At 66.5% G+C, this 98,706-nt stretch carries 95 protein-coding genes, 1 other RNA gene and 1 pseudogene; 56 read left to right on the top strand and 41 right to left on the bottom strand.

Annotation, left to right across the window (positions count from 1 at the left end; translation table 11 throughout):
* On the bottom strand, positions 1-356 hold a 356-nt coding region (locus OXQ33_RS07195), incomplete at its 3' end, for an aminotransferase class V-fold PLP-dependent enzyme (RefSeq protein WP_267434007.1).
* Positions 353-1,405 (bottom strand): aminotransferase class V-fold PLP-dependent enzyme, encoded by a 1,053-nt coding sequence (locus tag OXQ33_RS07190; RefSeq protein ID WP_267434012.1) that lies wholly within the window; start codon positions 1,403-1,405, stop codon positions 353-355. The genes OXQ33_RS07195 and OXQ33_RS07190, both read right to left, overlap by 4 nt.
* Positions 1,406-1,514: 109 nt before the next feature.
* Here OXQ33_RS07190 and OXQ33_RS07185 point away from each other — a divergent pair, with 109 nt between their 5' ends.
* Positions 1,515-2,171 carry an alpha/beta hydrolase gene (locus tag OXQ33_RS07185; RefSeq protein ID WP_007404127.1) on the top strand — a complete coding sequence of 219 codons (657 nt, stop codon included), beginning with the start codon at positions 1,515-1,517 and terminating at the stop codon, positions 2,169-2,171.
* A 70-nt stretch (positions 2,172-2,241) separates the two neighbouring features.
* Here the strand turns inward: OXQ33_RS07185 and OXQ33_RS07180 are convergent, their stop codons facing one another.
* The 4 genes from OXQ33_RS07180 to OXQ33_RS07165 all read right to left on the bottom strand — a co-directional run bounded on the left by OXQ33_RS07180 (position 2,242) and on the right by OXQ33_RS07165 (position 6,133).
* Positions 2,242-2,937 (bottom strand): aspartate/glutamate racemase family protein, encoded by a 696-nt coding sequence (locus tag OXQ33_RS07180; RefSeq protein ID WP_267434006.1) that lies wholly within the window; start codon positions 2,935-2,937, stop codon positions 2,242-2,244.
* A 48-nt stretch (positions 2,938-2,985) separates the two neighbouring features.
* Entirely contained in the window at positions 2,986-4,209 is a 1,224-nt protein-coding gene (locus tag OXQ33_RS07175; RefSeq protein WP_267434005.1) for an NAD(P)/FAD-dependent oxidoreductase, read from the bottom strand.
* Between the two features lie 2 nt (positions 4,210-4,211).
* The gene (gene rpoH / locus OXQ33_RS07170) at positions 4,212-5,117 is read right to left on the bottom strand and encodes an RNA polymerase sigma factor RpoH (RefSeq protein ID WP_007404166.1); all 906 of its coding nucleotides are present in this window, start codon (positions 5,115-5,117) and stop codon (positions 4,212-4,214) included.
* 68 nt (positions 5,118-5,185) lie between these two features.
* Positions 5,186-6,133: an RluA family pseudouridine synthase gene (locus tag OXQ33_RS07165; RefSeq protein ID WP_267434004.1), complete on the bottom strand. Its 948-nt coding sequence runs from the start codon at positions 6,131-6,133 to the stop codon at positions 5,186-5,188.
* A 17-nt stretch (positions 6,134-6,150) separates the two neighbouring features.
* On the opposite strand from OXQ33_RS07165, the gene OXQ33_RS07160 reads away from it, so the two are divergent.
* The 9 genes from OXQ33_RS07160 (at position 6,151) to rnpB (ending at position 13,810) form a co-directional block, all read left to right on the top strand.
* Positions 6,151-6,603 carry a M67 family metallopeptidase gene (locus OXQ33_RS07160; RefSeq protein WP_267434003.1) on the top strand — a complete coding sequence of 151 codons (453 nt, stop codon included), beginning with the start codon at positions 6,151-6,153 and terminating at the stop codon, positions 6,601-6,603.
* Positions 6,600-7,244, top strand: coding sequence for a histidine phosphotransferase family protein (locus OXQ33_RS07155; protein ID WP_267434002.1), 645 nt, complete (start codon positions 6,600-6,602; stop codon positions 7,242-7,244). The genes OXQ33_RS07160 and OXQ33_RS07155 overlap by 4 nt, the downstream gene beginning before the upstream one ends.
* A 59-nt stretch (positions 7,245-7,303) precedes the next feature.
* Entirely contained in the window at positions 7,304-9,631 is a 2,328-nt protein-coding gene (locus OXQ33_RS07150; protein WP_267434001.1) for an ATP-binding protein, read from the top strand.
* Positions 9,628-10,056, top strand: a complete 429-nt coding sequence (locus OXQ33_RS07145; protein WP_267434000.1) for a chemotaxis protein CheW — start codon at positions 9,628-9,630, stop codon at positions 10,054-10,056. The genes OXQ33_RS07150 and OXQ33_RS07145 overlap by 4 nt, the downstream gene beginning before the upstream one ends.
* 84 nt (positions 10,057-10,140) lie before the next feature.
* The gene (locus OXQ33_RS07140; RefSeq protein ID WP_230481507.1) at positions 10,141-10,506 is read left to right on the top strand and encodes a response regulator; all 366 of its coding nucleotides are present in this window, start codon (positions 10,141-10,143) and stop codon (positions 10,504-10,506) included.
* Positions 10,507-10,520: 14 nt separating this feature from the next.
* A complete protein-coding gene (cheB, locus tag OXQ33_RS07135; protein ID WP_346015345.1) occupies positions 10,521-11,612 on the top strand; it encodes a chemotaxis-specific protein-glutamate methyltransferase CheB in 1,092 nt (363 codons plus the stop codon).
* A gap of 2 nt (positions 11,613-11,614) precedes the next feature.
* Complete coding sequence (locus OXQ33_RS07130) at positions 11,615-12,499, top strand: protein-glutamate O-methyltransferase CheR (protein WP_267433999.1); 885 nt, start codon at positions 11,615-11,617, stop codon at positions 12,497-12,499.
* Positions 12,500-12,565: 66 nt separating this feature from the next.
* Positions 12,566-13,255 carry an N-acetylmuramoyl-L-alanine amidase gene (locus OXQ33_RS07125; RefSeq protein WP_267433998.1) on the top strand — a complete coding sequence of 230 codons (690 nt, stop codon included), beginning with the start codon at positions 12,566-12,568 and terminating at the stop codon, positions 13,253-13,255.
* Between the two features lie 172 nt (positions 13,256-13,427).
* An RNA gene (gene rnpB, locus OXQ33_RS07120) (RNase P RNA component class A) lies at positions 13,428-13,810 on the top strand.
* Between the two features lie 700 nt (positions 13,811-14,510).
* Here rnpB and OXQ33_RS07115 read toward each other — a convergent pair.
* Both OXQ33_RS07115 and OXQ33_RS07110 read right to left on the bottom strand, forming a co-directional pair.
* Positions 14,511-15,149 carry a carbonic anhydrase gene (locus OXQ33_RS07115; RefSeq protein ID WP_267433997.1) on the bottom strand — a complete coding sequence of 213 codons (639 nt, stop codon included), beginning with the start codon at positions 15,147-15,149 and terminating at the stop codon, positions 14,511-14,513.
* Entirely contained in the window at positions 15,146-16,726 is a 1,581-nt protein-coding gene (locus tag OXQ33_RS07110; protein ID WP_267433996.1) for a SulP family inorganic anion transporter, read from the bottom strand. The genes OXQ33_RS07115 and OXQ33_RS07110 overlap by 4 nt, the downstream gene beginning before the upstream one ends.
* Positions 16,727-16,912: 186 nt before the next feature.
* Between OXQ33_RS07110 and OXQ33_RS07105 the strand changes: the two genes are divergently transcribed.
* Positions 16,913-17,452, top strand: coding sequence for a J domain-containing protein (locus OXQ33_RS07105; RefSeq protein ID WP_267433995.1), 540 nt, complete (start codon positions 16,913-16,915; stop codon positions 17,450-17,452).
* Positions 17,449-17,742 (top strand): (2Fe-2S) ferredoxin domain-containing protein, encoded by a 294-nt coding sequence (locus tag OXQ33_RS07100; RefSeq protein WP_267433994.1) that lies wholly within the window; start codon positions 17,449-17,451, stop codon positions 17,740-17,742. Before OXQ33_RS07105 ends, OXQ33_RS07100 begins: the two co-directional genes overlap by 4 nt.
* 225 nt (positions 17,743-17,967) lie before the next feature.
* Here OXQ33_RS07100 and OXQ33_RS07095 read toward each other — a convergent pair whose 3' ends face one another.
* Genes OXQ33_RS07095 through OXQ33_RS07050 form a run of 10 tightly spaced genes read right to left on the bottom strand, consistent with a single transcriptional unit; the run spans position 17,968 to position 21,816 of the window.
* The gene (locus OXQ33_RS07095; protein WP_267433993.1) at positions 17,968-18,369 is read right to left on the bottom strand and encodes a SufE family protein; all 402 of its coding nucleotides are present in this window, start codon (positions 18,367-18,369) and stop codon (positions 17,968-17,970) included.
* Between the two features lie 40 nt (positions 18,370-18,409).
* Positions 18,410-19,078 carry a hypothetical protein gene (locus tag OXQ33_RS07090; protein ID WP_267433992.1) on the bottom strand — a complete coding sequence of 223 codons (669 nt, stop codon included), beginning with the start codon at positions 19,076-19,078 and terminating at the stop codon, positions 18,410-18,412.
* A gap of 2 nt (positions 19,079-19,080) precedes the next feature.
* A complete protein-coding gene (locus OXQ33_RS07085; RefSeq protein ID WP_267433991.1) occupies positions 19,081-19,320 on the bottom strand; it encodes a hypothetical protein in 240 nt (79 codons plus the stop codon).
* Positions 19,321-19,353: 33 nt separating this feature from the next.
* Positions 19,354-19,611, bottom strand: coding sequence for a hypothetical protein (locus tag OXQ33_RS07080; RefSeq protein ID WP_267433990.1), 258 nt, complete (start codon positions 19,609-19,611; stop codon positions 19,354-19,356).
* Between the two features lie 28 nt (positions 19,612-19,639).
* A complete protein-coding gene (locus tag OXQ33_RS07075) occupies positions 19,640-19,927 on the bottom strand; it encodes a hypothetical protein (protein WP_267433989.1) in 288 nt (95 codons plus the stop codon).
* Between the two features lie 15 nt (positions 19,928-19,942).
* Positions 19,943-20,239: a hypothetical protein gene (locus OXQ33_RS07070; RefSeq protein WP_267433988.1), complete on the bottom strand. Its 297-nt coding sequence runs from the start codon at positions 20,237-20,239 to the stop codon at positions 19,943-19,945.
* A gap of 38 nt (positions 20,240-20,277) precedes the next feature.
* Positions 20,278-20,661: an envelope stress response membrane protein PspC gene (gene pspC, locus OXQ33_RS07065; RefSeq protein ID WP_267433987.1), complete on the bottom strand. Its 384-nt coding sequence runs from the start codon at positions 20,659-20,661 to the stop codon at positions 20,278-20,280.
* Position 20,662: 1 nt separating this feature from the next.
* A complete protein-coding gene (pspB, locus tag OXQ33_RS07060) occupies positions 20,663-20,968 on the bottom strand; it encodes an envelope stress response membrane protein PspB (RefSeq protein WP_267433986.1) in 306 nt (101 codons plus the stop codon).
* Position 20,969: 1 nt separating this feature from the next.
* The gene (gene pspA / locus OXQ33_RS07055) at positions 20,970-21,638 is read right to left on the bottom strand and encodes a phage shock protein PspA (protein ID WP_267433985.1); all 669 of its coding nucleotides are present in this window, start codon (positions 21,636-21,638) and stop codon (positions 20,970-20,972) included.
* Positions 21,639-21,669: 31 nt separating this feature from the next.
* The gene (locus OXQ33_RS07050) at positions 21,670-21,816 is read right to left on the bottom strand and encodes a hypothetical protein (protein ID WP_267433984.1); all 147 of its coding nucleotides are present in this window, start codon (positions 21,814-21,816) and stop codon (positions 21,670-21,672) included.
* 175 nt (positions 21,817-21,991) lie between these two features.
* Here OXQ33_RS07050 and pspF point away from each other — a divergent pair, with 175 nt between their 5' ends.
* Entirely contained in the window at positions 21,992-23,041 is a 1,050-nt protein-coding gene (gene pspF / locus OXQ33_RS07045; RefSeq protein ID WP_267433983.1) for a phage shock protein operon transcriptional activator, read from the top strand.
* A 66-nt stretch (positions 23,042-23,107) separates the two neighbouring features.
* Positions 23,108-23,719, top strand: a complete 612-nt coding sequence (locus OXQ33_RS07040) for a superoxide dismutase (protein ID WP_267433982.1) — start codon at positions 23,108-23,110, stop codon at positions 23,717-23,719.
* A 147-nt stretch (positions 23,720-23,866) separates the two neighbouring features.
* On the opposite strand, the gene OXQ33_RS07035 is transcribed toward OXQ33_RS07040, so the two are convergent.
* From OXQ33_RS07035 to mtaB, 3 genes are read right to left on the bottom strand one after another with little or no spacing between them, the layout of a single operon-like run.
* On the bottom strand, positions 23,867-24,481 hold the full coding sequence (locus OXQ33_RS07035) for a septation protein A (RefSeq protein ID WP_267433981.1): 615 nt from the start codon (positions 24,479-24,481) through the stop codon (positions 23,867-23,869).
* Positions 24,478-25,413 (bottom strand): signal recognition particle-docking protein FtsY, encoded by a 936-nt coding sequence (gene ftsY / locus OXQ33_RS07030; protein ID WP_267433980.1) that lies wholly within the window; start codon positions 25,411-25,413, stop codon positions 24,478-24,480. Before ftsY ends, OXQ33_RS07035 begins: the two co-directional genes overlap by 4 nt.
* Complete coding sequence (mtaB, locus tag OXQ33_RS07025; protein WP_267433979.1) at positions 25,410-26,654, bottom strand: tRNA (N(6)-L-threonylcarbamoyladenosine(37)-C(2))-methylthiotransferase MtaB; 1,245 nt, start codon at positions 26,652-26,654, stop codon at positions 25,410-25,412. The genes ftsY and mtaB overlap by 4 nt, the downstream gene beginning before the upstream one ends.
* Here mtaB and OXQ33_RS07020 point away from each other — a divergent pair.
* A complete protein-coding gene (locus tag OXQ33_RS07020; RefSeq protein WP_267433978.1) occupies positions 26,653-27,228 on the top strand; it encodes a DUF924 family protein in 576 nt (191 codons plus the stop codon). The two genes, mtaB and OXQ33_RS07020, sit on opposite strands and share 2 nt — an antisense overlap.
* Here OXQ33_RS07020 and OXQ33_RS07015 read toward each other — a convergent pair.
* Positions 27,203-28,753 (bottom strand): EAL domain-containing protein, encoded by a 1,551-nt coding sequence (locus OXQ33_RS07015; protein ID WP_267433977.1) that lies wholly within the window; start codon positions 28,751-28,753, stop codon positions 27,203-27,205. The genes OXQ33_RS07020 and OXQ33_RS07015 overlap by 26 nt on opposite strands.
* A 261-nt stretch (positions 28,754-29,014) precedes the next feature.
* On the opposite strand from OXQ33_RS07015, the gene ffh reads away from it, so the two are divergent.
* The 4 genes from ffh (at position 29,015) to rimM (ending at position 31,697) form a co-directional block, all read left to right on the top strand.
* Positions 29,015-30,538, top strand: coding sequence for a signal recognition particle protein (gene ffh / locus OXQ33_RS07010; RefSeq protein ID WP_267433976.1), 1,524 nt, complete (start codon positions 29,015-29,017; stop codon positions 30,536-30,538).
* A gap of 57 nt (positions 30,539-30,595) precedes the next feature.
* Entirely contained in the window at positions 30,596-30,982 is a 387-nt protein-coding gene (gene rpsP, locus OXQ33_RS07005) for a 30S ribosomal protein S16 (protein WP_007404083.1), read from the top strand.
* A gap of 108 nt (positions 30,983-31,090) precedes the next feature.
* Entirely contained in the window at positions 31,091-31,231 is a 141-nt protein-coding gene (locus tag OXQ33_RS07000) for a hypothetical protein (RefSeq protein ID WP_267433975.1), read from the top strand.
* On the top strand, positions 31,209-31,697 hold the full coding sequence (gene rimM, locus OXQ33_RS06995; RefSeq protein WP_267433974.1) for a ribosome maturation factor RimM: 489 nt from the start codon (positions 31,209-31,211) through the stop codon (positions 31,695-31,697). Before OXQ33_RS07000 ends, rimM begins: the two co-directional genes overlap by 23 nt.
* Here the strand turns inward: rimM and OXQ33_RS06990 are convergent.
* Positions 31,687-32,595, bottom strand: a complete 909-nt coding sequence (locus tag OXQ33_RS06990; RefSeq protein WP_267433973.1) for an NAD(P)/FAD-dependent oxidoreductase — start codon at positions 32,593-32,595, stop codon at positions 31,687-31,689. The genes rimM and OXQ33_RS06990 overlap by 11 nt on opposite strands.
* An 85-nt stretch (positions 32,596-32,680) precedes the next feature.
* On the opposite strand from OXQ33_RS06990, the gene OXQ33_RS06985 reads away from it, so the two are divergent.
* The 4 genes and pseudogenes from OXQ33_RS06985 to rplS all read left to right on the top strand — a co-directional run bounded on the left by OXQ33_RS06985 (position 32,681) and on the right by rplS (position 34,449).
* Positions 32,681-32,953 carry a hypothetical protein gene (locus tag OXQ33_RS06985; protein WP_007404154.1) on the top strand — a complete coding sequence of 91 codons (273 nt, stop codon included), beginning with the start codon at positions 32,681-32,683 and terminating at the stop codon, positions 32,951-32,953.
* A complete protein-coding gene (locus tag OXQ33_RS06980) occupies positions 32,946-33,329 on the top strand; it encodes a type II toxin-antitoxin system VapC family toxin (RefSeq protein ID WP_267433972.1) in 384 nt (127 codons plus the stop codon). Before OXQ33_RS06985 ends, OXQ33_RS06980 begins: the two co-directional genes overlap by 8 nt.
* Positions 33,326-34,047, top strand: a pseudogene (trmD, locus tag OXQ33_RS06975) (tRNA (guanosine(37)-N1)-methyltransferase TrmD); the annotation flags it as partial. The gene OXQ33_RS06980 and the pseudogene trmD, both read left to right, overlap by 4 nt.
* A 9-nt stretch (positions 34,048-34,056) precedes the next feature.
* Positions 34,057-34,449: a 50S ribosomal protein L19 gene (gene rplS / locus OXQ33_RS06970; protein ID WP_219020303.1), complete on the top strand. Its 393-nt coding sequence runs from the start codon at positions 34,057-34,059 to the stop codon at positions 34,447-34,449.
* Positions 34,450-34,774: 325 nt separating this feature from the next.
* On the opposite strand, the gene OXQ33_RS06965 is transcribed toward rplS, so the two are convergent.
* The 5 genes from OXQ33_RS06965 to OXQ33_RS06945 form a co-directional block, all read right to left on the bottom strand.
* The gene (locus OXQ33_RS06965; protein ID WP_267433971.1) at positions 34,775-35,416 is read right to left on the bottom strand and encodes a peptidylprolyl isomerase; all 642 of its coding nucleotides are present in this window, start codon (positions 35,414-35,416) and stop codon (positions 34,775-34,777) included.
* A gap of 251 nt (positions 35,417-35,667) precedes the next feature.
* On the bottom strand, positions 35,668-37,698 hold the full coding sequence (gene rpoD, locus OXQ33_RS06960) for an RNA polymerase sigma factor RpoD (protein WP_267433970.1): 2,031 nt from the start codon (positions 37,696-37,698) through the stop codon (positions 35,668-35,670).
* A gap of 142 nt (positions 37,699-37,840) precedes the next feature.
* Positions 37,841-39,688, bottom strand: coding sequence for a DNA primase (gene dnaG, locus OXQ33_RS06955; protein WP_267433969.1), 1,848 nt, complete (start codon positions 39,686-39,688; stop codon positions 37,841-37,843).
* 235 nt (positions 39,689-39,923) lie between these two features.
* On the bottom strand, positions 39,924-40,445 hold the full coding sequence (locus OXQ33_RS06950; protein WP_346015344.1) for a DUF559 domain-containing protein: 522 nt from the start codon (positions 40,443-40,445) through the stop codon (positions 39,924-39,926).
* 22 nt (positions 40,446-40,467) lie between these two features.
* Positions 40,468-40,920 carry a GatB/YqeY domain-containing protein gene (locus tag OXQ33_RS06945; protein ID WP_267433968.1) on the bottom strand — a complete coding sequence of 151 codons (453 nt, stop codon included), beginning with the start codon at positions 40,918-40,920 and terminating at the stop codon, positions 40,468-40,470.
* Between the two features lie 141 nt (positions 40,921-41,061).
* Between OXQ33_RS06945 and carA the strand changes: the two genes are divergently transcribed.
* The 5 genes from carA (at position 41,062) to OXQ33_RS06920 (ending at position 47,059) form a co-directional block, all read left to right on the top strand.
* Positions 41,062-42,246, top strand: coding sequence for a glutamine-hydrolyzing carbamoyl-phosphate synthase small subunit (gene carA, locus OXQ33_RS06940; protein ID WP_267433967.1), 1,185 nt, complete (start codon positions 41,062-41,064; stop codon positions 42,244-42,246).
* Complete coding sequence (locus tag OXQ33_RS06935; protein WP_267433966.1) at positions 42,243-42,512, top strand: hypothetical protein; 270 nt, start codon at positions 42,243-42,245, stop codon at positions 42,510-42,512. Before carA ends, OXQ33_RS06935 begins: the two co-directional genes overlap by 4 nt.
* Positions 42,512-45,844 carry a carbamoyl-phosphate synthase large subunit gene (gene carB / locus OXQ33_RS06930; RefSeq protein WP_267433965.1) on the top strand — a complete coding sequence of 1,111 codons (3,333 nt, stop codon included), beginning with the start codon at positions 42,512-42,514 and terminating at the stop codon, positions 45,842-45,844. The genes OXQ33_RS06935 and carB overlap by 1 nt, the downstream gene beginning before the upstream one ends.
* A gap of 95 nt (positions 45,845-45,939) precedes the next feature.
* Positions 45,940-46,416 carry a transcription elongation factor GreA gene (gene greA / locus OXQ33_RS06925; RefSeq protein ID WP_042483476.1) on the top strand — a complete coding sequence of 159 codons (477 nt, stop codon included), beginning with the start codon at positions 45,940-45,942 and terminating at the stop codon, positions 46,414-46,416.
* A gap of 4 nt (positions 46,417-46,420) precedes the next feature.
* Positions 46,421-47,059, top strand: a complete 639-nt coding sequence (locus OXQ33_RS06920) for a rhomboid family intramembrane serine protease (protein WP_267433964.1) — start codon at positions 46,421-46,423, stop codon at positions 47,057-47,059.
* Between the two features lie 318 nt (positions 47,060-47,377).
* Here the strand turns inward: OXQ33_RS06920 and OXQ33_RS06915 are convergent, their stop codons facing one another.
* Complete coding sequence (locus tag OXQ33_RS06915; RefSeq protein ID WP_267433963.1) at positions 47,378-47,593, bottom strand: DUF4170 domain-containing protein; 216 nt, start codon at positions 47,591-47,593, stop codon at positions 47,378-47,380.
* Between the two features lie 152 nt (positions 47,594-47,745).
* On the opposite strand from OXQ33_RS06915, the gene OXQ33_RS06910 reads away from it, so the two are divergent.
* From OXQ33_RS06910 to OXQ33_RS17500, 3 genes are all read left to right on the top strand, one after another.
* Positions 47,746-48,993: an FAD-dependent oxidoreductase gene (locus OXQ33_RS06910; protein ID WP_267433962.1), complete on the top strand. Its 1,248-nt coding sequence runs from the start codon at positions 47,746-47,748 to the stop codon at positions 48,991-48,993.
* 92 nt (positions 48,994-49,085) lie between these two features.
* Positions 49,086-51,338 (top strand): alpha-galactosidase, encoded by a 2,253-nt coding sequence (locus OXQ33_RS06905; protein WP_267433961.1) that lies wholly within the window; start codon positions 49,086-49,088, stop codon positions 51,336-51,338.
* A gap of 379 nt (positions 51,339-51,717) precedes the next feature.
* Complete coding sequence (locus tag OXQ33_RS17500) at positions 51,718-53,556, top strand: FUSC family protein (RefSeq protein ID WP_267433960.1); 1,839 nt, start codon at positions 51,718-51,720, stop codon at positions 53,554-53,556.
* A gap of 280 nt (positions 53,557-53,836) precedes the next feature.
* On the opposite strand, the gene OXQ33_RS06895 is transcribed toward OXQ33_RS17500, so the two are convergent.
* The gene (locus OXQ33_RS06895) at positions 53,837-54,544 is read right to left on the bottom strand and encodes a FadR/GntR family transcriptional regulator (protein WP_267433959.1); all 708 of its coding nucleotides are present in this window, start codon (positions 54,542-54,544) and stop codon (positions 53,837-53,839) included.
* A 227-nt stretch (positions 54,545-54,771) separates the two neighbouring features.
* On the opposite strand from OXQ33_RS06895, the gene OXQ33_RS06890 reads away from it, so the two are divergent.
* The 3 genes from OXQ33_RS06890 (at position 54,772) to OXQ33_RS06880 (ending at position 58,533) form a co-directional block, all read left to right on the top strand.
* Positions 54,772-56,745 (top strand): CocE/NonD family hydrolase, encoded by a 1,974-nt coding sequence (locus tag OXQ33_RS06890; RefSeq protein WP_267433958.1) that lies wholly within the window; start codon positions 54,772-54,774, stop codon positions 56,743-56,745.
* 215 nt (positions 56,746-56,960) lie between these two features.
* Positions 56,961-58,091, top strand: coding sequence for a GAF domain-containing protein (locus OXQ33_RS06885; protein ID WP_267433957.1), 1,131 nt, complete (start codon positions 56,961-56,963; stop codon positions 58,089-58,091).
* 22 nt (positions 58,092-58,113) lie between these two features.
* A complete protein-coding gene (locus OXQ33_RS06880; protein WP_267433956.1) occupies positions 58,114-58,533 on the top strand; it encodes a response regulator in 420 nt (139 codons plus the stop codon).
* Between the two features lie 36 nt (positions 58,534-58,569).
* Here the strand turns inward: OXQ33_RS06880 and OXQ33_RS06875 are convergent, their stop codons facing one another.
* Complete coding sequence (locus tag OXQ33_RS06875; RefSeq protein WP_267433955.1) at positions 58,570-59,019, bottom strand: MarR family winged helix-turn-helix transcriptional regulator; 450 nt, start codon at positions 59,017-59,019, stop codon at positions 58,570-58,572.
* 96 nt (positions 59,020-59,115) lie between these two features.
* Between OXQ33_RS06875 and OXQ33_RS06870 the strand changes: the two genes are divergently transcribed.
* Genes OXQ33_RS06870 through OXQ33_RS06860 form a run of 3 tightly spaced genes read left to right on the top strand, consistent with a single transcriptional unit; the run spans position 59,116 to position 63,337 of the window.
* Positions 59,116-60,312 (top strand): HlyD family secretion protein, encoded by a 1,197-nt coding sequence (locus OXQ33_RS06870; RefSeq protein WP_267433954.1) that lies wholly within the window; start codon positions 59,116-59,118, stop codon positions 60,310-60,312.
* The gene (locus OXQ33_RS06865; RefSeq protein ID WP_267433953.1) at positions 60,309-61,862 is read left to right on the top strand and encodes an MDR family MFS transporter; all 1,554 of its coding nucleotides are present in this window, start codon (positions 60,309-60,311) and stop codon (positions 61,860-61,862) included. Before OXQ33_RS06870 ends, OXQ33_RS06865 begins: the two co-directional genes overlap by 4 nt.
* An 8-nt stretch (positions 61,863-61,870) precedes the next feature.
* On the top strand, positions 61,871-63,337 hold the full coding sequence (locus OXQ33_RS06860; protein ID WP_267434010.1) for an efflux transporter outer membrane subunit: 1,467 nt from the start codon (positions 61,871-61,873) through the stop codon (positions 63,335-63,337).
* A gap of 132 nt (positions 63,338-63,469) precedes the next feature.
* Here OXQ33_RS06860 and OXQ33_RS06855 read toward each other — a convergent pair whose 3' ends face one another.
* Positions 63,470-63,859, bottom strand: a complete 390-nt coding sequence (locus OXQ33_RS06855) for a MerR family DNA-binding transcriptional regulator (protein ID WP_267433952.1) — start codon at positions 63,857-63,859, stop codon at positions 63,470-63,472.
* 3 nt (positions 63,860-63,862) lie between these two features.
* Positions 63,863-65,479: a long-chain fatty acid--CoA ligase gene (locus OXQ33_RS06850; RefSeq protein ID WP_267434009.1), complete on the bottom strand. Its 1,617-nt coding sequence runs from the start codon at positions 65,477-65,479 to the stop codon at positions 63,863-63,865.
* A gap of 227 nt (positions 65,480-65,706) precedes the next feature.
* Here OXQ33_RS06850 and OXQ33_RS06845 point away from each other — a divergent pair, with 227 nt between their 5' ends.
* The 8 genes from OXQ33_RS06845 (at position 65,707) to OXQ33_RS06810 (ending at position 75,905) form a co-directional block, all read left to right on the top strand.
* Positions 65,707-66,843, top strand: coding sequence for a thiolase family protein (locus OXQ33_RS06845; protein WP_267433951.1), 1,137 nt, complete (start codon positions 65,707-65,709; stop codon positions 66,841-66,843).
* Positions 66,843-69,170 carry a 3-hydroxyacyl-CoA dehydrogenase/enoyl-CoA hydratase family protein gene (locus tag OXQ33_RS06840; protein ID WP_267434008.1) on the top strand — a complete coding sequence of 776 codons (2,328 nt, stop codon included), beginning with the start codon at positions 66,843-66,845 and terminating at the stop codon, positions 69,168-69,170. Before OXQ33_RS06845 ends, OXQ33_RS06840 begins: the two co-directional genes overlap by 1 nt.
* A gap of 18 nt (positions 69,171-69,188) precedes the next feature.
* Positions 69,189-70,985: an acyl-CoA dehydrogenase C-terminal domain-containing protein gene (locus tag OXQ33_RS06835; protein WP_267433950.1), complete on the top strand. Its 1,797-nt coding sequence runs from the start codon at positions 69,189-69,191 to the stop codon at positions 70,983-70,985.
* A gap of 173 nt (positions 70,986-71,158) precedes the next feature.
* Entirely contained in the window at positions 71,159-71,566 is a 408-nt protein-coding gene (locus OXQ33_RS06830) for a DUF2147 domain-containing protein (RefSeq protein WP_267433949.1), read from the top strand.
* A 40-nt stretch (positions 71,567-71,606) separates the two neighbouring features.
* On the top strand, positions 71,607-72,911 hold the full coding sequence (locus tag OXQ33_RS06825; RefSeq protein WP_267433948.1) for an outer membrane protein transport protein: 1,305 nt from the start codon (positions 71,607-71,609) through the stop codon (positions 72,909-72,911).
* A 13-nt stretch (positions 72,912-72,924) separates the two neighbouring features.
* Positions 72,925-73,674 (top strand): electron transfer flavoprotein subunit beta/FixA family protein, encoded by a 750-nt coding sequence (locus OXQ33_RS06820; protein WP_267433947.1) that lies wholly within the window; start codon positions 72,925-72,927, stop codon positions 73,672-73,674.
* Positions 73,671-74,600 carry an electron transfer flavoprotein subunit alpha/FixB family protein gene (locus OXQ33_RS06815; protein WP_267433946.1) on the top strand — a complete coding sequence of 310 codons (930 nt, stop codon included), beginning with the start codon at positions 73,671-73,673 and terminating at the stop codon, positions 74,598-74,600. The genes OXQ33_RS06820 and OXQ33_RS06815 overlap by 4 nt, the downstream gene beginning before the upstream one ends.
* A gap of 255 nt (positions 74,601-74,855) precedes the next feature.
* Positions 74,856-75,905, top strand: coding sequence for a substrate-binding domain-containing protein (locus tag OXQ33_RS06810; protein ID WP_267433945.1), 1,050 nt, complete (start codon positions 74,856-74,858; stop codon positions 75,903-75,905).
* 12 nt (positions 75,906-75,917) lie between these two features.
* On the opposite strand, the gene OXQ33_RS06805 is transcribed toward OXQ33_RS06810, so the two are convergent.
* The 3 genes from OXQ33_RS06805 to OXQ33_RS06795 form a co-directional block, all read right to left on the bottom strand.
* The gene (locus tag OXQ33_RS06805) at positions 75,918-77,033 is read right to left on the bottom strand and encodes a glycoside hydrolase family 68 protein (protein ID WP_267433944.1); all 1,116 of its coding nucleotides are present in this window, start codon (positions 77,031-77,033) and stop codon (positions 75,918-75,920) included.
* Between the two features lie 27 nt (positions 77,034-77,060).
* Positions 77,061-78,428 carry an MFS transporter gene (locus OXQ33_RS06800; RefSeq protein ID WP_267433943.1) on the bottom strand — a complete coding sequence of 456 codons (1,368 nt, stop codon included), beginning with the start codon at positions 78,426-78,428 and terminating at the stop codon, positions 77,061-77,063.
* 465 nt (positions 78,429-78,893) lie between these two features.
* Positions 78,894-81,152 (bottom strand): S9 family peptidase, encoded by a 2,259-nt coding sequence (locus OXQ33_RS06795; RefSeq protein WP_267433942.1) that lies wholly within the window; start codon positions 81,150-81,152, stop codon positions 78,894-78,896.
* A gap of 134 nt (positions 81,153-81,286) precedes the next feature.
* Between OXQ33_RS06795 and OXQ33_RS06790 the strand changes: the two genes are divergently transcribed.
* On the top strand, positions 81,287-82,648 hold the full coding sequence (locus OXQ33_RS06790; RefSeq protein WP_267433941.1) for an FAD/NAD(P)-binding protein: 1,362 nt from the start codon (positions 81,287-81,289) through the stop codon (positions 82,646-82,648).
* Between the two features lie 130 nt (positions 82,649-82,778).
* Here the strand turns inward: OXQ33_RS06790 and OXQ33_RS06785 are convergent, their stop codons facing one another.
* Entirely contained in the window at positions 82,779-84,293 is a 1,515-nt protein-coding gene (locus OXQ33_RS06785) for a tryptophan halogenase family protein (protein ID WP_267433940.1), read from the bottom strand.
* A 107-nt stretch (positions 84,294-84,400) separates the two neighbouring features.
* Between OXQ33_RS06785 and OXQ33_RS06780 the strand changes: the two genes are divergently transcribed.
* From OXQ33_RS06780 to OXQ33_RS06770, 3 genes are all read left to right on the top strand, one after another.
* Positions 84,401-84,622, top strand: a complete 222-nt coding sequence (locus OXQ33_RS06780) for a hypothetical protein (protein WP_267433939.1) — start codon at positions 84,401-84,403, stop codon at positions 84,620-84,622.
* Positions 84,582-87,098 carry a TonB-dependent receptor gene (locus tag OXQ33_RS06775; protein ID WP_267433938.1) on the top strand — a complete coding sequence of 839 codons (2,517 nt, stop codon included), beginning with the start codon at positions 84,582-84,584 and terminating at the stop codon, positions 87,096-87,098. The genes OXQ33_RS06780 and OXQ33_RS06775 overlap by 41 nt, the downstream gene beginning before the upstream one ends.
* Positions 87,099-87,163: 65 nt before the next feature.
* Positions 87,164-88,186, top strand: coding sequence for a LacI family DNA-binding transcriptional regulator (locus OXQ33_RS06770; RefSeq protein WP_267433937.1), 1,023 nt, complete (start codon positions 87,164-87,166; stop codon positions 88,184-88,186).
* Between the two features lie 73 nt (positions 88,187-88,259).
* Here OXQ33_RS06770 and OXQ33_RS06765 read toward each other — a convergent pair whose 3' ends face one another.
* A complete protein-coding gene (locus OXQ33_RS06765; protein WP_267433936.1) occupies positions 88,260-88,685 on the bottom strand; it encodes an organic hydroperoxide resistance protein in 426 nt (141 codons plus the stop codon).
* 112 nt (positions 88,686-88,797) lie between these two features.
* Here OXQ33_RS06765 and OXQ33_RS06760 point away from each other — a divergent pair, with 112 nt between their 5' ends.
* A complete protein-coding gene (locus OXQ33_RS06760) occupies positions 88,798-89,244 on the top strand; it encodes a MarR family transcriptional regulator (RefSeq protein ID WP_267433935.1) in 447 nt (148 codons plus the stop codon).
* Complete coding sequence (locus OXQ33_RS06755; protein ID WP_267433934.1) at positions 89,241-90,023, top strand: glutathione S-transferase family protein; 783 nt, start codon at positions 89,241-89,243, stop codon at positions 90,021-90,023. Before OXQ33_RS06760 ends, OXQ33_RS06755 begins: the two co-directional genes overlap by 4 nt.
* A 16-nt stretch (positions 90,024-90,039) precedes the next feature.
* On the opposite strand, the gene OXQ33_RS06750 is transcribed toward OXQ33_RS06755, so the two are convergent.
* The 3 genes from OXQ33_RS06750 to OXQ33_RS06740 form a co-directional block, all read right to left on the bottom strand.
* Positions 90,040-92,424 carry a hypothetical protein gene (locus OXQ33_RS06750; RefSeq protein ID WP_267433933.1) on the bottom strand — a complete coding sequence of 795 codons (2,385 nt, stop codon included), beginning with the start codon at positions 92,422-92,424 and terminating at the stop codon, positions 90,040-90,042.
* A 108-nt stretch (positions 92,425-92,532) separates the two neighbouring features.
* On the bottom strand, positions 92,533-93,396 hold the full coding sequence (yghU, locus tag OXQ33_RS06745) for a glutathione-dependent disulfide-bond oxidoreductase (protein ID WP_267433932.1): 864 nt from the start codon (positions 93,394-93,396) through the stop codon (positions 92,533-92,535).
* 76 nt (positions 93,397-93,472) lie between these two features.
* The gene (locus OXQ33_RS06740) at positions 93,473-94,984 is read right to left on the bottom strand and encodes a hypothetical protein (protein ID WP_267433931.1); all 1,512 of its coding nucleotides are present in this window, start codon (positions 94,982-94,984) and stop codon (positions 93,473-93,475) included.
* Between the two features lie 265 nt (positions 94,985-95,249).
* Between OXQ33_RS06740 and OXQ33_RS06735 the strand changes: the two genes are divergently transcribed.
* From OXQ33_RS06735 to OXQ33_RS06715, 5 genes are all read left to right on the top strand, one after another.
* Positions 95,250-96,149: a glycosyltransferase family 2 protein gene (locus OXQ33_RS06735; RefSeq protein ID WP_267433930.1), complete on the top strand. Its 900-nt coding sequence runs from the start codon at positions 95,250-95,252 to the stop codon at positions 96,147-96,149.
* Positions 96,124-96,924 carry a ChbG/HpnK family deacetylase gene (locus OXQ33_RS06730; RefSeq protein WP_267433929.1) on the top strand — a complete coding sequence of 267 codons (801 nt, stop codon included), beginning with the start codon at positions 96,124-96,126 and terminating at the stop codon, positions 96,922-96,924. The genes OXQ33_RS06735 and OXQ33_RS06730 overlap by 26 nt, the downstream gene beginning before the upstream one ends.
* Positions 96,925-96,939: 15 nt before the next feature.
* A complete protein-coding gene (locus OXQ33_RS06725; RefSeq protein WP_267433928.1) occupies positions 96,940-97,491 on the top strand; it encodes an RNA polymerase sigma factor in 552 nt (183 codons plus the stop codon).
* Complete coding sequence (locus tag OXQ33_RS06720) at positions 97,488-98,417, top strand: FecR domain-containing protein (protein ID WP_267433927.1); 930 nt, start codon at positions 97,488-97,490, stop codon at positions 98,415-98,417. Before OXQ33_RS06725 ends, OXQ33_RS06720 begins: the two co-directional genes overlap by 4 nt.
* A gap of 64 nt (positions 98,418-98,481) precedes the next feature.
* A partial coding sequence (locus OXQ33_RS06715; protein WP_267433926.1) for an STN domain-containing protein occupies positions 98,482-98,706 on the top strand: 225 nt, incomplete at its 3' end.

Below are 98,706 nucleotides of genomic sequence, written 5' to 3'. Positions count from 1 at the left end.
TGGCCTGCCGCGACCAAGCCCTCGCCATCGACCGGCAGCACGGTCAGCGGCCGCCCGGTCGCGTGCGCGGTGTCGAGCACGGCGGCATGTTCGATGGCGGTCGTCACGATCCCGCCGGTCGCGCCCTTGATCGCCCAGTTCAGCGCCTCGGTCGCGCCGCCGGTGAACACCACCCGTCCGCCAGAGGGGAACAGCGCCGCCACCTGATCGCGCGCCACCTCCACCGCCGCGCGCGCCTGCCGCCCGGCGCGGTGGGGGGAATGGGGGTTGGCGTGTCCCTGTTCCAGCCAGGGCAGCATCGCCTTCAGCGCTTCGGGGGCGAGCGGAGTCGTCGCCTGATAATCGAGATAGATCATGCCGCCTCCACCCGCTTGCCCCGCGCGATGGCGCGCCAGGCGACGACGAAGCGGTCGACATCGTCGCGTGTCGTCGTCCGGCCGAAGCTGACCCGCACCACCTCGCGCCCCGCCTCCACGCTCCAGCCGAGCGCGGACAGGACATGGCTGGGCTTCAGGCTGCCGCTGGCACAGGCGCTGCCCGCCGAGACCGAGATTTGCGCGAGGTCGAACTGGATCAACTGCGCCGCGGAGGGCTTGCCGGGCATGTGATAGCTGGCGATGGCGGGATGGCGGCGGCTGGCGTCCGCGACGACGATGCCGCCAGAGCGGCGGATCGCATCGTCCAGGTACGCGCGCAGCTCGGCATGGTCGGGCTCCGGCTCGGCGAGCGCGGCGGCATAGCCCAGTACGCCCGGCATATTCTCCGTGCCGGGGCGATAGCCGCGCTCCTGCCCCCCGGTCGGGGCCAGCAGCGCCAGGTCGCGGACCAGCAGCGCGCCGATCCCCGGCGGCCCGCCCCGCTTGTGCGCCGACAGGGCGACCAGGTCGGCATGGTCGATCACCTCCGGGTCGGCACCCGCAGGCATTTGCGCGGCGTCGACCAGCAGGATGTGGCCGCTGGCATGGATCGCCTCCGCCAGTTGCGCGATGGGCTGGCGAACACCGGTTTCGCTATTGGCCCATTGCACCGTCACGACCGCGCGGGGGCCGCCGAGGTCGGGCAGGCGCAATATGCCATCGGGGCCGACCGGTATGACGATCGCATCGGGGGCGGCGCGCAGCACCGCGTCATGGTCGATGGCTCCGACGAAGCGACGCTCTGCCATCGACCGGGTCAGTGCGATGGACAGGGATTCGCTCGCCCCGCTGGTGAACAGGATGTCGTGCCCCCAGCCGAGCGAGCGGGCGATGCTTCCCCGCGCATCCTCCAGCGCGCGCTTGGCAGCGCGCCCCTCGGCATGGGGGGAGGAGGGGTTGGCCCAGATCGCGCAGCCTTGCGCCAAGGCGGCACGGGCCGCGTCGGTCATCGGAGTCGTCGCGGCATGGTCGAGGTAAAGACGGGACAGGGTTCGTTGCCTAGCTGGAATGATCGAACAATTGCGAAAAGGGGCCTGCCGCCTATATAGCGCAAGGTTCCCGGCGCTCCACCAGCGCGATCCAGATCGGCGAGTTTTGATGCCCGAAGTCATTTTCCCCGGCCCCGAAGGCCGCCTCGAAGGCCGTTTCGCTCCCGCTCCCCGTCCGCGCGCGCCCGTCGCGATGATCCTGCACCCGCATCCCAATGCGGGCGGCACGATGAACAACCGCATCGTCCAGGAACTCTACAAGACCTTTCAGCGGCGCGGTTTCGCCACGCTGCGCTTCAACTTTCGCGGCGTGGGCAAGAGCCAGGGGACGTTCGACAACGGCATCGGCGAACTGTCCGACGCGGCCTCCGCGCTCGACTGGGTGCAGAGCTTCCACCCGGAGGCCTCGACCACCTGGATCGCGGGCGTCAGCTTCGGCGCGTGGATCGGCATGCAGCTGCTGATGCGTCGCCCGGAGATCCGCGGCTTCATCTCGGTCGCGCCGCCGGCCAACATGTACGACTTCACCTTCCTGGCGCCCTGTCCCTCCTCGGGCATCATCATCCAGGGCGAGGCCGACGAGGTCGCGACCCCGGCGGCGACCCAGAAGCTGGTCGACAAGCTGCGCACCCAGAAGCACATCACCATCCATCACGATACCATCCCCAAGGCCAACCACTTTTTCGAGCATGAGATGCCCGAACTGATGGGGTCGGTGGACCGGTATCTGGACATGCGGCTGGACCCGAACTCGCCGATCCGGTGAGGGGGCAAGACCTCGCGATAGCGAAAGGGCCTCGGCGGAAGTCGGGGCCTTTTTCGTGTGTGTGGGTCGCTCAGTCGGCCAATGCCATGTCGATGGCCGCCTGGGCATGCAGCGCGGTCGTATCGAAAATTGGCACCGGGCTGTCGTCGGGGCCGATCAGCAGCATGATCTCGGTGCATCCCAGGATGATCGCTTCGGCGCCCTGTTCGACCAGGCGTTCGATGACCGCCCGGTAGGCGTCGCGGGACGGCGCCAGCACCCGGCCTGCGACCAATTCATCATAGATCACCCCGTGCACCGTTGCGCGGTCGGCGGCATCGGGAATGACGACGTTCAGCCCGTGTCGATCCGCCAGCCGCCCCTTGTAGAAATCCTGCTCCATGGTGAAGGCCGTGCCGAGCAGCCCCACGGTGCGCAGACCCGCCGCCTTGATCCGCTCCGCCGTCGGATCGGCGATGTGCAGCAGGGGAATGCCCGTCGCCGCCTCGATGGCGGGCGCGGTCCGGTGCATGGTATTGGTGCAGATCACCAGGAAATCCGCACCGGCGGCCTCCAGCCTTTGCGCCGCATCGGTCATGCGCGCGGTCAGGCCGGCCCAGTCGCCCTTGTGCTGAAGCGCCTCGATCTCGGCGAAGTTGAAGGACCAGAGCAGGCACGAGGCGGATGCCGTCGGCCCCAGCCGCTCACGAACGCCCTGATTGATGAGGCGATAATATTCGGCCGAGCTTTCCCAGCTCATGCCGCCCACCAATCCTATCGTCCGCATCCGCTTATCCTATGGCTGTCGCGGGCAGGATAAGGAGATGGACCGAACTCACAAGGCGGAATGGAGGATCAGGCGCGCTGCCGCCACGCCCGTCTCATAAGCCCCATGCGCGGTCGAGAAATCTTCCAGCGAACAGGCCTCGCCTACGAAGAACAGGCGGTTGTCGACCGGTTCGGCCAGCGCTTGGCGCGCCTTGGTGTAGCCGACCTTGGCATGGCTGTAACTGCCGCCGATCAGCGGTGCATGCCGCCAGCGTGTTGCGTCCAGTGGGGTAAGCCGCCGTCGCCAGTCGTTGCCGAGCAATCCGACCAACTCGTCGATGGCGAATTGTGCCGCCGCGCCGTCTTCCTCCAGGGCTTCGGCGCAGGGGCCGCCGAAGAAGCTCTCGATAATAGGCCAGCCGAAGGGCGATAGGCGGTGGCTGGCGGTGCAATGGCAATGCGGATTGCCGGTCAGATGCGCATGGGCGGGCCAAGGCAGGGGGCCCTCGACCGACAGGAAGACCTTGTCCGCGATCCCGAGCGGCAGCGCGGCGGCGGCCTCCTGCTTGGCGGGCAAAGGCGGATCGAAGGTGAGTTTGCCTTCCGCCAGCACCGGGGTGGGAACGGCGATAATGACGTGCTCCGCCTCAAGCGTACCCTGGGAGGTTTCGACGCGGATCGTCTTGCCGCGATGGTCGATCCGGCTCGCGGTCACGCCGGTGCGCACCGGCACGTCGCCCGCATGGTTCACGATGACCGTGCCATAGCCTTCGACCACGGCCCAATTGTCGTCGGTGGCGGCGTTCTCATAGGCCGCCCAGTCATGCAGCGACACTTCGGCGAGCGATGCGCCATTGGCATAGCCGGATATGGCGTCGATCATCGGCCGCCACGGATCGTCCGCCGCCACGAAATCAGACAGCGGCCGGTCGCGCCCGTCGAGCGCGGCCATCGCGGCTTCCTCGAACCGGGCATAGGCTTCACCCGAGGCGCGTTTCTCGTCGGGGGGAAAGCCCAGATCGTTCCACTGGACCTGCCAGTTGGGAGAGCGGCGGTCGATGGTGAAGCCCGCCTGCTCGGCAATGGCGGTCCATGGGTTTCGCCTGGCAGAGTGAAGCCAGCCACAGCCATGATCGACGACATGACCCGTAGGAAGGCGCGCACTCCGCGCCCGCCCGCCCAGCCGGTCCGCCGCCTCGATCAGCAGGACATCGCGTCCCGCTTCATGCAGCGTCCGTGCCGCCGCGATCCCGGCCGCGCCGCCGCCGATGACGACGGTGCGGCCGGTCATGCTCAGGCGGCCGCCAGTAACCGCTTTTCACCTGCGATGCGCATCATCGCCTTTTGCAGCTTCTCGAAGGCACGCACCTCGATCTGGCGGACGCGCTCGCGGCTGACGCCGTAGACCTGGCTCAGTTCTTCCAGCGTCTTGGGATCGTCGGTCAGGCGACGCTCGGTCAGGATGTGCTTCTCGCGATCGTTCAGGTCGTCCATCGCGCTGACCAGCATGTCGTGGCGGACATCCGCCTCCTGCTGCTCGGCGACGACACTGTCCTGCAGCGGCGCGTCATCGGCCAGCCAATCCTGCCACTGGCCCTCGCCATCCTCGCGCATCGAGACGTTGAGCGACGTGTCGCCCCCCATCGCCATGCGGCGGTTCATGCTGATGACCTCATCCTCGTTGACGCCCAGATCGGTGGCGATCTTGGTCACGTCCTCGGGGCGCAGGTCGCCATCCTCGAACGCGTCGAGCTTCGACTTCATCCGACGCAGATTGAAGAACAGCTTCTTCTGCGCCGCCGTGGTGCCCATCTTAACGAGGCTCCACGAACGCAGGATATATTCCTGGATCGAGGCGCGGATCCACCACATCGCATAGGTGGCGAGGCGGAAGCCGCGATCCGGCTCGAACTTCTTCACACCCTGCATCAGGCCGATATTGCCCTCGGAGATCAGTTCGGAGGTGGGCAGGCCATAGCCGCGATAACCCATGGCGATCTTGGCCACGAGACGCAGGTGCGAGGTGACGAGCTGCGCCGCCGCCTCGGGATCGCCATGCTCCTGAAAGCGCTTGGCGAGCATATATTCCTGCTCCGGGGCAAGGATCGGGAATTTCTTGATCTCGGCCAGATAGCGGTTGAGCGACTGCTCCCCGCCGAGCGCAGGAATCGTCGCCGGGACGTTGCTGCCTTTTGCCATGATCCTTATCTCCCTTTCTGGAGCGTCATTCCGTTTCGTCCCGTCATCGGGTGCGAGGCGGTCTTCTGCTATACGTGAAGCCGGCTGAACAGTTCCTGCATGTCAGGCGGCATCGGGCTCTCAAACGCCAAAGCGTTGCCACTTATGGGATGAATAAATCCCAGATGCGCCGCGTGCAGGGCTTGGCGCCGGAAATCGAGTGAGTCGAGCAGGGCTTTTTGAGCACCCTTTGTTCTACCATAAACCGGGTCGCCGAGCAAGGCGTGACCCAGCGACTGCATATGCACCCGCACCTGATGGGTGCGCCCCGTCTCCAACCGGCATTCAACCAGCGCGGCGTTGTTCAGCTTTTCGATGGTGCGATAGTGGGTGACGGCACGCTTGCCGCCTTGGACGATCGCGACCTTCTTGCGGTTCTGCGGACTGCGCGCGAGCGGCGCGTCGACCGTGCCGTCGGCCGGGCGGGGGATGCCGCCGGTGATCGCGCGATAGCGGCGGTCGATCGAGTGCGCCGCGAACTGCTTGGCCAGCCCCTCATGAGTGCGGTCGGTCTTGGCCGCGACCATCAGGCCGGACGTGTCCTTGTCGATCCGGTGGACGATGCCGGGCCGCGCGACGCCGCCGATGCCCGACAGCGACCCGCCGCAATGATGCAGCAGCGCGTTGACCAGGGTGCCGTCGAGATTGCCCGCCGCGGGATGCACGACCAGCCCGGCGGGCTTGTCGATGACGATGAGGTGTTCGTCCTCGTAAGCAATGACGAGCGGAATATCCTGCGCCTCGTTATGCGCAGGAATGGGGGCGGGCACGGCGACCTGGAACAGATCGCCTGCGCCCGCACGCTTGGCGGGGTCGCGCGCCATCACGCCGTCGCGCGTCACCGCGCCGCTGGCGATCAGCACCTTCAGCCGTTCGCGCGACAGGGTCGGCACCGCATCGGCCAGCGCGCGGTCCAACCGCCAGCCGTCCGCTGTGGGCGCGATCCGCGCATCGATGATGGAAACCCCCCGGTCCATGGCCTAGTAAATTGGGCATGACCGTAACGATTTCAAGCGACGCGCTGGATTTGATCGACAAAAGCGCCGCCGCCTCGCCCGACCGCGAAATCTGCGGGCTGCTGCTCGGCAAGGGGGATCATATCGCCGCCGCCATGCCCTGCGCCAATGTCGCCGCCGAGCCATGGCACCGGTTCGAGATCGATCCCGCCGCGCTGATCGCCGCGCACCGGGCGGCGAGGGGCGGCGGTCCGGCGGTCATCGGCCATTACCATTCGCACCCGACCGGGCTGGCGGAGCCGTCGCCGCGCGACGCCGCCGATGCGGTGGCGGACGGCTCCATCTGGTTGATCGCGGGCGGGAATGGGGTCACCGCCTGGCGCGCGGTGGCGGCGGGTCGGCGTCATGGGCGGTTCGATCCGCTCGACCTTGCTTGCGTCGATGTGACAGCCGCGCCACAAGGGCCCCATTCGTCGAGGGATTTTGCATGAACGTCAGCCCGGTGGATTTCGCGAGCCTGTTGTGTTCGCGACTGTGCCACGATCTTCTGTCGCCGGTGGGGGCGCTCAACAACGGGCTGGAGTTGCTGGCCGATGAGACCGATCCGGCGATGCGCGAACGCTGCATGGAATTGCTGGCGGACAGCGCGCGCGCCTCGGCCAACAAGCTGAAATTCTTTCGCCTGGCGTTCGGGGCGGGCGGCGGCTTCGCCGACCGGGTCGACATGGGCGAGGCCAAGGCGGCGATCGAGGGGCTGCTGGTCGACAATCGCCGCACGACTTTGGGCTGGCTGGTCGATCAGCCCAGCCTGCCCAAGCCCGCGGTCCGCATTCTGATGAACCTGGCGCTGATCGCGACCGAGGCGCTGGCGCGCGGCGGCACGATCGATATCGGCGCGGAAGCTGGGCGCGAGGCGATCGAGATCGCGATCCGGATCGAGGGGCCGCGCATCTTGCTCGATCCCGAAATCCGCCGGACGCTGATGGAGGGGCAGGGGACCGAGCCACTGGCGTCGCGCACCGCGCCCGCCTTTCTGGTCCATACGCTGACGACCGAGCATGGCGGCATGACCCTGGTCACCGAACCGGCCCCCAACACCATGATCCTGGGCGCGGCGATCCGCGCGGGGTAAACACCCTTTTAATCTTGTAGCGCCATGAGGGAGCGTCATTTTCGCTCCCTCGGGGATTTATGGACGACCTGCTGCAGGAATTCATTGCCGAGACTCGCGAAACGCTGGAGGCGCTCTCCGGCGAGATCGTCGCGTGGGAGGCCGCCCCCGCCGACCGGGCGCGGCTGGATGCGATCTTCCGCTTTGTCCATACCGTGAAGGGAAGCTGCGGCTTTCTCGACCTGCCGCGCCTGGCCCGGCTAAGCCATGCGGCGGAGGATGTGCTGGCCGCCGTGCGCGATGGCGAGCGGGTGCCGGACACCGCGCTGGTCGATGCCGTGCTGGCGATCGTCGACCGGATCGGCGCGATCGTCGAGGCGATCGCGGCGGGCACGCCCCATGACGATTCGGACGATGTCGCGCTGATCGAGGCGCTGTCGCAGAAGACGATCGCACTGGTCGCCCCGGTGGCGCGCGCCGTCGCTGCGCCGCGCATCGCGCCGCGCAGCGTGCGGCTGAACGTCGATCTGCTCGACCGGATGATGAGCGGCATGTCGGACATGGTGCTTGCCCGCAACGAACTGGCGCGGCGGCTTCGCGACGATGTGCTCGACCCGCGCGTCGAGGCGGCGCTGGACCGGCTGTCGCTGACCGTCGCCGACATGCGCGATACCGTGACGCGCAGCCGGATGCAGACCGTCGACGGCCTGTTCTCCGCGCTGCCGCGCATGGTGCGCGACGTGGCGGCGGAACTGGGCAAGGCGGTGGCGCTGCGTATCGACGGCGCGGATGTCGAGCTGGACCGCGAGATGATCGAGATGATGCGCGACCCGATGGTCCATATCATCCGCAACGCGATCGACCATGGCATCGAGCCGCCGGCCGAACGCCGCCGGCTGGGCAAGCCGCCGACCGGCCAGATCCGGGTCAGCGCGCGCCAGTCGGGCAACCAGATCCTGATCGAGGTCGAGGATGACGGCGCCGGGATCGACGTCGCGCGCATCGCGGCCAAGGCGGTGGCGAGCGAACGCCGCACCGCCGCCGAGGTGGCCGCGATGACCCCGGCGGAAAAGCTGAAGCTGATCTTCGAGCCCGGCCTGTCGAGCCGCGACACCGTGTCCGCCACCTCGGGTCGCGGGGTCGGGATGGACGTGGTCCATGCCAATATCGAGCATGTCGGCGGTCGCGTCGCGCTCGACAACCGGCCGGGGCAGGGGCTGACCATCACGGTTCAGGTGCCCCTTACCCTCTCGATCATGTCGACCATCGTCGTGTCGGTCGGCGACCAGCGCTTCGGCATCGCGCGCCAGACGATCGAGGAGATCGTGAAGGTTCGGGGGGATCAGGTGCGGATCGACCCCGTCGGTGACATTCGCATCGCCACGGTGCGTGGGCGTCGCCTGCCCATGCTGCCGCTGGGGCCGTTTCTGGAACTGGGGCAGGGCGATCCGGCGACATTGGTGATCATCGCGACCCGCGACGGCGACTATGCGCTGGGCGTCGACGATGTGCTCGATACCGAGGAAGTGGTGGTGAAGCCCGCCGCGCCCGCCGTGATGGCGACCGGACTCTATGCCGGACAGACCCTGCCCGACAGCGGCCTGCCGATGCTGTTGCTCGACGGCGGCGGACTGGCGCAGGCGGCGGGCTTGCGCTTCCACCGCGCGGCGATCGCCGCCGTCGCCGAGGTCGAGGAGGAAGCGGACGCTCCCGCCCTGTTGTTCGAGGATCTGGACGGCATGCACCGCGCCATTCCGCTGGGCGCGATCGACCGGGTCGAAAAGGTCGCCGCCGATGCCGTGCACCATCTGGGCGGAAGGGTCCGACTGGTGGTGGGCGAGACGACGATCGCGCTTCACCATAGCGACGCGGTCGCCCCGACCGACCTGGCGTCGGGCGGCGAGGTCGAGGTGATCCGCCTGACCGATGGCGAGACCGAATGCGCCTATGCGATTCGCGGCGCGCTGGAGATCATTCAACTGCCCGCCGAGATCGCCCCCGCCGCCGGTACGGGGCCGATATTGGGGATCGCGGTGTGCGATGGGCGACCGATCGAGATCCTCGATCCGCTCGCGCTATTCCTCGACACCGCACCCGTCGGGGAGGGGGCGCGTTCGCCGCTCTGCCTGCTCGATGGGGCGGGGGCGGCGTGGATGGATCGGTTCCTGCGCCCGGTGCTGGAGGCGAACGGCTATCGCTGCGTCCTGCAACCGCCCAAGGACGAAGCGCCCGCCGTGCGACTGATGATGGAGGACGATGCGGCGCCGGGCGAGGCTTCGGGGGCGCCCGTGGTCCGGTTGCGGCGGGAGCGGGACATGGCCGCCGACCCCGACAGTATCTATCGTTACGACCGCTCCGCGCTGATCGCGGCGGTGGCGGGCCATGCCCGACGTGGAGATGGCCGATGACCCTGTTCCTGATCGCCAGCATCGCCGGGCAGGGTGTCGTCTTCGACGCCGATCAGGTCGACTCGGTGGTCGATATCGGCGATGTCGTGGCGGTGCCCCGCGCTGAGCCCTCCGTCCGGGGGCTGACCGCGCTGCGCAGCCGGGTCGTCACGGTGGTCGACACCCGGCGCGCGCTGGGGCTGGAGCCGATGCCGCCGCATGTCCGCCGCGCGGTCATCACCCGGCAGGACGGCCATTATTACGCGATGCTGGTCGACGCGCTGGAGGATATCGAGACGTTCGAGACCAGCCCGATGCCGCATGCCCCGCCCGGCGGCGGCGCCTGGTCGCGCGCGGCGAACGGCATGGTCGTGCGCGAGGGCGAGCCGTTGCTGATCCTCGACCTGTCACGGCTGGTCCCGCATCCCACGCCCATCCTGGCATAGCGGATTAACCCACCTGTTACCTTTCGATCGCTATCAACATCGCCTGGGTCCCGGCTGGACCGCAGTAGTAGCAAGGCGTGCCGCATGAAAACCTGTCTCGTGGTCGATGACTCCAAGGTGATCCGAAAGGTTGCCCGGCACATATTGGAAACGCTGGACCTTCAGGTGCGCGAGGCCGGGGACGGTCGCGAGGCGCTGGAGGCGTGCCTGGAATCGGTGCCCGACGTCATCCTGCTCGACTGGAACATGCCGGTGATGAGCGGCATGGATTTCCTGCGCGCCCTGCGCGAGGCCAATCTGCCGCAGCGTCCGCGCATCGTCTTCTGCACGACCGAAAACGGTATGGCGCATATCCGCGCGGCGATCGATGCCGGGGCGGACGAATATATCATGAAGCCGTTCGACCGCGACACGCTGGAAAGCAAGCTCCAGCTCGTCGGCATGATCTGACCCCGGCGAATTCGATGGCGCCTGGGGATCATAGCGGCATGGTGCCGCCCGCCGCGCCAGGGGCCTTCCCCCTCATCGAGCGTGCGGGGCCGACGCGCATCCTGATCGTCGACGATTCCGCCGTCGCGCGCGCCCTGATCGCCCGTCAGATCGAGCCGCACGCCCGGTTCGCGGTGGTCGGCGCGGTCAGCCATGTCGACGCCGCGCTCGCCTTTCTGGCGTCCGATCGCGCCGATATCATCCTGCTCGACGTCGCGATGCCGGGGATGGACGGGATCACCGCCTTGCCCAGCCTGTTGGCGGCGGGGCAGGGGGCGCGAATCATCATCGTATCCTCCTCCACCCCGACCGGTGGCGCGGCGGCGGTGCAGGCGCTGGCGCACGGCGCGGCCGACACACTGGTCAAGCCCCGGCCGCAGGGGCTGTCCGACTTCGCCCAGGCTTTGCTCCACAAGCTCGATGCGTTGGCGCTGTCCGATGAGCGTGCCGCGCCACTGCCCAGCGTACCGTTGCTGCCCATCGGTCATGCCCGGCCGGAGATCATCGCGATCGGCGCGTCGACCGGCGGTATCCATGCGCTGGCGCAATTGCTGGCGCCGCTTCCCGCCACGATGACGGTGCCGATCGTCGTGACGCAGCATCTCCCGGCCTCGTTCATGCCCTTTTTCGCGGCGCAACTGACCGCCGTCGCGCGCCGTCCCTGCGACGTGGCGGAGGACCGGATGCGCGTGCGGCCGGGCCGGATCATCGTCGCACCGGGCGATGCGCACATCACCTTCATCCCGCTGGCCGATGGCGGCGCCGCTATCCGCTTGCGACACGACCGGGCGAGCAGCGGCTGCCTGCCCTCGGTCGATCCGATGTTCGCCTCCATCGCGGAGGTCTGGGGAACCCGCGCCTGGGGGATCGTCCTGACGGGCATGGGGCGCGACGGCATGGAAGGGGCGCGCGTGTTGAAGGCGGCAGGGGGTACGATCATCGCACAGGACCGTGACAGTTCGGTCGTCTGGGGCATGCCGGGGGCGGTCGTGTCCAACGATCTGGCCGACTTCATCATGCCGCCCGGTGCGATCGGCACGATGATCATCACCGGGGCGATGGCCTGACCATGCCGGCTGTTCTCTGCCCTCCCGCCCTTGCCGAGCGTTCCGCGACGCACCCCGCCGCATCCGGACAGGCGCTGGCCGTGCTGGCCGCCCTGTTGGAGGCGCGGACCGGGCAGCAGATCGTCAGCCATCGCTCCACGCGGGTCGATACGGTGTTGCTGCCGCTGATGCGCGAACGGCATTTCGATACGCTCGACCAACTGGTCTCCGCCGTACTCGACGGCCGGGATCCCTCGCTGGCGGGCCGCGTGGTCGATGCGCTGGTCAATGGCGAGACGTCCTTCTTCCGCGACCCGCAGGTGTTCGATCATGTCCTGGCGATCGTCGCGGAGGTGGAGCGCACCGGCCGGCGACCCCGTATCTGGAGCGCGGGCTGCTCGTCGGGGCAGGAGCCGCTGTCGATCGCGATGCTCTTTGCCGAACGTCACCAGGCATCGGGCATGGCGGTGCCCGAAATCGTCGCGACCGACGTATCCGAAGCGGCGCTGGCCCGGGCGCGGAGCGGCTGCTTCACCCAGTTCGAGGTGCAGCGCGGCCTGCCGATCCGCCAGATGGTCCACTGGTTCGAGGGGCGGCCCGGCAATGAATGGGTCGTCCGGCCCGAATTGCTGCGCCATATCAGCTTTCGCCAGATGAACCTGGCGTCCGACCCCGCGCCGGGCGGCCCGTTCGATCTGGTGCTGTGCCGAAACGTCATGCTCTATCTCGCCCCCGAGCCCAAGCGGCGCGCCTTCCAGACCATCGCCGATGCGATGCGCCCCTCCGCCGGATTGATCCTGGGCGCGGGCGAGACGGTGATCGGCCAGACCGACCTGTTCCAACTCGCTCCCGTCGGGCGCGGGGTGTATGAGAAATGTGTCGCGGACGATCCCCTTCGCCGCGCATGAGGGCGTATCCTTGCGACCGCGATGCCGCTAACAGGGGCGGCGAACGGAGGTCGTTCAGGAGGTTGCATGACGATCGTCGAAACGCCGTCACCCAATTTCGACGCGCGAACCCTGCCCATCACGATGATCGTATTGCACTATACGGGAATGCAGGATGCCGAGTCCGCCATCGCGCGGCTATGCGACCCGGAGGCCAAGGTATCCTGCCACTATCTCGTCACCGAGGACGGCACCGTCCTGCGCCTGGTCGATGAGGAGAACCGGGCCTGGCATGCCGGACGCTCGCACTGGCGTTCGATCGAGGATGTGAATTCGGCGAGCATCGGGATCGAGATCGTCAATCCCGGCCATGACTGGGGCTATCGTCCCTTTCCCGACGAACAGATCGCGGCGGTGATGGAACTGGTCGCCGACATCCAGAAGCGCCATGGCATCACGCGCGGCAATATCGTCGGCCATTCCGATATCGCCCCCGCCCGCAAGCGCGACCCGGGCGAGCTGTTCCCCTGGGGCGCGCTGGCCCGGCGACGTCTGGCCCTGCCGCGCCCGACCAAGAATCTGATGGACCCGATGTGGACCGAGGCGGGCTTCTGCCTGGCGCTGGAGCGGTTCGGCTATGACGTGACCGACCGGATGGCGGCGATCATGGCGTTCCAGCGGCGCTTCCGCCCCGAACTGATCGATGGCGAGATCGATGCGGAGTGCCGGATGATCCTGCTGGCCTTGTTGTTGCCGCGTCCGCAGGGGGATGATTGAGGGGAGGGCGGGGCGTAGGCTTCGACTTCGCTCAGCCTGAACGGAGCGAGGAGCCGGATACTGAAATCCGTTCAGCCTGAGCGAAGTCGAAGGCCACGCCCCAACCGCCCCAACCGTCCGAACCCCACAAACCCCTTGCCCTCCCCAGCAATCCGTCTACATCGCCCAGCAGTCAGAGGGCCGGGCGGCCGCGGCCTCGGGAAACCGGGGGCGAGGAAAGTCCGGGCTCCACGGAACGACGGTGCCGGGTAACGCCCGGCGGGGGTGACCCCAGGGACAGTGCCACAGAGAGCAGACGGCCACGGCTTCGGCCAGGTCAGGGTGAAAGGGTGCGGTAAAAGCGCACCGCGGTCCCGGTAACGGGAACGGCATGGCAAACCCCACCGGGAGCAAGACCGAATAGGGATGGCATGGCGCTGCCAAGCGTCGGGGCGTGTTCCCGCCCGCCATCCGGGTTGGTTGCTTGAGGCGATGTGCGAGCATCGTCCTAGAAGAATGGTCGCCCATCCGGCTTTGGCCGGTGGACAGAACCCGGCTTACAGGCCCTCTGGCTGATGACCGTCCCGCCGACCGGCGGCGACGGGGCGATAACGGATCACTGACCGGTGATAAGCTGCCCCCAGTCCGGCAGATATGCCCTTCTTTTCCCTCGCCCCTCTCTGAGGGGAGAGGGTTGCGCAGACTTGGTCTTTGCGAAAGCAAAGGCTTAGTCGGAGCTGGGTGAGGGGTGTGCGCTCGAAGAGCGCGCGAGCCTGTGGCTCGCTCGACCCCTCACCCAAGCTGCGCTAGCCAGCAGGCTGGCAAGCTCCGCTAACCCTCTCCCCTATCCAGGGGAGAGGGAAAAAGGAGTAGCATGAATGTCGATCCGACTGAGGCCAGATCAAAGTCCATCGAGTCAAGCATACAAGTGAGGACGCCGACGGTTCTTTGCGCGCAGAGGCGCGGAGGACGCAGAGGAATCATGTTCGCGCGGCAGCGCGCTTTACCAGAGCAGGATGACATGGAGTCGACCCGAGCCGAGCCCCTCCCCTTCAGGGGAGGGGTTGGGGTGGGGCATCTCCGCAGGCACCGCGTTTGTGGAAGCGCCCCACCCCCGGCCCCTCCCCTGAAGGGGAGGGGTGGATCAACCTGATGTCATCCCGCTCTAAGCGTCGGATGACAAAAAGGACTGCCGCTGCCTCAAGCACACCATCTCTGCGCCCTCCGCGCCTCCGCGCGAACATATTCATCACGCGAAGATGAATGCCGACCCGCCCTAGACCAGCACCTTGTCCGGCCGCGCCAGTCCGTCGAGATCGGTGGTCGCATCGATCTCCAGCAGGGTTTTGATATGCCCGTCGCGAATGTCGTAGACCCAGCCGTGCAGCCATAGTTCGCGCTTTTCCGCGAACGCCTTCTGGATGGTATCCAGCCGGGCGAGGTGGCGGAGCTGTTCCATGACGTTCACCTCGACCAGCCGGTTGACCTTGGCGGCCTGATCCGGCTGGGCGTCGATCTCGTCCTGATGGCGGTGCAGCACGTCGCGGGCATTGGTCAGCCACCGGTCGAGCGGTCCTTCCGTCCCGCCCTCCAGCGTCGCCAACACCCCGCCACAACCATGATGGCCGCACAGGATGACATGGCGGACCTTCAGCACGTCGACCGCATATTGCACGACCGACAACAGGTTCAGGTCGTCGTCATGGACCAGGTTGGCGATGTTGCGATGCAGGAACATGCCGCCCGGCGGGGTCATGGTCAGCTGCTCGGGCGTCACCCGGCTGTCGGAACAGCCGATCCACAGGAAATCGGGCTTCTGCCCCGCCGTCTGGCGCTGGAAGAAGTCGGCCTTCTCCTCGAGGAGTTCGGTCGCCCAGGCCTTATTGGCGAGCAGGAGCTGCTTATATTCCCTCATGCGTAGCGCACTCCGGTCGATGGGGCATTGATGAGGGGGGCGGTCCGCTCGGCGATATCGCCGCGCACGATCACGGTGATCCCGCGGAAATCGGCACCCTTGATGAAGGCATTGATGATGTCGACATTGTCCAGATCGACATAGGAGGTGGAGGACAGGTCGATCAGCAGATTGGAATTGTCCGGCACCTTGGCCAATGATTTCTGCAGCTCATATTTGTGGATGAAGTACAGGTTGCGCCGCGCCCGGATCAGGCAATCCTCGCCATCGCAGGCGAAGGTCAGCGCGGGGCGGAAGTTGCGCGCCACCACGAAGACGAAGCCGACGACCAGCCCGACCACGATCCCGATCAGCAGGTCGGTGCGCAGGATCGCCAGGATGGTGACGATGAACGGGATGAACTGGCTCCAACCCTGCTTGTAGCGCTCGGCGAACAGCTTGGGCTTGCACAGCTTGTAGCCGGTGGCGATCAGCACGGCGGCCAGTGCGGCCAGCGGAATCTGGTTCAGCACCACCGGGATCAGCGCGACCGACAGCAGCAGCCAGGTGGCGTGCAGCATGGTCGACAGCTTGCTCTCCGCGCCCGCATCGACATTGGCCGAGGAGCGGACGATGACCGAGGTGACGGGCAGGCCGCCGAGCAGACCCGAGACGATGTTGCCGCCGCCCTGCGCCATCAACTCCCGGTTCTTGTCGGTGGTGCGGCGGCGCGGGTCGAGTTCGTCGACCGCCTTGACGCTGAGCAGCGATTCCAGGCTGGCGACGATGGCGAGCGTGATCGCCGTGGTCCACACCGCGCCCATGCCGATCGCCGAGAAGTCGGGAAGCTGGAACTGGCCGATGAACTCGGACGGGCTGCCGGCCACCGGCACCTGGACCAGATGGCTGCCCACCAGTTGCCACTCGGGCCGGATGGCGCCCAGGATCATGTTGCCGACCACGCCGATCACGACGACGACCAGCGGGCCGGGCAGCAGGCGCAACGGGCCCTGCTTGGGCTTGGCATGATCCCACCAGAACAGGAAGGCGAGCGAGATCGCGCCGATCAGCACTGCGCCGGGCGCGATATCCTGGCTGACGCTGGACCAAAGGTCGGTGAAGGTGTTGCCGCCCGCCCGGCTGGCATATTCGAAGCTGCCCTCGAAATCGCCGTCATAGCCGATGGCGTGCGGAATCTGCTTCAGGATCAGGATCAGCCCGATGGCCGCCAGCATGCCGGTGATGACCGAGGAGGGCACGAACTCGGCCAGCACGCCCGCGCGGGTGAAGGAGAAGGCGAGCTGGAGGACGCCCGCCAGCGTCACCGCCAGCAGGAACACCTGAAAACTGGGCAGCCGCTCGATCGCCTCGAACACGATGACGGTCAGGCCCGCGGCGGGCCCGGCGACCGACAATGGCGACTTGGACAGGAAACCGACGACCAGGCCGCCCGCGATCCCGGCGATCATGCCCGCGAAGGGCGGGGCGCCCGATGCGACCGCGACGCCCAGACATAGCGGCAAGGCGACCAGCGCCACCACGATCGAGGCCGGCACATCCGCTCTTGCGGTGGCGAGGAAGGAACGACTTTGGGCCATGGCAGCTCCTGACTGCTCTCTTGTCCGCATATGTCCGCAACGGACATGACTATATGATGACGTATAATTCATGACTTAGGTGCTGGCGACCGGTCAAGCGTTTCCATCGGCCATTTCGGCGGTCGATGATGGAAAGCATTCGCCTGGATGCTTGCGCCTGCGCGCAAGTCGCTTAAATCGAGCGGCGTGGCGCGTTCTACTACCCGATCCAATGACTGGGGCTTTCCTCGCTGGCGCAGCTATGGCGCGGCGCGGGAGGCCAAGCCCGTGCGCATCTGCGACCGGCATGGCTGCGACCAGCCCGGCAATTGCCCGGCCCCCAAATCGCCCAACAGCCCCGACCGCTGGTATTTCTGCGAGACCCACGCCGCCGAATATAATCGCGGCTGGGATTATTTTCAGGGCCTGAGCGCAGAGGAAGCCGCCGCGCGCGAGGCGTCGGAGCGGCGCACCAGCGCCGGTTATGCCCAGTCCAAGCATCAGGCCTGGGCGGGGCCGGGCGACGGCACCCGCTCGCGCGACGAGATGCGTGCGCTCGACGCGCTGGGGCTGGAGCCGGATGCCGAGTTCGACTTGATCCGCGCGACCTGGCGGGGGCTGGCCAAGGCGAACCATCCCGACATCCGCCCCAACGACCCCGAAGCGGCGACCAAGTTCCAGCAGGTTCAGGCGGCCTATGAAGTCCTGCGCGCCGCCGAGGAACGGCGGAGCTGGAAACCCGAATGATCCGCCGCGCCAAGGCGGAATGGGAAGCGACGGTCCTGGTCTGCGGCAAATGCTCGAAGAAGGTGGGCGGCGGGTTCGGGCCGAAGGGCAAGACCTCGCTGGCCAAGGCGCTCAGGCGGATGTTCGGCAAGGGGCGCAAGGCGTCGGTCGGGGTGATCGAGACGAAATGCCTGGGGCTGTGCCCGAAGAATGCGGTGACTCTGGTGGATGGGCGACGGCCGGGGGAATGGCTGGTCGTGACGCCGGATGAGGATGTCGAGGCGATCGCCGCGCGGTTGGGGCGGGGGTGATGATCTTATAGGTGGGGCTCGGTGAAACCCCGAGCCCTCCCCCATCCCCTCCCGCCTGCGGGAGGGGAGCGGCCAGAGGCGGGCGGTATGGCTATTCAGATTCGGTCAGCCAACCGGGACAGCGTTCGATCGACGAAACCCGTCCTCTCCACCAACCACACCCCTCCCGCAGGCGGGAGGGGATGGGGGAGGGCAAAGGGGTCTCACCGAGACCCAACCCACAAATCAATACCGCCCCGCCGTCTCCCGAATCAGCGCGATCATATTCGGAATCCCCTGCGTCCGGTTCGAGCTCAACTGGTTCTTCAGATCGAAGGGCGCGAGTTCGCCCTCGATATCGGTCGCTAGGATCTCGGCCGGTGTCTTGTCCTGCACCGTCTTCAGGACCAGCGCTATGATCCCCTTGGTGATCGCCGCATTCGAGTCCGCAAGGAAGTGCAGCCCTTCGCCATCCCCCTTGGTCGGATAGACCCAGACCGACGCCGAACACCCGCGCACCAAAGTCGCATCGGTCTTCAGCGCCTCGGGCATCGGCTCCAGCGCGCGGCCGAGGTCGATCAGCAGGCGATAGCGATCGTCGGCGTCGAGAAATTCATATTCGTCGCGGATTTCGGCAAGGTCGGACATGGGCCCCGCGCTACCGTTGTTCGCGCGCCACGACAACCGGTCAGTCCTTGAGCAGCGCGTCCACCGATCCGCCGTTGCGCGCCAGTTCGGCGCCGACGCGGCGGCGGCCTTCATAATAGGTCAGCACCGGCGCGGTCGGATCGAGCCTGCGGATCAGCGCCTCGTCGCCGGGGTGGATGCTGGTCTCGCCCGCGACATAGTCGGGATAGCCTTCGCGCTTCCAGGCGGGCAGGCGAAGGGCCGCCCATTCGCCGATATGGTCGGCGACCAGCCGATGGGTCGTCTCATGCGCGATGGTGCCCGACAGCGTGCGCACCCCGCCCAGCGGCGCGCCGTTGGTCACCCGGTCCGCCGCGACCGAACTGCGGTTGAAGATCAGCGCATGGGCGAAGGGGCGGCGAAAGGCGATCGCGTTCCGCGCGCCGATCGACAGCACGTCCCAGCGCCAGCCGCCATCGGTCAGCACCACCTGCCGTGACAGTCCCGTCCGGTAGAGCGGGCTCGTCGCCAGCAGTCCGTCGGCGCGGGCCAGCACCCGGCCCATCGCTGCCCGGTCGATCGGCTGCTCGGACAACACCGTGGTCGACCCGAAATCGGCGCGATAGGGAAAGGCGAGTGCGGCGGGGACATGCACCACCCCGGCGATGACGACCGCGCCGCCACAGGCGATCCGGGCCGTCCATCGGCGAAGGCGGGCGAAGCGCGCCATGGTTACAGGTCCACCCCGGCGGCGATGGCTTCGAGCTTGCGGATGCGCTCCTTCAGATCGGCCATTTCGATCCGCGCCGCCGCCGACGTGGCGGGCGGGTAGGGCATGTCGTGGCTGCGGTCATATTCGCGGCTTTTCAGCTGCAACCATCCGCGCCACCCCGCCAGGCCGGCGGTGACGATCATCGCCAGGCCGGCCAGGCCGGCGGTCGCGATGACGATATAGAGATTGGTGTCGGTCATGATCCGGGCTCCCTGTCCGTATCAATGGTTGGCTTAACGGTCGCGCAGACGCTCGATCTCGCGGTCGAGGTCGATGCTCTTGTGCTGGTCGGTGATGACGCGCTCCAGCACCTGGATGCGGTCCTTCAACTGCTGAACCTCGGCGCGCAGCGCCTGGGTGTCGCGGCTGCCCTCGCCACGCAGATGCTCGATCATGTCGAGGCCGGGCGAGCGGCGATGCTTCGCCTTGAAGATGCTGGCGATCATGACGATCGCGACGATCATGACGACCATGAACTGTCCGCCGGACATAGCGGTAACTCCCCTCTAGAATCTCGTGTCAGTGCTCGATGCGGGCGGGCGCTTCGCCCGGCACACGCAGGCTGTCGATTTCGTCGCTGAGCGCCAGGCCGCGATCGGTGATGATCCGCTCCAGCACCCGGACCCGCTGCTCCAGCCGCTCGGTCTGGGCAGCATATTGCGCCGCCTTTTCCGCGACCATCGAGGCTTCGGTGGCCAGCCGCTTTTCGCGGTAAGCGAACCAGGGCCGGACGAAGACGCCGCCGATGATCGCGACCAGGCCGCAGCTGATGCCCATGATCGGGATCAGAAGAGCGATATTGTTCATCCTATCTCTCCGGGATCAGCGATTGCGCAGCGCGTCGATTTCGCGCGCGGTCCGCTCGGCGGGGTCGGTGGCGATGCGCTCGAGCACCGCGATCCGCTCTTCCAGTCGAGAGACCTGGCCGACCAGCTTCTGGTTCTCGGCGGTCAGCAGTTCGACCTTGCGGGCCTCGGCGACGTCGCCCTTGACGACCATGCCGCCCCATTCATTTTCCAGGCTGTAGCCGTGCTTCGCACGGATCCAGGTGGTGATCACCCAACCGATCGTCGACATCGCGATGATCGCCAGGACAAAACCGGGTCCTCCCCAAGACATGGTCCTTACTCCCCTTCAGATTTATGTCGGCCGGGCGATCAGCGCAGGCTGTCGATCTCGTCGGCCAGTTGGCGGTTGCGGCTGGTATAATGCAGCTCGATATCGGCGAGGCGACGGTCGAGATCGCGGAACTTCGAGCGGACCTCGGCGGTCGAGCGGCGCGGGTTGCTGCGTACGCCCTGCCAGAATTTGGCGTCCTCGTCCGACTGATACAGGTCGATCGGCTTGGCATTGGCCATCCAGGCGATCAGCATATAGGCGACCGGGATCCAGGGCATGCCGACCCCGGTGATGGTCAGCAGGACCGCGGCGACGCGGACCCACATCACATCGACGCCGGTATAGTCGGCGATGCCGGAGCAGACGCCCTTGAACTTGGCATTCTGCTTGTCGAGGTAGAAATTGGTGCGGCTGGCGGTCATCTCAATTCCTCCGATCGAGGCTGTAGTCGGTTCGGGACAAGCGGCTCTCGGGGCGACCTTCCGGGCGCCATTCGGGCTGCGACAGGCCGGGTTTGAAGTCGGGATTGTCGGCGGCGACGATCCGTTCGACCGTGTTCACCCGGTCCTCCAGGCGGCGGGCGAGCAGGTGAAGCTCGTCGAGCAACTGCTCGTCCTCATGGGTGATCTTGGGCGCCTGCTTCCATTTGGTGACATAGTGCAGGATCAGCCAGGGCAGGGCGATGAACAGCGTGGTGATCGCGATGCCGGGGGTGATGATATCCTCCATCTCACTCCCCCTTGTTCAGGCGCGCCTTGAGCGCGGCGAGTTCGGCATCGACCCGGTCGGACGCACGCAGTTCGGCGATCTCGTCTTCCAGCGTCTTGGGATTGGCACCCAGGCCCAGCGCTTCCGCGCGGCCCTCGGCCTCGTCCACCTTGCGCTCCAGCATGTCGAAGCGGCTGAACGCGTCGTGGGTCTTCGGGCCGTTCCACATCTCGCGCAGGCGATAGCGGTTGTTGGCGCTTTCCAGACGGGTCTGGACCGCATTCTGCTTGGTCCGCGCCTCGCGCAGCTTGTTCTGCAGCTTGGCGATGTCCTCTTCCGAGGCGCGTAGCGCATCGTCGAGCACCTGGACTTCGGCCTTCAACTGGTCGGCCATGTCGGCGGCCTTCTGGCGCTCGATCAGCGCGGCCTTGGCCAGGTCCTCGCGGTCCTTCGACAGCGCCAGCTCGGCCTTTTCGGTCCAGCTGTCCTGCAACTGGTCCAGCTTGGCGATGTGGCGGCGGATTTCCTTCTGGTCGGCGATCGTGCGGGCGGCGGAGGCGCGCACCTCGACAAGCGTCTCCTCCATTTCGAGGATGATCATGCGGATCATCTTCGCGGGGTCTTCCGCCTTGTCCAGCAGGTCGGCGAAATTGGCGGCGACGATGTCGCGGGTGCGGGAGAAAATGCCCATCGGATACTCCTTGATGGCGGCTATTCGGGGATTATGCGACCGGAGCCTCGATCGCTGCAACCGGGGCCGCGGTGGTGGCGACATGCGCGGGGGCGAGGGCGCCCATCAGGCAGGTGGCGCTCATCACGACGGTGCAGGCGATGGCGGCGATCTGGCGGGTCAGGTTGGTGGCGAACATGGTGAAAACTCCCTGAATTTTATGTTTCGGTCCGCTCATCGGCGGGATGCCGGAAGCCTTGCAGGAGGCGTGCCAATTCAAAAAATCCAGCAAATACAGTGATTTGTGAAATAGTTGCGGTGGGCGAACGATTGCGCCCTTGCCAAGCCTTGGGAAAATCCGCCACCTGTTGGGAATGGAGCGGACGAGTCAGGTCATCGGCCAGTCAGGGGCCTTTCTGGACACGCTGGAACGCGCCAGCCGTGCGGCCGCGCTCGACCGGCCCGTGCTGGTCATCGGCGAGCGGGGGACCGGCAAGGAACTGGTCGCCGAACGCCTCCACCGGTTGAGCGCGCGGTGGGACCAGCCGCTGGTCATCATGAATTGCGCGGCACTTCCCGAAACGCTGATCGAGGCGGAGCTGTTCGGCCATGAGGCGGGCGCGTTTACTGGCGCGACCAAGGCGCGGGCGGGGCGGTTCGAGGAAGCTAATGGCGGGACCTTGTTCCTTGACGAGCTGGGCACGCTGTCGATGGCGGCGCAGGATCGGCTGCTTCGCGCGGTCGAATATGGCGAGGTGACGCGGATCGGCTCGTCACGTCCGCTGCGTGTCGATGTCCGCATCGTCGCGGCGACCAACGAGCATCTGCCCGACAAGGTCGCGGCGCACCAATTCCGCGCCGACCTGCTCGACCGGCTGTGTTTCGAGGTGGTGACGCTGCCGCCGCTGCGGGCGCGCAAGAGCGACATCATGCTGCTGGCCAATCATTTCGGGCGGCGCATGGCGGCGGAGATCGGGTGGCAGGACTGGCCCGGCTTCGGCCCCGCCGCGACCGATGCGTTGATGGAGCATCGCTGGCCCGGCAATGTCCGCGAATTGCGCAACGTGGTCGAGCGCGCGGTCTATCGCTGGGACCGGGAAGGGCCGGTGGACAGCATCGAGATCGACCCCTTCCGCTCGCCCTATCGCCCGCAAGGCCAGTCGCCCGCCGCCGCGAAAAGCGAACAGCCGGGCGCAGCCTCATCAGCGTCCGAGCCGACGCATGACGGCGATGAGGTCGCGGCCTGCGACGTCGGGCCGTCCGATTTCAAGTCGCGCGTCGCCCGGTTCGAGCGCGAACTGCTGACCAAGGCGCTGGCCGAGAACCGCTTCAACCAGCGGACGACCGCCGAGGCGCTGGGGCTGAGCTATGACCAGCTTCGTCACGCGCTTCGCCGCCACGATCTGATCGGAACGGTTGCGTAACCGCGTTCGGGGAGCCATTTGGGGCGTCCGGCGTTGCCACAGGCAAACCCCAAAGGAGCAATTACGATGGCTTTCGAACTGCCGCCCCTTCCGTACGACTATGACGCGCTGGAGCCGGTCATCTCCAAGGAGACGATGACCTTCCACCACGACAAGCATCATGCGGCCTATACCAACAAGCTGAACGAAGCGGTCGAGGCGGATGCCTCGCTCCAGGGCAAGTCGATCGAGGATATCCTGGCCAATATCTCGTCGGCCCCGGCGGTCGTCCGCAACAATGGCGGCGGTTTCTGGAACCATGACTTCTTCTGGAAGATCATGACCAAGCCCGGCACGACCCAGCCCTCGGGCAAGCTGGCCGAAGCCATTGAGGCGTTCGGCGGTCTCGACAAGCTGAAGGACGAGTTCAACACCAAGGGCGCGGGCCAGTTCGGTTCCGGCTGGGCCTGGGTGATCGCGGATGCCGAGGGCAAGCTGAAGGTCACTTCGACCCCGAACCAGGACAACCCCCTGATGGACGTCGTCGCCGACAAGGGCACGCCGATCCTGGGTAACGACGTGTGGGAGCACGCCTATTACTTGACCTATATGAACGACCGTCCGGGCTATCTGAAGGCCTGGTGGGACGTGGTGAACTGGGACGAGGCCGGTCGCCGGTACGAGGCGGCGGTCGCGTAACTTCGCGCTGATCCGGTTTGGATAGGGGAAGGGCGGCTCCGTGTGGGGCCGCCCTTTTCACTTCGTCATCCCAGCGAAGGCTGGGATCTCCGACCAGGGGCAAGCGCCATTGCGAAAGGCCCCAGCCCTCGCTGGGGCGACGGCTCGTCACTCCACCGGTGGGTCTTCCACCTTCGCCTCATCGGCATTCAGCCCATGCTTCATCAGCATCGGGATATTGGCGATCGCGAAGCCCAGGGTCAGCGGCATCGCGCCCCACAGCTTGAACCCGACCCAGAAATCCCAGGTCGAGTTGCGCCACACCGCCTCGTTCAGCACCGCCATCAGCGCGAAGAAGATCGCCCAGTTGCGGGTCAGCTTGCGCCACCCCTCCGGCGTCAGCCCCGAATAGACGCTGCCCAGCACCAGCTGGATCAACGGTCGCCCGGTCGCCAGCCCGAAGAACAGCAGCGCGGAGAACATCGCATAGACGATGGTCGGCTTCATCTTGATGAAGCGCTCGTCGTGGAAATACAGGGTCAGGCCGCCGAACACGACGACCAGGATCCCCGACATCCACAGCATCGGCGAGATGCGCCCCAGCTTCATCCGGCTGACGATCATCGACACCACGGTCGCCGCCATGAAGACGCCGGTCGCGACCAGCACGCGGGTCAGCGGACCCATGGGCGCCAGGAAATTGACCGCGAAGAACAGGATCAGCGGACCATATTCGATCCCGACCTTCAGCGCCGCACTCGCTTCTTTCTGTTGCGCACTCATTTGCGGCCTCCCTCGATCCCGGCGATGATCCGGCTGACCTCGTTCGCGTCGAAGGGGCGCAGGTCGGTCATGCCCTCGCCGACACCGATGGCGTGGATGGGCAGGCCGTATTTCTCCGCCGCCGCGACCAGCACGCCGCCACGTGCGGTGCCGTCCAGCTTGGTCATGACCAGACCGGTGACGCCCGCCACGTCCTTGAACACCTCGATCTGGTTGAGGGCGTTCTGGCCGGTGGTGGCGTCGAGCACCAGTAGGATGTCATGCGGCGCCTCCGGGTTCAGGCGGCCAAGTACGCGACGGATCTTGGACAGCTCGTCCATCAACTCGCGCTTGTTCTGAAGGCGTCCGGCGGTGTCGACGATCAGCACATCGATACCGGTCGCGGTCGCCTGCTTCACCGCCTCATAGACGATGCCCGCCGCGTCGCCGCCTTCCTTGCCCGAGACGATCGGCACGCCGACCCGCTCGGCCCAGGTGGCGAGCTGGCCGATGGCGGCGGCGCGGAAGGTGTCGCCCGCCGCCAGCATCACGCCGTAATCCTGCTCCATGAACAGATGCGCCAGCTTGGCGATGGTCGTCGTCTTGCCCGATCCGTTGACGCCGATGACCAGGATCACCTGCGGCCGGGGAAAGGCGTCGATCTCCAGCGGGGTGGCAACCTTGGCCAGCGCCTTCTCCACCTCTTCGGCGACGACCAGGCGGATGCCCAGTTCCTCCATGTTCCGCTCGAAGCTGCCTTCGGCCAGCCGCGTACGGATATGGCCCGCCGTTTCGGGGCCGAGGTCGGAGGCGATCAGCGCTTCCTCGATCTCGTCCAGCGTGTCCGCGTCGAGCCGTGCGGTGCCGAGGCCCGCCAGATTGCCGACCAGCCGGTCCGAGGTGCGACGGAAACCGCCGAGCAGCTTGTCGTGCCAGGAGGAGGAAGAACTCATGCCAATTGTCCGATCAGATGGGTTTCGGTCGCCCCCGTGACCCGAACGCGGGCGATGCGGCCCGGTTCGGCGGTGGGGGAAAAATGAATGTCGGCGAAGTCGGGCGCATGGCCGCGCGTGCCGGGCCGCTCGACCAGTATGTCGCGGGTCTGGCCGACTTGGCGCTCCAGCCAGTCGCGGCGGCGACGCGCGGCGGCTTCGCGAAGTCTGGCGGCGCGTTCGCGGCGGATGGGATGCGGCACCTGCGGCATCCGCGCGGCGGGGGTGCCGGTGCGGGCCGAATAGGGAAAGATGTGGGCATGGACGATCTGGCAATCGTCGATCAGCGCCAGCGTGTCCGCCGCCATTGCCTCGTCCTCGGTCGGGAAGCCCGCGATCAGGTCCGCGCCGATCGCGATCTCGGGCCGGGCGGTCAGCAGCCGCTCGACGATGGCGACCGATTGCGCGCGGCTGTGGCGTCGTTTCATCCGCTTCAGGATCAGGTCGTTGCCCGCCTGGAGCGAGAGATGGAGATGCGGCATCACCCGCGCCTCGCCGGTCACCAGCTCGAACAGCCGGTCGTCGATCTCGATCGAGTCGAGCGAGGACAGCCGCAGCCGGGGCAGGGTGGGGACATGGGTCAGGATACGCTCGACCAGCAAGCCCAGGCTGGGCTGGCCCGGCAGGTCATGGCCATAGCTGGTCAGGTCGACACCGGTCAGCACGACCTCGCGGTGCCCCAGTTCGACCGCCCGCGCGATCCGTTCGATGACGAGCCCGGCGGGCACCGATCGACTGGGTCCGCGCCCGGTCGGGATGATGCAGAAGGTGCAGGCATGGTCGCAGCCATTCTGCACCTCGACGAACGCCCGTGCATGACCGGCAAAGGCCGATGCCAGATGCGGCGCGGTTTCCACCACGCGCGACAGGTCGGCGACCAGCATCGGTTCGGCGGAGGCCCAGCTTTCGGGCCGCAGCTTGTCGGCATTGCCCAGCACGCGCGCCACTTCGGGCATGGCAGCGAAGCTGGCCGGGTCGATCTGCGCCGCGCAGCCCGTGACCACGATATGCGCGTCGGGTCGCGCCCGGGCGACGCGGCGGATCGCGGCGCGGGTCTGCTTGACCGCCTCGTTGGTCACGGCACAGCTATTGACGACGACCATGTCCTCCCGCCCGGCGGCCAGCGCGCGGATCGTTTCGCTCTCGGCGATGTTGAGGCGACAGCCCAGACTGATGATCTCGGGCCCAGGAAGGGACGACATGACCGCCGATCTAGGGATGGATGAACGACGTGTCCACGCGGAGACGCAGGACATTCTCGACTTCTGGTTCGGTCTGCCCCCCGAAAAGCATTTCGCCAAGGACGAGGCGCTGGACCGGGTGATCGCGGAGCGGTTCGGCGTTCTTCGCGAACAGGTGCTGGCGACCGAGGCGATCGGCTGGCGCGACGATCCCGACACGCTGCTGGCGGCGATCCTGTTGCTCGACCAGTTTTCGCGCAACCTGCATCGCAGCTCGGCACAGGCCTTTGCCGCCGATCCGCTGGCGCTCGACCTGTGCCTGACGGCGATCGATGCGGGGTGGGAGGATCGCTATCCGCCTGAGCGGCTGGCCTTTGTCTATATGCCGCTGATGCATGCCGAGTCGCGCGCGATGCAGGACCTGAGCGTCGCCAAGTTCGCCGAGCTGGGCCGCGAGGACAATCTGTCCTTCGCCCGCGAACACCGCGAGGTCATCCGCCTTTATGGTCGGTATCCCAGCCGCAACGAAGCGCTCGGCCGGGCATCGACCGAGGCGGAGCGCGCCTATCTCAGCCGGCCAGACGCGGGCTGGTGAACGGCGCGGCGGGGGCGGCCGCACCCGCCAGCAGCCGCTTTTCGGCCAGCATCTGGCGCACCTGTGCCAGGTCCAGCATCGGGCCGTAGAGCGGTCCCTGTCCGTGCGAACAGCCGATCTCGCGCAGCCGCGCCTCCGTCTCCGCGTCGCGCAGGCCCTTGGCGGCGATCGGCAGGTGCAGATTGTCGCCCAGTTGGACGATCGCCGACACGATCGCGCTGCAATCCGGGTCGGCGCTCATGTTGCGGATGAAATCGGGATCGATCCGCACGCGGTCGAAGGGCAGGACGCGCAGATGCGCCAGGCTGGACTGGCCGCTGCCGAAATGGTCGAGCGCCAGGGCGATCCCCTGGTTCTTCAGGCTGGTGACGATCGACTGCGCGAGCGCCAGATTGGCGAACAGCGCATTCTCGGTGATCTCGATCTCCAGACGATGCGCCGGAAAGCCGCACTCGGTCAGCGTCTTGATGATCTTCTGCGCCAGCCACGCATCCTGAAACTGCGACGCGACCATCGGCACCGACAGGATGATCGACGGGTCCCAGTCGCGCGCACCCGCCATCGCCTGTCGCATCAGGCTGAGCGTCACGTCGCCCGACAGCCCGCATGCCTCCGCCACCGGCAGGAAGCGATCGGCGGCGATCGGGCCCAGGGTCGGATGCTCCCAATGGCCGGATACCTCGAAACCGGTCAGGCGTCCGGTCCCCAGATCGACCTGCGGCTGGAAGCGGGGGCGGATCTGGCTTTCCGCCAGGGCGGCGCGCAGATCGGTGATGATGACGTTGCGCTCGGCCATCGCGTCTTCCATCGCGGGCTCGAACCACAGGGGCTTGCCGTCGCCGCGCGTCTTGGCGGTGATCAGCGCCAGATCGGCCTGGTGGACCAACTGGTCGATGGTCGCCTCGCCATGTTCGATCCGGGTCAGGGCGATGGCGGTGCGCGGTGCGAATTCCTGATCGGCGAAGCGGATGGGTTGGCCCAGGCGGATGGCGAGCCGATCCGCCAGCCGGTCGATCCGGTCGCGCGCACGCGGGTCGAAGGACAGGAGGCAGCCGAAGCAGTCGCTCTCGAACCGCGCGACGATCGCCTCGGACGGGGCCTCGGCGCGGATCGTCTTGGCGACATGCTGAAGCAGGCTGTCCCCGGCCTCATGGCCGAACGACCCGGCGAAGGCGCGGAACCGGTCGATGTCGAGCAGCAGCAGGGCGACGCCGCGCTTGCGACGCTGCATTGCGTCGATCATCGCCTGCCCGCTGTCATGGAAGAAACGTCGGTTGACCAGCCCGGTCAGCGGATCGCGCTGGTCAGGAGTCGCCCGGCGGCGCAGTTGAAGCGCGGGCAAGCGCCAGTAGACGACGGTGGACGCGGTCGCGGCGGTAAAGAGCAACAGCTTGGCAGGCAGATCGAATCCAAGCTCGATCAACAGGATAGCAGCGGCCAATAAGAAGGTGCCGCCCGCCACAGCGACGCCGAGCAGGCGTGCGGGAACATCGGTGTTGGCATCGTTCTCGTGCGACCCGGACATGGAGAAACGGGTCGCATGTGAGGTATGTACAAGCCGTTAACGGCGCGTCCTGCCGCCCCGTCTCCGCGCCGAGTTGCGTGGTGCGCGGCGGACTTGCGCGGGGCGGTCTTTTGCCATAAGAGCCCTCCCCAAGTTCCGTTTTGGAATGTGAAAGTGAAGCGCCCAAGGGTGCACGCTGGCCGGCGAGGTTTCGCCCGCCGGCGCTTTTGCGTTTGGCGGGACGTCGTTGGCTTTCGGGCCGGGTTTTGACGAGGTAAGGCGATGTTCGACAGCTTGAGCGATCGGCTTGGCGGCGTATTCGACCGCCTCCGCGGCCGTGGCGCGCTGACCGAGGCGGATGTCCGCACCGCGATGCGCGAGGTGCGCGTCGCGCTGCTCGAAGCCGACGTCGCTCTGCCTGTCGCGCGCGACTTCGTCGACAAGGTCACCGAACAGGCGATCGGCCAGAACGTCCTGCGCTCGATCACCCCGGGTCAGCAGGTTGTCAAGATCGTCCATGACGCGCTGATCGCGATGCTGGGCGCGGATGCCAGCGAGCTGTTGCTCGACGTCACGCCGCCCGCCGTCGTGATGATGGTCGGCCTTCAGGGCTCGGGCAAGACCACCACCACCGCCAAGATCGCCAAGCGGCTGTCGAGCGGGGCGATGGGCCGCGATCGCAAGAAGGTGCTGATGGCGTCGCTCGACGTCAATCGCCCGGCGGCGCAGGAGCAGTTGGCGACACTGGGTACCCAGGTCGAGGTCGCGACCCTGCCGATCATCCAGGGGCAGCAGCCTGTCGAGATCGCGCGCCGGGCGATGCAGGCCGCCAAGCTTCAGGGCTATGACGTCCTTATGCTCGACACCGCCGGTCGTCTGCACGTCGATCAGGCGCTGATGGACGAGATGAAGGCGGTGGCGGAGATCGCCCAGCCGCAGGAAATCCTGCTCGTCGTCGACTCGCTGACCGGTCAGGACGCGGTGAACGTCGCAACCAGCTTCTCGGAGCAGGTGCCGCTGACCGGCGTGGTGCTGACCCGCATGGACGGCGATGCGCGCGGCGGTGCGGCGCTGTCGATGCGCGCCGTCACCGGCAAGCCCATCAAGTTCGCCGGCGTCGGCGAAAAGATGGATGCGCTGGAGGCCTTCCACCCGGAGCGTGTCGCGGGCCGTATCCTCGGCATGGGCGACGTCGTCAGCCTGGTCGAACGCGCGGCGGAGTCGATCCAGCAGGAAGACGCCGAGCGCATGGCCAAGAAGATGGCCAAGGGGCAGTTCGACATGGACGACCTGCGCGGCCAGCTTCAGCAGATGCGCCGCATGGGTGGCCTAGGTGCGCTGGCGGGGATGATGCCGGGCATGAAGAAGGCGCAGAACGCGCTGGCCGATGCTGGGGGCGACAAGATCCTGCTCCGCATGGACGCGATCATCACCTCGATGACGCCCAAGGAGCGCGGTAAGCCCGAGCTGATCAACGCCAAGCGCAAGATCCGCATCGCCAAGGGTTCGGGCACCACGGTGCAAGACGTGAACAAGCTCCTGAAGATGCATCAGGAAATGTCCACGGCGATGAAGAAGATCAAGAAGATGGGCGGCATCAAGGGGATGATGTCCATGCTTGGCAAGGGCGGCCTCGGCGGCCTGGGCAATGCGCTGGGCGGTCCGCAGATGGGCGAGATGCTCAACAAGGCGGGCGGCGGTGGCGGGCTTCCCGGCCTTGGCGGCATGGGCGCGGGCGGCGGCAAGCTGCCCGACGGCATGCCCAAGCTGCCCCCCGGCTTCGAGAATCTCCTGAAGAAGAAATAACCCCCGCGCCGGACGGAATGCCGGTGATTTTGAACGTTTTACATCAAGGACTGAAATATGGCTCTCAGCATTCGTCTGTCGCGTGGTGGCTCCAAGAAGCGCCCTTACTACCGCATCGTGGTGGCCGACGCCCGTGCGCCGCGCGACGGCAAGTTCATCGAGAAGATCGGCAACTACAACCCGCTCCTCGCCAAGGACAATGACCAGCGCGTGCAGCTCGACGCCGAGCGCGCGAAGCACTGGCTGGCCAATGGCGCGCAGCCGACCGACCGCGTCGCCCGCTTCCTGGACGCCGCCGGTGTCCGTGAGCGCGCCGCTCGCAACAACCCGAACAAGGCGAAGCCCGGCGAAAAGGCCACCGAGCGCGCCGAAGAGCGTGCCGAGAAGCTGAAGGCCGCTCAGGAAGCCGCCAACGCTCCGGCCGAAGAAACCGCCGAGGCGTAATCGCTTCTCGCCCTGTGCGGGGCCCGGTCGATCGCGATCGGTCCCGCGCAAGGCACCGGAACAGGGGTCATGCGTTTCTTCAAGTCATTGGCTTGAGAGGATAAGCGCATGACCCCGCCGACCGAACCCGATCCCCGGACCGCACCCGACGATCATGACGACGCGACCAACCAAGGCGTCTCCGCGCCAGACCCCGCCGAAGGCGGAGACGACGCCCCCGACGGGGATGGCGATTCGCCCAACGGGTGAACCGCGCGTCACGCTGGCCGTCATCATCGGCGCGCATGGCATTACGGGCGAGGTTCGGCTGAAGGTCTTTGCGGACGATCTGTCGGACTATCGTTCGTTCAATGACGGCGCATTGACGCTGAAGTCGGCGCGCGATGGTTCCAACGGCGTCATCGCGCGCTTCGCCGAGGTCACCGACCGCAATGCGGCCGAGGCGCTTCGGGGCACAGAACTGACCGTGCCGCGCTCGGCGCTGCCTCCTCTGGAAGAGGGGGAATATTATCATGCCGACATTATCGGCCTGCCCGCCATCGCCATCGACGGCGAGGAATTGGGCCATGTCGCGCTGATCGAGAATTTCGGTGCGGGCGACGTGCTCGAGATCGAACGGCCCGATGGCCGCCGCTTCATGGTGCCGATGAAGGCCGAAGCGGTTCCCGAATGGGATCAGCATCGCCTGATCGTGGAGCGCGCCTTCATCGCCTGATCGGGTGTTGCTCGTTCAGCAGGTTGCGGATCGTCGTCGCTGCGACCCCGGCCTCACCCATGGCATGGCCGATCTGGTCCAGCCCCTTTACCACATCCCCCGCCGCGAACAGGCCCGGCACGGAAGTACGCTGGTGGTCGTCCACCTCCAGGCATCCGCTGGGGTCTGCCTTCGCGCCCGCCGACACCGCCAGTTCCGACCGAATGCGCGACCCCATCGCCGGATAGACGCTGTCGAAGCGCATCCGCCCGCTCGCGGTGTCGAGCGCGATCCGGTTACCTTCGATCGCCCAGCCGCCGCAGGGGCCGTCGACCCGGACTATGCCCGCTTCATCCAGGGCTTTCGCGCATGCGGGATCGAGGTCGTGGGCTGCATCGGGCGCGATCAGCGTCACGTCGCGAGTGAAGCCGCGCAGGAACAGCGCCTCGCGCATGCCATGATCGCTGGTGCCGATCACCCCGACCCGCTTGTCGGTGACCTCATAGCCGTCGCAGACCGGGCAATAGCGGATCAGGCCGCGTTCCAGCGCCGGGTCATGCACCTCGGGCAGCAAGTGCTTGGGGCGGTGGTTGACCACGCCGGTCGCCAGCAACACGGTTCGCGTCCTATATTCCCGCTCATCGGTCGCGATGCGGAAATGCCTGTCTTCGGGATGGATCGCCGTCACGCGGTGCGGCGTACAATGCGCGCCATAGAGCCGCGCCTGCTCATGCATCCGTGACAACAGCGCCTTGCCGCTGATCCCCTCGGGGAAACCGGCATGGTTATGCGTACAGGGGATCATCGCGGCGCGGCTCGACCCGCTGTCGAACATATGGATGCGCAGGTGATAGCGCGCGAGATAGATGGCCGCCGTCAGCCCCGCCGGCCCCGCCCCGATGATGATGCAATCGTCCATGGCGAGGCAAAGCGTGAGGGCGGCCAGTGTTCCTTGGCGTTTCGCGCGGGGTCGTGTATATACATGGCGTATATACGGAGGCGATATGGGCAAGGATTATCAGGCGAAGGTCTTCCGCTCGGGCAATTCGCTCGCATTGCGCCTCCCCGCCGCGCTGGGACTGACCGAGGGCACGGAAATGACCTTGCGTGAAGAGCAGGGGCGTTATGTGTTCGAGCCGGTTCAGGCGCCGCGCAAGACGATCGACCTGACCGGCATCGCGGGTTCGATGCCGTGGTTGAAGCCGATCGAGCGCGAGGATTTCGAGATGGAGCCACGGGCGCTGGATTGGGACGGGAAGCTACTCGGCCGTGATTGAGCCGCGTTTTCTGCTCGACTCCAATATCTGCATCTATGTCCTGCGCGATGCGGATGGTCGCGCGGCCCGACGCCTGGCGACTTGCGAGCCCGGCAGCGCGGTAGCGTCGGCGATCACCTATGCCGAGATCATGAGGGGCCTCGAACACCATGGTGAGGAGGCCGTTGCCGCATTCGATCGCTTTTTCGATCGCGTGCCGATATTGCCGTTCGACCGGCGCGCCGCCGCGGCCTATGCGACGATCCCGTTCCGGCGCGGGCGGTTCGACCGGCTGATCGGCGCACATGCCCTGGCGACGGGGCTGACGCTGGTAACCAACAACGAAGCCGATTTCGCCGACATCCCCGGCTTGACCATCGAGAACTGGACGCTGTGACCTTCCGCGCAACGATATTGACGCTCTATCCGGAGATGTTCCCCGGACCGCTTGGTGCTTCGCTGGCAGGCCGGGCGCTGCGGGAGGAGCGCTGGGCGCTGGAGACGGTGCAGATCCGCGACTTCGCCACCGACAAGCATCGCTCGGTCGACGACACGCCCGCCGGGGGCGGGGCGGGCATGGTACTGCGCGCCGATGTGCTGGCGGCGGCGGTCGACTCGGTGGCCGACGACCGGCCCGTGCTGGCGATGACGCCGCGTGGGGCACCCCTGACCCAGCCGCGTGTGCGGGAGCTGGCGGCGGGACCGGGCGTCACCGTGCTATGCGGCCGGTTCGAGGGGTTCGACGAGCGCCTGTTCGAGGCGCGGGGCATCGAACAGGTGTCGATCGGCGATTATATCCTGTCTGGTGGCGAGATGGGGGCGCTGGTGCTGCTCGACGCTTGCGTTCGGCTGCTTCCCGGCGTAATGGGCGCGGCTTCCAGCGGAGTCGAGGAAAGCTTCGAAAGCGGCCTCCTCGAATATCCGCAATATACCCGACCCTCGACATGGGAAGGGCGCACGATCCCTGAAGTGCTGCGATCGGGGGATCATGCGAAAATCGCGGCCTGGCGTCATGCCCGGGCTTGCGAGGATACACGGTCAAGGCGGCCGGACCTTTGGGAACGTCATGAGGGCGTTCGGGTCGGTCGCCCTCTGGCGCGCGGCAACGAGTGAGGAATAGTGTCATGAACGTGATCCAGCAGATCGAAGCTGAGCAGATCGCCAAGTTCAACGAGACGAAGAAGATCCCGGAATTCCGCCCCGGCGACACGCTGAAGGTCGGTGTGAAGGTCGTCGAAGGCGAGCGCACCCGCGTCCAGTTCTATGAGGGCGTCTGCATCGCCCGCTCGAACAAGGGCATGGGCTCGTCCTTCACCGTCCGCAAGATCTCCTTCGGTGAGGGCGTGGAGCGCGTCTTCCCGCTCTACTCGCCGAACGTCGACTCGATCGATGTCGTCCGCAAGGGCGCCGTGCGTCGCGCGAAGCTGTACTATCTGCGTGGTCGCACCGGCAAGTCGGCGCGTATCGCCGAGCGTCGCGATCCGCGTCCGGCCAAGGGCACCGCAGCCGCCGAGTAATCGGCGCGCGGACCGTCCAGCGGTTCGACAGTGAAGGGGGCGGTGGCACCGAACGGTGTCGCCGCCCTTTTTCTTTGGGATATGCCCCGAACCGCATGTGGGATCAGGGCGCCCAGCATCGGCGGTCGACCCGTGCACTTCGATTTCGCTCAGTGCGAACCGAGGGCCGGGGGGCTTGGCGGGCGGGTGAGGGGGAGGGGTTCATCCCCCACCTCCGTTCAGCCTGAGCGAAGTCGAAGGCCAAGCGACGAACGCGTTTCAGGGCTTGGTAAGAGCCGAAGCGTGGCCTTTGAACTCCTCCGGCCGAACGCTGGGGAGAGGGGCCTCAGCCCCCGAAATTGATCAACCACACCTTGGGTTCGCCGGTCGGCTTGGGCTTGCCGTCCAGGCGCTTGGCGGTGATCAGGCGGACGGGTTGCAGGATCATCTGCCCCTTCATCGCGTCCATGCCGCCGCCCGAGGGCTTGGCGAGAATCTTCTTCACCGTATCCATGCCCGCGACGACGCGCCCGAACGCGGCATAGCCCGGATAGCCTGGCCTCGCGTCCATGCCCGGCGTCGGGCCGACGGTGATGAAGAAATTGCCACCCGCCGATTTGGGCGACTGGCCCCGCGCCATCGAGATGGTGGCGTCCAGATGCTTGATCCCGGTCTGCGCCGTGGTCTCCAGCGGGAAGGGAGGCAGGATGCGGCGCGCATCGGTGCGGATGCCGCCCTGGACGAAACCCTGCTTGGGGTTCCGCTTGTCGCGCGCGGCGCGGTAGAAGACCGTACCGTCGAACCGCCCGTCATCGACATAGGCCAGGAAATTGGCGCTGGTCGCGGGCGCATGGCGCGTGTCGAGCGCGACGACGATCGGCCCTTCGGAGGTATTGAGTTGGACCCGGACATAGCCGGGGCGGGGGACATTCTGATTGGCGGGCGCGGCTGCGGTCAGCAGCGCGAGAAACGGCAACGCATACTTCATAGGGTGCCGATTACCCGCTTTGCCCAAGATTGTGGAGGGGGCGGCCATTCCTGGCCCGCTTATGAAGGTCGAAAACCCACCACATCCTCTTGGCGGCAGCCGGGATGCTATTGGCAGGGCGGTCATGTGACCGGGGCTCGGCGACGGCACCTCCGCCCCCCGCCGGAGTGAAGATTGGGAGCATGAGGGATATGAAAAAGGCCGCCGATCCTTCGATCGGCGACCCTTTCCATTGAGCGGTTCCAGTGACCTTACTGGTCGAGGAAGCTGCGCATCTTGCGGCTGCGGCTGGGGTGCTTCAGCTTGCGGAGCGCCTTGGCCTCGATCTGACGGATGCGTTCGCGGGTCACGCTGAACTGCTGGCCGACCTCTTCCAGCGTATGGTCGGTGTTCATGCCGATGCCGAAGCGCATGCGCAGCACGCGCTCTTCGCGCGGGGTCAGCGAAGCGAGAACGCGGGTGACCGTTTCCTTCAGATTGGCCTGGATCGCCGCATCCACCGGAATGACCGCGTTCTTGTCCTCGATGAAGTCGCCCAGGTGGCTGTCCTCCTCGTCGCCGATCGGCGTTTCGAGGGAGATCGGCTCCTTGGCGATCTTCATCACCTTGCGCACCTTCTCCAGCGGCATGGAGAGGCGCTCGGCCATCTCCTCCGGGGTCGGCTCGCGGCCCTGCTCGTGCAGGAACTGGCGGCTGGTGCGCACCAGCTTGTTGATCGTCTCGATCATGTGGACCGGGATGCGGATGGTCCGCGCCTGGTCGGCGATCGAGCGGGTGATCGCCTGACGGATCCACCACGTCGCATAGGTGCTGAACTTGTAGCCGCGGCGATATTCGAACTTATCGACCGCCTTCATCAGGCCGATATTGCCCTCCTGGATCAAATCTAGGAATTGCAGGCCGCGATTGGTGTATTTCTTGGCGATGGAGATGACGAGGCGCAGGTTCGCCTCGACCATTTCCTTCTTGGCGATCCGCGCCTCGCGCTCGCCCTTCTGCACCATGTTCACGATGCGGCGGAATTCGGTCAGCGCCATGCCGGTCTGCTGCGAAATCTCGGCGATCTCGCTGCGGATGCGGTCGACGGTCGCGGCTTCGTTGGAGGCGAAGTTACCCCACTTCTTGTCGAGCCCGCGCACCGTGTCGAGCCAGTTCTCGTCCAGCTCATGGCCCAGATAGCGGTCCAGGAAGTCCTTGCGGTTGACCTTGTGACGCTCGGCCAGGCGCAGCATCTGGCCGCCCAGCGCGGTCAGGCGGCGGTTGAAGGCGTAAAGCTGGTCGACCAGGAACTCGATCTTGGCATTGTGGAACTGGACGCTTTCGACCTCGGCGGTCAGCTCCTCGCGCAGCTTGTGGTACTTGCGCTCGTCCGCCGCCGACAGCTCGCCGCCCAGCGCCATGGACTCCAGGCGCTGCTGCTGGATTTTCGAGAACTTCTTGTAGATGTTCGTGATGTTGGCGAACTTCTCGAGCGCCTGCGGCTTGAGCGTTTCCTCCATCTGGGCGAGGCTGAGGGTGTTGTCCTCCTCCTCGTCCTCGGCGCGCGGACCACGGCGTTCGCCGCCCTCGCCATCCTCGTCATCGACCGAGGGTTCCTCGGGCTCTTCCTCTTCCTTGAACTGGGGACCGGCGTTCTTGGCGCTGATCTCGCCATTGTCGTCCTCGTCCTCCTCGCCCAGATTTTCCGGGCCGGCGTCCTTGGACAGCATGGCGTCGAGATCCAGGATCTCGCGCAACTGCATCGTGCCTTCGTTCAGCGCGGTCGACCAGTCGATGATCGCGTTGAAGGTGATCGGGCTTTCGCACAGCCCCAGGATCATCGTGTCGCGACCCGCCTCGATCCGCTTGGCGATGGCGATCTCGCCCTCGCGCGACAGCAGTTCCACCGCGCCCATCTCGCGCAGGTACATGCGGACCGGATCGTCGGTGCGATCGACGGTTTCCTTCTTCTTCGTTTCCGGCTGAGGCCCGGCATCGGCGTCGCCGTCCACGCTGTCGGCGGCGTCGTCGGCCTCTTCCTCGCCTTCGCCGTCCTCGCCCTGCTCCTCATTCTCGACGATATTGACGCCCATCTCGTTGAGGGCGGCCATGATATCCTCGAGCTGGTCGGAGGACATCTGGTCCTGCGGCAGCGCTTCGTTCAGCTGGTCGTATGTGATGTAGCCGCGCTTCTTGGCGCGCGCGATCAGCTTCTTGATCGACGCCTCGTTCAGGTCGATCAGCGGCGCATCGCCCGTTTCCGTGGTATCGGTCGTATCCGCCGCCATATTCGCCTTCGCCATCAAATGCCCTCGGGTCTCAATGCCCGGCCTCTGTCACACCGCTTGCCGATCATGCAAGCGGGTGAGAGGGCCATGCGTAATTTTCCAGTGTGGGCGTGGGTAGCCCAATATGCCCCGGATATGGGGCGCGGGGTGGTCTGTATCAAGCGGCCTCCCCGGCTTGCTTGTCCGCCAGATCGCGCGCCGCTTCCAGCCAGCGATAGAGCTGGTCCAGCGATTGCGCGTGTGCCGCGTGACACCGCGTTTGCTCCGCAAAGCGATCCTCGGTCATGTCGGCCTGGAACGCCTCGACCGCGCGCTCGCGGTTTTGCCGTGTTTCGCTCTCCTCCAGCATCACCTCGATGACCTTTTCCAAGTCGCGTACGGCGATGGCGGGGTCACTCTTTTTGCTGAAGAATGTGAAAGCAAGGTCGCGAGTGTAGTTACGGGCGTCGATTGGATCGACGTCAGTCTGAGCCAAAATTTGTTCAATCCAGCTTTCGACCACAGCCGATTCTTGATTGGACCAACTCGGGTTTTCAACGGCTATGTCGAGTAGATGATGCTGCCAAGATTTAAGATAGCGATCTTTCAGGTCAAGGCGGCTTATCTCGTCCATGTAGCGATAAAGGACGTGGGGATAGCGCATGAGGCCCAAAAGCATCGCGCGAATGATGGCGTAATCTACACCTCTTCCAGCGTTTCTATTGGCTTGAGCTACTGCTTCGTGAAGTGCCGCGGCATTGACGCGGCGGATGCCGAAGATGTCGAAATAGCGCGACATCATCGCGCGCTTATATTCGTAGGCCAGATCCTTGTGCGGGATCTGCTGCGCCAGTTCCTCCAGCCGCTGTTTCAGCGCGGCGCGGCCCTCAGGCGTGTCGGTCTGGGCCTGGGCAATCTCCGACTGCCAGAGCAGGTCGCTGAGCGGGGTCGCGCGCTGGAGCACCGCCTCGAAGCCCGCCGCGCCCTTTTCCTGGACCAGATCGTCGGGATCCTGGCCCTGGGGCAGGGTGACGAAGGACAGGCTACGCCCCGGCTGGAGCAAAGGCAGCGCGCGGTGCGCGGCCCGGATCGCGGCCTTCTGCCCCGCCGCGTCGCCGTCGAAGCAGAGCGTCGGCACATCGACCATCCGCCACAGCCGTTCCAGCTGATGCTCGGTAAGCGCGGTGCCGAGTGGCGCGACCGCCTCGGCGATCCCGGCCTGGGCCAGGGCGATCACGTCCATATAGCCCTCGACCACCAGCACGCGGCCGGACTTGCGCACGGCCGGTGCCGCGCGGTCGAGATTGTAGAGGGTGCGCCCCTTGTCGAAGAGCGGGGTGTCGGGCGAGTTGAGGTACTTCGGCTCGCCATCGCCGATGATCCGGCCGCCGAACGCGATCACCCGGCCGCGCGCGTCGCGGATCGGGATCATCAACCGACCCCGGAACCGGTCATACGGGTCCTTGCCGTCGACCTTGATCAGCAACCCGCATTCGATCAACGCCGGGTCGCCATAGTCCTTGAGTGCGGCCTTCAGCTTGCCCCGGCTGTCGGGCGCAAAGCCCAGGCCGAAGGCGCGTGCCGTCTCGGGCGTCACCCGGCGGCGTTCGAGCAGGGTGCGCGCGTCACCGCCCGACAGGCCGCCCAGTTGCTCGGAGAACCACGACGCGGCATCAGCCATCGCGTCGTGCAGGCCCTTGGCGCGCTCGGCCTTTTGCGCGGCGCGGCGGTCCTGCTCGGGCATGTCGAGCCCGGCGACCTGCGCCAGTTCCTTGACCGCATCGATGAAGGGCAGACCGCGCTGGTCGGTCATCCAGCGAATGGCATCGCCATGCGCCGAACAGCCGAAGCAGTGGTAAAAGCCCTTGTCGTCGTTGACGTAGAAGCTGGGCGTCTTTTCGTTATGGAAAGGGCAGCAGCCCTTATATTCCCGGCCCGCCTTTTGCAGCTTCACCGTCTTGCCGATCAGCGCCGACAGACTGGTCCGAGCGCGAAGCTCGTCAAGGAATTGCGGGGTCAGGCTCATGGCGTCCTCGCGATTATAATTTGTAGCGGGATGGGGGTGTTTTGGCAAGGGGGAGAGGTGGTTTCGGGGCTCTCGAACGCGCGGGGCTTTCCCTCCCCCAACCCCTCCCGCCTGCGGGAGGGGAGCTTGCGGGTCGTGAGGTTAGGGCTGTCCGTGCCTCAAGCGCTTCCCCTCCCGCAGGCGAGTTTCAGGTCGGTCATGCCCCCGGCATGACCTAAACGATGCGGGGCATCGTTTACCTGAAACTGGACTGAGGGGAGGGCTTGTCCGCGAGCGCGCGCTCGATTGTCGCGACAACGCCTTCCAGATTGCGAAGGACATCGTTGTTCCAGAAGCGGATGACGCGCCAGCCCTGCGCTTCGAGATAGCGGGTGCGGGCCTCGTCATAAGCGGCTTGGGCGTCATGCTGGCCGCCATCGACTTCGACGATCAACTTTTCCGATCGGGCGGCGAAGTCGGCGATGAAGGGACCGACCGTGACTTGCCGGTTGAAGCGCACCCCCGCCACCTGACGACGGGATAGCGCGCGCCACAATCTTCGCTCCGCATCGGTGGGGTTGAGGCGGAGTTCTCGCGCCTGCCGCGTCGGTCGGTTTTCACGGAAAGGCCGGGGGCCCTCCCCTCGGTCCCCTCCCGCCTGCGGGAGGGGATGCGCTCTTGGCGGAGGGCAGCCCTCTCCATCAAACGAAACAGGCTCCCCTCCCGCAGGCGGGAGGGGTTGGGGGAGGGGACTACGCTTGCGATCAAAACGATCCATGCCCCCAACTCCCCAACTCACATCACGCCAGCGAAGCCTTCACCAACCCGCTCGCCTTGCTCATATCCAGCACCGCCGCATGCCGCGCCTTCAGCTCGGCCATGACGCGACCCATATCCTTCATTCCCGACGCGCCGATCTCCGCCTTGATCGCCTCGATCGCGGCCTTGGTCTCCTCCTCGGTCAGTGTCTGCGGCAGGAAGCGTTCGATCACCGCCACTTCCGCCTTCTCGGCATCAGCCAGTTCCTGGCGACCGCCCTGTTCATACATGGCGATCGATTCGCGGCGCTGCTTGACCATCTTCTGCAGCACTTCGATCACGACCATGTCGTCATCGGCGGGCGCGGTCCCGGTGCGGAGTTCGATGTCGCGGTTCTTGATGGCGGCCTGGATCAGGCTGATCGCCGCGCGGCTTTCCTTGTCGCCAGCCTTCATGGCGGCCACCTGCGCGGCCTTGATGTCGTCGCGAATCATGTTTTGTCCGTCTTGTCTGAAAGGCGGGGACGATAGCGCCGCAAAGCAATTCCGTGAACCGGTTGACGGATGGGCCATCGGGGTCTAGCGGACGCCACTTAGCGACATTGCAGACATTTTAATGAGGAGTGCCCGCCGATCATGGCCGACGCCAAGCCATTCGCCATGCCCGAAAAGCCTGAGGGCGCCACGGGTGTTCTCGTTCTGGCGAACGGAGACGTGTTGTGGGGGCGCGGTTTCGGCGTCGAGGGCGATGCCGTGGGCGAGGTGTGTTTCCACACCGCGATGACCGGCTATCAGGAGATCATGACCGATCCGTCCTTCGCCGGGCAGATCATCACCTTCACCTTCCCGCATATCGGCAATGTCGGTGCGAACCCCGACGATATCGAGGCGGACGCGCCGCACGCGCTGGGCATGATCGTCCGCGAGGACCCGACCGCCCCGTCCAACTTCCGCGCAGTGGAGAATTTGGCGGGCTGGATGGCACGGCACAACCGCATCGGCCTGGCGGGCATCGACACCCGCGCGCTGACCCGCCGCATCCGTGCGGCTGGAGCGCCCAACGGCGTGATCGCGCATTCGGCTTCGGGCGAATTCGACATCGCCGCGCTGCTGGAGAAGGCGCGCGCCTGGCCGGGGCTGGAGGGCATGGACCTTGCCAAGCATGTGTCGACCGAACTACATTATGGCTGGGGCGAAACCCGCGAGGGCGGCCTGTGGCGGCTGGGCTTCGGCTATGCAGGCGCGGAGGGCGAGGATCGCCCGCACGTCGTCGCGATCGATTATGGCAGCAAGCACAACATCTTCCGCAACCTGGTTCAGGCCGGGGCGAAGGTGTCGGTGGTCCCCGCCACCGCCTCGTTCGAGGATGTGATGGCACTGAACCCGGACGGCATCTTCCTGTCCAACGGCCCCGGCGATCCGGCGGCGACGGGCGAATATGCGGTGCCGGTGATCCGCCAGTTGCTCGAGACGGCCAAGCCGCTGTTCGGCATTTGCCTGGGCCACCAGCTTCTGGGTCTGGCGGTCGGCGCCAAGACCACCAAGATGCACCAGGGGCATCGCGGCGCGAACCACCCGGTCAAGCGCCTGTCCGACGGCCTGGTCGAGATCACCAGCATGAACCACGGCTTCGCGGTCGAGCGCGAGACGCTGCCCGCCAACGCGCGTGAGACGCATGTGTCGCTGTTCGACGGGTCGAATGCGGGGCTTGAGCTGACCGACCGCCCGGCCTTCTCGGTCCAGTATCACCCCGAAGCCTCGCCGGGGCCGCAGGACAGCTTCTATCTGTTCGAGCGGTTCGTGGGGTCGCTGCGGAAATGAGCCTGCGGCTCGCACTTGCCTTGCAGGTCGCGGCGCAACCGACCCGGCCCCAGCGTCAGGTGAGTCAGGCGGATCTGAACGCCATGGCCGACGCGTGCCGCGCGCCGCGCAGCTGGTTGGTGCTCAGGGGCCGTGAGGTCGTGTTTCGGGGAAGCCCGGACGCCGATTTCGCCAAGATTGAGTGCGTGCTCAAAAAAGTCAGCGCCGTCGTGCCGATGAACAAGATCGGCTTCATCGGCAACGCACAAGCTTCGGAAGAAAAGTAATGCCAAAACGCACCGACATCTCCTCCATCCTCGTCATCGGCGCTGGTCCGATCGTCATCGGTCAGGCGTGCGAGTTCGACTATTCGGGCACGCAGGCGATCAAGGCCCTGAAGGAAGAGGGTTATCGCATCGTCCTGGTCAATTCGAACCCGGCGACGATCATGACCGATCCCGAGCTGGCCGACGCGACCTATGTCGAGCCGATCACGCCCGCCGTCGTCGCCAAGATCATCGAGAAGGAGCGCCCCGACGCGGTCCTGCCGACGATGGGCGGGCAGACCGCGCTGAACACCGCGCTGGCGCTGTTCCATGACGGCACGCTGGAGAAGTTCGGCGTCCAGATGATCGGCGCCGACGCCGAGGCGATCGACAAGGCCGAGGACCGTCAGAAGTTCAAGGTCGCGATGGAGAAGATCGGGCTGGAGTCCGCCCGCTCGGCCATCGCGCACTCCGAGGCCGAAGCGCTGGAGGGGCTGGAGAAGGTCGGCCTGCCCGCCATCATCCGCCCCAGCTTCACCCTGGGCGGCACCGGCGGCGGCGTCGCCTATAATCGCGAGGAGTTCATCGCGATCGTCCGCGCCGGGCTCGACGCCTCGCCGACGACCGAGGTGCTGATCGAGGAATCTCTCCTCGGTTGGAAGGAATATGAGATGGAGGTCGTGCGCGATCGCAACGACAATTCCATCATCATCTGCTCGATTGAGAATATCGATCCGATGGGCGTCCATACCGGCGACTCGATCACCGTCGCGCCCGCGCTGACCCTGACCGACAAGGAATATCAGATCATGCGCAACGCCAGCCTGGCGGTGCTGCGTGAGATCGGCGTGGAGACGGGTGGCTCGAACGTGCAGTTCGCGGTCAACCCGAAGGACGGCCGCCTGATCGTCATCGAGATGAACCCGCGCGTGTCGCGCTCATCCGCGCTGGCGTCGAAGGCGACCGGTTTCCCCATCGCCAAGGTCGCCGCCAAGCTGGCGGTCGGCTATACGCTGGACGAGATCGAGAACGACATCACCGGCGCGACCCCGGCTTCGTTCGAGCCGACGATCGACTATGTCGTCACCAAGATCCCGCGCTTTGCCTTCGAGAAGTTCAAGGGTTCCGAGCCCGTGCTGTCGACCGCGATGAAGTCGGTGGGCGAGGTGATGGCGATCGGTCGCAACATCCACGAGTCCATGCAGAAGGCGCTGCGTGGCCTGGAGACGGGCCTGAGCGGCTTCAACAATGTCGAGCATCTGGTGGGCGCACCGCGCGCCGAGATCGAGGCGGCTTTGGCCAAGGCGACCCCGGACCGGCTGCTGGTCGCCGCCCAGGCGCTGCGCGAAGGCTTCACCGTCGCCGAGGTCCATGCGATCGCCAAATACGATCCCTGGTTCCTGGAGCGGATCGCGGAGATCGTCGCGGCCGAGAACGAGGTCATGGCAAACGGCCTGCCGCAGGATGCGGCGGGTATGCGCCGCCTGAAGGCGATGGGCTTCTCCGACAAGCGGCTGGCCTATCTGGCGCTCCAGTCGGCCAATCTGCGCGGCATGGATCGAGGCATCGCGCGGGGTTCGGGCCTGATCCACGAGGTTGTCAAGATGATGACCGGCGGCGTGACCGAGCAGGAGGTGCGCGAGCATCGCCAGAAGCTGGGCGTGCGCCCAGTGTTCAAGCGGATCGACACCTGCGCGGCGGAGTTCGACGCCAAGACGCCGTATATGTACTCGACCTATGAAGCCCCGACCTTCGGCGAGCCCGAGGACGAGGCGGTGCCGAGCGACCGCAAGAAGATCGTGATCCTGGGCGGCGGTCCGAACCGGATCGGGCAGGGCATCGAGTTCGACTATTGCTGCTGCCACGCCTGCTTCGCGCTGGCGGATGCGGGCTATGAGACGATCATGGTCAACTGCAACCCGGAAACGGTCAGCACCGACTATGACACCTCGGACCGGCTCTACTTCGAGCCGCTGACCGCCGAGGACGTCCTCGCCATTCTCGACGTCGAGAAGTCGAAGGGCGAGCTGGTCGGCGTGATCGTGCAGTTCGGCGGCCAGACCCCGCTGAACCTCGCCCGCGCGCTGGAAGCGGCTGGCATCCCGATCCTGGGCACCAGCCCCGATGCCATCGACCTGGCCGAGGATCGCGAGCAGTTCGCGGCGTTGGTTGACAAGCTGAAGCTGCTCCAGCCCAAGAACGGCATCGCGCGCAGCCGCGAGGAAGCGCTGATCGTCGCCGAGCGCGTCGGCTATCCGGTGCTGATGCGCCCCAGCTTCGTGCTGGGCGGCCGCGCCATGGAGATCGTCGACGGGCCGCAGCAGCTGGAGGATTATATCCAGACGGCGGTGCAGGTATCGGGCGACGCGCCGGTGCTGATCGACCAGTATCTACGCGACGCGATCGAGGTGGACGTGGACGCGATCTGCGACGGCGACCAGGTCGTCGTGGCGGGTGTGCTCCAGCATATCGAGGAAGCGGGCGTCCATTCGGGCGACTCCGCCTGCTCGCTGCCGCCTTATAGCCTGTCGGCCGAAATCATCGCCGAGATCGAGCGTCAGGCCGAGGCACTGGCGCGTGGGCTGAACGTACGCGGCCTGATGAATATCCAGTTCGCGGTGAAGGACGGCCAAGTCTACCTCATCGAGGTCAATCCGCGCGCCAGCCGCACCGTGCCCTTCGTCGCCAAGGCGATCGGCACCCCCATCGCCAAGATCGCGGCACGCGTCATGGCGGGCGAGAAGCTGGCCGACCTTCCCCAGATCGACCGCCACATCGACTATTATGCGGTCAAGGAAGCGGTCTTCCCGTTCGCGCGCTTCCCCGGCGTCGACCCAGTCCTGTCGCCGGAGATGAAGTCGACGGGCGAGGTCATGGGCATCGACCCCGACTTCACCACCGCCTTCGCCAAGTCGCAGCTCGGCGCGGGCACCGTCCTGCCGACCGAAGGCGCGGTGTTCATCAGCGTCAAGGACGGCGACAAGCCGCAGATCGTCCCTGCCGCCAAGATGCTGTCCGAAGCGGGCTTCGCCATCGTCGCTACGGGGGGCACCGCCGATTATCTCGATCGCGCCGGTGTGACGGTCGAAAAGATCAACAAGGTGGCGCAGGGACGGCCGCATATCGTCGACCGGATCAAGGACGGCGGCATCACCCTGATCTTCAACACGACCGAGGGTTGGCAGAGCCTGAAGGACTCCAAGCCGATCCGCGAAGCCGCGCTCGGCCAGAAGATTCCTTACTTCACCACAGCGCCCGCCAGCGTCGAGGCGGCGAAGGCGATTGCGACCGCAGGCACCCGTGGTCTTGAAGTACGCCCCCTGCAATCCTACTATTCGCGTTCGCACAACTGATCCCGACATGAGAACATGATGTGCTGGCGGACCGCTCTCCCGTTCGGGGAGGGCGGTCCGTACCGGGAATGCGTATGGAATTGGGGACAGAGATTATGGCGACCGTCGAAAAGATGCCGATGCTCCAGGAGGGCTATGACAAGCTCACCCAGGACCTGCGGCGTCTGAAAGAGGAACGGCCGCTGATCGTCGACGCGATCGAGGAAGCGCGCGCGCATGGCGACCTGTCGGAAAATGCCGAATATCATGCGGCCAAGGAACGCCAGGGCCAGGTCGAGGCGACGATCGCCGATATCGAGGACAAGCTGAGCCGCGCGCAGATCATCGACCCGAAGGACCTGTCGGGCGACAAGATCGTGTTCGGCGCGACCGTCACGCTGCTCGACGAGGACGACAAGCCGGTCAAGTATCAGATCGTCGGCCAGACCGAGGCGGACGCGAAGACCGGCCGGATCAGCTACAACTCGCCGCTCGGCCGTGCGCTGATCGGGCGCAAGCTGGACGAAGAGGTCGAGGTGACGGTGCCGTCGGGCGACCGCTATTACGTCGTCAGCAAGATCGAGTTCATTTGATCCGATGACTTGGACAGCGGCACGGGCGACGACGGCCATCGCGGCCGTCACGGCGGTCGTGTCGCTGATCCTCATCCTCACGGGCATGGTGCCCGATGCGGCGGTCGCGGCGGGTTTCATCCCCCTGCGGTTCGAGGGCGCGGCGCTGCCCCCCGATTTCGGCTTCGCCGTGCCGACGCTGCTGACCCCGCTGACCGCGACTCTGGTCCATGGCGGGCTGGCGCATATCGCCTTCAACCTCGTCATGCTGGTCTATTGCGGTGCGCAGACCGAGCGGGCCATCGGCGCGCGGGGCATTGCGGTGCTGTACGTCGTCGGGGCCTATGCGGCGGCGATCGCGCAATATTTCCCCGATCCCGCCTCGCCCATGCCGATGATCGGCGCGAGCGGGGCGATCTCGGCGATCGTCGGGGCCTATGCGTTGCTCTATGGTCGCCGTCGCGCGACGAAGGGCGTCGCCGGGCTGTCCGCCGAGACGACGCATGTGCTGTGGCTGGCGGCGGGGTGGATCGGTATCCAGTTGCTGCTCGGCTATGCCGGTATGGGCATGGGTGCGATCGCGGTCGCCGCGCATATCGGCGGGTTCATCGCTGGGCTGGTCTTCGCCAAGCCGTTGCTGTTGTGGCGCTATCGTAACGCCTGACGGCCGGGCGATGCCCGTGCACTTCGACTTCGCTCAGTGCGAACGGGGGCAGCAGGTGGGCGTGCGGGTTATGGAGCGCCCTAATCCATTCCCGACCTTCGTTCAGCCTGAGCGAAGTCGAAGGCCACGCTTTGGCCTTTCCAGTATCCTGGTGCCCGGCGGCGATTGAGGACCCATGCACTTCGACTTCGCTCAGTGCGAACGGGGGGCGGGAGGTGGGGGGGAGCGGGTTATGGAGCGCGCTGCCCCATTCCGATCACCCGCTCGGCTCGAGCGAAGCCGAAGGAACCACGCCCCCGGCCTCGCCCGGCCACGGGATCAACCCAGCGTCGGCTCCAGCAACCGGTGCAGGTGCACGACCACGAACCGCATCTCGGCATCGTCCACCGTCCGCTGCGCGGCGGCGCGCCAGGCCTTTTCGGCGCTGGCATAGTCGGGGAAGATACCGACCACTTCCAGCGCGGCGGGATCGACGAAGTCGAGGGTCTGCGGGTCGCTGACGCGGCCACCGAACACGAGGTGCAGCTTGCTCATGGTGTCTCCTGAGGATTTGCTCTTTCCCTAGCGGCAAGCGCGGCGCGATTGAAGACGCTCTTTCGCACTCGCAACGCTTTGTCATGGGACGGGCTCATGATGATGTGTCAGGGAGATTGGCAGGGGCCCTGCTTCCATCCTAGGGACGGCGGATGAGCGACAGTTCCACCACGACCTCTTACGATATCGTCATCATCGGCACCGGCCATGCGGGCGCGCAGGCGGCGATCGCGCTGCGCCAGGAAGGGTTCGACGGCACGATCGCGATGATCGGCGAGGAAGCCTATCCGCCCTATGAGCGCCCGCCGCTGTCCAAGGAGTATCTGGCCGGGGACAAGCTGTTCGAGCGCATCCTGATCCGCCCCGAACGCTTCTGGAACGAGCGGGCCGTCACCCTTCGCCTGGCCGAGCGGACCGTCGCGGTCGATGCGGAGGCGCGCTGTCTGACCACGGAGGCCGGGGCGTTGGTCGAATATGGCACGCTGATCTGGGCGGCGGGCGGCCATGCGCGGCGGCTGTCCTGCGACGGGCATGACCTGTCGGGCGTGCACAGCGTCCGCAGCCGCGCAGATGTCGATCGGCTGATCGCGGAACTGCCCGATGTTCGCGAGGTGGTGGTGATCGGCGGCGGCTATATCGGGCTGGAGGCCGCCGCCGTCCTGACCAAATTCGGCAAGGCGGTGACCATCGTCGAGGCACAGGACCGCGTGCTGGCGCGCGTCGCGGGCGAGGCCCTGTCCCGTTTCTACGAGGCCGAACACCGCGCGCACGGCGTGACGGTCCGCCTGAACGAGAGTGTCGCCTGCCTCGAAGGGGAGGGGGCGATCAGTGGCGTGCGCCTTGCCGATGGCATCGTCCTCCCTGCGCAGATGGCGATCGTCGGCATCGGCATCATCCCCTCGGTCGAACCGTTGATCGCGGCGGGCGCGGAGGGCGACAATGGCGTGACGGTGGATGCACAGGGGCGGACCAGCCTGCCGCATGTCTTCGCGATCGGTGATTGCGCCGCCCATGCCAACGCCTTCGCCGATGGCGCGGTGATCCGGCTGGAGTCGGTGCAGAACGCGCATGATCAGGCGACGGTCGCCGCGCGGACGATCATGGGCAAGGATGTCGCCTATCATGCGGTGCCCTGGTTCTGGTCCAATCAATATGATTTGAAGTTGCAGACGGTCGGCCTGTCCGCCGGGCATGACCGCGCGATCCTGCGCGGCGATCCGGCGGGCCGCAGCTTTTCCGTTGTCTATCTGCGGGGCGACCGGGTGATTGCACTCGACTGCGTCAACGCCATGCGCGACTTCGTGCAGGGGAAGGCGCTGGTCGCCGACGGCGCGGTGGTGCCGGACGAGGCTTTGGCGGACCCGCAACGACCGCTCAAGACGCTTTGGCCGCTCGGCTGACAGGATCGCGCCCAAACAAGTCCTTGCGCCACATCCTGCCGGTATGTCAGACTTAATGCAAAGCTTTGCAGAAAATTGGGCAGGAGAGTGGGATGCGCTGGCGGAACGTCGTTCTGGCGGGAATGGGCATGGCGGCGGTCGCCGTTACGGGGGCCGCGCCGGTCTCGGCCAAGGTCACGGCGCCTGCGGGGGCGAGGGTCTTCCGGCTCGACGGCGGCGGCGTCACCTATGCCATGGGGGTGGATGAGAAGGGCTATCTCCAGCCGCTCTATTGGGGTTCGGCGCTGGCGGACGGCGATCCGCTGGTCTCGGGCGATCCGGTCAAGACGGGTGACCCCATCGTCCTGAAGGCGCCGGGCGAATTGTCGGGCTTCGATCCCGCCGGATCGGTGACGCTTCAGGAATATCCGGGGCAGGGCGAGGGGCTGGTCAGCGAGCCGGGTGTCAAGGCGCTGTTCGCCGATGGCAATCGCGACCTGGTCCTGAAATATCGCAGCCACAAGGCCAGCGGCGAGACGCTGACCGTCGAACTCGCCGATATCCGGCGACCGCTGTTCGTCACCCTGACCTACACCATCGATCCGGAAACCGGCATCGTCGCGCGCTCCGCCAAGGTGCGCAACGGCGATGCCGGGCCGGTGCGGGTCGATCAGTTGGCGGCGGCGGTCTTCTCGCTGCCGGTGGGGGACGATTACCGGCTTCATTATCTGACCGGTCGCCACGCCGCCGAATGGACGCAGAAGACGGTGCCGGTCGAGGCCGCCGCGACCGTGCTGGAAAGCCGTCGCGGGTCGACCGGCCATGGCAACAATCCCTGGTTCGCGATCGGTCGGGAAGGGCTGACCAGCGAAGTGAACGGCCCGGTCTGGTATGGCGCGCTCGCCTGGTCGGGATCCTTCCGGATCAGCGTGGCATCGGACAATCTGGGCCGGGTGCGGATCGCGGGCGGGTATAACCCTCATGACTTCTCCTGGACGTTGAAGCCGGGCGAGACGCTGGATACGCCGATCTTCTATGCGGGCTATTCGGGCGAGGGGCTGGGCGGCGCGTCGCGGACCTTCCACCGGTTCGAGGTGGCCCATATTCTGCCGCACGGCGACAAGGCGCGGGTACGCCCGGTCCTGTACAATAGCTGGGAGGCGACCGCCTTCGACGTGACCGAGGCGGGGCAGATGGCGCTGGCCGACAAGGCCGCGAAGATCGGCGTCGAGCGCTTCGTGGTCGATGACGGCTGGTTCGGCGCGCGGAACTCCGACAAGGCGGGCTTGGGCGACTGGACGGTCAACCCGGCCAAATTCCCCAACGGCCTGAAACCCCTGATCGACCGGGTGACGGGGCTGGGCATGGACTTCGGCCTGTGGGTCGAGCCCGAAATGGTCAATGTCGACAGCGACCTGTACCGCGCGCATCCCGACTGGGTGCTGAACTTCCCCGACCGGCCCCGGACGGAGGGGCGCAACCAGCTGGTCCTGAACCTCGCGCGCACCGATGTCCGCGATCACCTGCTCGCCGTGCTCGATAAGCTGGTCAGCGAGAACGACATCGCGTTCCTGAAGTGGGACTATAACCGCAACTGGACCGAGGCGGGCTGGCCCGAACAGCCGGTCGCCGACCAGCAGCGCGTCTATGTCGATTATGTCCGCAACCTCTATCATATCCTGTCCGAATTGCGGCGGCGTCACCCCAAGCTGGAGATCGAGGCGTGTTCGGGCGGCGGCGGCCGTGTCGACCTGGGGATCATCGGGCTGACCGATGAGGTCTGGCCGTCGGACAATACCGACCCCGCCGACCGGCTGACTATCCAGGACGGCTTCACCCGCGCCTATCCCGTTGCGGTCATGATGGCCTGGGTGACCGACAGCCCCAATTGGGCGAACACCCGCGTCACCAGCCTGGATTATCGTTTCCTGTCCTCGATGCAGGGCGGGCTGGGCATCGGCGCGAACCTGGACAAGTGGACCGACACCGACTTCGCCACTGCGCGCAAATGGGTGGCGGCGTACAAGACGATCCGCGAGACGGTGCAGCGTGGCGCGCTCTATCGACTGGAATCGCCGACCGGCGACAATGCGACCGCGGCGACCATGTATGTCGGTCGCGACAAACGGCAGGCTGTGCTGTTCCAGATGCTGCATTCGTCGATGTGGCGCGACAATCCCGCCGCCATCCATGCGCAGGGGCTGGACCCGGCGCGGATCTACGGCGTGAAGATGCTCGACGGCGCGGCCCGGCCCGCAGGCGTGCCGGAGCGGGCGTCAGGGGCCTATTGGATGAACCGAGGGCTGCGCGCGCCGTTGAAGGGCGACTATGTCGGCACGGCGTTCGTGTTCGAGGCGGTGAACTGATCGACGAAGCGCGCCATTGACGGGGGCCGGTCATCCAATAGGCCGGATCGACATTCAGATATGCCCTTCTTTTCCCTCGCCCCTCTCTGAGGGGAGAGGGTTGCGCAGACTTAGGCTTTGCACAGCAAAGGCCTAGTTGGAGCTGGGTGAGGGGTGGAGCGCGCAAAGCGCGCGCGAGCCTTTGGCTCGCTCGACCCCTCACCCAAGCTGCGCTAGCCAGCAGGCTGGCAAGCTCCGCTAACCCTCTCCCCTATCCAGGGGAGAGGGAAGAGGGAGTGGCATGAATGTGGATTGGCCCTAGGCCGGCCCCCTCCACCCGTAATATGGATCAGGATCGCGAAGCCGCTATACTGCGCGATGTTGGATGGTGGAGACTTGCGTGACGAAGCGCGGCTTTGTCGAGGGGCCTCCGGGCGATCGATACGGGGTGACACGAGCGATCCGAAGGCTGGGTCGCCGATTGGAGTTGCGCTCGTTCAGCCTCGTCCCCGAACATCTGAACCATGCGGAGGGCTATCGCGCGGCGGTGGCGGTCGCCCTGCCATTGCTTCTGGCGATCCTGACGGGGCGGAGCGAATGGGGGTGGGCGGTCTATGCCGCCTTCTGGACATGCCTGTGCGACGTGCCGGGGCCGGATCACCTGCGCCGTCGGCTGCTGGCGGTCTTTGTGGCCGGGGGGACGGCGGTGGTGCTGGTCGGCTCCTGGGCGGCGTCGATCGCACCGCATGCGGCGATGATCGTCGGCCCGCTCCTGGTCTTCCTCGTGACGTTGGGCGCGGGGCGGCTCAAGTTCGGGGGGCTCGTCGGCACGCTGTCGGGCGTGGTGGCGGTGGTCGCGGTCGGCTTTCCGAACCGGCTGGATGCCGCGTTCCTGTTGGCGATGGCGTTCTTCGCCGGAGCGGCGTGGAGTTATGCGCTGATCAATCTCCTCTGGCGCATCGATGCGTTCGACCCGCTGCGCCGTGCCGGTCAATCGGTGAGCGCGCGGCTGCTCGACATGGCGGATTACCTCGCCGGGCTGCGCGACCGTCCCCACCGCGACGCGCAGTGGCATAGCGATCATGCCGAGCATCGCCGCGCGGTGCGTCTGGCGATCGAGCGGTTCCGCGAGGTGCTGGTCCGCTTCGAGAGCGAGCCGGGCCGGGCGGCGACGGCCCGGCGCGAACTGGCGGCGGCGGAGACGATGTTCGGGGCGCTGCTCGCGCTCGATCAGGCCTGTATCGATCGCTACGGGCCGGTGGAGGAGCGGGCGGCTCTGGCCAAGGCGTGCCGCGACGCGGTGTCCGCCTGGTGGCTATCCCTTCGCCAGCGACCCCGCACCGAGGCTGTGCTGGCGGAGGCGTGCGCGAGGATACGGGCGGTGCGCGGCGTCCTGACCGACGATCCGTTCCAGGGATGCGCGGCGGCTTTCGGATCGGCGCTGTCGCTGCTGTCGGGGCGGGACACCGCCGTGGAGGTAGCCCCGGCGACGGTCGGAACGGGCTCGCCGGTCTCGATGGTTCGCCAGGGGCTGCGTCAGGCCGGGGGGCTGATCATGGTCTATTATGCGGCGATCATCTTCGGGCTGGGCTATCCCTATTGGGCGGCGATGGCGGTGATCGTCGTGCTTCAAGGCGGCGTCCGGGTGACATGGGCGCGCTGTCTGGAGCGTATCCTGGGTAGCCTGATCGGGGGGATGATGGCGCACGCGCTGCCCCTGCTCGGCGGTGGTCCGATCGTGCCCGCGCTGGTCGCGGTGGCCCTGACCGCGATCACCATGGCGTTGCGCTCGGTCAACTACACTATTTTCGTGATGTTCCTGACGGTGCTGTTCGTGCTGGTCACCGACATGCTGCATCCGGGCGTCGGTATCGCGTCGGCGCGGATGATCGACAATATCGTCGGCAGCCTGGCCGCACTGGTCGCGGTCCTCGCCTTTCGGAGCGACTTCGGCCCGCCCTTGCCCAAGCGGATCGAGGACGGCATCCGCGCCAATCGCCGCTATGGCGAGGCGGTGGAAAGCGATCAGCCGTTCGCGGTCATCGAGGCCGCGCGCGCCGCCGCCGGGCGCGCGAGCGTGGAGGCGGAGATCGCCGCCCATGATCCCGGCGGCTGGTTGCACCGGCGCACCCGTCGCGAGGCCGATCTGGCGTCGTTGCAGGACATGCGCAACCTGGCCGGGCGTGCCGCCCTGGCATGGCATGCGCGATTGGGAGAGAGGGCGGGGGCGCGGGCCTAGGTTCGATTGAGCGGCTCTTCCTCCCTCGCCCCTCATAGAGGGGAGAGGGTTGCGCAGACTTAGGCATTGCGAAGCAAAGGCTTAGTCGGAGCTGGGTGAGGGGTGGGCGCGCAGAGCGCGCGCGAGCCTGCGGCTCGCTCAACCCCTCACCCAAGCTGCGCTAGCCAGTAGGCTGGCAAGCTCCGCTAACCCTCTCCCCTATCCAGGGGAGAGGGAAGACGACGCGAAATGGATGTCGCCCCTCTCGGGCGATCGCGTCGTCCCGCCCTTTTCGGCGAAATCACCGCGCCAGCGCGCGCTCGGTATCCTCTCGCGCCTGGTCGACCAGCACGATCGTCGCGGCGCGTGCGGCGGCGGCGTCGGATTCGGCGATGGCGGCGAAGAGCTGGCGATGTTCGGGCATGGAGTCGCGGGGCAGCTTGGCGCTGCGATGCTTGTAGAGCGTCGTCCAGCGGACCGCCGCGCCGATGCTGCCCGACAGGCTGATCAGCAGCTCGTTGCCCGTCGCCTCCAGGATGATGTTGTGGAACAGCTGGTCGGCGGCGCGGCCCTGTTCGGTGTGGAGGCCGTTCTCGCCCATCGCCTCCAGCGCGGCCCCCATGCGTGACAATTGGCGGGTGTCGCGCTTGACGGCGGCGAGTTCGGCGGCGGCGGGCTCGACGATCAGGCGAAGCTGGAACAGGCTCTGGACGAAACCGGCGGGCGGTTCCCCCTCGAACATCCAGGCGAGCAGTTCGGGGTCGAGCAGGTTCCACTCCAGCCGCTCGCGCACCCGGGTCCCCGCCTTGGGCTTGCTGACCACCAGTCCCTTGGCGGACAGCATCCGCAGCGCCTCCCGCACCACGGAGCGCGACATGCCGCGCTGCTCGGCGATCTCGACCTCTCCCGGCAGCGTCGATCCGGTGGCGATCCGCCCGGTCACGATGGCGACACCGATGTCCCGCGCCAGGGCGCTATGGGCGGGTCCGCGTCGCTTCACTGTCGTCACTCGACTTGTTCCTCTCCGATGGGAAGGGGGCTTGCTGGCGCCTTTGTCAGACCTTTCTATGGGCCATGATCGCGAAAGGGAAGCATGGTGTCAGGCCGTTACCCGATGCCGCGGGGCCTTGTCACGTTAATGAGACATTGTATCAATGGCAAAATCGGCCAGTTGCCCTGAGGCATTGATCGCGGCACGATGGGCCACCAACCGATCCATGAGGGGGATCCGTTTTCATGAAGTTGCGTAACCTTTTGCTCGCCGCCAGCGCGCTCGCGATCCTGTCACCCGCCACGGCGCAGCAGCGCGCCGACGCCGATCGGCCGTCCACCCCGGTCAAGGTCGTGACCGACTCCACGGTCAGCGACATTCCCGCCAAGTTCACGCCGCCGACCAACATCGCCGAGCGCGATTACGACAAGCGCGAAGTGATGATTCCGATGCGCGACGGGACCAAGCTCTACACCGTCATCGTCGTGCCCAAGGGTGCGGTGAACGCACCGATCGTGCTGACCCGCACCCCCTATAACGCGGCGGGCCGCGCCAAGCGGTCGGACAGCACCCGGATGATCGAGGCGCTGCCGCTGGCCGATGAGGAATTCACCAAGGCCGGCTATATCCGCGTCTATCAGGACATTCGCGGCAAGTACGGATCGGAGGGCGACTATGTCGTCACGCGCCCCGTCATCGGTCCGCTCAACGCGACCAAGGTCGATCACACGACCGACGCCTATGACACGATCGACTGGCTGGTGAACAAGGCGAACCTGCCCGAGTCGAACGGGCGCGTCGGCATGATCGGGTCTTCCTATGAGGGCTTCACCGTCGTCATGGCGCTGCTCAATCCGCACCCCGCGCTGAAGGTCGCCGCGCCCGAAAGCCCGATGATCGACGGCTGGATGGGCGACGACTGGTTCCATTACGGCGCCTTCCGCCTCGCCAATATCGGCTGGATCGGATCGCAGACCGGCTACAAGGGCGAGGGCAAGGCGCCGTCGAGCGGCGGCTATGACGATTACGAGAATTTCCGCTACGGCTCGGCGAACGACTGGGCCAAGAAGTCGGGCTATGACCAGTTGCCCATGTGGCAGCGCGTCGTGCAGCACCCGTCCTATGACTTTTACTGGCAGGGTCAGGCACTCGACAAGCTGCTCGCGGCGAACCCCTCCAACGTGCCCACCCTCTGGGAACAGGGGCTGTGGGATCAGGAGGACATGTACGGCGCGATCACCTCTTGGGAGGCGCTGAAGGCCAAGGGCAAGCTGGGCAATAATTTCCTGGTGATGGGCCCATGGCGGCACAGCCAGATCAACCGCACCGGCAGCAGCCTGGGGCCGTTCCAGTGGAATGGCGACACCGCCAAGCAGTTCCGCGAGGACATGGTCCTGCCGCTGTTCAACCAGTATCTGAAGGATGGCCCGGCGGCGAACCTGCCCAGCGCCGCCATCTACAACACCGGCGAAAATCACTGGGACAAGCTGACCCAGTGGCCGCTCGCCTGCCAGACGGGTTGCGCCGCCCCGCTCACCCCGCTCTATCTGGCGGACGGCAAGGGGTTGAGCTTCGACAAGCCGGGGACGGGGCAGGATGCCTATGTCTCCGATCCCGCCAATCCGGTCCCGCATCTGTCGCGCCCGGTCAATTTCGACGACGGCCGCTGGGGCGACTGGCTGGTCAGCGACCAGCGGCATGTCGATGGCCGCACCGATGTCGTCACCTATAGCACGCCCGTCCTGACCAAGGCGGTGCGCGTGTCGGGCGCGCCCATCGCCGATCTGTTCGCGCGGACGACCGGCACGGACGGCGATTTCGTGGTGAAGATCATCGACGTCTTCCCGCCCGAGGATGCCATCAACGCGAAGATGGGCGGATATGAGTTGCCGATCAGCCTCGACATCTTCCGGGGCCGCTATCGCAACAGCTTCGCCAATCCGACCGCCATTCCGGCGGGCAAGGTGCAGGAGTATAAGTTCCGCCTGCCGACCGTGAACCATGTGTTCCAGCCGGGGCACCGGATCATGATCCAGGTTCAGTCCAGCCTTTTCCCGCTCTACGACCGCAATCCGCAGACCTTCGTGCCCAACATCTTCACCGCCAAGGCCGGCGACTATCGCAAGGCGACGATCACGCTGGAGCATGGCGGGGCCAATGCCAGCCGGGTCTGGCTGCCGGTGGTGCCGCTCGACCAGTCGGCGGTGATGGCGCGCTGATTCCGCCTCTTCAGGGTGGCGAGCATGTCGCCTTCCCCTTCCGGTCCGGACGGGGAGGGCGGCACGACATGGCGAATGGGTCGAGTGAAGTAAGAGTCTGAAAGAAAGTGACTTTCATCTTATCCTATTTCAGCTTCTTGACCCTTGGAGGGGCGGGCGGGGACCGCTATCTGTAGAACGTGGTTCTTGCCCCGCCATTGACTCCGCCATTGCCCTTGACCGGTGATACGATCGCGACGGCGACCGCCGATCCCGCCGATGTGCGCCGCTATCTGGCGTTGGTGGCGGCGGCGACCGAGCGGTTGATGACTGCCGACGATCCGGCGGCGATGATCGACTCGCTGTTCGCGCTGATCCGTGACGAGCTTCGGCTCGACGTCTTCTTCCATTTCCGCCGCGATGGCGACGCGACCCGGCTGGAGGCGTCGGGCGGACTGACCCGCGCCGAACGCCACGAGGCGGCGATGCTGGATGTCGAAAGCTCCGCCTGCGGGCAGGTGATGCGCGAGCGGCGGACGCTGCACCTGACCGATGTGCAGGGGAATGCGGAAACCCGGACGAGCTATGTCCGGTCGCTGGGCGTCGAGGTCTATCTGTGCATGCCGTTGCTGCACGGGGACGAGGTGCTGGGCACGTTGGGCTTCGGGCGGCGCACGGCGCGACCCTTCGACGAAGAGGAGCGGCGGCTGCTCCTGCTGCTCTGCCATTATGCCGCGCTGGCGCAGCATCGCTTGCGTATCGAGGAGGCGTTGCGCCACGGCATCGACACGCAGGCGCGGTTGCTGGCGGAATTGAACCACCGGGTCCGCAACGCGCTGCAAGTCGCGATCGGTCTGGTGTCGCATGAGGTGCGTTCGGCGGTCGAGCCCGCCGCCCGGACGGCGCTGTCGCGCGCGGCGGAGCGGTTGCAGGTGCTGGCAAGCGCGCACCGCCCGCTCTACGCCACCGCCGATCCGGGGCTGGTCGACCTGCCCGCGCTGTTCGGCGACGTCATCACCCAGTTGCGGGGCGATGTTCCCACCGGGACCATCCACGCGCCTCTGCCGCTGGCGGTACCGATCGAGCGGGCGGTGGCGGCGGCGCTGCTGCTCGACGCCCTTCTGGAAGACGGGGGGGCGCTGCCCCGGATCACATTGCAGGCCGTCGAGCGCGACGGGAACGAAAAGCTGAACATCTCGTTTCAGGGCTCCGGATGGGGACGTGTCGCGACCATTGCCGAGCAGAATCGGCTCGTCGTGCGGCTTTGCCACCAACTGCGAGCGACATTGACGAACGAGGATGACGAGTGCCTGATCTTGGTCATGCCGCATGACGGCGGTGAATTCGGGCACGGTTGCGCGCATTGATGACGATCCCCGCAGGGATGACATGCCCGACGATCCGCTGAACCTGCTGATCATCGAGGACGAAGCGCTGGTCGCGATGCTGGTCGAGGACGCGCTGACGCTTCACGGTCACCGCATCGTCGGCATCGCCGACACGGTGGCGTCCGCCATGGCGCTGGCGGAGCAGGACCGGCCCGACCTCGCCCTGTGCGACGTCAAGCTGGCGGACGGGGATAGCGGGCTGACCGCCGCGCAGCTTCTGGCCGATCGCGGTATCCCTTGCGTGTTCCTCAGCGGCAATTGTCCCGATCGTGGCGGGCATCCGCTGGTCATCGGCTGCATCGCCAAGCCCTTTCGTGCGGGCAGCCTGGGCGCGGCGGTTCGTGCGGCGTATCGGGTGGCGACGGGGCAACCGCTCGACCATGCGCCCCCTGCGCTGAAATTCTATGGCGAGGTGCGGTAACGCACTCCGACCTGGATCAGGGAGGAACTTACCGCCCTAAGGCTCGCTGGACGGCCCCTCCAGCCGCGTTTCGATCGCCAGTTCCAGCTTGTCGAGAATGCGCTCGAGTTGCGCGGTATCGTCCGGGGTCAGCAGGCAAAAGGCCTGTTCGACCAGTTCGCGGCGCAACGGCTCGGTCTGGCGGATGACCTGTTCGCCGCTTTCGGTGATCTCCAGCCGCTTGGCCCGCCGGTCGCCCGGGTCCGCCACGCGCACCACCAGCCCGTCGCGCTCCATCGTGTCGATCGCCTGCGTCACGGTTCGCGGGGCGAGGTTGAACCACTCCGCCACGTCCGCCGCGCGCACCGGCATGTTGTTCGCGATGAAATGCAGCAGCTTGGCGCGCGCCAAGGATGCCCCCTGCGCCGCCATGCGCCGGTCGAGGTGGCGATGGAGCCGCTGGTAGATACGACTGTAGCGAAGGGCCAAGGCATCATGATCAGGCATATTGTGAGGTAGCTCAATAAATGGTCTTGCCTTATTGTGCAAGTGCGAGCAAAAGCACCGTCAGGTTCTATTGATTCCATCGACAGGGAGGCCTGGATGGCCGACGCACATCACGTGAATGAGGGGCAGGACGCCGGCGCGCAGGATGCGGCCGAAGCGGAAGACAAGACCCCCGTCCCACCCGCCAAGAAGCGGCGGATCCGCATCATCCTGCTGGTCGTCGCGGCGGTCGCGGTGATCGTCGGCGTGTTCTGGTATGCGAACTACAAGAGCGTCGGCCAGTATATGCAGGCGACCAACGACGCCTTCATCCAGGCCGATGCGGTGACCGTCGCGCCCAAGGTGTCGGGCTATGTCGACAAGGTGTTCGTCGGCGAGAACCAGAACGTCCAGGCGGGGCAGCCGCTGCTCCAGATCGACACCCGCGACTATCGCGCGCAAACCGCGCAGATCGAGGCGCAGATCGGCGTGGCGCAGGCCAATGCCGAGGGCGTTCAGGCGCAGATCAAGGAACAGCAGGCCGCGATCGATCGCGCCGAGGCCGATCTCCGCGCCGCGCAGAGCGATGCCGTCTTCGCCCAGGCCGAAGTCGCGCGCTACACCCCGCTCGCCGCGTCGGGTGCGGAAAGCCGCGAACGTCTGTCGCAGCTTCAGAACCAGGCGCGTCAGGCCAATGCCAAGGTCGCGGCGGCCAATGCCGCGCTGTCCGCTGCGCGCCGCCGCATCGGTACGCTGAATGCGCAAGGGCAGCAGGCTCGCTCGCAGGGCCAGGCCGCACGGGCGCAGTTGGACGCGGCCGAGGTGAATCTGGGCTCGACCATGATCCGCGCCTCGATCGCAGGCCGTGTCGGCAACAAGACGGTGCGCGTCGGCCAGTTCGTCCAGGCGGGCACCCGCACCATGTCGATCGTGCCGGTCGGCCAGCTCTACATCAATGCGAACTTCAAGGAGACGCAACTCGGCCTGATGCGTCCCGGCCAGCCGGTGAAGATCGAAGTGGATGCGCTGCCGGGCGTCGAGATCAAGGGCCATGTCGAAAGCGTGGCGCCGGGTACCGGCGCGCAATTCTCGCTGCTGCCGCCGCAGAACGCGACCGGCAACTTCACCAAGATCGTGCAGCGCGTGCCCGTCCGCATCGCGGTCGACGCCGATGCGCAGACCCGCGCCCTGATGGTGCCGGGCATGTCGGTCGAGGTGACGGTCGACACCCGCTCCGCCAAGGGCGCGCTGAAGCGGATCGCCGAGCAGCAGGACCAGCATAACGAAGCGCGGGAGGGGGCGCAGCGCCGGTGAGCGCCGCCGCCGCCCAACGGGGTGCCCCTCCGGCCAAGGCGGACCTGACCGCCTGGCTCGCCGTCGCGGCGGGCAGCATCGGTGCGCTGATGGCGACGCTCGACATCTCGATCGTCAACTCGGCGCTGCCGACCATTCAGGGCGAGATCGGCGCGAGCGGGACGGAGGGGACGTGGATCGCGACCTCCTATCTGGTCGCCGAGATCATCATCATCCCGCTGTCCGCCTGGCTGGAGCGGTTGCTCGGCCTGCGGACCTTCCTGCTGATCGCCTCGATCCTGTTCACCGGTTTTTCGGTGATGTGCGGGCTGTCGACCAACCTGACGATGATGATCATCGGACGGGCGGGGCAGGGGATCACCGGCGGCGCGTTGATCCCGACCGCGCTGACCATCATCGCCACCCGCCTGCCGCGCGAGCAGCAGCCGATCGGCACCGCCTTCTTCGGCGTCACCGCCATTCTGGGGCCGGTGATGGGGCCGCTGATCGGCGGCTGGCTGACCGAGAATGTCAGCTGGCACTATGCCTTTTTCCTGAACATTCCGGTGGGCGCGGTGCTCGTCACGCTGCTGCTGGTCGGCCTGCCGCACCAGAAGCCGCATCTGTCCGAACTGGCCAAGGCCGACTGGCTGGGCATTGCGGGCCTTGCGCTCGGGCTCGGCGGACTGACCGTGGTCCTGGAAGAGGGGCAGCGCGAGCAATGGTTCGAGTCGCGCGAGATCATCGAGCTGACCATCCTGTCGATCTTCGGCTTCGGGCTGTTGTTCGCCGGGCAATTCGTCGCGTCGCGCCCGGTCATCCGGCTGAAGCTATTGCTCGACCGTCAGTTCGGCAGCGTCGTGATCATGGGCATCGTGCTGGGCATGGTGCTCTACGGCACCTCCTATGTGATCCCGCAGTTCCTCGCCTCGATTGCCGGATATAATGCGTTCCAGGCGGGCAAGGTCGTGCTGTTGAGCGGCATTCCCAGCCTGATCATGATGCCCTTCACCCCGATCCTGATCAAAAGGGTCGATATCCGCATCGCGGTCGGACTGGGCCTGGGCATCATGGCATTGAGCGCGGGGATCGACACGGTGCTGACCGCGGATTCGACCGGTAGCTCGTTCACCGACTCGCAGCTGTTGCGCGGCGTTGGCACCATCCTGGGCATGTTGTTCCTGAACCAGGCCGCGATCTCCTCCGTGCCGCCGTCGCAGGCGGGCGATGCGGCGGGGCTGTTCAGCGCGGCGCGCAACCTGGGCGGCTCCTTCGCGCTGGCCGGGATCGCGACGGTGCAGGACCAGCGCAGCTTCCTGCACGAGCGCCGCCTGGAGGAATCGCTGTCGGCCAATTCGGGATCGACGCAAGGCTGGATCGACGCGCTGACCCAGCAGTTCGGCAGCCCCGACGCGGCGCTGCGCATGATCGGCAATACGATCCGGCAACAGGCGCTGGTCATGACCTATAACGACCTGTTCTTCATCCTGTGCGTCGGCATCCTGATGGTGATGCCGCTTGTCCTGTTCCTCCGCCCGCTGCCCAAGGGCGGCCCCGTGGCGATGCATTGAGACCCATGATGCGCAAGCAGCTTTCCCTCATCCCGCTCCTCCTGCTCGGGGCCTGCACCGTCGGGCCCAACTATGCCGGACCTCCCAAGGGCATAGGCTCGGCCGCGACGCCCCCCGCCGGGTTCGCGCGCGCCGACAACACGCTCGCGACCACCGCACCGGCGGTGGCCGACTGGTGGACGACGCTGAACGATCCCATGCTCACCTGGCTGGAGGAGCGCGCGCTGGAGGCCAATCCGAACGTCGCGGTGGCCCAGGCGCGGTTGAAGCAGGCGCGCTCGGCCTTGCGGCTGGAGCGGGCCAATCAGGCGCCTAATGCCAATGCCAGCGCGACCTATCTTCACGCCAATCTGCCCGAGCTGAATCTGGGCGGCGGCGAAGAGCAGGGCGGGGGCCAGGGTGGGGCCAGCGGCGGCTCGGGCGGCGGCACCAATGTCGATTTCTTCAACCTGGGCTTCGACGCGAGTTGGGAGATCGACCTGTTCGGCGGACGCCGCCGCACGGTGGAGGCGGCGCGCGCCAGCGCGGCGGCGGCGGAGGCCAATGTCGCCGATGCGCAGGTGTCGCTCAGCGCCGATGTCGCCCAGGCCTATATCGGCCTGCGCGACGCGCAACAGCGGCTGATCCTGGCGCGCGACGCGTCGCGGATGCAGCGCGACACGCTGAAGCTGACCGAGCAGCGTTTCGCCAACGGCACCGCCTCGCAACTGGAGGTCGAGCGTCTGCGCAACCAGGTGGAGAGCACCGACGCGCAGATCCTGCCGCTCTCCTCCTCGGTCGAGACCTATTTGAATGCGCTCGCCATCCTGATCGGCGAAGCGCCGGGGACGCTGGACCAGCGGCTCAGCCAGCCGGGCAAGGTGCCGCTGCCCCCCGCACAGGTGGCGGTGGGCGATCCGACCGCGCTGCTCCAGCGTCGCCCCGACATCCGCGCCGCCGAACGCAACCTGGCCGCGCAGACCGCGCGGATCGGCGTGGCGGAGGCGGCGAAGTTTCCGCGCCTCAACCTGATGGGGATCATCGGCATCGGCGGCACCTCGCTGGATTCGCTGACCGATCTCGATAATCTGGTGACGCTGGGCGCGCCGATGCTCCAGTGGAACGCGCTGAACTTCGGCCGCGCCAATGCCCGTGTCGGCCAGGCCGAGGGCGCGCGTGACGAGGCGGAGGCACAGTATCGCGGCGCGGTCCTGCTGGCGCTGCGCGATGCCGAGGATGCGCTGTCGCGTTTCCGGGCGCGGCGGAACACGGTGGCGACGCTGGCCAGGGCCAAGGCGTCGGCGGATCGCTCGGCGGTGCTGATGCAGCAGCGCTACCGGGCCGGGGCCGCGACGCTGATCGACACGCTGGATGCGGAGCGGCAGCGTGTGGCGGCGGATCAGTCGCTCTCGCAGGCGGTGGCCGGGCTGACCAACGATTATGTGGCGCTGCAAAAAGCCCTCGGCCTGGGCTGGCGCGCGCCGACGGCGAGCTGATCCCTCCCCGGTACGGGGAGGGGGACCATGCGCAGCATGGTGGAGGGGGACCGCCGCGAGGGACGCCCTTTGTGGAAGCCCCCCTCCGTCAGGCCTTCGGCCTGCCACCTCCCCATGCTGGGGAGGATCGGATTACACCCCCGCTTTCGCGATCCGCTCGCGCGCCTGGCGTTCGATCGTCTCCAGTTCCTCCACCGTCTGCACCAGCGCCGTCATCTGCTGGCGGAGTTCGTTCACCCGCTCGCGGCACCGTTCGGCCAGAACGCGCATCTGTTCGACATGCTGGGGATCGGCATCGTATAGCCGTAGGAACTCTTCGATCTCGCGGAGGGAAAAGCCCAGCCGCTTGCCGCGCAGGATCAACTGCATTCGCGCCGTCTCGCGCTTGGAATAGACCCGCGCAGTGCCCACCCGGCGCGGTTCGATCAGCCCGCGATCCTCATAGAAGCGCAGCGTGCGCGTCGTGACGCCCAGGCTGTTCGCAACATCCTGAATGCCGTGCAGTTCCTCTTCATCCCCCACCGTCTATTCCCCCATCGGCTGCGTCGCTGCCGCCGCCTTCGCCAGTTCTTCTTCGACCAGTTCCTTTTTCGACAATTTGCCGATCAAGGTCTTGGGCAAGCTTTCGCGGATTTCGACTTCGCGGGGAAGCTCGATCTTGCTGACCTTGTCCTGAAGAAAAGCACGTAGTTCCTCCGGCGTGGCATGGTGATCGGGGGCCAGCTTGACAAAGGCCTTGGGCGACTGGCCGCGATAGGGATCGGGGATGCCGATCACCACCGCCTCGGCGACGGCGGGATGTTCATATAGCGCCTCCTCGATCATGCGCGGATAGACGTTGTAGCCGCCGCATAGGATCACGTCCTTGATCCGGTCGACGATGAACAGATAACCGTCCTCGTCCAGATAGCCGACATCGCCGGTGCGCAGCGCGCCATGGATGAAGACCTGCTCGGTCTCGGCGGGCTTGTTCCAATAGCCCGCCATCACCTGCGGCCCCCGTGCGCAGATTTCGCCGACCTCGCCGGGCGGCATCAGACGGTCGGGATTGTCGCGGTCGCGAATCTCGATCGTCGTGCCGGGAAAGGGCAAGCCCGCCGAGCCGCCCTTGTTCTCGCCGGTCAGCGGGTTGCAGGTGATGATCGGCGACGCCTCGGACAGGCCGTAACCTTCGACCAGCTTGCCGCCGGTCGTCGTCTCGAAGGCGATGCGTACCTCGGCGGGGAGCGGCGCGCCGCCCGAGATGCAGGCCTTGATCGCCGACAGGTCGACCTTGCGCGCCTCGGCCACACCCGCGATCGCGTTGTAGATGGTGGGGACGGCGGGGAAATAGGTCGGCTTGCTGCGCGCGATGGTCTTCAGCACCTGATCCAGCTCGAACCGGGGGAGCAGGATCATCTCCGCGCCCACCCGGATCGCGAAGCTGAGCACCGTGGTCAGCGCAAAGACGTGGAAGAGGGGGAGCACGCCCAATATCCGCTCCGCCCCGATCGCGTCCTCGCCACCGGTATGGATGACCATGGCATCGGCATTGGCGATGAGGTTGCGGTGCGACAGCATCGCCGCCTTGGGGCTGCCCGTGGTGCCGCCGGTATATTGCAGCACCGCCACATCGTCCGGCTTGGCGGCGACGGGGGTCAGGCCGCGTCCGCGCTTCATCATCTGTGCGAAGGTCAGGTGGCGGGGCGAGGGACCGGGGGCGGCGATCATCGAGCGCTTGAGCAGGCGATAGGCCAGACCCTTCACGGTCGGCAGCGCGTCCGCCACGGGGCAGGAAATGACGTGGCGCAAGCCCAGCTTCTCGGCGGCCTTGCCAACCCGAGCATGGATGTCGGGAATGTCGCAGGTCGCGATGATCTCCGCGCCCGAATCCTCCAGCAGATGGCAAAGCTCGCGATCGACATAGAGCGGGTTGACGTTGACGACGATGCCACCGGCTTTGAGCGTGGCGAAGAACAGCACGGGGTAATAGATGATGTTGGGCAGGCAGAGCGCGACGCGCGTCCCCGGCTTCACGCCCAGCGCCTGAAGCCCCGCGGCGGCACGGTCCACCATGTCCGACAGCTCGCCATAGCGCGTGATGCGACCCATGAAATCGACGGCGGGCCGGTCGCCATGGCGGCGTACCGTAGCCTCGAACATGTCGGATAGCAGCCGGGGCTCGGACACCAGCGGGCGTCCCGTCGCCTGACCCGGAACACCGCCTGTCGTGGTTTCCCCGATGGCTCCTGCCGTCATCGCATCGCTCTCCTATATCTTTTTTCGACCATACCCGGTTGTCGATTGCGGTCGAGTTGCTTATTGTGTTGACGTATAGGGTAGGTAACGCACCTTAACGTTAGGCCGCAAGCCCATAAAGAGAGGATTGGATGACCAACATCGTGATCGCAGGCTATGCCCGCTCTCCCTTCACCCAGGCTGGCAAGGGCGCGCTCGCACGGGTCCGTCCCGACGACCTGACCGCACAGGTGATTCGCGGGCTGATCGAGCGGACCGGCGTCGATGCGTCGGAGATCGAGGACATCATCCTGGGCTGCGCCTTCCCCGAGGGCGAGCAGGGCATGAACGTCGCGCGGCTGATCGGTCTGCTCGCGGACCTGCCGCTGTCGGTCGGCGGCATGACGGTGAACCGCTTTTGCGGGTCGTCCATGTCGGCCATCCATATCGCCATGGGCCAGATCCAGATCGGCGCGGGCGAGGCGTTCATCTGCGCTGGCATCGAGTCGATGAGCCGGGTGCCGATGGGCGGCTACAACCCGCTGCCCAATCCCGAACTCGCCGCCGCGCGGCCCGGCGCCTATATGGGCATGGGCCAGACCGCCGAGAATGTCGCGGAAAAATACCAGATCACCCGCGCCGAGCAGGAGAAGTTCGCGGTCGCCAGCCAGAAAAAGGCCGCCGAGGCGCGCGCCGCCGGTCGCCTGGCCGATGAGATCGTGCCGATCCGCACCAAGGCGGGCGACGTGACCGAGGATGGCCTGATCCGCCCCGACACGACCGAAGAGGTTCTGGCTGGGCTGAAGCCTGCCTTCGACAAGGAGGGCACGGTGACGGCGGGCACCGCCTCGCCGCTGACCGATGGCGCGGCCGCCGTACTCGTCACCTCCGAAGAGTTCGCCAAGAAGCACGGCCTGACCATCCTCGCCCGCATCAAGTCGGTCGCGATTTCGGGCTGCGAGCCGGAGACGATGGGTTTGGGCCCGATCGCGTCGTCCAAGAAGGCGCTGTCGCGTGCCGGTATCGCCTCGAGCGACCTCGACGTGGTCGAGATCAACGAAGCCTTTGCCAGCCAGGCGATCGCCTGCATCCGCGATCTTGGCCTCAAGGAAGACGCGATCAACAAGGACGGCGGTGCCATCGCCATCGGCCATCCGCTGGGCGCGACCGGCGCGCGCATCGTCGGCAAGGCGGCGGCTTTGCTGGCGCGTGACGGCGGTCACTATGCGCTGGCCACCCAGTGCATCGGCGGCGGGCAGGGCATCGCGACTGTGCTGGAGCGTGCATGATGGCTGACACGATCAACAAGGTTTGCGTGATCGGCGCAGGCGTGATGGGGGCTGGCATCGCGGCGCAGGTCGCCAATGCCGGTGTGCCCGTCCTGCTGCTCGACATCGTGCCGAAGGACGGCGGCGACCGTGACGCGGTGGCCAAGGGTGCCGTGGCGAAGATGCTCAAGACCGAACCTGCCCCCTTCATGTCGCCCGCCGCCGCCAAGCTGGTCGAAACGGGCAATATCGAGGATCACTTGGCCAAGGTCGCCGAATGCGACTGGATCGTCGAGGCGGTGGTCGAGCGGCTGGACGTCAAGCAGTCGCTCTATGCCAAGCTGGAGGCACTGAAACGTCCCGGTACGGCGGTGTCGTCCAACACCTCGACCATCCCGCTCGGCCATCTGGTCGATGGGCGGTCGGAGCAGTTCAAAAACGACTTTCTGATCACCCATTTCTTCAACCCGCCGCGTTACATGCGGCTGATCGAGATCGTGACCTCGGAGCACACCGATGCCGGTGTCGCGGCCAAGGTCGAGCAGTTCGTCGATCACCGCATGGGCAAGCGGATCGTCCGCGCCCAGGACACGCCGGGCTTCATCGCCAACCGTATCGGCACCTATTGGCTCGCGGTCGCGATCAACGCGGCGATGGACCAGGGGCTGACCGTCGAGGAGGCCGACCAGATCGGCGGCCGTCCGATGGGCGTGCCCAAGACCGGTATTTTCGGGCTGATCGACCTGGTGGGTATCGACCTGATGCCCCTGCTCGCCAAGTCGCTGTCCTCGACCCTGCCGGAAGGGGACGCCTATTTCGACACGATCCGCCCGCTGCCGCTGGTCGACAAGATGATCGCGGAGGGGTTCACGGGGCGCAAGGGCAAGGGCGGCTTCTACCGTCTCGACCGCAAGCCCGACGGCACCAAGGCCAAGCAGGCGATCGACCTACAGACGGGCGAGTATCGCGCGGAAAAGAAGCCCGAGCGTTTGCCGGGGCGCGCCGAAAAGGATCTGGCGGCGCTGGTCGCGACGCCGGGCAAGGTCGGCAACTATGCTTGGGCGGTGCTGGGCCCCGTCCTGTCCTATGCGGCGGGCCTAGTCGGCGAGGCGGCGGACGATGTGGTCGCGATCGATGACGCGATGAAGCTGGGCTATAACTGGAAGTTCGGCCCCTTCGAGCTGATCGACCGGCTGGGACCGGGCAAGCTGGCCGAGCGGCTGCGTGCCGAGGGCAAGCCGGTGCCCGCCCTGCTGGAGACGGCGGGGGATCGCCCCTTCTACCGGGTGGTCGACGGCAAGCGTCAGTACCTCACGCTGGGCGGCGACTATGCCGATGTGGTCCGGGCCGAGGGCGTGCTGCTGCTGGAGGACATCAAGCTGCGCTCCGAGCCGCTGATGAAGAACGGCTCGGCGGCGCTGTGGGATGTCGGCGATGACGTCGCGGCGTTCGAGTTCACCGGCAAGATGAACGCGCTCGACGAGCAGGTGCTGTCGCTGCTGCAAAAGGCCATCGCGCTGGTGAAGAGCCAGTATAAGGCGCTGGTCATCTATAACGAAGGCAGCAACTTCTCGGCGGGTGCGAACCTGGGCCTTGCCATGTTCGCGGTGAACATCGCCGCCTGGGGCGAAGTCGACAAGCTGGTCGTTGCAGGTCAGCAGGCGTACAAGGCGCTGAAATACGCGCCTTTCCCGGTGGTCGCCGCGCCGGCCGGCATGGCGCTGGGCGGCGGGTGCGAGATCCTGCTCCATGCCGATGCGATCCAGGCCCATGCGGAAAGCTATATCGGGCTGGTCGAAACCGGCGTCGGTCTGGTCCCCGGTTGGGGCGGAAACGGCGAGCTGATCGACCGTCTCGCCAAGTCGCCCAAAATGCCCAAGGGGCCGATGCCCGCCGCCATGAAGGCGTTCGAGACCATTTCGACCGCGCAGGTGTCGCGCTCGGCGGCACTCGCCAAGGACATGGGCTATCTGCGTGAAGGGGACGGCATCACCATGAACCGTGATCGTCTGCTGGCCGATGCCAAGCAGAAGGCGCTGTCGCTGGTCGAGGGGTATCAGCCGCCCGAAAAGCCCGTCTTCCGCTTGCCGGGGGCGGCCGGACGCGTCGCGTTCAACGGTGCGGTCGCCGACTTCGCCAAGAAGGGCGTCGCGACGCCCTACGACGTGGTGGTCGCGGGCCGTCTGGCGAACATCGTCACCGGCGGCGACGCCGACATCATCGACGAGGTGAGCGAGGACCAACTGCTCAAGCTGGAACGCGCCGCCTTCATGGAAAGCGTCAAGGACGCGCGGACCCAGGCACGGGTCGAGCATATGCTCGAAACCGGCAAGCCGCTGCGCAATTGATCGGGAGAGGATAGTCCCATGCAAGTCTATAACGCGCCGCTGCGCGACATGCGTTTCGTCCTCCACGAGCTGTTCACGGAGGACGAGTTCGGCCCCGTCGCAGGGCAGGACGAGTTCGGGCCCGAGCTGTACGACGCCATCCTGGAAGAAGCGGCCCGCGTCACGCAGGACGTGCTGCTGCCGCTCAATGCGACGGGCGACATCGAAGGCTGCAAGCTGGAGAATGGCGTTGTCCGTACGCCCGCCGGGTTCAAGGAGGCGTATCGCCAGTTCTGCGAGGGCGGCTGGGCCGCGCTCGCCTCGCCGGTCGAATATGGCGGGCAGGGGCTGCCCGAGGCGGTGAACAAGCTGGTCGAGGAGATGATCTGCGCGACCAACCTGTCGTTCAGCCTCTATCCCGGCCTGACCCACGGCGCGACCACCGCACTGATGGGCCATGGCTCGGAGGACTTGAAGCAATTCTATCTGCCGAAGATGATCTCGGGCGAATGGTCGGGGACGATGTGCCTGACCGAGGCGCATTGCGGCACCGATCTGGGCCTGCTGCGTACCCGTGCCGAGCCGCAGGAGGATGGGTCGTACCTGCTGACCGGCGGCAAGATCTTCATCTCGGCGGGCGACCATGACCTGACCGATAATGTGATCCACCTCGTCCTCGCGCGCACGCCCGATGCGCCCAAGGGGGTGAAGGGGATCAGCCTGTTCCTGGTGCCCAAGTATCTGCCCAAGGATGACGGCTCGGTCGGTCCGGCCAATGGCGTCAGCGTGGCTGCCATCGAGCATAAGATGGGCCTGAAGGCATCGGCCACCTGCCAGTTGGAGTTCAACAATTCCAAGGGCTGGGTCGTAGGCGAGCTGAACAAGGGCCTCGCCGCCATGTTCACCATGATGAATACCGAGCGTGTCTCGGTCGGCATCCAGGGCTTGGGTGTCAATGAGATCGCTTACCAGTCGGCCGTCGCTTACGCGAAGGACCGCCTGCAGGGCCGTGCGCTGGGTGGCGCGGCGCGTCCCGACCTGCCCGCCGATCCGATCATCGTCCACCCGGACGTGCGCCGGATGCTGATGACCATGCGCGCCTATGCCGAGGGTTGTCGGGCGCTGGGCCAATGGGCGGCGCGCGGGCTGGATGCCGAGGCGCATGCGATCAACCCCGCCGACCAGTCGCGCGCGGCGGACTTCGTGGCGTTGATGACCCCGGTCGTGAAGGCGCTGTTCACCGACCTGGCGTTCGAGGCGGCCAATCTGGCGGTGCAGGTCCATGGCGGTCATGGCTATATCCGCGACCATGGCATCGAGCAGTTCGTTCGCGACGCCCGCATCGCCCAGATTTATGAGGGCACGAATGGCGTCCAGGCGCTCGATCTGGTCGGCCGCAAGATGCCCGCGCATATGGGCCGCTATATGCGCCCCTTCTTCCATGCGGTGTCGGAACAGGTCGAGGCGCTGACCAAGTCCGAGGACAAGGCCATCACCGGCTGGGCCGCGGCAATGCAGCAGGCGTTCGGCGCGCTCCAGCTCAGCACCGGCATGATCGCGCAGAAGGGGATGAAGGACCCCGAGGAAGCGGGTGCGGCGGCGACCGATTATCTGCGGCTGCTGGGCCTGGTCGGCATGGGGCATTGCTTCCTGAAATCGGCGCGGATCGCGACCGAGCGGCTGGCGGAAGGAACCGACGAGGCGGGCTTCTACAAGGCCAAGCTCGCCACCGCCGGGTTCTTCTTCGACCGTATCCTGCCCCAGGCGACGGCGGCGTTCCTGGCGATCAAGTCGGGCAAGCGTTCGACCATGGCGCTGGAACTGGAAGCATTTTGAAATGATACGGCGCCGGTTGCGCTTGATTGCGGTTAACCGGCATCGTAGGCATGGTGTGTCGTTATCCTATGCGTCACCCTGTGAACGTATAGGGAAAAGAAGACATTTCGGAGCGACCGGGTAGAAACCCGGCGCTCCTGCCCGGAGGATCGGGCATGGAGAGGAGAAGAGGCATGTTGTTGACCCTGACGGCCATGGCCCTTGCGGCGGCTGGCGTGAATGCGGACACGGTGGTCGGCCGCTGGCAGACCCAGACGCGCGGCGGCGTGGTCGAGATCCAGAAGTGCGGCAATTCGGTGTGCGGCCGTATCCTGTCCTCGGAAAAGCTGCGCACCAATCCGGCGCTGACCGACCAGAACAACCGCGATCCCAAGCTGCGCAATCGTCCGCTCAAGAACCTGCTGATCCTGCAGGGCTTTTCGCAGGACGGCGCAGGCTGGGGCGGCGGCACCATCTACAATGCCGAGGATGGCAAGACGTACAGCGCCAAGCTGACGCCCGAGGGGCCTGACACGCTGAAGGTGCGCGGCTGCGTCTTCGTGCCGCTGTGCAAGACGCAGACCTGGACCCGTATTCGCTGATCCTTTGCCCAATCACAAAAATCCTCCGGGGAGTATGCTCATGATGAAGTCGTTCAAGGCTCCGCTGCTGGCCACCGCCATTGTCTCTTCGTCCTTCGCCTTTGCGGGCGCGGCCTATGGCCAGGCCTTTTACCTTCAAGAACAGTCGACCCGTGGCCAGGGTCGCGCCTTTTCCGGTGAAGGCGCCGACACGGGCGCATCGTCGCTCTGGTGGAACCCGGCCTCGATTGCGGGCATGGAGCGCGGCGAGGCGGTGATCGGCGCGTCGGCGATCATCCCCAAGGGCGATGTCGTCGATAGGGGCACGGTGATCGTACGTCCCGGCCAGCCCGCGCGGCCCGTCGGTGGCAATGGCGTGTCCGGCGATCCGATCAATCGCGGCATCGTGCCGTCGGGTGCCGTCGCCTATCCGCTCAACGACCGGGTCGCGGTCGGCCTTGCCGTGACCTCGCCCTATAGCTTCACCACCGAATATGACGCGAACAGCTGGGCCCGGTACAGTGCGCTGAAGACCGAGCTGCGGACCATCGACATCCAGCCTTCGGTTGGTATCGCGGTGCTCGACTGGCTGCGCGTCGGTGGCGCGCTGAACGTCGAATATACCAAGGCCGAACTGGGCAACGCGCTCCCCAATTTGTCGCCGCTGCTGGCCGATGGGTATCAGCGTCTGAAGGGCGATGGCTGGGATCTGGGTTGGACCGCGGGTGTGCAGCTTCACAACGACTGGGCGACCGTCGGCATCAGCTACAAGTCGCGCATCAAGCACCAGTTGAAGGGCAGCCTGGAAGTCGGCGGCCTGCTCGGCCCGCTCGCGGCGCAGAACCGGACGATCGACGGCGCGACGGCGGAGTTCTACACCCCCGCGCAGATCATCGTCGCGGGTCGTTTCCGCGCCACCGACAAGCTGACGCTGAACGCGCAGGCGGTGCGCTTCACCTGGGCCGATTTCGACGCGATCCGCCTAGGCGCACCGATCAACGCCAAAATCCCGGAGGATTACAAGAACAGCTTCTCGCTGGCCGGCGGTTTCGATTACGCGGCCAATGACCGGCTGACCGTGCGCGCGGGTGTGCAGCGGGGCATTACCCCGACGCAGAACGGCAATCGCGATGCGCGCGTGCCCGATGCGAACCGCTGGAACTACTCGATCGGCGGCTCGTACAAGCTGACCCCGCGCTTCACGCTGGATGCGGCGGGCAGCTATATCGACTTCGCCGATGCGACCATCGACCGCCGCACCGCCGCCTATGCGGGCACGGCGGTGCAGACGCCGATCCTGACCAACGGCCAGGTGCAGAACGCCCGCGCGTTCGTGGCGTCGATCGGTGGCCGCTTCAGCTTCTGACGGAGTGAGCTTGATGAAGATCGTCGTGCCCGTGAAGCGGGTGTTGGATTATAATGTGAAGCCGCGCGTGAAGGCGGACGGGACGGGCGTCGATCTGGCGAACGTGAAGATGTCGATGAACCCGTTCGACGAGATCGCGGTGGAAGAGGCGATCCGGCTGAAGGAGAAGGGGGCGGCGACCGAAGTGGTCGTCGTCTCGATCGGCGAGGCGAAGGCAGCGGACACGCTGCGCACCGCGCTGGCGATGGGGGCGGACCGGGCGATCCTGATCACCGCCGACCAGCCGGTCGAACCGCTGGGCGTCGCCAAGCTGCTGGCCAAGGTGGTGGAAGAGGAACAGCCCGGCCTCGTGATCCTGGGCAAGCAGGCGATCGACGGCGACAACAACCAGACCGGCCAGATGCTGGCGGGCCTGTTGGGGTGGGCGCAGGGGACCTTCGCGTCCAAGGTCGAGATCGAGGGTGACACCGCCAAGGTCACTCGCGAGGTCGATGGCGGGCTGGAGACGGTGGCCCTCACGCTCCCGGCGATCGTCACCACCGATCTGCGCCTCAACGAGCCGCGCTATGCGTCGCTGCCGAACATTATGAAGGCCAAATCCAAGCCGATGGCGACCAAGACCGCCGCTGACTACGGCGTCGACATCGCCCCGCGCCTGACGATCACGCACGTTGCCGAGCCCGGCAAGCGCCAGGCGGGCGTCAAGGTCGGCTCGGTCGACGAACTGGTCGAGAAACTCAAAGCACTGGGAGTGGCCAAGTGAAGACGCTGGTTTGGGTCGAGCATGACGGCGGAGCCGTCAAGGATGCCACGCTGGCGACCGTCACCGCGGCGTCGAAGCTGGGCGAGGTGCACCTGATCGTCGCGGGGCAGGGCGTGGACGGTGTCGCACAGGCGGCAGCCAAGATCGCCGGTGTGGGCAAGGTCCATGTCGCCGACGATGCGGCTTATGCCAATACGCTCGCGGAAAACGTCGCGCCGCTGGTGGCCAAGCTGATGGAAAGCCACGACGCCTTCCTTGCGCCCTCGACCACGACCGGCAAGAACATCGCCCCGCGCGTGGCGGCACTGATCGACGTGATGCAGATCAGCGATATCCTGTCGGTCGAGGGACCGGACAGCTTCACGCGTCCCATCTATGCGGGCAACGCCATCGCCACCGTGAAGACCAGCGACACGAAGCTGGTCCTGACGGTGCGCACCACCGCCTTCGAAAAGGCGGCGGCCGAGGGGGGCGCGGGCGAGATCGAAGCCATCGCCACCACGGGCGATGCGGCCAAGTCGCGCTTCGTGGGTGCCGAAAAGGCCGAGAATGCCCGGCCCGAGTTGACCAGCGCCAAGATCATCGTCTCGGGCGGCCGCGCGCTGGGCTCGGAGGAGCAGTTCCATGCGCTGATCGACCCGCTCGCCGACAAGCTGGGTGCCGCCGTCGGCGCCTCCCGCGCGGCGGTCGATGCGGGCTATGCCCCCAACGACTATCAGGTCGGCCAGACCGGCAAGATCGTCGCGCCGGAAGTCTATGTCGCGGTCGGCATTTCGGGCGCGATCCAGCATCTGGCGGGGATGAAGGACTCCAAGATCATCGTCGCGATCAACAAGGATGAGGATGCCCCCATCTTCCAGGTCGCCGATATCGGCCTGGTCGGCGATCTCTTCACTGTGGTGCCGGAACTGACCGAAAAGGTCTGACGGAGCTTTCCTCCCCTGCAAGGGGAGGGGGGACCATGCGCAGCATGGTGGAGGGGTGTCGCCCTCTCGATAGCGCGACACCCCTCCGTCAGGCCTGACGGCCTGCCACCTCCCCTTGCAGGGGAGGAATACAGCCTTTCCACTTTCGCCCTGCGCCCATACCGCAGATACGAACGTTCTAATCCATGTAAGTTATGATGCGGAAATTTCCGTGCCAGCTTGTCGGACATAGGCCGCTACGGTTAGCGTTACCGGATGAACGATAATATTTTGGAGGGAGGCGGTCGTCGCATTCGCACGATCGCGGATCTGGCGCAGATGGCGGGGGTGTCTCCCGGCACGGTGTCGCGCGCCTTGGCGGGCAAGTCGCTGGTCAATGCCGAGACCCGCGCGCGGATTCAGGCGCTGGCCGACCAGCATGGTTTTCGCCCCAACCAGATGGCCAGCCGGTTGCGCACCCGCCGTACCGGGGTGATCGGGATCGTCGTGCCGCTGGGGCATGAACGCCGCCAGCATTTGTCCGACCCCTTTTTCATGACGATGCTGGGCTATCTGGCCGATGCGCTGACCGAAAACGGCTATGACGTGATGCTGTCGCGGGTCATTCCCGACGCGGTCGACTGGTTGGACCGGGTGGTGGACAGCGGCATGGTCGACGGTGTCCTGCTGATCGGCCAGTCGGACCAGTATGACGCGATCGAACGGGTCGCGCGCCGGTATCGCCCGCTGGTCGCGTGGGGCGTCACCCTGCCGGATCAGGTCCATGCGGCGGTGGGCACGGACAATGCGCAGGGCGGTCTTTTGGCGGGCCAGCGGCTGATCGAGCGGGGATGCCGCCGCATCGCGTTCCTGGGCGATATCAGCGCGCCGGAAATCCGCCAGCGTCATGACGGCGTCGCCCGCGCCATGGCCCGGGCGGGGATGGAAGGCGCCCTGATGCAACTCGCCACCCATCTCGCCTCCGATGTGATGGAGCAGGAGATCGCGGCGCATATCGACGCTTTGCTGGAGCAGGGCGGGGGGACCATGCCGATCGACGGGATCGTGGCGGGGTCCGACATGATCGCGATGACGGCGGTGCGGGTGCTGGCCGACCGGGCCATCGCGGTGCCCGACGTGCTGCCCGTCATCGGTTATGACGACCTGCCGCTCGCCGCGCAGGCGGTGCCGCGCATCACGACCATTCGCCAGGATATCGCGGCGGGCGCGCAGGCGATGGTCGATGCGCTGTTCGTCCGGCTCCACGGCGGCGAGGCGGGCTCGGTGGTACTGACTCCCGAGCTGATCCTCCGCGAAACCGCCTGATCCCCCCAGGGATCAGGCGATCGTCACCCGGTCGCCGTCTAAGGCCAGTCGGAACCAGGGCGCGGCGGTCCCGCCGAAACGCTGGCGGCGCAGCGCGGGGTCGTCGCCCGCGTCGCAGCCCTGCAATCCCCAATAATCGACGAAGCTGATGACATCGCCCTCATAGGTGACCCACCAGCAATAGGCCTGGGTCGGCTCGTCCACGGGATTGCCCGCGACCAGTCCGGTGCCGTTGACCGGCCGCCAGGGCCCGTCGAAGCGATCCGCGACCATGGCGTAAAGCCCGGTCGGCGCGTTCAGCCCGGGGGCGAAGCGCTTCGCTTGCGTCGACCAGAAGCAATAATAAAGGCCGTCGCGCAGGATGATATGGGGGCGCTCCAACTCGCTGTTGACGCCCAGCGCCTCGATCAGCGGCGGCTGAATGACCCAGCGCTCGCCTTCTCGCCTGGCGACGCCGACCACGCCGTCGAAATCCTGGCTCACCCAGCCCGCCGAGCCGACGAACAGCAGATATTCCGCGCCGTCCGCCGGATCGCGGAAATAGCCGGGATCGCGAAAGCCCTTGATGCCGCCATTCTCCGGCTCGGCCTGGTCGGCGACGATATAGTGATGGCCGTCCGCCGCGACGCTCTCGACCGGCTCGCTCCAGCCTTCGGTGCGGGCTTCGTCGGCGAGGAAACGGCCCTGCGTCTCGAACAGGCGCTGCTCGAAGGTGCGCGGGCCGCCCCGCCGCCCGGAGGCGGTGAAATACATGGTCAGCGTCGTGTCGTCCTCGCCCAGCACCGCCGAGCCCGACCATTCCCGGCTGCCCGGCGTGAAGCCATCGGCAAAGGTCACGCCATGGTCGCGCCAGCCGTCCGCGCCGTGGCTGGTCAACCGGATGCGCGCCGCGTCATGCCGCATCTCGGGATCGTCGAAGCGCGGCGTGGCGAGGAAGAACCACCAGCTCCGCCCCCCAAGAAAGGCGGTGCGGCCATCGGCATAGGCGATCTGCCACATGTCCCACAGATCGTGATCGGGCAGGATCGGGACGATATCGGCGGCGGTGAAGACGGGCAGGCGGGCCTGGCCTTGCGCGGCGATCCCGGCCAGCGCGTCGGCCGACCAATGGGCGGGAAGGGGTGTCATAATACCTCGGGAACGGAAAGAGGGGGGTCAGGCTTGCGGCGCGACGCCGAGCGGCAGGCCCAGCGGCCCGCGCGCGCGGACCGAGAAGACCGACACCGCCGCGAACAGCATCAGCACGCCGCACAGGGTCAGCACGTTGCGTGGATCGCCGCCCAGCCAGCTTTGGTAGAACAGGGGCAGCGTCACGCCGAAGATCAGCATCGGAATGACGATCATCATGTTGAAGATGCCCATATAGACGCCGGTCCGCTCCGGCGGGATAGACCCCGCCAGGATGACATAGGGGTTGCCCATCATGCTCGCCCAGCCCAGGCCGATACCGATGGCTGGCAGGAACAGCATCGCCTTGCTCGTCATGTGCGGCATCGCGATCATGCCGATCCCGGTGATGACCAGGCACAGCGCATGGAGCGGCGCCGCGCCGATCCGCTTGGCGAGCGGCACCATCGCGAAGGCCGCGACAAAGGCGACGCCGTTGTAAAAGGCCGCAATCTCGCCATTGGTCAGGACGGCGGCATGGAACCCCGACGAGGTCACGTCGGCGGTGCCGTAGACCGAGCGGCCGATCGCGTAGATGACATAATTCCAATAGGCCATCATGGCGTACCACTGGAACAGGCTCATCAGCGCGAGCTTGCGCATCGGCAGCGGCATGGTGCGGATCGCGTCACCGATTTCCTTCAGGATCGCACCGATCCCCTTGGGCGCGGCGGCGATGCGGGCGCGGTCCTCGGGAGTCATCGGCAATTCGGGCACGCGCCGGATCGACCAGACGATGGTGGCGAAGGACAGGACCGCGCCGATCATGAAGACGACGCGCGCGGTATAGGGGATGTTGTGCCCGTCCACCCAGTCCGGGTTCATCCCCGCCCATACCAGGATCGACGGCGTCAGGAAGGCGAGCATCTGCGCCAGGCCGGTAAAGGCGCTCTGCGTCAGGAAGCCGATATTATGCTGCGCCCCGTCCAGCCGGTCGGAGACATAGGCGCGGTACGGCTCCATGGTGATGTTGTTGCCCGCATCGAGAATCCAGAGCAGCGACACCGCCATCAGCACCGACGAGCTGAGCGGCATGAAGAACAGCCCGAAGGCGCACAACACGGCGCCGAACAGGAAATAGGGCGTGCGGCGTCCCCACCGGCTGTCCGTCCGGTCGCTCATCGCACCGATCAGCGGCTGGATGAGAAGCCCCGTCATCGGCCCAGCGAGCTGGAGCAGCGGCAATTGCGCCTCGGACGCGCCCAGATAGCTGTAGATCGGCGCCATATTCCCCTGCTGCAAACCGAAGCTGAATTGCAGCCCGAGAAAGCCGAGATTCATTTCCAGGATGCGGGCCAGCGACAGGCGGGGCTTGAGCGGTGCCATGGTTCCGGCGGCGGGGGTGGACGGGGTCATGCGGGTCCTCTCGCACGCGGGGGTATGGACCGTGTCTAGCGCCGGTTCGCCGCGTCGGAGCCTATCATGGCGCGATCGATAAGACATTGCAACAAACGATTGCAATGGGCGTGACGAATGACCGTTATGTCATCACTCCGTCCCTCTCCAGCGAAGGCCGGGGTCCAGTGCCACCTGGGTAAGGGGCGCGCTGGGGCCGATCGACATTCAGATATGCCCTTCTTTTCCCTCGCCCCTCCTAGGGCCAATCGACATTCAGGTTGCGCGATCTTTATTCCTCCCCTGCAAGGGGAGGGGAACCATGCGAAGCATGGTGGAGGGGTGTAACCAGCCGTGAGTTTGGTTGATCTCTCCAACGGGGACACCCCTCCGTCAGGCCTTCGGCCTGCCACCTCCCCTTCCAGGGGAGGAATAGAGTGAATGTCGATCGGTCCTAGAGGGGAGAGGGAAGGAGAGGGAGGAACGTCACCGCCCGCCGGGCGGCAGGTTGGTCTCCAGATAGCGGGTCATTAGCGAATAGAGGTGGATGCTGGTATTCTCGCCCTCATAGATGCCGTGGCTGCGGTCGGGATAGGCCATCATCGTGAACGGCTTGTTGAAGTGGATCAGCCGGTCCACCAACTGCTCCTGGTTCTGGTAATGGACATTGTCGTCCAGCGTGCCGTGGATCAGCAGCAGATTGCCCTTCAGCCGATCGGCAAAGGTGATGGGCGAGCCGTTCTTGTAACCTTCCGCATTGTCCTGCGGCAGGCCCATATACCGCTCCTGATAGATGGTGTCGTACAGCTTCATGTCGGTCGGCCCTGCCACCGCGATGCCGGTCTTGTAGAGGTCCGGATAGCGGAACAGCGCGTTCTGCGTCATCGCGCCGCCGCCGCTCCAGCCCCAGATGCCGATCCGGTCGGGATCGATATAGGGGCGCGTGGCCAGCATCTTGCGTACGCCCGCCGCATAATCGGCGGAGGCGAGGATGCCGACCTGGCGATAGATGCTCTTGCGCCAGTCATGGCCGCGTGGGGTGGCGGTGCCGCGCGGATCGAGGCTGGCGACCAGATAGCCCTTTTGCGCCAGCATCCGGTGCCACAGCCCCTGCGACCCGGCCCAGCGGTCCGCGACCGTCTGGCCCCAGGGTTCGCCATAGACGAAATAGAGGATCGGATAGCGCTTGGCCGGATCGAAGCCCGGCGGCTTGATCAGCCAGCCGTCCAACTGCGTGCCCTCGCCGATATCGACGCGGAAGAACTCGGTCGCGGGCAGGCCGGTGTCCTTGATCACCTTGGCGAGCGGCGCATTGGCGGCGAGCGTCCGAAGTGGTTGCTGGCGGGTCATGTCGAGCATGTCGGTGACCGGCGGCGCATCGAAGCGTGAGACGGTGTGCAGCGCCCAATGCTCGCCAGGCGCGATGTCATAGCTGTGCGTGCCCGGCTGGTTTGCCGGGGTCAGCCGCTCGACCTTGGGCGTACCCGAGAGGGTGGTGCGGTAGAGATAGCGCTGAGTCGGATTGTCGGGCGAGGCGATGAACCAGGCATAGCCCGCCTTCTCATCGACGTTCAGCAACTCGACCACATCGAACTTGCCCGGCGTACGAAGCGTCGCCCGGCCGGTCGCCCGGTCGATGGTATAGAGGTGCCGCCAGCCGTCGCGCTCCGACAGCCAGGTGAAGCTGCGCCCGCCGTTCAGCCATTCGGGTGCGACATTGGCCTCGACCCAGGCGGCGTCCTTTTCGACCATGATCGGCTTGACCGCGCCCGTCGCGGGATCGCCGAGCAGGACATTGTACGTGTTCTGGAGCCGGTTGGACTGCTGGATGAACAGCGCGTCGGGGCCGCCCGCCCAACTGATCTGCGGCACGTAATTCTGGCGAGGATCGCCCGCGAGCTTGAACCAGCGGGTCGCGCCATCGGCCACGTCGATCACGCCGGTCGTCACCGCCGAATTGGTCGTGCCCGCCTTGGGATATTGCAGCGGGATCACCTGTGAATATTGGCCGCCGGTATTCTTCGTCATGTCGAAGGTGCCGACGCCCTTCGTATCGAAGCGGAGGAAGGCGATGCGCCTGGAATCCGGGCTCCATTCAAAGGCGCGGTGGACGGAGAACTCCTCCTCATAGACCCAGTCGGCCAGACCGTTGACGACATAATCGTCGCCGTCCTTGGTCAGCGCGACGGGCGTGCCGCCCGCAATCGGCTCGACATAGATGTTGTTCGCGCGGACATAGGCGATGCGGCTGTTGTCGGGTGAGATGGTCGCATAGAGCAGGGTCGAGGGTGCGGCGTCCGCGCCGACCTTGTGCAGGCGGCGGTTGGCGACGTCGTACAGCCAGTAATCGGACAGGGCGTTGGTCCGGCGGAAACGCTGACCGTTGGTCTGGATCAGCAGCCACTTGTCGTCCGGCGACCATTCATAGCTGTCGATGTTCAGCGGTGTGCTCGCACCCGGCGGGACCAAGTCGGCGGCGGCGATCACCACCTGGCGCTGGCCATCGGCGATGCGATAGCGGACGATGTCCTGCCCGCCCTTGGGCGCGGTTTCGAGCGCGAGATAGCTTTCGCCGTCCTTGCTCCACCGGCTGGCGCGGACCGATTCCGTCCGCACTGCACCTGAGCCGAAAATCCCTTCGACCGACAGCGGCGCGGGCGCGGTGGTCTGCGCGGTCAGCGGCGTCGCCAGCGTGACTGAGGAAAGGGAAAGCAAAAGCCCGGAAATCCGCCAGTACGACCGCATCTACTCATCCATTCCTGATCCAATGGCCGGAGCCTAACGCGCGTCCATAAAATCGTATACCGAAATCTTCGTGGCGATCGTTACCGATGCGACTAAACACGGGCGCAGGCGATCACGAAGGAGCGGGTTGGCGGATGACGGCGGGAATCGAGCATGTCGCGATCATCGGCGGCGGCTTTGCGGGGACGCTTCTGGCGATCAATCTGGTGCGCCATGACGGACCGCGCGCGACCTTGATCGAGCGGCGGGCGAACCAACTGGCGCGGGGGGTTGCCTATAGCGCGGCCCATGCCGAGCATCTGCTGAACGTCCGCGCGGGCAATATGAGTGCGCTGCGCGACGATCCCGATCATTTCGTCCGCTGGCTGGTCGCGCGCGGGGCGGGGGATGCGAAGACCTTCGTGCCGCGCCGGGTTTACGGCGACTATCTGCGCGACCTGTTGATGGAGACGATCGCGGCGGACCCTGCGCGGCTGACCTTGGCGAGCGGCGAGGTCGTCGGGCTTGATCGGGAGGGAGCGGGGTACCGCCTCCATATGGCGGAGGGGGCGGCGTTGGCGGCCGATGCGGTGGTGCTGGCGCTGGGCAATCTGCCGCCGCACACGCCGCCGGGGATCGATCCGGCGACGCTCGCCGAGGGTTGTTACCGCGAGGACCCCTGGGCGGGCGATATCGCCGAGGGGCTGGGCGATGATGACCAGGTGCTGCTGGTCGGCAGCGGACTGACGGCGATCGACGCGGCGTTGCTGCTGGACGCGAGCGGCTTCGGCGGGCGGACGGTCGCTATCTCGCGTAGGGGCCTGGCTCCCCGTCGCCATGCCGATGCACCGCCCTTCACGCCCTTGCGCGAGCGGCCCGCTGCCACCTTGTCGGCGCTGGTCCGGCATGTCCGCTGTGCAGCGGAGGAACAGGGCTGGCGCGGGGCGGTCGATGCGTTGCGGCCGGTGACGCAGATGATGTGGGGTGCCGCCGATGGCGCGACACGGGCGCGGTTTCTGCGGCATGTGCGGCCCTATTGGGATGTGCACCGGCATCGCCTGGCGCCTTCGGTCGCCGACCGGGTGGAGGCGTTGATCGAGGCGGGGCGGCTGTCGATCGCGGGCGGCAAGCTGGTCCGCGTCGAGCCGGACGGGCAGGGGGCGGTGGTTCACTGGCGACCGCGCGGAAGCGATCAGGTGGAGACGCTGCGGGTCGCGCGCATCGTCAATTGCACGGGGCCGCAGGGCGACCTGCTCCGGTCGCGCGAGCCCTTGATCCGGCAGTTGCTGAGCGAGGGCATGATCCGGCCGGACGCGCTTCGCATCGGGTTGGAGGTCGATGCGCAAAGCCATGTCGTGGCCGCCGATGGTGGGGTGGACGACCGGCTCTACTGCATCGGCCCGATGACGCGTGGCGGACTGTGGGAGGTGGTCGCGGTGCCCGACCTGCGCCAACAGAATTGGGAATTGGCGCGGCGTCTGGCCCATGCGCAATGGGTCGGCGGCGAGGGGCTGTAAATCCTCCCCGGCACGGGGAGGGGGACCGCCGCGAAGCGGTGGTGGAGGGGGATCGCCACATAGGGCGTCCCTTGCGGAAGCCCCCCTCCGTCAGCGCTACGCGCTGCCACCTCCCCGTGCCGGGGAGGAATTAGCTGGTTGCCCCGATTTTCTTCAGCCAATCCGCATGGCTGGGCATCGACTCCGCCATCTGGCCGATCGCGTCCGCCAGCTTGCCGACAAACGCGCCGCTCCGCGCGGGGTCGCCGTAAGCCAGCAGCGGGTCCGGCCCCTCGGGCATGTTGAACTGCCCGATATGCACTGCCGCCCAACTCGCCGGGCCGAACAGGTCCATGTCGCGCGCGACCAGCCGCCCGGCGGCCTGGAAATGCGCGATCTTCATCGCCAGCGTGTCGGGAATCTCCATCTCCGCGCATTCGCGCCATAGCGGTGCATCGGTCCGCTCGGTCAGCTTATAGTGCAGGATCAGGAAGTCGCGGATACGCTCATATTCGGTGATCGCGACGCGGTTATATTCCTCGATCGCGTGCGGCTCGAAGGCGCGGGTCGGGAAATAGGCGAGCAGCTTGGCGATGCCCGCTTGGATCAGGTGGATGCTGGTCGACTCCAGCGGTTCCATGAACCCGCTCGACAGGCCGATGGCGACGACGTTGCGGTTCCACATCAGCCTGCGCCGCCCGGTCGTGAAGCGCAGGAAGCGCGGGTCGCCCAAGGACTTGCCGTCCAAATTCGCCATCAGCGTCGCGGCGGCTTCATCGTCCGAGATATGGCGGCTGCAATAGACATAGCCATTGCCGGTCCGGTGCTGGAGCGGGATGCGCCATTGCCAGCCCGCCGCCCGCGCGGTCGATCGGGTATAGGGCGTCAGACCATCGCCGCCGGTCGCGCACGGCGTGGCCACCGCGCGGTCGCAGGGCAGCCAGTGGGTCCAGTCCTCATAACCGGTGTCTAGCGCCTCTTCGATCAGCAGCCCCCGGAACCCCGAACAGTCGACGAACAGGTCCGCCTCCAGCACCCGGCCATCGTCCAGCGTGACCGACGCGACATGGCCGCGCGCCGCGTCCAGCGCATGGCCCGCGATCGTCCCTTCGACCCGGACCACGCCGCGCGCCTCGGCATAGCGGCGGAGGAACCGGGCATAGAGCCCCGCGTCGAAATGATAGGCATAGTCGAAGGTCGAGGCGACGCTGCGCGGATCGGCCATAGGGGCGGCGAAACGGCCGCGTTTCCCTGCGCCCCAGGCCATGGACAGGTCGTCGAACGCCACGCCGCTATCCGCACCGCCCGCCGCCAGCCAATGTTGATGCACCGCGACCAGATCGAAGGATTTGCCATGCGTGCCGAAGGGGTGGAAATACCGATGCCCCTCGCGACCCCAGCCGACGAACTCGATGCCCAGCTTGAAGCTGCCCTTGGTCTCGCGCAGGAACTCCGCCTCGTCGATGCCCAGCGTCTGGTTGAACAGGCGGATCGGCGGGATGGTCGCTTCCCCGACGCCGACCGTGCCGATCGTGTCCGACTCGACCAGCGTGATGGCCAGGCCGTGCGGCATGGCATGGGCGAGCGCCGCCGCCGTCATCCAGCCCGCCGTGCCGCCGCCGACGATCAGAACCGATCGGATCGCATCGGGGGGAGTTTGGCTCATCCTGTCATCCTCTTCATCGGCTTCCGACTCTGTCACGGTCTAATGCCTGCCTCCTCCTGCCATATCATGCAAAGGTTTGCGATGCTCATGTTCCGCATCCCCCGCCCATGCTGTGGTTTCCCGATCACACTGTCCCGGATTTTATGCAATGGTTTGCAAAACGACTGTTGCAAACGATTGCTGATGTGATAGCGAGGCTGCACGACATCCCGGACACCGGGGCGAATCAGGAGAGGGTGTATGACGACGAGGATTCTGCGGTCTTGCGGATCTATGGCTGCTCTGGCGATGGCATTGGCCAGCGCGCCGGGCTTTGCTCAGGCGAATGATCCCCAGGCGACCAGCTCGACGGCGCAGCCCGTTCCGACCGGCTCCGACCGCGTGGCGCAGGCGGGCGATATCCCCGATGCGGGCGTGTCGAGCGAGGACATCGTCGTCACCGCGACCAGCGGCGAGCGCTCGCGCTTCCGCAGCTCGATCTCGGTCTCGCAGGTCAGCCAGGAGGCGATCCAGAATTTCACCCCGCGTTCGACCGCGGAAATCCTGCGCAACATTCCTGGCCTTCAGCCGAGCGATACCGCAGGCCCCGGCGGCAACGCTAATATCGGCGTTCGCGGTATTCCGGTCTCGACCGGCGGTTCGGAATATGTGTCGTTGCAGGAAGATGGCCTGCCCGACGTGCTGTTCGGCGACATCAACTTCGGCAACAACGACTATTGGCTGCGCTTCGACCAGAACATCAAGACGGTCGAGGCGGTGCGCGGCGGTTCGGCCTCGACCTTCGCCAGCCAGGCGCCGGGCGCGGTCATCAACTTCATCAGCAAGACCGGCGACGTGAAGGGTGGCCAGGTGGCCTATTCCACCGGCCTGGGCTTCCGTGAGCATCGCGTCGATTTCGACTATGGCGGCCCGATCGACGATACGACGCGCTTCCATATCGGCGGCTATGCGCGTAACGGCGGCGGCTACACCAACGAGAATTTCAACATCCTGCGCGGCTATCAGATCAAGGCGAACATCACCAAGGATCTGCCCGACAATCGCGGTTTCGTGCGGCTGTACTTCAAGCGGCTGGACGAGCAGGCGCCGACCAACACCACCACCCCGACGCTGGCCACGCTGGACGACAACCGGGTGACCGACTTCACCCCGCTGCCCGGTTTCGACGGCCGCAGCGGTTCGTCCTACACGGTCTATAATCGCAACTTCCAGTATCTCGACTATGACAATGGCGGCGTGAAGTCGGCGGAGGTGCAGGGCATCCATCCGCGCGTGACCGGGATCAGCGGCCAGATCCATTATGACTTCACCGACAATATCTCGCTCGACGACACGATCCGCTACCAGTGGATCAGCGGGAATTTCACGACCCAGTTCATCAACGTCCAGACGCTGACCGGCACCGGCGGGCTGATCGGCTCGACCGTCAACGGCCAGACGGTGGGTTCGGTCCGCTATGCGGCGGGTCCCAATCTCGGCCAGTTGTTCACCGGCCCCTATGTGAATAACAATCCGAACATCAACGTGTTCATGAAGAACATGGACAATTTCGCCAACAACCTGACGCTGAACGGCAAGTTTGACGTCGGCCCGGGCAAGGCGCGGCTGACCGCCGGTCTGTTCGTCATGCGGCAGAACATCGTCCAGGACTGGCACGTCAACCGCCAGTATAGCGAGCTGAAGGGCGAGAATGCCGCCCCGCTCGACCTGTTCTCGACCACGGGGACTCAGCTGACGGCGGCGGGCCAGGCCGGGTTCAACGACAATTGGGGTAGCTGCTGCGCGCGCCGCGTCGACCTGACCTATACCGATGTCGCGCCCTTCCTGCAGGCGGGTTACGAAGTCGGCGGCCTGAACCTCGACGCCTCGGTCCGTTACGACAGCGTCCATGGCGAGGGCACCGCACAGGGCGGCGTCGCTGGCCCGACGACCCGCGTGACCGATGCGCTGGGTTCGGCGCTGATCCCCTCGCTGGTGCTCAGCCCGACAGTGGAGAAGGTCAACTATACCGATGGCTATTTCAGCTGGTCGGTGGGTGCGCTCTACGCCTTCAACAAGAACACCAGCCTCTTCGCCCGCGCCAGCCGGGGCGGCCGCTTCAACGCCGACCGCCGCGTCCTGTCGGGCAATTTCAACGCGGACGGTTCGCTCAATGCGCAGGGACAGGCGACCTCGGTCAACTATCTCAACCAGCAGGAAATCGGCCTGAAGCAGCGCGGCGGCCTGTTCGGCGCGTCCTATTCGGTCGAAGTCACCGGCTTCCGCTCGACGCTGACCGAGAACAACTACGACTTCACCCGGATCAACAATCCGGCGCCGAACAACAATCCGAACATCTCGAACGGCTATCGCTCCTACGGTATCGAGTTCACCAGCCGGGTGACCTATGGCGACTTCCACCTGGCGGTCGATGCGACCTACGCCAATTCGAAGATCACCAGCAGCGCGACCTCGGCGCTGGTCGGCAACAAGCCCGGCGGTCTGCCCGACTTCCTGTTCGTGGTGTCGCCGTCCTATGATGCGGGTCCCGTTGCCTTCGGCATCAGCATGAACGGCCAGACCAGCACCAAGTCGGACGACTTCAACCTCTACACCGTCAAGGGCTCGACCTTCTTCAACGGCTTCGTGACGGTGCGGCCGATGGAGCGGCTGGAGCTGGGCCTGAACGCCAACAACATCTTCGACAAGCTGGGCTTCCGTGGCGGCGGCGGCATCTTCCCGATCCTGTCGCCGACGCAAGGCGTCTTCAACAATACCGCGCTGTATGGACGAACGGTCACGGCATCGATCCGCTACCGCTTCTGATCCAAGCGCTTCCTGGGGCGGGTGCCGCATGGCATCCGCCCCGTTTTTCGTTCAGGAGGACGGCCATGACCTATCCGGCCCCGCCCGCCCGAACATTGAAGGATATCGCCCGGCTCGCGGGCGTGTCGCCCGGTACCGTCAGCCGTGCGCTGGCCGGCAAGAGCGTCGTCAATGCCGAGACGCGCCAGCGGATCGAGGCGCTGGCCGCCGAACATGGTTTCCAGATCAACCAGATGGCCCGCCGCCTGCGCGCGCAGCGGACCGGCGTGATCGGTGTCGCCATTCCGCTGGGCCATGAGCGGCGGCAGCGTCTGTCCGATCCCTTCTTCATGACCCTGCTCGGCCATCTCGCCGACGAACTGGCGGCGCGCGACCATGACGTGATGCTGTCGCGGATCATCCCCGACGACGAGGGGTGGCTGTCCCGGATCACCCGCTCGGGCATGGTCGACGGCGTGCTGCTGATCGGACAGTCGGACCAGTTGGCGGTGATCGAGCAGGTGGCCGAAACCTATCTCCCGCTCGTCGTGTGGGGCAGCACCATGCCCGGCCAGCATCACTGCGCGGTGGGTGTCGACAACCGGCTCGGCGGACGGCTGGCGGGTGAGCATCTGATCGCGACCGGGCGGCGGCGCATCGCCTTCATGGGCGAAATCCGCACGCTGGAACTGGCTGAGCGTCATGCCGGGCTGTGCGATGCGCTTCGGGCGGCGGACCTTCCTCCGCCGCACCAGCTGGACGTCGCGCTTGCGCCGGAGCTGATGCCGGATCAGATCGCCGACAATCTGTCGCGCCTGCGGGAGCGGGGGGAGGGGATCGACGGGATCGTCGCGGCGTCCGACATGATCGCGCTGGCGACGGTCGCGAAGCTGACGGCGTGCGGTGTGGCGGTACCGGGCGATGTCGCGGTCACCGGCTTCGACGATCTGCCGCTCGCCGAACGGGCGATCCCGCGCCTGACCACGATCCGCCAGGATCTGGAGGCGGGGGCCAGCGCGATGGTCGAAGCGCTCTTCGCCCGACTGGAGGGACAGGCGGCGCCGGGGCTGGAAATGCCGCCGCGCCTGATCGTCCGCGATTCCGCCTGAGGCCCAAAAAAATCGGCGCGGTCTTAGGGAAGATCGACCGCGCCGTGAGGTTTCAGGGAGTAGGTAACGGATGTCAGGCCAGCGTCAGGCCGACATCCACATTGCCGCGCGTAGCGTTGGAATAGGGGCAGATCTGGTGCGCCGCCTCGACCAGCTTCTCCGCCTCGGCGCGATCGACGCCGGGTAAGGCGACGGTCAGGTCGGCCGTGATGCCAAAACCGCCCGCCGCACGCGGACCGATGCCGACCTTGGCGGAAACCGAAACGTCGTCCGGCACTTTCACCTTCAACTGCTGCCCGGCCACCTTCAACGCGCCGATGAAGCATGCCGAATAGCCCGCCGCGAACAGCTGTTCCGGATTGGTGCCGTCGCCGCCCGCGCCGCCCAGTTCCTTGGGCGTCGACAGCTTGACGTCGAGCGTGCCGTCCTGGGTCCGGGCATGCCCGTCGCGGCCACCGGTCGCGCTGGCCTGCGTCTGGTACTTTACGTCGATCGTCACATTCAGTCTCCGATAATCGTTATCGCGATACATAAATGAACTCCATGATCGGACTTGTCCAGCCCTTCTTTTATCGCGATATGCATTTTTTTGGAATTTCGGGAGAGACCGGATGTCGGCGCCCTGGCCGCTGGACGATCAACTATGCTTCGCCTTGTATGCGGCCAATATGGCGGTCCAGCGCACCTACAAGCCGATGCTCGACCAACTAGGCCTGACCTATCCGCAATATCTGGCGCTCCACGTCCTGTGGGAAGAGGATGGCCGGACGATCGGCGCGATCGCGCAGCGGCTGGGGCTGGAATCGAGTACCGTCACGCCGCTGATCAAGCGGCTGGAGGCGAGCGGTCAGGTGGTGCGCGAGCGCGACCCGCAGGACGAGCGGCAGGTGCGCGTCCGGCTGACCCCGGCGGGCCGTGGGCTGCGCGACCAGTGCGGGTGTTTGGGCGAGGAGATCATCGCCCGGTCGGGCATGACGGTCGATGACCTCACCGCGCTTCGCGGCGAGGTCCGCGCGCTGCGTCTGGCGCTGGAGCGGCCCGGGGGGCAGGGGGCGTGATCCTCTACGACCATCCCCTGTCCTCCTATGGTCAGAAGGTGAAGATCGCACTGCGGGAAAAGGGCATCGCCTTCACCCCTCTGCTGCCGCAGGACTTCGGCACCGGGCGGCAGGATACCGACTTCGCCGCCGCCAATCCCCGGACCGAAGTGCCGGTGCTGATCGTCGAGGGCGGGCAGGCGATCTTCGATTCGACGATCATCCTCGACTATCTGGACGATCGCTGGCCCGAAACCGCGCTGATGGGCCGCGACCCGCTGGACCGGGCGCGGCAGCGCGAGATCGAGGAGATCGCCGATGGCCCATATGAGGCGGTGAACTGGGGTTATGGCGAGATCCTGTGGTTCCGCCGGGCCGAAGGCGCACTGGCCAACGACCTTCGCCATGTCGCCGCGACGGATACACGGGTATTGCAGGACTGGCTGACCAAGCGGCTGGGCGAGGCGCCGTGGTTCGGCGGCGAAAGCTTCGGACGGGCGGATGCGGCGGTGGCGCCGATGGTCAACCGCTCGGTCCATTACGGGCTGGGGCCCGCGCCGGAGTCGGCGCTGGCGGCCTGGCATGCACGCGTCTCGGCGCGCCCGGCGGTGGCGGAGACCTTCGCGGAGTTCGACGCGGCGGCGGTGCATATGGCGCAGGCGGCGGATCATTACCGCAGCGGCGGGCGGCGGCGCGAATATCGCGACCATCGGCTGGAATGGATGATCCGCTCGGGCGGCGCGCCGATCGTGCTGGAGGGATTGCGCGAGGATACGATCCGCTTTTCCTGGCCGGGATAAGGCCAAGGGAATTCACCTAAGATTTCAACGTCAGCGTAAACACCACGTTCGGCGCATCCCGGAGCGCCACATACAGCACCCCATCCCGCGCCGAAGGCACCGTCAGACGCGCTGCCGTATAGCCCGGCGGCACGCCGACCGCGTCCGCCATGTCGGCGCTGGCGGCTACCCGGTCGATCAGGAACAGGTCGCGGCCCTCCAGCCAGCAGCCATTCTGCTCGCAGCCGCCGCCAGCGATGCGCGGCAACCGGACCAGCGTGGCGAGCGGAGCCCAGTCGCCCTTGATCGCCCCGCGCACGATGCGGTAGCGGAGCGGCCCCGCCGCCGCTGGGCCCAGCCGCGCCGGATCGAGCGTTGCGACCGCGATGTCGGGCGAGGACAGCCGCACGTCACGCCCCCCCTCCAGCAGGACGGTGGTACCGCCATCACCCGTCGCGACCTCGATCGCGTCGGTCGGTGCCAGGCGGGTTCCTTCGGCGGCGCGGATCGAGAAGGTCAGGCGGCTATTGTCGGGCAGGACATTCTCGTCGCGGGTGGCGAGCGCGACGGCACCGGCGGCATCCTTGGACGTCAGGCTGCGCGCGATCAGCGTCGCGGCGGGGCGCGGCGGGGCGGGCGTGATCGGTACCGACAGGGTGCGCCCGTCGGTCAGCCGGATCTTCGCGCTGGTTCCGTCCGGCACCCGGCCATCGGTGGCGGTGGCGATCAGCCGGTCGCTATCCCCTTCGCGGGTCAGGCCATCCGGGGAGAGGCGGACATCGCCGACCTCCACGCCCGCGATCTCGTCCAGCCGCTGGCCGGTCAGCGTCACGAAGCGATCGCCCTTGGCCAGCGTCACCGTGTCGATCCGGCTGGCGGGCGAATAGGCGCGCAAGGTGACGGTGCGCGGTGCGCTATCGCCGATCTGCTGCACCTCCAGCCTGACCTCGCCCGCGCGCGCATTTCTGAGCGGCAGGGTCACGGTGACGCCGTCGGTCCCCCGCAGGGTGAAGGGCACCGGTTGCGCGGCGCCGCCCGGCCCGCGCATCGTGACGCCGGTGACGCAAGCGGCGGCGGGGCCGGTCAGCACCACCGCGTTGTCGCGACCGACGACCAGGCTCTGTCCCGCATCACCCGCACGCCATTCGCCGCCATCGGGAAATTGCAGCGTGAAGCTCGGCCCCTCGAACCCGTCGAAACCCCACTCACCGTGCAGCTTGGCGGTCACCTTGCCCGACAGCGCTCCGGCAGGTAGCGGCTCGGTGAGGACATAGCCGCCCCGGTCGGCCCGTGCGCGGACGGGCACGTCGATGGTCTTGCCGTTCGCCCCGGTCAGCGACACCATGATGTTGCGCGCGAAGGCGGTGGAATAGATCAGCGGCGCGCCCTCCACCGGCAGGACGAGGGCGGGACGCGCCCCGCACAGCGGCGCGTCCCCGGTCACGCGCAGGCGCGGCGGGCTGGACGCGTCGATGGCGGGCATGGCGGCGACCAGCACCGATTTGGGCTTGGCGAAGGACGGCGCGGCGTTGAGCAGCAGCGACAGCCGGTCTCCCTCTCGCGTGGCGAGTGTGGGCAGATAATTGAACTGCGGATTGCCGAAGGCGCCAAACACGCGCGCGATATCGCGGATCACGCCGATATAGGGGCTGTAATAGCCCAGCCCGGCCTCGCGCGTATAGCTGAGTTGCAGTGCCAGGTCGGTCGGCGCGCCGATCAGCGTGTCGGTCATCGAACTGCTGTGGATGTCCGCCAGCACCAGCGAGTCGCGGTTCTCCAACAGGCATGCCGCCTGCAACTCGATGACGCGCGCCAGGCAGTCGGGGTTCAGCTTGATCGCCAGGCTGTTCGACAGGGCCGGGGCCAGGGTGCGCAGGAATTCGGGGTGGCTGTTCTCCTGCGCGCGGATCGCCGCGACGAAGGCGTTGAGCCGCGATCGGTCGAGCGAGGCCTGGTTCAGGTCCTGCACCGCGCGGACGAACTCGCCGGGCCGGTCGCGCACCGCATCGACGATGGTGCCCGACGCGCCGCCGGTCTCGGGCACCAGGAACAGCGCCATTTGCCGCGCGCCCTTGGGCACGGTCAGGGTCAGGCGGCGATCCTTATCCTTGGACTTCCAGGTCTCGGCCGACTGGACCCAGTTCTTGGGCGGCGGATTGGTCGCGCCGCTGAGAAAGGCGGAGAAGAGGATGTAGCGCGCGCGCTGGTCGCTGGGCAGGTCCGCATCGATGGTCAGCCGGTCGCCGGTGGCAAGGTTGGGCACCTCCGCGATGGGCAGGCTCTTGTCCCCGCGCGTCACCATGATGCGCAGGCCCGGACCGGGCAGGTCGAAGGGCGCGGGATCCGCGGCGCAGAGCGGGCTTTCGACCAGGGCGGCGGCGGCCAGCGCCAGCGCCATCAGGGGACGGGGTGAGCGAAACATGACAGGGTTAAGGCCCAGACTGCCGAAAGGATCAACCCTCTGGCGGCAAATGACATAGGCGCGTCATTTCCCAATCCTCCCCAAGCTCGGCTTGGGGAGGATTTACGGTCAGGCGAGCTTGTCCGCCGTGCGCAGGTCGAAATCGCTGGCGTCGTGCCGCTCGGGCAATTGTTCGGCGGGGTCGCCGACGGTGCGGTTGACCATCCGCCCGCGCTTCACCGCCGGACGCGCCGCCAGTTCCCGGGCCCAGCGCAGGACATGGGTATATTCCTGCACCTGAAGGAATTCGGCGGCGCCATAGAGGTCGCCCAGCACGACCTGCCCATACCAGGGCCAGATCGCCATGTCGGCGATGCTGTATTCGTCACCCGCGACGTACGCGTTATGCTCCAGCTGGCGGTTCAGCACGTCGAGCTGGCGCTTGGCCTCCATGGCATAGCGGTTGATCGCATATTCGATCTTCACCGGCGCATAGGCATAGAAATGGCCGAAGCCGCCGCCCAGGAACGGCGCGCTGCCCATCTGCCAGAACAGCCAGGACAGGACCCGTGCCCGCGCGGCGGGCCCGGTCGGCAGGAAGGCGCCGAAGCTCTCCGCCAGATGCATCAGGATCGCGCCGGATTCGAAGATGGCGAGCGGCTCGTCACCGCGATGGTCGACCAGCGCGGGGATCTTGGAATTGGGATTGATCTCCACGAAGCCGCTGCCGAACTGGTCGCCCTCGCCGATGCGGATCAGCCAGGCGTCATATTCCGCGTCCGCATGTCCGGCGGCGAGCAGTTCCTCCAGCAGGATCGTGACCTTCACCCCGTTGGGCGTGCCCATCGAATAGAGCTGGAGCGGATGGCGACCGACCGGCAGGGGCTTGTCATGCGTCGCGCCCGCGACGGGCCGGTTGATCGAGGCGAAGCGGCCGCCGCTTTCCTTGTCCCAGGTCCAGATGGCGGGTGGGGTATAGGCGTCGTCACTCATGCGCTTGCGGCTCCATAAGAGGGTTCGACGCGGCAAATGGGGCGGGGTTGCTGGGAAAACAACCGCGCCCGTGCTTTTATTTGGGAAGCGAAACGAGCCGGTCGCGCCGGACGTAAAGCAGTTCGTGCCGCCCCTCGCGCGGCACCGCCATGACCGGGCGATAGTCGCGCGCCAGGGCCTGTGTCATCAGCCTCTCCGTCTCCGCGTTCCAGGGCGAAAAGGGGTCGTCCAGCGTCACGATGGCGGGCGGACGGCGGGCGAGGATACGCGCGACCTCCGCCCTTTCGTCCACCCCGATCGCGCCCCGCTCGGCCTCATAGGCGAGCGAGGAGGGAAAGGCATAAGGGGTCGGCACGCATCCGCCCGATAGATGATAGAGGCTGGAGTCCCCGGCAAAGACATAGGGACATTCGCCGCCATCGACCGCCGCCATGACTTTGGCCATGCGGCGGATGCCGTCGCCCTCGCTCGGGTCGTTGGTCGCGGCGTGGAAGACGAACAGCCCGGCGCCGATGACGAAGACGGGCAGGATGGCCTTGCGCCCCATGGCGAAGGCGGGTGCGGCGGCGAGCGCCAGCGGCGCGAGCAGCGGCAGGGCGTAATGGTCGAAAAAGGCCCCGATCATTGCGAAGGCAATGAGAGCGAAGGCCAGCCAGATGCGGGTCAGCGTCATGGCGGGGCTCTGCGGGCCCTTGCGCCAGGCGACGACCGCGCACGCGATCAGCGGCAGCAACTGTCCGCCGATCCCCGCCAGCCGCCCCGCGATCTTCGCCGCCGGATAGCCCCGACGCAGCGTGATCGAGGTGAAATTGGCGAACCAGAAGGCGTCGAACGCCGCCGCGCCCTTCAGCCAATATTGCAGGACGATCAGCGCGGTCGGCAACAGCCCCAGCACCATCCAGAGCAGCGCCGCCGCCACGACCGTCGCCGGCTTCCCCCGCGCCCGCCACAGATACCAGAGATGCGCGAGGCCGAAGAACGCCCCTTCGACCAGCGGGGTGTATTTGATCTGGATCGCCACGCCCGCCAGCAGGCACGCGACCGCGCCGCTCAGCACGATCATGCCGCTCGCGCGTCGCGCGGCCAGGCGGGGCAGTTCCAAGGTCAGCACCGCCGCCGCCGTCATCGCCAGATTGTAGAAGACTGGGGACTGGCCGCTCCCCCCGCTGAGCAGCGGCAGCCAGAGGATATAGGCTGCCCCCGCCGCCAGCCCGGAGGGCGGGGCCAGCGCCATCCGCCGCGCCGCCAGCCAGATCAGCCAGCCCGTGGCAGCCGCACATAGCGTGGCGACCAGTTGATAGGCCAGGAAGCCGTCGCCCGGCAGCAGGCGGAACCCGGCGAACAGCAGGAACAGCCCGGGCGGCTTGCGATCCCACAGATCGATATACAGCCGCGCGCCGTGCAACAGCCGGTCGCCGACCAGCAGATAATATTGCTCGTCGACATGCGCGACCGGGTTTCCGAAATCCCGCGCCCGGACCAGCACGGCGAACGCCAGCAGCGCCAGCGCGACCCAAAAGGGTCGGTCGGGAAGGGCAAGCGTGGCAGGCCGTGCGGAATGTGGGCGGGGCGACGTCAGATCCGTCATGGTGATCCGTTTTGGGCTATCGGTCCTGGATGGTGCGGGAAATCGGCGATGGACCCGATCTCGCGTCGCCCATGTCACTGCCGGCGGCGGCTTCGCAAAGGAAATCGGCAAGGCTCGCGGGACTAAATTTATTTTATATTCCGTGTGCGGTCCGGCGGCGGTGGCGACGTCCCTAGCATGAAACACCTTGGGCTGGGCGCCTGCGCCCAGGTTCGGGGGCTTCGGCAACGAGGCGGTTTTCGGATTTCATGGGCGGGGTGGGGTAATGCTGCTCGATGCGGAAGGCGCGGCTTGGCGCAATGCCAGGGCTTGGGCCGATGCCGGCAAGACGGAACAGGCGGCGACCTATGTCGCGCCATGCTGGACGGTGGTCGTGCCCTTCTTCAACGAAGAGGCCGAACTGGCGGCGACGCTGGAAAGCCTGGCGCGGCAGACGGTGCGTTTCCGGCTGGTGCTGGTCGATAACGGGTCGCTCGACGCCAGCGCGCGGGTCGCGGCGGAAAGCTGCGAGCGGCTGGGGCTGGACCATATCCTGTTGCATCAGGGCTTGCCCGGCAAGATCAACGCGCTGCGGCTGGGCCTCGACCATGTCCATACGCGCTTCGTCGCCACATGCGATGCCGATACCCTCTATCCCGAAACCTATCTGGCCGAGGCGCAGGCGCTGCTGGAGCAGCCGGGCTGCGTCGTGGCGGGGGCCTATTTCATCGCACCCGGCGACGGCGAGGCGGAGCGGCGGCGCGAGTCCGCGACCATCCGTCTGGCCGCGCGGCTGCTGCCCCGCCAATGCCATGCGGGCGGTGCGGGACAGGCTTTCTGTACCAAGGCGTTGAAGGCGGCGGGCGGGTTCGATCCGCGCCACTGGAACTATGTGCTGGAGGATCATGAGGTGATCCACCGCGTCCTTCGCCATGGCACGATGCGCTATGCCGACGGCTTCTGGTGCGTGCCGTCGGACCGCGAGCGGGACCGGGAGTCGATCCGCTGGACGCTGGCTGAACGATTGCTCTACAGCGTGACCGCGCCGTTCGCGGGGGACTGGTTCTTCTACACATTCCTCGCGCGGCGGCTGACGGCGCGGCGTCTGACCACCGAGCGGATGCGCGAAAAGGCCTATCAGGATCTGGCAGGAGTGGTGGGTGAACCAGCTTATTCTCTGCGCTGACGATTTCGCCTTTTCCACCGAAGACAGTCTGGTCATCACCGAACTCCTCCGTGCGGGCAAGCTGAACGCCACGAGTTGCATGACGCTTCGCCCCAATTGGGCGGAGGACAGCGCGATGCTGCGCGACGTGCCCGTCACCGCGCAGATCGGGCTCCACCTGACGCTGACCGAGGAAGCGCCGATCCACCCCAATGGCTTTACCCAAGGTGGGGTGATGCCGGGGATCGATCCACTGACCCGGTTGGCGGCGCGTGGCAAGCTGGACCCCGCCGAGATCGCGCGCGAGGTAGAGGCGCAATTCGACCGGTTCGAGGCGGCGATGGGCCGCCCGCCCGCCTTTGTCGACGGGCACCAGCATTCCCACGCGCTGCCGGTCATCCGCCCGATCGTGCTGGAGATCACCCGCCGCCGCGCGCCGGATGCGTGGCTTCGCACCTGTGAGGACCGGGTCGCCGCGCTGCTCGGGCGGCCATGGCGCGGCAAGGCGGTCGGCAGCGCTTTTCACTCGCGTGGATTCGCGCGGGCGGCGGCGGCGGTGGGCCTGCGCTGCAATCACGGCTTTGCGGGCCATTACGGCTTCGACGGTCGCTTCGGGGAAGCCCTGCTGCGCTTCCTGGACCGGGCGGGGGCCTATCATCTGGTGATGTGCCATCCCGGCGCGGGAACGCGCCCCGGCGACGCCATCGCGGCGGCGCGGCGGGACGAGGCGGACGTCTTGCGCAATATTTCGGTTTCCGACATGGCGGCGTCACGCGGGCTGGCCTTCGCCGCCTGACCAGAGGGCGGCGGTTTGAGCGGTACGGGTCTGGAAGGCCAGTTCTTGGAGGCGCGGCCGTTGCTGCGTCGCCTGCTGGCGGCCCGGCTCGGTTCGGCGGAGGATGCCGAAGACGCGCTTCAGGATCTGTGGCTGCGCATCGCCGGGATGGACGGCGCGCATGTCGAGCAGCCGGTGCCCTTTTTCTGCCGCATGGCGACCAATCTGGCGACCGACCGCCGGATCGCCGCCGCCCGGCGCAGCGCGCGCGACGGGGCCTGGGAAGAGGTGCAGCCCGGGTCGGAGGAATATGCCGATCCCGAACGCATCGTCGCGGGCCGCCGCGCGCTGGAACAGGCCCATGCCCGGATCGCGCATATGCCCGACCGGATGCGCCAGGCCTTCACCCTGTTCCGCTTCGAGGAGCAACCGCAAAGGGTGATTGCCGAGCGCATGGGGATCAGCGTCAGCGCGGTCGAGAAGCTGTTGCGGCGCGCCTATCGGTTTTTGCAGGAAAATCGCGAAGGGGAGGGTGCGGATCGGGGGCTTCCGCATCGTCCTGATCATGAAGGGAGCGCGGACGGGTGACGCGTGAGGAGCAGGCGATCGACTGGCACATCCGGCAGCGCGACATGAGCGCCGCCGAATGGGACGCCTTTGCGACGTGGCTGGAGGACAGCCCGGCCAATGCGCGCGCCTATGACGCGGTCGCCATGGCCGATGCGCTGCTGGTCGCGCCGCCCGTGCAGGCGGAAGCCGAGCCGGTGGTCGAAGCCGCCAACGACAATGGCGGATGGGGGCGCTGGTGGTTGCTCGGCGGCGTCGCGGCGGCGGTGGCGCTGGTCAGCGGGCCGGTGCTGCTGAACCGAGGTCCCGACATGCAGGTCGAGCAGACTCGCGCGGGCGAGACGCGCCGGATCGCGCTCAATGATGGCACGCGGATCGAACTCGCGGGGGGATCGCGGCTGCGCTACGACCGCAACGACACCCGCGTCGCAACGCTGGAAGCGGGGCAGGCGCTGTTCCATGTCCGCCACGACCCGTCCGCGCCGTTCGAGCTTCGTTCGGGCGGGGTCGTCATTCGCGACATGGGAACGGTGTTCGACGTGCGGCGCACGGGGCGGCGACTGGACGTGGCGGTCGCGGAAGGATCGGTGGCGCTGGCGCCGCTGGGGCAGGAGATCGCACTGGCGGCGGGGCAGGGCATCCATCTGGACGAGGCACGGCACAGCCTTCGCCGCGTCGCCGTCGATCCGTCGACCATCGGGGGGTGGCGCGGCGGGTTGCTCGATTTCGATGGCGAGCCGGTCGGGGCGATTGCTGCACGATTGCAATCCGCCTATGGCATGCGGATCGCGGTGGAGGGGGCTCTGGCCGATCGCAACGTCACGGGTGTCGTCCGCATGACGGGCGATGCCGGTCGGGACGTTCCTCGTTTCGCGAAGCTGATCGGAGCGGAGTGGCGCCAGAGCGGTGGGGACTGGATATTGCGGGCGTCGAACGAGGATCGCTGAGCGCGGCCTATGGGCTGCGCTCTGCCTCGTCACGCCGGTCGCGGTCCAGGCGCGGGAGCGGCCCATGTCGGTCGCACGGCCCATTCGCATCGCTCCCACGACGCTCGACATGGCTCTGCGCGAACTGGCGCGGCAGGGCGGGATCACCGTCATCACCACCGACGACCGGTTGCGCCGGGTCCGAACCCCCGCGCTGATCGCCGACATGCCGCCCGCCCGCGCGCTGAGGCTGTTGCTGCGCGGCACGGGATACCGCGCCGTCGCGATCGATGACGAGAGTTTCCGCATC

Source organism: Sphingomonas sp. GM_Shp_1 (genome assembly GCF_026540895.1).
Classification (GTDB): Bacteria; Pseudomonadota; Alphaproteobacteria; order Sphingomonadales; family Sphingomonadaceae; genus Sphingomonas.
This window is presented reverse-complemented; position numbering and strand designations above follow the sequence as displayed.

Excerpts from the sequence above, each read along its gene's own strand:
- OXQ33_RS07185 (WP_007404127.1), top strand. The coding sequence starts at position 1,515 with ATGCCCGAAGTCATTTTCCCCGGCCCCGAAGGCCGCCTCGAAGGCCGT.
- OXQ33_RS07180 (WP_267434006.1), bottom strand. The coding sequence starts at position 2,937 with ATGCGGACGATAGGATTGGTGGGCGGCATGAGCTGGGAAAGCTCGGCC.
- OXQ33_RS07175 (WP_267434005.1), bottom strand. The coding sequence starts at position 4,209 with ATGACCGGCCGCACCGTCGTCATCGGCGGCGGCGCGGCCGGGATCGCG.
- rpoH (WP_007404166.1), bottom strand. The coding sequence starts at position 5,117 with ATGGCAAAAGGCAGCAACGTCCCGGCGACGATTCCTGCGCTCGGCGGG.
- OXQ33_RS07165 (WP_267434004.1), bottom strand. The coding sequence starts at position 6,133 with ATGGACCGGGGGGTTTCCATCATCGATGCGCGGATCGCGCCCACAGCG.
- OXQ33_RS07160 (WP_267434003.1), top strand. The coding sequence starts at position 6,151 with ATGACCGTAACGATTTCAAGCGACGCGCTGGATTTGATCGACAAAAGC.
- OXQ33_RS07155 (WP_267434002.1), top strand. The coding sequence starts at position 6,600 with ATGAACGTCAGCCCGGTGGATTTCGCGAGCCTGTTGTGTTCGCGACTG.
- OXQ33_RS07150 (WP_267434001.1), top strand. The coding sequence starts at position 7,304 with ATGGACGACCTGCTGCAGGAATTCATTGCCGAGACTCGCGAAACGCTG.
- OXQ33_RS07145 (WP_267434000.1), top strand. The coding sequence starts at position 9,628 with ATGACCCTGTTCCTGATCGCCAGCATCGCCGGGCAGGGTGTCGTCTTC.
- OXQ33_RS07140 (WP_230481507.1), top strand. The coding sequence starts at position 10,141 with ATGAAAACCTGTCTCGTGGTCGATGACTCCAAGGTGATCCGAAAGGTT.
- cheB (WP_346015345.1), top strand. The coding sequence starts at position 10,521 with ATGGCGCCTGGGGATCATAGCGGCATGGTGCCGCCCGCCGCGCCAGGG.
- OXQ33_RS07130 (WP_267433999.1), top strand. The coding sequence starts at position 11,615 with ATGCCGGCTGTTCTCTGCCCTCCCGCCCTTGCCGAGCGTTCCGCGACG.
- OXQ33_RS07125 (WP_267433998.1), top strand. The coding sequence starts at position 12,566 with ATGACGATCGTCGAAACGCCGTCACCCAATTTCGACGCGCGAACCCTG.
- OXQ33_RS07115 (WP_267433997.1), bottom strand. The coding sequence starts at position 15,149 with ATGAGGGAATATAAGCAGCTCCTGCTCGCCAATAAGGCCTGGGCGACC.
- OXQ33_RS07110 (WP_267433996.1), bottom strand. The coding sequence starts at position 16,726 with ATGGCCCAAAGTCGTTCCTTCCTCGCCACCGCAAGAGCGGATGTGCCG.
- OXQ33_RS07100 (WP_267433994.1), top strand. The coding sequence starts at position 17,449 with ATGATCCGCCGCGCCAAGGCGGAATGGGAAGCGACGGTCCTGGTCTGC.
- OXQ33_RS07095 (WP_267433993.1), bottom strand. The coding sequence starts at position 18,369 with ATGTCCGACCTTGCCGAAATCCGCGACGAATATGAATTTCTCGACGCC.
- OXQ33_RS07090 (WP_267433992.1), bottom strand. The coding sequence starts at position 19,078 with ATGGCGCGCTTCGCCCGCCTTCGCCGATGGACGGCCCGGATCGCCTGT.
- OXQ33_RS07085 (WP_267433991.1), bottom strand. The coding sequence starts at position 19,320 with ATGACCGACACCAATCTCTATATCGTCATCGCGACCGCCGGCCTGGCC.
- OXQ33_RS07080 (WP_267433990.1), bottom strand. The coding sequence starts at position 19,611 with ATGTCCGGCGGACAGTTCATGGTCGTCATGATCGTCGCGATCGTCATG.
- OXQ33_RS07075 (WP_267433989.1), bottom strand. The coding sequence starts at position 19,927 with ATGAACAATATCGCTCTTCTGATCCCGATCATGGGCATCAGCTGCGGC.
- OXQ33_RS07070 (WP_267433988.1), bottom strand. The coding sequence starts at position 20,239 with ATGTCTTGGGGAGGACCCGGTTTTGTCCTGGCGATCATCGCGATGTCG.
- pspC (WP_267433987.1), bottom strand. The coding sequence starts at position 20,661 with ATGACCGCCAGCCGCACCAATTTCTACCTCGACAAGCAGAATGCCAAG.
- pspB (WP_267433986.1), bottom strand. The coding sequence starts at position 20,968 with ATGGAGGATATCATCACCCCCGGCATCGCGATCACCACGCTGTTCATC.
- pspA (WP_267433985.1), bottom strand. The coding sequence starts at position 21,638 with ATGGGCATTTTCTCCCGCACCCGCGACATCGTCGCCGCCAATTTCGCC.
- OXQ33_RS07050 (WP_267433984.1), bottom strand. The coding sequence starts at position 21,816 with ATGTTCGCCACCAACCTGACCCGCCAGATCGCCGCCATCGCCTGCACC.
- pspF (WP_267433983.1), top strand. The coding sequence starts at position 21,992 with ATGGAGCGGACGAGTCAGGTCATCGGCCAGTCAGGGGCCTTTCTGGAC.
- OXQ33_RS07040 (WP_267433982.1), top strand. The coding sequence starts at position 23,108 with ATGGCTTTCGAACTGCCGCCCCTTCCGTACGACTATGACGCGCTGGAG.
- OXQ33_RS07035 (WP_267433981.1), bottom strand. The coding sequence starts at position 24,481 with ATGAGTGCGCAACAGAAAGAAGCGAGTGCGGCGCTGAAGGTCGGGATC.
- ftsY (WP_267433980.1), bottom strand. The coding sequence starts at position 25,413 with ATGAGTTCTTCCTCCTCCTGGCACGACAAGCTGCTCGGCGGTTTCCGT.
- OXQ33_RS07020 (WP_267433978.1), top strand. The coding sequence starts at position 26,653 with ATGACCGCCGATCTAGGGATGGATGAACGACGTGTCCACGCGGAGACG.
- mtaB (WP_267433979.1), bottom strand. The coding sequence starts at position 26,654 with ATGTCGTCCCTTCCTGGGCCCGAGATCATCAGTCTGGGCTGTCGCCTC.
- OXQ33_RS07015 (WP_267433977.1), bottom strand. The coding sequence starts at position 28,753 with ATGTCCGGGTCGCACGAGAACGATGCCAACACCGATGTTCCCGCACGC.
- ffh (WP_267433976.1), top strand. The coding sequence starts at position 29,015 with ATGTTCGACAGCTTGAGCGATCGGCTTGGCGGCGTATTCGACCGCCTC.
- rpsP (WP_007404083.1), top strand. The coding sequence starts at position 30,596 with ATGGCTCTCAGCATTCGTCTGTCGCGTGGTGGCTCCAAGAAGCGCCCT.
- OXQ33_RS07000 (WP_267433975.1), top strand. The coding sequence starts at position 31,091 with ATGACCCCGCCGACCGAACCCGATCCCCGGACCGCACCCGACGATCAT.
- rimM (WP_267433974.1), top strand. The coding sequence starts at position 31,209 with ATGGCGATTCGCCCAACGGGTGAACCGCGCGTCACGCTGGCCGTCATC.
- OXQ33_RS06990 (WP_267433973.1), bottom strand. The coding sequence starts at position 32,595 with ATGGACGATTGCATCATCATCGGGGCGGGGCCGGCGGGGCTGACGGCG.
- OXQ33_RS06985 (WP_007404154.1), top strand. The coding sequence starts at position 32,681 with ATGGGCAAGGATTATCAGGCGAAGGTCTTCCGCTCGGGCAATTCGCTC.
- rplS (WP_219020303.1), top strand. The coding sequence starts at position 34,057 with ATGAACGTGATCCAGCAGATCGAAGCTGAGCAGATCGCCAAGTTCAAC.
- OXQ33_RS06965 (WP_267433971.1), bottom strand. The coding sequence starts at position 35,416 with ATGAAGTATGCGTTGCCGTTTCTCGCGCTGCTGACCGCAGCCGCGCCC.
- rpoD (WP_267433970.1), bottom strand. The coding sequence starts at position 37,698 with ATGGCGAAGGCGAATATGGCGGCGGATACGACCGATACCACGGAAACG.
- dnaG (WP_267433969.1), bottom strand. The coding sequence starts at position 39,688 with ATGAGCCTGACCCCGCAATTCCTTGACGAGCTTCGCGCTCGGACCAGT.
- OXQ33_RS06950 (WP_346015344.1), bottom strand. The coding sequence starts at position 40,445 with ATGGATCGTTTTGATCGCAAGCGTAGTCCCCTCCCCCAACCCCTCCCG.
- OXQ33_RS06945 (WP_267433968.1), bottom strand. The coding sequence starts at position 40,920 with ATGATTCGCGACGACATCAAGGCCGCGCAGGTGGCCGCCATGAAGGCT.
- carA (WP_267433967.1), top strand. The coding sequence starts at position 41,062 with ATGGCCGACGCCAAGCCATTCGCCATGCCCGAAAAGCCTGAGGGCGCC.
- OXQ33_RS06935 (WP_267433966.1), top strand. The coding sequence starts at position 42,243 with ATGAGCCTGCGGCTCGCACTTGCCTTGCAGGTCGCGGCGCAACCGACC.
- carB (WP_267433965.1), top strand. The coding sequence starts at position 42,512 with ATGCCAAAACGCACCGACATCTCCTCCATCCTCGTCATCGGCGCTGGT.
- greA (WP_042483476.1), top strand. The coding sequence starts at position 45,940 with ATGGCGACCGTCGAAAAGATGCCGATGCTCCAGGAGGGCTATGACAAG.
- OXQ33_RS06920 (WP_267433964.1), top strand. The coding sequence starts at position 46,421 with ATGACTTGGACAGCGGCACGGGCGACGACGGCCATCGCGGCCGTCACG.
- OXQ33_RS06915 (WP_267433963.1), bottom strand. The coding sequence starts at position 47,593 with ATGAGCAAGCTGCACCTCGTGTTCGGTGGCCGCGTCAGCGACCCGCAG.
- OXQ33_RS06910 (WP_267433962.1), top strand. The coding sequence starts at position 47,746 with ATGAGCGACAGTTCCACCACGACCTCTTACGATATCGTCATCATCGGC.
- OXQ33_RS06905 (WP_267433961.1), top strand. The coding sequence starts at position 49,086 with ATGCGCTGGCGGAACGTCGTTCTGGCGGGAATGGGCATGGCGGCGGTC.
- OXQ33_RS06890 (WP_267433958.1), top strand. The coding sequence starts at position 54,772 with ATGAAGTTGCGTAACCTTTTGCTCGCCGCCAGCGCGCTCGCGATCCTG.
- OXQ33_RS06880 (WP_267433956.1), top strand. The coding sequence starts at position 58,114 with ATGCCCGACGATCCGCTGAACCTGCTGATCATCGAGGACGAAGCGCTG.
- OXQ33_RS06875 (WP_267433955.1), bottom strand. The coding sequence starts at position 59,019 with ATGCCTGATCATGATGCCTTGGCCCTTCGCTACAGTCGTATCTACCAG.
- OXQ33_RS06870 (WP_267433954.1), top strand. The coding sequence starts at position 59,116 with ATGGCCGACGCACATCACGTGAATGAGGGGCAGGACGCCGGCGCGCAG.
- OXQ33_RS06860 (WP_267434010.1), top strand. The coding sequence starts at position 61,871 with ATGCGCAAGCAGCTTTCCCTCATCCCGCTCCTCCTGCTCGGGGCCTGC.
- OXQ33_RS06850 (WP_267434009.1), bottom strand. The coding sequence starts at position 65,479 with ATGTTCGAGGCTACGGTACGCCGCCATGGCGACCGGCCCGCCGTCGAT.
- OXQ33_RS06845 (WP_267433951.1), top strand. The coding sequence starts at position 65,707 with ATGACCAACATCGTGATCGCAGGCTATGCCCGCTCTCCCTTCACCCAG.
- OXQ33_RS06840 (WP_267434008.1), top strand. The coding sequence starts at position 66,843 with ATGGCTGACACGATCAACAAGGTTTGCGTGATCGGCGCAGGCGTGATG.
- OXQ33_RS06835 (WP_267433950.1), top strand. The coding sequence starts at position 69,189 with ATGCAAGTCTATAACGCGCCGCTGCGCGACATGCGTTTCGTCCTCCAC.
- OXQ33_RS06830 (WP_267433949.1), top strand. The coding sequence starts at position 71,159 with ATGTTGTTGACCCTGACGGCCATGGCCCTTGCGGCGGCTGGCGTGAAT.
- OXQ33_RS06825 (WP_267433948.1), top strand. The coding sequence starts at position 71,607 with ATGATGAAGTCGTTCAAGGCTCCGCTGCTGGCCACCGCCATTGTCTCT.
- OXQ33_RS06820 (WP_267433947.1), top strand. The coding sequence starts at position 72,925 with ATGAAGATCGTCGTGCCCGTGAAGCGGGTGTTGGATTATAATGTGAAG.
- OXQ33_RS06810 (WP_267433945.1), top strand. The coding sequence starts at position 74,856 with ATGAACGATAATATTTTGGAGGGAGGCGGTCGTCGCATTCGCACGATC.
- OXQ33_RS06805 (WP_267433944.1), bottom strand. The coding sequence starts at position 77,033 with ATGACACCCCTTCCCGCCCATTGGTCGGCCGACGCGCTGGCCGGGATC.
- OXQ33_RS06800 (WP_267433943.1), bottom strand. The coding sequence starts at position 78,428 with ATGACCCCGTCCACCCCCGCCGCCGGAACCATGGCACCGCTCAAGCCC.
- OXQ33_RS06795 (WP_267433942.1), bottom strand. The coding sequence starts at position 81,152 with ATGCGGTCGTACTGGCGGATTTCCGGGCTTTTGCTTTCCCTTTCCTCA.
- OXQ33_RS06790 (WP_267433941.1), top strand. The coding sequence starts at position 81,287 with ATGACGGCGGGAATCGAGCATGTCGCGATCATCGGCGGCGGCTTTGCG.
- OXQ33_RS06785 (WP_267433940.1), bottom strand. The coding sequence starts at position 84,293 with ATGAGCCAAACTCCCCCCGATGCGATCCGATCGGTTCTGATCGTCGGC.
- OXQ33_RS06780 (WP_267433939.1), top strand. The coding sequence starts at position 84,401 with ATGCTGTGGTTTCCCGATCACACTGTCCCGGATTTTATGCAATGGTTT.
- OXQ33_RS06775 (WP_267433938.1), top strand. The coding sequence starts at position 84,582 with ATGGCATTGGCCAGCGCGCCGGGCTTTGCTCAGGCGAATGATCCCCAG.
- OXQ33_RS06770 (WP_267433937.1), top strand. The coding sequence starts at position 87,164 with ATGACCTATCCGGCCCCGCCCGCCCGAACATTGAAGGATATCGCCCGG.
- OXQ33_RS06760 (WP_267433935.1), top strand. The coding sequence starts at position 88,798 with ATGTCGGCGCCCTGGCCGCTGGACGATCAACTATGCTTCGCCTTGTAT.
- OXQ33_RS06750 (WP_267433933.1), bottom strand. The coding sequence starts at position 92,424 with ATGTTTCGCTCACCCCGTCCCCTGATGGCGCTGGCGCTGGCCGCCGCC.
- yghU (WP_267433932.1), bottom strand. The coding sequence starts at position 93,396 with ATGAGTGACGACGCCTATACCCCACCCGCCATCTGGACCTGGGACAAG.
- OXQ33_RS06740 (WP_267433931.1), bottom strand. The coding sequence starts at position 94,984 with ATGACGGATCTGACGTCGCCCCGCCCACATTCCGCACGGCCTGCCACG.
- OXQ33_RS06735 (WP_267433930.1), top strand. The coding sequence starts at position 95,250 with ATGCTGCTCGATGCGGAAGGCGCGGCTTGGCGCAATGCCAGGGCTTGG.